General features: G+C 58.4%; 112 protein-coding genes, 3 tRNA genes, 2 rRNA genes and 1 other annotated feature (1 of these 118 running past the window's edge). Of the genes, 91 read left to right on the top strand and 26 right to left on the bottom strand.

The genetic code is table 11. The annotated features are described in order from the left end of the window. Positions 1–734: a sequence feature (16S ribosomal RNA rRNA prediction is too short), on the top strand. Positions 735–932: 198 nt separating this feature from the next. The 5 genes from IMCC20628_RS00010 (at position 933) to IMCC20628_RS00030 (ending at position 5,263) form a co-directional block, all read left to right on the top strand. Continuing rightward, positions 933–1,009 (top strand) — tRNA-Ile (locus IMCC20628_RS00010). Positions 1,010–1,158: 149 nt separating this feature from the next. Continuing rightward, positions 1,159–1,234, top strand: a tRNA-Ala gene (locus tag IMCC20628_RS00015). 632 nt (positions 1,235–1,866) lie between these two features. Then, positions 1,867–4,738, top strand: a 23S ribosomal RNA gene (locus tag IMCC20628_RS00020). 222 nt (positions 4,739–4,960) lie between these two features. Beyond that, positions 4,961–5,075 (top strand): 5S ribosomal RNA (gene rrf, locus IMCC20628_RS00025). Positions 5,076–5,186: 111 nt separating this feature from the next. Next, positions 5,187–5,263: transfer RNA gene (locus tag IMCC20628_RS00030), tRNA-Met, on the top strand. Positions 5,264–5,658: 395 nt separating this feature from the next. Here the strand turns inward: IMCC20628_RS00030 and IMCC20628_RS00035 are convergent. Continuing rightward, complete coding sequence (locus IMCC20628_RS00035) at positions 5,659–6,561, bottom strand: LysR family transcriptional regulator (protein ID WP_047028487.1); 903 nt, start codon at positions 6,559–6,561, stop codon at positions 5,659–5,661. 120 nt (positions 6,562–6,681) lie between these two features. Here IMCC20628_RS00035 and IMCC20628_RS00040 point away from each other — a divergent pair, with 120 nt between their 5' ends. The 5 genes from IMCC20628_RS00040 to IMCC20628_RS00060 are packed head-to-tail and all read left to right on the top strand — an operon-like array spanning position 6,682 to position 10,941. Next, positions 6,682–7,458, top strand: coding sequence for a 5-oxoprolinase subunit PxpA (locus IMCC20628_RS00040; protein WP_047028488.1), 777 nt, complete (start codon positions 6,682–6,684; stop codon positions 7,456–7,458). Positions 7,459–7,483: 25 nt separating this feature from the next. Further along, positions 7,484–7,720 (top strand): acetyl-CoA carboxylase, encoded by a 237-nt coding sequence (locus IMCC20628_RS00045; protein ID WP_047028489.1) that lies wholly within the window; start codon positions 7,484–7,486, stop codon positions 7,718–7,720. Positions 7,721–7,722: 2 nt separating this feature from the next. Continuing rightward, positions 7,723–9,108 (top strand): acetyl-CoA carboxylase biotin carboxylase subunit, encoded by a 1,386-nt coding sequence (locus IMCC20628_RS00050; protein WP_047028490.1) that lies wholly within the window; start codon positions 7,723–7,725, stop codon positions 9,106–9,108. Continuing rightward, on the top strand, positions 9,105–9,980 hold the full coding sequence (locus IMCC20628_RS00055) for a carboxyltransferase domain-containing protein (protein WP_047028491.1): 876 nt from the start codon (positions 9,105–9,107) through the stop codon (positions 9,978–9,980). The genes IMCC20628_RS00050 and IMCC20628_RS00055 overlap by 4 nt, the downstream gene beginning before the upstream one ends. Next, complete coding sequence (locus IMCC20628_RS00060; protein ID WP_047028492.1) at positions 9,970–10,941, top strand: biotin-dependent carboxyltransferase family protein; 972 nt, start codon at positions 9,970–9,972, stop codon at positions 10,939–10,941. Before IMCC20628_RS00055 ends, IMCC20628_RS00060 begins: the two co-directional genes overlap by 11 nt. Before the next feature lie 32 nt (positions 10,942–10,973). Here the strand turns inward: IMCC20628_RS00060 and IMCC20628_RS00065 are convergent, their stop codons facing one another. Then, entirely contained in the window at positions 10,974–11,936 is a 963-nt protein-coding gene (locus tag IMCC20628_RS00065) for a helix-turn-helix domain-containing protein (protein ID WP_047028493.1), read from the bottom strand. A gap of 216 nt (positions 11,937–12,152) precedes the next feature. Here IMCC20628_RS00065 and IMCC20628_RS00070 point away from each other — a divergent pair, with 216 nt between their 5' ends. The 18 genes from IMCC20628_RS00070 (at position 12,153) to IMCC20628_RS00155 (ending at position 32,161) form a co-directional block, all read left to right on the top strand. Next, entirely contained in the window at positions 12,153–13,907 is a 1,755-nt protein-coding gene (locus IMCC20628_RS00070; RefSeq protein WP_047028494.1) for a hydantoinase B/oxoprolinase family protein, read from the top strand. Between the two features lie 22 nt (positions 13,908–13,929). Next, a complete protein-coding gene (locus IMCC20628_RS00075) occupies positions 13,930–16,008 on the top strand; it encodes a hydantoinase/oxoprolinase family protein (protein WP_047032117.1) in 2,079 nt (692 codons plus the stop codon). A 50-nt stretch (positions 16,009–16,058) separates the two neighbouring features. Next, a complete protein-coding gene (locus tag IMCC20628_RS00080; RefSeq protein WP_047028495.1) occupies positions 16,059–17,294 on the top strand; it encodes a signal peptide prediction in 1,236 nt (411 codons plus the stop codon). Beyond that, entirely contained in the window at positions 17,291–18,277 is a 987-nt protein-coding gene (locus IMCC20628_RS00085) for a GntR family transcriptional regulator (protein WP_047028496.1), read from the top strand. Before IMCC20628_RS00080 ends, IMCC20628_RS00085 begins: the two co-directional genes overlap by 4 nt. 258 nt (positions 18,278–18,535) lie before the next feature. After that, on the top strand, positions 18,536–19,618 hold the full coding sequence (locus IMCC20628_RS00090; protein WP_047028497.1) for an ABC transporter ATP-binding protein: 1,083 nt from the start codon (positions 18,536–18,538) through the stop codon (positions 19,616–19,618). Beyond that, entirely contained in the window at positions 19,615–20,487 is an 873-nt protein-coding gene (locus IMCC20628_RS00095; protein ID WP_047028498.1) for an ABC transporter permease, read from the top strand. The genes IMCC20628_RS00090 and IMCC20628_RS00095 overlap by 4 nt, the downstream gene beginning before the upstream one ends. Positions 20,488–20,489: 2 nt before the next feature. Next, on the top strand, positions 20,490–21,341 hold the full coding sequence (locus tag IMCC20628_RS00100) for an ABC transporter permease (protein WP_047028499.1): 852 nt from the start codon (positions 20,490–20,492) through the stop codon (positions 21,339–21,341). Then, positions 21,338–22,060 carry a 3-oxoacyl-ACP reductase family protein gene (locus tag IMCC20628_RS00105; RefSeq protein ID WP_047028500.1) on the top strand — a complete coding sequence of 241 codons (723 nt, stop codon included), beginning with the start codon at positions 21,338–21,340 and terminating at the stop codon, positions 22,058–22,060. Before IMCC20628_RS00100 ends, IMCC20628_RS00105 begins: the two co-directional genes overlap by 4 nt. Beyond that, positions 22,057–22,812 carry an SDR family NAD(P)-dependent oxidoreductase gene (locus IMCC20628_RS00110; RefSeq protein WP_047028501.1) on the top strand — a complete coding sequence of 252 codons (756 nt, stop codon included), beginning with the start codon at positions 22,057–22,059 and terminating at the stop codon, positions 22,810–22,812. Before IMCC20628_RS00105 ends, IMCC20628_RS00110 begins: the two co-directional genes overlap by 4 nt. 78 nt (positions 22,813–22,890) lie before the next feature. Further along, complete coding sequence (locus IMCC20628_RS00115; protein ID WP_047028502.1) at positions 22,891–24,114, top strand: extracellular solute-binding protein; 1,224 nt, start codon at positions 22,891–22,893, stop codon at positions 24,112–24,114. A gap of 67 nt (positions 24,115–24,181) precedes the next feature. Further along, positions 24,182–25,288 carry an ABC transporter ATP-binding protein gene (locus IMCC20628_RS00120; RefSeq protein WP_047028503.1) on the top strand — a complete coding sequence of 369 codons (1,107 nt, stop codon included), beginning with the start codon at positions 24,182–24,184 and terminating at the stop codon, positions 25,286–25,288. Positions 25,289–25,297: 9 nt separating this feature from the next. Continuing rightward, positions 25,298–26,650 carry an amidase gene (locus tag IMCC20628_RS00125; RefSeq protein ID WP_047028504.1) on the top strand — a complete coding sequence of 451 codons (1,353 nt, stop codon included), beginning with the start codon at positions 25,298–25,300 and terminating at the stop codon, positions 26,648–26,650. A 43-nt stretch (positions 26,651–26,693) separates the two neighbouring features. After that, entirely contained in the window at positions 26,694–27,596 is a 903-nt protein-coding gene (locus tag IMCC20628_RS00130) for a polysaccharide deacetylase (protein ID WP_047028505.1), read from the top strand. Between the two features lie 69 nt (positions 27,597–27,665). Further along, positions 27,666–27,974 carry a hypothetical protein gene (locus tag IMCC20628_RS00135; RefSeq protein ID WP_047028506.1) on the top strand — a complete coding sequence of 103 codons (309 nt, stop codon included), beginning with the start codon at positions 27,666–27,668 and terminating at the stop codon, positions 27,972–27,974. A 4-nt stretch (positions 27,975–27,978) separates the two neighbouring features. Beyond that, positions 27,979–28,938, top strand: coding sequence for a GTP-binding protein (locus tag IMCC20628_RS00140; protein WP_047028507.1), 960 nt, complete (start codon positions 27,979–27,981; stop codon positions 28,936–28,938). A 346-nt stretch (positions 28,939–29,284) separates the two neighbouring features. Continuing rightward, positions 29,285–29,689 (top strand): carboxymuconolactone decarboxylase family protein, encoded by a 405-nt coding sequence (locus IMCC20628_RS00145; protein ID WP_156174364.1) that lies wholly within the window; start codon positions 29,285–29,287, stop codon positions 29,687–29,689. Positions 29,690–29,691: 2 nt separating this feature from the next. Next, the gene (ftsH, locus tag IMCC20628_RS00150; RefSeq protein WP_047028508.1) at positions 29,692–31,545 is read left to right on the top strand and encodes an ATP-dependent zinc metalloprotease FtsH; all 1,854 of its coding nucleotides are present in this window, start codon (positions 29,692–29,694) and stop codon (positions 31,543–31,545) included. Then, positions 31,520–32,161 (top strand): hypothetical protein, encoded by a 642-nt coding sequence (locus IMCC20628_RS00155; RefSeq protein ID WP_343123249.1) that lies wholly within the window; start codon positions 31,520–31,522, stop codon positions 32,159–32,161. Before ftsH ends, IMCC20628_RS00155 begins: the two co-directional genes overlap by 26 nt. Before the next feature lie 151 nt (positions 32,162–32,312). Here IMCC20628_RS00155 and IMCC20628_RS24955 read toward each other — a convergent pair whose 3' ends face one another. After that, on the bottom strand, positions 32,313–32,534 hold the full coding sequence (locus tag IMCC20628_RS24955; protein WP_156174365.1) for a hypothetical protein: 222 nt from the start codon (positions 32,532–32,534) through the stop codon (positions 32,313–32,315). A gap of 15 nt (positions 32,535–32,549) precedes the next feature. Between IMCC20628_RS24955 and arcD the strand changes: the two genes are divergently transcribed. Genes arcD through IMCC20628_RS00220 form a run of 13 tightly spaced genes read left to right on the top strand, consistent with a single transcriptional unit; the run spans position 32,550 to position 43,755 of the window. Then, positions 32,550–34,019, top strand: coding sequence for an arginine-ornithine antiporter (arcD, locus tag IMCC20628_RS00160; RefSeq protein ID WP_047028510.1), 1,470 nt, complete (start codon positions 32,550–32,552; stop codon positions 34,017–34,019). Between the two features lie 25 nt (positions 34,020–34,044). Beyond that, a complete protein-coding gene (locus tag IMCC20628_RS00165; RefSeq protein WP_047028511.1) occupies positions 34,045–35,277 on the top strand; it encodes an arginine deiminase in 1,233 nt (410 codons plus the stop codon). Between the two features lie 18 nt (positions 35,278–35,295). Continuing rightward, entirely contained in the window at positions 35,296–36,297 is a 1,002-nt protein-coding gene (gene argF, locus IMCC20628_RS00170; RefSeq protein ID WP_047028512.1) for an ornithine carbamoyltransferase, read from the top strand. A gap of 1 nt (position 36,298) precedes the next feature. After that, positions 36,299–37,222: a carbamate kinase gene (gene arcC / locus IMCC20628_RS00175; RefSeq protein WP_047028513.1), complete on the top strand. Its 924-nt coding sequence runs from the start codon at positions 36,299–36,301 to the stop codon at positions 37,220–37,222. Then, positions 37,219–38,613, top strand: coding sequence for a F0F1 ATP synthase subunit beta (gene atpD / locus IMCC20628_RS00180; RefSeq protein ID WP_047028514.1), 1,395 nt, complete (start codon positions 37,219–37,221; stop codon positions 38,611–38,613). Before arcC ends, atpD begins: the two co-directional genes overlap by 4 nt. Beyond that, positions 38,610–39,020, top strand: a complete 411-nt coding sequence (locus IMCC20628_RS00185; protein WP_047028515.1) for an ATPase — start codon at positions 38,610–38,612, stop codon at positions 39,018–39,020. Before atpD ends, IMCC20628_RS00185 begins: the two co-directional genes overlap by 4 nt. Beyond that, positions 39,017–39,304: an AtpZ/AtpI family protein gene (locus IMCC20628_RS00190; protein WP_047028516.1), complete on the top strand. Its 288-nt coding sequence runs from the start codon at positions 39,017–39,019 to the stop codon at positions 39,302–39,304. Before IMCC20628_RS00185 ends, IMCC20628_RS00190 begins: the two co-directional genes overlap by 4 nt. Further along, complete coding sequence (locus tag IMCC20628_RS00195) at positions 39,301–39,600, top strand: hypothetical protein (RefSeq protein ID WP_052766230.1); 300 nt, start codon at positions 39,301–39,303, stop codon at positions 39,598–39,600. The genes IMCC20628_RS00190 and IMCC20628_RS00195 overlap by 4 nt, the downstream gene beginning before the upstream one ends. Then, positions 39,597–40,292: a F0F1 ATP synthase subunit A gene (locus IMCC20628_RS00200; protein ID WP_047028517.1), complete on the top strand. Its 696-nt coding sequence runs from the start codon at positions 39,597–39,599 to the stop codon at positions 40,290–40,292. The genes IMCC20628_RS00195 and IMCC20628_RS00200 overlap by 4 nt, the downstream gene beginning before the upstream one ends. Beyond that, complete coding sequence (locus tag IMCC20628_RS00205; protein ID WP_047028518.1) at positions 40,289–40,576, top strand: F0F1 ATP synthase subunit C; 288 nt, start codon at positions 40,289–40,291, stop codon at positions 40,574–40,576. Before IMCC20628_RS00200 ends, IMCC20628_RS00205 begins: the two co-directional genes overlap by 4 nt. A gap of 3 nt (positions 40,577–40,579) precedes the next feature. After that, positions 40,580–41,350, top strand: coding sequence for an ATP synthase subunit B (locus IMCC20628_RS00210; RefSeq protein WP_047028519.1), 771 nt, complete (start codon positions 40,580–40,582; stop codon positions 41,348–41,350). Next, entirely contained in the window at positions 41,340–42,878 is a 1,539-nt protein-coding gene (locus tag IMCC20628_RS00215; protein ID WP_047028520.1) for a F0F1 ATP synthase subunit alpha, read from the top strand. The genes IMCC20628_RS00210 and IMCC20628_RS00215 overlap by 11 nt, the downstream gene beginning before the upstream one ends. Beyond that, complete coding sequence (locus IMCC20628_RS00220; protein ID WP_047028521.1) at positions 42,862–43,755, top strand: FoF1 ATP synthase subunit gamma; 894 nt, start codon at positions 42,862–42,864, stop codon at positions 43,753–43,755. The genes IMCC20628_RS00215 and IMCC20628_RS00220 overlap by 17 nt, the downstream gene beginning before the upstream one ends. Positions 43,756–43,875: 120 nt before the next feature. Here IMCC20628_RS00220 and IMCC20628_RS24490 read toward each other — a convergent pair whose 3' ends face one another. Beyond that, the gene (locus IMCC20628_RS24490) at positions 43,876–44,649 is read right to left on the bottom strand and encodes a Crp/Fnr family transcriptional regulator (protein ID WP_197078365.1); all 774 of its coding nucleotides are present in this window, start codon (positions 44,647–44,649) and stop codon (positions 43,876–43,878) included. Between the two features lie 326 nt (positions 44,650–44,975). On the opposite strand from IMCC20628_RS24490, the gene IMCC20628_RS00230 reads away from it, so the two are divergent. Continuing rightward, a complete protein-coding gene (locus IMCC20628_RS00230) occupies positions 44,976–46,577 on the top strand; it encodes a hypothetical protein (RefSeq protein WP_047028523.1) in 1,602 nt (533 codons plus the stop codon). Positions 46,578–46,704: 127 nt separating this feature from the next. On the opposite strand, the gene IMCC20628_RS24960 is transcribed toward IMCC20628_RS00230, so the two are convergent. After that, positions 46,705–47,088 carry a hypothetical protein gene (locus IMCC20628_RS24960; RefSeq protein ID WP_156174366.1) on the bottom strand — a complete coding sequence of 128 codons (384 nt, stop codon included), beginning with the start codon at positions 47,086–47,088 and terminating at the stop codon, positions 46,705–46,707. On the opposite strand from IMCC20628_RS24960, the gene IMCC20628_RS00240 reads away from it, so the two are divergent. Genes IMCC20628_RS00240 through IMCC20628_RS00260 form a run of 5 tightly spaced genes read left to right on the top strand, consistent with a single transcriptional unit; the run spans position 47,060 to position 52,574 of the window. Beyond that, positions 47,060–48,655 (top strand): ABC transporter substrate-binding protein, encoded by a 1,596-nt coding sequence (locus IMCC20628_RS00240; protein ID WP_047028525.1) that lies wholly within the window; start codon positions 47,060–47,062, stop codon positions 48,653–48,655. The two genes, IMCC20628_RS24960 and IMCC20628_RS00240, sit on opposite strands and share 29 nt — an antisense overlap. A 54-nt stretch (positions 48,656–48,709) precedes the next feature. Then, positions 48,710–49,714: an ABC transporter permease subunit gene (locus IMCC20628_RS00245; protein WP_047028526.1), complete on the top strand. Its 1,005-nt coding sequence runs from the start codon at positions 48,710–48,712 to the stop codon at positions 49,712–49,714. A gap of 9 nt (positions 49,715–49,723) precedes the next feature. Further along, positions 49,724–50,629: an ABC transporter permease subunit gene (locus IMCC20628_RS00250; RefSeq protein WP_047028527.1), complete on the top strand. Its 906-nt coding sequence runs from the start codon at positions 49,724–49,726 to the stop codon at positions 50,627–50,629. Next, positions 50,629–51,630: an ABC transporter ATP-binding protein gene (locus tag IMCC20628_RS00255; RefSeq protein WP_047028528.1), complete on the top strand. Its 1,002-nt coding sequence runs from the start codon at positions 50,629–50,631 to the stop codon at positions 51,628–51,630. The genes IMCC20628_RS00250 and IMCC20628_RS00255 overlap by 1 nt, the downstream gene beginning before the upstream one ends. Beyond that, on the top strand, positions 51,627–52,574 hold the full coding sequence (locus tag IMCC20628_RS00260) for a dipeptide ABC transporter ATP-binding protein (RefSeq protein ID WP_047028529.1): 948 nt from the start codon (positions 51,627–51,629) through the stop codon (positions 52,572–52,574). The genes IMCC20628_RS00255 and IMCC20628_RS00260 overlap by 4 nt, the downstream gene beginning before the upstream one ends. A 376-nt stretch (positions 52,575–52,950) precedes the next feature. Here IMCC20628_RS00260 and IMCC20628_RS00265 read toward each other — a convergent pair whose 3' ends face one another. The 4 genes from IMCC20628_RS00265 to IMCC20628_RS00280 all read right to left on the bottom strand — a co-directional run bounded on the left by IMCC20628_RS00265 (position 52,951) and on the right by IMCC20628_RS00280 (position 56,013). Further along, the gene (locus IMCC20628_RS00265; protein ID WP_047028530.1) at positions 52,951–53,385 is read right to left on the bottom strand and encodes a TIM44-like domain-containing protein; all 435 of its coding nucleotides are present in this window, start codon (positions 53,383–53,385) and stop codon (positions 52,951–52,953) included. A gap of 44 nt (positions 53,386–53,429) precedes the next feature. Then, a complete protein-coding gene (gene ctaD / locus IMCC20628_RS00270) occupies positions 53,430–55,055 on the bottom strand; it encodes a cytochrome c oxidase subunit I (RefSeq protein ID WP_082127938.1) in 1,626 nt (541 codons plus the stop codon). Positions 55,056–55,270: 215 nt separating this feature from the next. Beyond that, the gene (locus tag IMCC20628_RS00275) at positions 55,271–55,804 is read right to left on the bottom strand and encodes a DUF488 domain-containing protein (protein WP_047028531.1); all 534 of its coding nucleotides are present in this window, start codon (positions 55,802–55,804) and stop codon (positions 55,271–55,273) included. Continuing rightward, a complete protein-coding gene (locus IMCC20628_RS00280; protein ID WP_047028532.1) occupies positions 55,804–56,013 on the bottom strand; it encodes a DUF2945 domain-containing protein in 210 nt (69 codons plus the stop codon). Before IMCC20628_RS00280 ends, IMCC20628_RS00275 begins: the two co-directional genes overlap by 1 nt. A gap of 228 nt (positions 56,014–56,241) precedes the next feature. Here IMCC20628_RS00280 and IMCC20628_RS00285 point away from each other — a divergent pair, with 228 nt between their 5' ends. Genes IMCC20628_RS00285 through IMCC20628_RS00295 form a run of 3 tightly spaced genes read left to right on the top strand, consistent with a single transcriptional unit; the run spans position 56,242 to position 57,883 of the window. Next, positions 56,242–56,661: a hypothetical protein gene (locus IMCC20628_RS00285; RefSeq protein WP_047028533.1), complete on the top strand. Its 420-nt coding sequence runs from the start codon at positions 56,242–56,244 to the stop codon at positions 56,659–56,661. Beyond that, a complete protein-coding gene (locus tag IMCC20628_RS00290) occupies positions 56,658–57,188 on the top strand; it encodes a plastocyanin/azurin family copper-binding protein (protein ID WP_047028534.1) in 531 nt (176 codons plus the stop codon). Before IMCC20628_RS00285 ends, IMCC20628_RS00290 begins: the two co-directional genes overlap by 4 nt. Then, on the top strand, positions 57,185–57,883 hold the full coding sequence (locus IMCC20628_RS00295; protein ID WP_047028535.1) for an RNA polymerase sigma factor: 699 nt from the start codon (positions 57,185–57,187) through the stop codon (positions 57,881–57,883). The genes IMCC20628_RS00290 and IMCC20628_RS00295 overlap by 4 nt, the downstream gene beginning before the upstream one ends. Positions 57,884–57,999: 116 nt before the next feature. On the opposite strand, the gene IMCC20628_RS00300 is transcribed toward IMCC20628_RS00295, so the two are convergent. The 10 genes from IMCC20628_RS00300 to IMCC20628_RS00335 all read right to left on the bottom strand — a co-directional run bounded on the left by IMCC20628_RS00300 (position 58,000) and on the right by IMCC20628_RS00335 (position 64,622). After that, a complete protein-coding gene (locus IMCC20628_RS00300; RefSeq protein WP_047028536.1) occupies positions 58,000–58,851 on the bottom strand; it encodes a bifunctional allantoicase/(S)-ureidoglycine aminohydrolase in 852 nt (283 codons plus the stop codon). 102 nt (positions 58,852–58,953) lie between these two features. Further along, positions 58,954–59,169 carry a cbb3-type cytochrome oxidase assembly protein CcoS gene (gene ccoS, locus IMCC20628_RS00305; RefSeq protein WP_047028537.1) on the bottom strand — a complete coding sequence of 72 codons (216 nt, stop codon included), beginning with the start codon at positions 59,167–59,169 and terminating at the stop codon, positions 58,954–58,956. After that, the gene (locus tag IMCC20628_RS00310) at positions 59,166–59,969 is read right to left on the bottom strand and encodes a DUF2189 domain-containing protein (protein ID WP_047028538.1); all 804 of its coding nucleotides are present in this window, start codon (positions 59,967–59,969) and stop codon (positions 59,166–59,168) included. Before IMCC20628_RS00310 ends, ccoS begins: the two co-directional genes overlap by 4 nt. A gap of 12 nt (positions 59,970–59,981) precedes the next feature. Next, a complete protein-coding gene (locus tag IMCC20628_RS24965; RefSeq protein ID WP_156174367.1) occupies positions 59,982–60,140 on the bottom strand; it encodes a hypothetical protein in 159 nt (52 codons plus the stop codon). Continuing rightward, a complete protein-coding gene (gene ccoP / locus IMCC20628_RS00315) occupies positions 60,137–61,003 on the bottom strand; it encodes a cytochrome-c oxidase, cbb3-type subunit III (protein ID WP_047028539.1) in 867 nt (288 codons plus the stop codon). Before ccoP ends, IMCC20628_RS24965 begins: the two co-directional genes overlap by 4 nt. Further along, positions 60,994–61,164: a cbb3-type cytochrome c oxidase subunit 3 gene (locus IMCC20628_RS24495; protein ID WP_082127939.1), complete on the bottom strand. Its 171-nt coding sequence runs from the start codon at positions 61,162–61,164 to the stop codon at positions 60,994–60,996. The genes ccoP and IMCC20628_RS24495 overlap by 10 nt, the downstream gene beginning before the upstream one ends. Before the next feature lie 3 nt (positions 61,165–61,167). Then, on the bottom strand, positions 61,168–61,899 hold the full coding sequence (gene ccoO, locus IMCC20628_RS00320) for a cytochrome-c oxidase, cbb3-type subunit II (RefSeq protein ID WP_156174368.1): 732 nt from the start codon (positions 61,897–61,899) through the stop codon (positions 61,168–61,170). Between the two features lie 4 nt (positions 61,900–61,903). Further along, positions 61,904–63,529, bottom strand: a complete 1,626-nt coding sequence (gene ccoN / locus IMCC20628_RS00325) for a cytochrome-c oxidase, cbb3-type subunit I (RefSeq protein ID WP_047028540.1) — start codon at positions 63,527–63,529, stop codon at positions 61,904–61,906. Between the two features lie 246 nt (positions 63,530–63,775). Next, complete coding sequence (locus IMCC20628_RS00330; protein ID WP_047028541.1) at positions 63,776–64,270, bottom strand: DUF4149 domain-containing protein; 495 nt, start codon at positions 64,268–64,270, stop codon at positions 63,776–63,778. Between the two features lie 64 nt (positions 64,271–64,334). After that, on the bottom strand, positions 64,335–64,622 hold the full coding sequence (locus IMCC20628_RS00335) for a DUF6522 family protein (RefSeq protein WP_047028542.1): 288 nt from the start codon (positions 64,620–64,622) through the stop codon (positions 64,335–64,337). Between the two features lie 213 nt (positions 64,623–64,835). Here IMCC20628_RS00335 and IMCC20628_RS00340 point away from each other — a divergent pair, with 213 nt between their 5' ends. The 5 genes from IMCC20628_RS00340 (at position 64,836) to IMCC20628_RS00365 (ending at position 67,726) form a co-directional block, all read left to right on the top strand. Beyond that, positions 64,836–65,357, top strand: a complete 522-nt coding sequence (locus IMCC20628_RS00340) for a hypothetical protein (protein WP_047028543.1) — start codon at positions 64,836–64,838, stop codon at positions 65,355–65,357. 223 nt (positions 65,358–65,580) lie between these two features. Further along, positions 65,581–65,829 (top strand): hypothetical protein, encoded by a 249-nt coding sequence (locus IMCC20628_RS00350; RefSeq protein ID WP_245307841.1) that lies wholly within the window; start codon positions 65,581–65,583, stop codon positions 65,827–65,829. Then, positions 65,826–66,020 carry a hypothetical protein gene (locus IMCC20628_RS00355; protein ID WP_047028545.1) on the top strand — a complete coding sequence of 65 codons (195 nt, stop codon included), beginning with the start codon at positions 65,826–65,828 and terminating at the stop codon, positions 66,018–66,020. Before IMCC20628_RS00350 ends, IMCC20628_RS00355 begins: the two co-directional genes overlap by 4 nt. A 159-nt stretch (positions 66,021–66,179) precedes the next feature. After that, entirely contained in the window at positions 66,180–66,650 is a 471-nt protein-coding gene (locus IMCC20628_RS00360; protein WP_047028546.1) for an Rrf2 family transcriptional regulator, read from the top strand. Positions 66,651–66,880: 230 nt separating this feature from the next. Further along, positions 66,881–67,726, top strand: coding sequence for a LysR family transcriptional regulator (locus IMCC20628_RS00365; RefSeq protein ID WP_047028547.1), 846 nt, complete (start codon positions 66,881–66,883; stop codon positions 67,724–67,726). A 45-nt stretch (positions 67,727–67,771) separates the two neighbouring features. Here IMCC20628_RS00365 and IMCC20628_RS00370 read toward each other — a convergent pair whose 3' ends face one another. The 3 genes from IMCC20628_RS00370 to IMCC20628_RS00380 form a co-directional block, all read right to left on the bottom strand. After that, positions 67,772–67,978: a hypothetical protein gene (locus tag IMCC20628_RS00370; protein WP_047028548.1), complete on the bottom strand. Its 207-nt coding sequence runs from the start codon at positions 67,976–67,978 to the stop codon at positions 67,772–67,774. Between the two features lie 227 nt (positions 67,979–68,205). Beyond that, positions 68,206–69,987: an NAD(P)/FAD-dependent oxidoreductase gene (locus IMCC20628_RS00375; protein ID WP_047028549.1), complete on the bottom strand. Its 1,782-nt coding sequence runs from the start codon at positions 69,985–69,987 to the stop codon at positions 68,206–68,208. Between the two features lie 63 nt (positions 69,988–70,050). Next, complete coding sequence (locus IMCC20628_RS00380) at positions 70,051–71,004, bottom strand: MurR/RpiR family transcriptional regulator (protein WP_245307842.1); 954 nt, start codon at positions 71,002–71,004, stop codon at positions 70,051–70,053. Positions 71,005–71,266: 262 nt separating this feature from the next. On the opposite strand from IMCC20628_RS00380, the gene IMCC20628_RS00385 reads away from it, so the two are divergent. From IMCC20628_RS00385 to IMCC20628_RS00445, 13 genes are all read left to right on the top strand, one after another. Beyond that, the gene (locus IMCC20628_RS00385) at positions 71,267–72,103 is read left to right on the top strand and encodes an ABC transporter ATP-binding protein (protein WP_047028550.1); all 837 of its coding nucleotides are present in this window, start codon (positions 71,267–71,269) and stop codon (positions 72,101–72,103) included. Between the two features lie 7 nt (positions 72,104–72,110). Next, positions 72,111–72,956, top strand: coding sequence for an ABC transporter permease (locus tag IMCC20628_RS00390; protein ID WP_047028551.1), 846 nt, complete (start codon positions 72,111–72,113; stop codon positions 72,954–72,956). A 78-nt stretch (positions 72,957–73,034) separates the two neighbouring features. Further along, complete coding sequence (locus IMCC20628_RS00395; protein ID WP_047028552.1) at positions 73,035–74,195, top strand: ABC transporter substrate-binding protein; 1,161 nt, start codon at positions 73,035–73,037, stop codon at positions 74,193–74,195. 78 nt (positions 74,196–74,273) lie between these two features. Continuing rightward, entirely contained in the window at positions 74,274–75,350 is a 1,077-nt protein-coding gene (locus IMCC20628_RS00400; protein WP_047028553.1) for a Gfo/Idh/MocA family oxidoreductase, read from the top strand. 79 nt (positions 75,351–75,429) lie between these two features. Then, positions 75,430–76,662: an amidohydrolase/deacetylase family metallohydrolase gene (locus tag IMCC20628_RS00405; RefSeq protein WP_047028554.1), complete on the top strand. Its 1,233-nt coding sequence runs from the start codon at positions 75,430–75,432 to the stop codon at positions 76,660–76,662. Further along, complete coding sequence (locus IMCC20628_RS00410; protein WP_047028555.1) at positions 76,659–77,837, top strand: hypothetical protein; 1,179 nt, start codon at positions 76,659–76,661, stop codon at positions 77,835–77,837. Before IMCC20628_RS00405 ends, IMCC20628_RS00410 begins: the two co-directional genes overlap by 4 nt. Beyond that, positions 77,834–78,613 carry an SDR family oxidoreductase gene (locus tag IMCC20628_RS00415; RefSeq protein ID WP_047028556.1) on the top strand — a complete coding sequence of 260 codons (780 nt, stop codon included), beginning with the start codon at positions 77,834–77,836 and terminating at the stop codon, positions 78,611–78,613. The genes IMCC20628_RS00410 and IMCC20628_RS00415 overlap by 4 nt, the downstream gene beginning before the upstream one ends. 12 nt (positions 78,614–78,625) lie before the next feature. Beyond that, complete coding sequence (locus IMCC20628_RS00420; protein WP_047028557.1) at positions 78,626–79,627, top strand: Gfo/Idh/MocA family oxidoreductase; 1,002 nt, start codon at positions 78,626–78,628, stop codon at positions 79,625–79,627. Continuing rightward, positions 79,627–79,968 carry a hypothetical protein gene (locus IMCC20628_RS00425; RefSeq protein WP_047028558.1) on the top strand — a complete coding sequence of 114 codons (342 nt, stop codon included), beginning with the start codon at positions 79,627–79,629 and terminating at the stop codon, positions 79,966–79,968. The genes IMCC20628_RS00420 and IMCC20628_RS00425 overlap by 1 nt, the downstream gene beginning before the upstream one ends. Before the next feature lie 81 nt (positions 79,969–80,049). Beyond that, positions 80,050–81,156 carry an alanine racemase gene (locus IMCC20628_RS00430; protein ID WP_245307843.1) on the top strand — a complete coding sequence of 369 codons (1,107 nt, stop codon included), beginning with the start codon at positions 80,050–80,052 and terminating at the stop codon, positions 81,154–81,156. Between the two features lie 86 nt (positions 81,157–81,242). Then, entirely contained in the window at positions 81,243–81,611 is a 369-nt protein-coding gene (locus IMCC20628_RS00435) for a RidA family protein (protein WP_047028559.1), read from the top strand. Positions 81,612–81,668: 57 nt separating this feature from the next. After that, positions 81,669–82,418, top strand: a complete 750-nt coding sequence (locus tag IMCC20628_RS00440; RefSeq protein ID WP_047028560.1) for an SDR family NAD(P)-dependent oxidoreductase — start codon at positions 81,669–81,671, stop codon at positions 82,416–82,418. A gap of 205 nt (positions 82,419–82,623) precedes the next feature. Continuing rightward, positions 82,624–83,781 carry an iron-containing alcohol dehydrogenase gene (locus IMCC20628_RS00445; protein WP_047028561.1) on the top strand — a complete coding sequence of 386 codons (1,158 nt, stop codon included), beginning with the start codon at positions 82,624–82,626 and terminating at the stop codon, positions 83,779–83,781. A 130-nt stretch (positions 83,782–83,911) separates the two neighbouring features. On the opposite strand, the gene IMCC20628_RS00450 is transcribed toward IMCC20628_RS00445, so the two are convergent. Beyond that, positions 83,912–85,573, bottom strand: a complete 1,662-nt coding sequence (locus IMCC20628_RS00450; RefSeq protein WP_047028562.1) for a sulfatase-like hydrolase/transferase — start codon at positions 85,571–85,573, stop codon at positions 83,912–83,914. 481 nt (positions 85,574–86,054) lie between these two features. Here IMCC20628_RS00450 and IMCC20628_RS00455 point away from each other — a divergent pair, with 481 nt between their 5' ends. The 4 genes from IMCC20628_RS00455 to IMCC20628_RS00470 all read left to right on the top strand — a co-directional run bounded on the left by IMCC20628_RS00455 (position 86,055) and on the right by IMCC20628_RS00470 (position 89,403). Beyond that, positions 86,055–86,399, top strand: coding sequence for a DUF4286 family protein (locus IMCC20628_RS00455; RefSeq protein ID WP_047028563.1), 345 nt, complete (start codon positions 86,055–86,057; stop codon positions 86,397–86,399). A 79-nt stretch (positions 86,400–86,478) separates the two neighbouring features. Then, entirely contained in the window at positions 86,479–87,228 is a 750-nt protein-coding gene (locus IMCC20628_RS00460; RefSeq protein ID WP_047028564.1) for an electron transfer flavoprotein subunit beta/FixA family protein, read from the top strand. A gap of 23 nt (positions 87,229–87,251) precedes the next feature. After that, positions 87,252–88,181 carry an electron transfer flavoprotein subunit alpha/FixB family protein gene (locus tag IMCC20628_RS00465; RefSeq protein ID WP_047028565.1) on the top strand — a complete coding sequence of 310 codons (930 nt, stop codon included), beginning with the start codon at positions 87,252–87,254 and terminating at the stop codon, positions 88,179–88,181. Position 88,182: 1 nt separating this feature from the next. After that, complete coding sequence (locus IMCC20628_RS00470) at positions 88,183–89,403, top strand: CoA transferase (protein ID WP_047028566.1); 1,221 nt, start codon at positions 88,183–88,185, stop codon at positions 89,401–89,403. Between the two features lie 54 nt (positions 89,404–89,457). On the opposite strand, the gene IMCC20628_RS00475 is transcribed toward IMCC20628_RS00470, so the two are convergent. Next, the gene (locus IMCC20628_RS00475; protein ID WP_047028567.1) at positions 89,458–89,769 is read right to left on the bottom strand and encodes an NIPSNAP family protein; all 312 of its coding nucleotides are present in this window, start codon (positions 89,767–89,769) and stop codon (positions 89,458–89,460) included. Between the two features lie 179 nt (positions 89,770–89,948). Between IMCC20628_RS00475 and IMCC20628_RS00480 the strand changes: the two genes are divergently transcribed. Then, positions 89,949–91,085, top strand: coding sequence for an acyl-CoA dehydrogenase family protein (locus IMCC20628_RS00480; protein WP_047028568.1), 1,137 nt, complete (start codon positions 89,949–89,951; stop codon positions 91,083–91,085). A 16-nt stretch (positions 91,086–91,101) separates the two neighbouring features. On the opposite strand, the gene IMCC20628_RS00485 is transcribed toward IMCC20628_RS00480, so the two are convergent. Beyond that, on the bottom strand, positions 91,102–91,986 hold the full coding sequence (locus IMCC20628_RS00485; protein ID WP_047028569.1) for an NmrA family NAD(P)-binding protein: 885 nt from the start codon (positions 91,984–91,986) through the stop codon (positions 91,102–91,104). Positions 91,987–92,084: 98 nt separating this feature from the next. Here IMCC20628_RS00485 and IMCC20628_RS00490 point away from each other — a divergent pair, with 98 nt between their 5' ends. From IMCC20628_RS00490 to IMCC20628_RS00560, 15 genes are all read left to right on the top strand, one after another. Next, entirely contained in the window at positions 92,085–93,014 is a 930-nt protein-coding gene (locus IMCC20628_RS00490; protein ID WP_197078366.1) for an EamA family transporter, read from the top strand. Between the two features lie 147 nt (positions 93,015–93,161). After that, a complete protein-coding gene (locus IMCC20628_RS00495; protein ID WP_047028571.1) occupies positions 93,162–93,917 on the top strand; it encodes a glucose 1-dehydrogenase in 756 nt (251 codons plus the stop codon). A 114-nt stretch (positions 93,918–94,031) separates the two neighbouring features. Next, positions 94,032–94,943, top strand: a complete 912-nt coding sequence (locus IMCC20628_RS00500; RefSeq protein ID WP_047028572.1) for an SDR family oxidoreductase — start codon at positions 94,032–94,034, stop codon at positions 94,941–94,943. 2 nt (positions 94,944–94,945) lie between these two features. Beyond that, entirely contained in the window at positions 94,946–95,371 is a 426-nt protein-coding gene (locus tag IMCC20628_RS00505; RefSeq protein WP_052766233.1) for a MaoC family dehydratase N-terminal domain-containing protein, read from the top strand. Continuing rightward, positions 95,368–95,820: a MaoC family dehydratase gene (locus IMCC20628_RS00510; RefSeq protein ID WP_052766234.1), complete on the top strand. Its 453-nt coding sequence runs from the start codon at positions 95,368–95,370 to the stop codon at positions 95,818–95,820. The genes IMCC20628_RS00505 and IMCC20628_RS00510 overlap by 4 nt, the downstream gene beginning before the upstream one ends. A gap of 3 nt (positions 95,821–95,823) precedes the next feature. Continuing rightward, positions 95,824–96,990 (top strand): acetyl-CoA acetyltransferase, encoded by a 1,167-nt coding sequence (locus IMCC20628_RS00515; RefSeq protein ID WP_047028574.1) that lies wholly within the window; start codon positions 95,824–95,826, stop codon positions 96,988–96,990. A 10-nt stretch (positions 96,991–97,000) separates the two neighbouring features. Then, positions 97,001–97,420 (top strand): Zn-ribbon domain-containing OB-fold protein, encoded by a 420-nt coding sequence (locus IMCC20628_RS00520; RefSeq protein ID WP_047032126.1) that lies wholly within the window; start codon positions 97,001–97,003, stop codon positions 97,418–97,420. 1 nt (position 97,421) lies between these two features. Continuing rightward, positions 97,422–98,657: an acyl-CoA dehydrogenase family protein gene (locus tag IMCC20628_RS00525; protein WP_047028575.1), complete on the top strand. Its 1,236-nt coding sequence runs from the start codon at positions 97,422–97,424 to the stop codon at positions 98,655–98,657. Positions 98,658–98,679: 22 nt separating this feature from the next. After that, on the top strand, positions 98,680–100,800 hold the full coding sequence (locus IMCC20628_RS00530) for an acetate--CoA ligase family protein (RefSeq protein WP_047028576.1): 2,121 nt from the start codon (positions 98,680–98,682) through the stop codon (positions 100,798–100,800). 79 nt (positions 100,801–100,879) lie between these two features. Next, a complete protein-coding gene (locus IMCC20628_RS00535; protein WP_047028577.1) occupies positions 100,880–101,680 on the top strand; it encodes an enoyl-CoA hydratase-related protein in 801 nt (266 codons plus the stop codon). 53 nt (positions 101,681–101,733) lie between these two features. After that, a complete protein-coding gene (locus IMCC20628_RS00540; protein ID WP_047028578.1) occupies positions 101,734–102,897 on the top strand; it encodes an acyl-CoA dehydrogenase family protein in 1,164 nt (387 codons plus the stop codon). A gap of 29 nt (positions 102,898–102,926) precedes the next feature. After that, a complete protein-coding gene (locus IMCC20628_RS00545) occupies positions 102,927–104,486 on the top strand; it encodes a long-chain-fatty-acid--CoA ligase (RefSeq protein WP_197078367.1) in 1,560 nt (519 codons plus the stop codon). Then, positions 104,479–105,843, top strand: coding sequence for an MmgE/PrpD family protein (locus IMCC20628_RS00550; RefSeq protein ID WP_047028579.1), 1,365 nt, complete (start codon positions 104,479–104,481; stop codon positions 105,841–105,843). The genes IMCC20628_RS00545 and IMCC20628_RS00550 overlap by 8 nt, the downstream gene beginning before the upstream one ends. Continuing rightward, positions 105,840–106,598, top strand: a complete 759-nt coding sequence (locus tag IMCC20628_RS00555) for an SDR family NAD(P)-dependent oxidoreductase (protein ID WP_047028580.1) — start codon at positions 105,840–105,842, stop codon at positions 106,596–106,598. Before IMCC20628_RS00550 ends, IMCC20628_RS00555 begins: the two co-directional genes overlap by 4 nt. Continuing rightward, on the top strand, positions 106,591–107,751 hold the full coding sequence (locus IMCC20628_RS00560; RefSeq protein WP_047028581.1) for an acyl-CoA dehydrogenase family protein: 1,161 nt from the start codon (positions 106,591–106,593) through the stop codon (positions 107,749–107,751). The genes IMCC20628_RS00555 and IMCC20628_RS00560 overlap by 8 nt, the downstream gene beginning before the upstream one ends. Before the next feature lie 39 nt (positions 107,752–107,790). On the opposite strand, the gene IMCC20628_RS00565 is transcribed toward IMCC20628_RS00560, so the two are convergent. Beyond that, positions 107,791–108,411 (bottom strand): TetR/AcrR family transcriptional regulator, encoded by a 621-nt coding sequence (locus IMCC20628_RS00565; protein ID WP_047028582.1) that lies wholly within the window; start codon positions 108,409–108,411, stop codon positions 107,791–107,793. Positions 108,412–108,574: 163 nt separating this feature from the next. Here IMCC20628_RS00565 and IMCC20628_RS00570 point away from each other — a divergent pair, with 163 nt between their 5' ends. The 3 genes in view from IMCC20628_RS00570 to IMCC20628_RS00580 are tightly spaced (at most 42 nt apart) and all read left to right on the top strand, a layout consistent with a single transcriptional unit that may run on beyond the window. Next, positions 108,575–109,354, top strand: a complete 780-nt coding sequence (locus IMCC20628_RS00570; RefSeq protein WP_052766235.1) for an enoyl-CoA hydratase/isomerase family protein — start codon at positions 108,575–108,577, stop codon at positions 109,352–109,354. A gap of 18 nt (positions 109,355–109,372) precedes the next feature. Beyond that, complete coding sequence (locus IMCC20628_RS00575; protein WP_047028583.1) at positions 109,373–110,917, top strand: long-chain-fatty-acid--CoA ligase; 1,545 nt, start codon at positions 109,373–109,375, stop codon at positions 110,915–110,917. A 42-nt stretch (positions 110,918–110,959) separates the two neighbouring features. Continuing rightward, positions 110,960–111,467 carry the 5' portion of a glucose 1-dehydrogenase gene (locus IMCC20628_RS00580; protein ID WP_047028584.1) on the top strand. It continues 278 nt past the right edge of the window, so only the first 508 of its 786 coding nucleotides appear in the window; it begins with the start codon at positions 110,960–110,962; its stop codon lies beyond the right edge, outside the window.

Below are 111,467 nucleotides of genomic sequence, written 5' to 3' on the forward strand. Positions count from 1 at the left end.
AAACGATGAATGTTAGCCGTCGGGCAGTTTACTGTTCGGTGGCGCAGCTAACGCATTAAACATTCCGCCTGGGGAGTACGGTCGCAAGATTAAAACTCAAAGGAATTGACGGGGGGCCCGCACAAGCGGTGTGAGCATGTGGTTTAATTCGAAGCAACGCGCAGAACCTTACCAGCCCTTGACATCCCGATCGCGGTTTCCAGAGATGGATTCCTTCAGTTCGGCTGGATCGGTGACAGGTGCTGCATGGCTGTCGTCAGCTCGTGTCGTGACGATGTTGGTTAAGTCCCGCAACGAGCGCAACCTTCGCCCTTAGTTGCCAGCATTAAGTTGGGCACTCTAAGGGGACTGCCGGTGATAAGCCGCGAGGAAGGTGAAGATGACGTCAAGTCCTCATGGCCCTTACGGGCTGGGCTACACACGTGCTACAATGGTGGTGACAGTGGGCAGCGAGACGGCAACGTCGAGCTAATCTCCAAAAACCATCTCAGTTCGGATTGGGGTCTGCAACTCGACCCCATGAAGTTGGAATCGCTAGTAATCGCGGATCAGCATGCCGCGGTGAATACGTTCCCGGCCTTGTACACACCGCCCGTCACACCATGGGAGTTGGTTCTACCCGAAGGCGATGCGCTAACCCGCAAGGGAGGCAGTCGACCACGGTAGGGTCAGCGACTGGGGTGAAGTCGTAACAAGGTAGCCGTAGGGGAACCTGCGGCTGGATCACCTCCTTTCTAAGGAAGCGGTTTTTGTCAGCTCTGTTTCGACAGAGAGATGTAAAAACCTCTTGTTAGAACACGGACTGGAAAGTCATTCCGGTCCACACTAGACTAGTCGGCCGCCGTCTACGTTTCTCTTTCTTCAAGGATGACGAACCACGCCTACTGGCACTCCGGCAGGTACGGGGCGGGCCCGCGGGCATTCCGTGGTCCGGGCCCGTAGCTCAGTTGGTTAGAGCGCACCCCTGATAAGGGTGAGGTCGGTAGTTCGAATCTACCCGGGCCCACCAAGCTCAACTTGCCTTAGGCAGGATGAGCGAGGCGGCAGACAAGCTTGCGCAAGCAAGCGACGTCGAGAGCCTCCGGATGTGGTTTGAATGTGGTTTAGATATGGATCCGGGTTTGAGCTTGAGGTGTTTTTGACGCCTTGCTCGGCTTCGGGGCTTTAGCTCAGCTGGGAGAGCACCTGCTTTGCAAGCAGGGGGTCATCGGTTCGATCCCGATAAGCTCCACCATCTTCGTTGATTTGGCAGACCTTGCTTGATCGCTTTGCGATCAAGGGTGTCAAATTGATCTGATGGTCTGGTTCAGCTATTTCCATTGCGTCATCCTTGCAAGAAAAAACACAAATTGCGTGAGCTTAGGTCTCTCGCCTGTTCTGATACATCGTAAAGAGAAGATATTGTCTGGAGGCTTCCAGGTGTGACCACTTAGGTGTTCATGTTCGAGCCCGGACCCGTTTGAATCCTGTTGATTGCCTAGCCGGCTCGACACGGGATGAGGGTCTGGAGCAAGATAGGTAAGCCTGTCAGATGGGTTGTCTGGTATTTGAAGCTTGCTTCGGATGACAGATGATCTGATTGGCGTTGCCTGACCGCGCGTCACCGGACAAATCTCGAGAAGCTGGTCTTAAGGACCCATGCCTGATGAACGCCGGCGCGTTTGTCACCATAGGCAGGGTCCGAACACGTCGATGACATCTGACATAACCAGGGCTGTAAAAGGTAGCTTTGGTTTTTTGAGTGGCTTTGACCCTTGCAAGGGTCTGGGCCATTCGGTGTTTCCATGCATTTGGAAGCAGGATTGACCTGGCAAGCCGCAAGGTTTGTGAGGGAAGTCAAATGGGATGGGCATTGGCAATGAGAATGATCAAGCGTTATAAGGGCATTCGGTGGATGCCTTGGCATGCACAGGCGATGGAAGGACGTGATACGCTGCGATAAGCCACGGGGAGCTGCGAATAAGCTTTGATCCGTGGATTTCCGAATGGGGAAACCCACCTTAGATGCCTAGAAAATCATTATAGTTGCCGGTTTAGCTGGTGCTGACCGCTCACGCGGAATGCATTGGCCGGTCATGTGAAGCTTGCTTCATGTGGTCAAGCTGTCGACTGCAATGGTTTCTAGGTATCGTTACAAGGTATCTTATCCTGAATACATAGGGGTAAGAAGCGAACGCGGGGAACTGAAACATCTAAGTACCCGTAGGAAAGGACATCAACCGAGACTCCGTCAGTAGCGGCGAGCGAACGCGGACCAGGCCAGTGGCATTGGTAAGTAAAGTGGAATGATCTGGAAAGGTCGGCCGTAGCGGGTGATAGCCCCGTACACGTAATCCTTATCATTGTCCTAGAGTAAGGCGGGACACGTGAAATCCTGTCTGAACGTGGGGGGACCACCCTCCAAGCCTAAGTACTCGTGCATGACCGATAGCGAACAAGTACCGTGAGGGAAAGGTGAAAAGCACCCCGACAAGGGGAGTGAAATAGTTCCTGAAACCGGATGCCTACAAGCAGTCGGAGCCCGCAAGGGTGACGGCGTACCTTTTGTATAATGGGTCAACGACTTAGTGCAGCTAGCAAGCTTAAGCCGATAGGTGTAGGCGCAGCGAAAGCGAGTCTTAATAGGGCGTTAGTTTGTTGCATTAGACCCGAAACCGAGTGATCTAGCCATGAGCAGGTTGAAGGTTGGGTAACACCAACTGGAGGACCGAACCCATATCTGTTGCAATAGATCGGGATGACTTGTGGTTAGGGGTGAAAGGCCAATCAAACTCGGAGATAGCTGGTTCTCCGCGAAAACTATTTAGGTAGTGCGTCGATCGAATACCCTCGGGGGTAGAGCACTGGATGGGCTATGGGGACTCACCGTCTTACTGATCCTAACCAAACTCCGAATACCGAGGAGTACTAATCGGCAGACACACGGCGGGTGCTAACGTCCGTCGTGGAAAGGGAAACAACCCTGACCTCCATCTAAGGTCCCCAAGTCATGGCTAAGTGGGAAAGGATGTGAGACTCCCAAAACAACCAGGATGTTGGCTTAGAAGCAGCCATCATTTAAAGAAAGCGTAACAGCTCACTGGTCTAATTAAGGGGTCTTGCGCCGAAAATGTACCGGGGCTAAAGCCATGCACCGAAGCTGAGGATGTGCACGCAAGTGTACGTGGTAGCGGAGCGTTCTGTAAGTCTGTGAAGGGAGACCCGTGAGGGCTCCTGGAGATATCAGAAGTGCGAATGTTGACATGAGTAACGATAAAGGGAGTGAGAGACTCCCTCGCCGAAAGACCAAGGGTTCCTGCTTAAAGTTAATCTGAGCAGGGTGAGCCGGCCCCTAAGGCGAGGCCGAAAGGCGTAGTCGATGGGAACCACGTTAATATTCGTGGGCCTGGTGGTAGTGACGGATCTCGTGTGTTGTATCTCCTTACTGGATTGGAGGTGCAGCGAAGAGGTTCCAGGAAATAGCTCCACCGTATAGACCGTACCCGAAACCGACACAGGTGGTCAGGTAGAGAATACCAAGGCGCTTGAGAGAACTGCGTTGAAGGAACTCGGCAAATTGCACGCGTAACTTCGGAAGAAGCGTGACCCTTTTTTACGCAAGTGAAAGAGGGTGGCACAGACCAGGGGGTAGCGACTGTTTATCAAAAACACAGGGCTCTGCGAAGTCGCAAGACGACGTATAGGGCCTGACGCCTGCCCGGTGCTGGAAGGTTAAGAGGAGAGGTGCAAGCTTTGAATCGAAGCCCCAGTAAACGGCGGCCGTAACTATAACGGTCCTAAGGTAGCGAAATTCCTTGTCGGGTAAGTTCCGACCTGCACGAATGGCGTAACGACTTCCCCGCTGTCTCCAACGCAGACTCAGTGAAATTGAATTCCCCGTGAAGATGCGGGGTTCCTGCGGTCAGACGGAAAGACCCCGTGCACCTTTACTATAGCTTTACACTGGCATTCGCCAAGGCATGTGTAGGATAGGTGGTAGGCTTTGAAGCGTGGGCGCCAGCTCGCGTGGAGCCATCCTTGAAATACCACCCTTATCTTCGTGGATGTCTAACCGCGGTCCGTTATCCGGATCCGGGACAGTGTATGGTGGGTAGTTTGACTGGGGCGGTCGCCTCCGAAAGAGTAACGGAGGCGCGCGATGGTAGGCTCAGACCGGTCGGAAATCGGTCGTCGAGTGCAATGGCATAAGCCTGCCTGACTGCGAGACTGACAAGTCGAGCAGAGACGAAAGTCGGTCATAGTGATCCGGTGGTCCCGCGTGGAAGGGCCATCGCTCAACGGATAAAAGGTACGCCGGGGATAACAGGCTGATGACCCCCAAGAGTCCATATCGACGGGGTTGTTTGGCACCTCGATGTCGGCTCATCGCATCCTGGGGCTGGAGCAGGTCCCAAGGGTTTGGCTGTTCGCCAATTAAAGCGGTACGTGAGCTGGGTTCAGAACGTCGTGAGACAGTTCGGTCCCTATCTGCCGTGGGTGTAGGAATATTGATGGGATCTGTCCCTAGTACGAGAGGACCGGGATGGACGTATCTCTGGTGGACCTGTTGTCGTGCCAACGGCATAGCAGGGTAGCTATATACGGAATGGATAACCGCTGAAAGCATCTAAGCGGGAAACCAACCCAAAAACGAGTATTCCCTGAGAGTCGTGGAAGACTACCACGTTGATAGGCTGGGTGTGGAAGCGCGGTAACGTGTGAAGCTTACCAGTACTAATAGCTCGATCGGCTTGATTGTTCTCATTGCTTGTGCTCATCGAACAATCTTGATGGACTTGCGCAGCTAACGCTTCGCAAAGCCACAAAGATTGCAAGGACGAGACGACGTGTTCACAAGACAAAAAGGGTTTAGCCACCCGCCAGCTTCTCATACAGTTTACTGATGTGTTCCATTCGCGTGGGGCATGGTCAGCCAGGACGTCTAACCGTCCCGGCCAGTAAGCATGTTGCGCTTTGCCGACCTGGTGGTTATGGCGGGGCGGCTGCACCCGTTCCCATTCCGAACACGGCCGTGAAACGCCCCAGCGCCGATGGTACTTCGTCTTAAGACGCGGGAGAGTAGGTCGCTGCCAGGTCTGCAAATCGCAACATTCATCTTCTCATTTACGAAAATTGGAACACCGCGGGTCGCACGTCGCGGCCCGTTTTTGCTTTTATGCCTCAAGCATACTACGCTTGAGGCCTGTCGCGGGGTGGAGCAGCCCGGTAGCTCGTCAGGCTCATAACCTGAAGGTCGCAGGTTCAAATCCTGCCCCCGCAACCAAATTCCCAAACAACATGAAATGCATAAACAACGCCCCCAGGGGCGTTCTTGGCGTTTGGTGACGTAAGATAAGTGTCACCAGCGGCTCCGGTCACGTAGCAAGATAGCCCTCGGCGGTCTTCGCCAATCGCTGGCCTGCTCCGCTGAAGCGATCAAGGTTCACTGAGGAACGGATCGTTCATTGCCCGGCAGGCGATTGCGCAGCAATCTGTCGAGAACTGGGGCCATGACATGGAGGGATAGATTCGGCGGGCGCCTGCATCGAAACCCTGTCCCTTCGAGTCTGTCGCCCCATGAAGAGAGCCAGTTCATTGCAGACGGCATCTAGTTCCGAGGATGGATTCAGTAGACAAGTTCATAGGCCGAGTAGCCGTCCGATTCTGCCATATCGAGCATCAGGGCTGATAGCGTGGTGACAGAAATGCATTGGTGAAATAGTCCTGCACCGTCATCGCCGGGGGCGAGAGAGTGGATGATTTGCGTGTCGCGAGGCCCACATCCATCGTCGGAATTTCGATGTCGGTGGCAACTGTCTCGATTCGGCGCCCCTCCAGCGACCATGGGCGATAGACCATGTCCGAGAGGATCGTCACACCCTGGGCGTTGGCCACCAGCGAGCGAACCGCCTCGACCGAAGAGGTGCGCAGCTTGACGTTGGGCTGCTGGTTGTTGGCGTTCCAGTATTTCATCGCGCTGTGGGCGGCTTCGTCCACTGTCAGCATGATGTAGGGTTGCTTGGCGATTTCACGCAACGGGGTTTTCTGCGCCTTGGAGAAGGGGTGCCCCGCAGGCACCCACAGGCGGCGCGGTGATCTTAAAAGGGTCTGGGTTTCGATGTCGGGCGATTCGATGTTAGAGGTCAGCACCACCGCCATGTCGATCCGCGAGGTCAGCAATTCCTCTTCGATGCTGTGCCGGTTCATCTCGTGGATCTTGATCTCGATGCCGGGATAGAGCTGCGATATGCGATCAAGATGGTAGGGCAGGAAATAACCCAGAACGGTATAGGTGGCAGCGAGGGAAATGACCCCGCTGACTTCGGAATGGCGTGGCTGGAGGTTTTGGGCAGCTTCGATCTTCTCGAGGATTTCACGCGCCGAGGCCAGGAATTCGCGACCCTGGTCGGTGATTTCCATGCCCTGCGCGGTGCGCACAAAAAGCGCCGCTCCAAGGATGGCTTCGAGCTCGCGCACGGCGCTGGTGACGGCCGATTGCGAGATCGACAGGGCCTTGGCGGCACGGCTGACCTGTCCGGTTTCTGCTGTTGCGACAAAGTATTTCAAGTGTTTGAAATTCATGCGTCGGAGCCCCGGCCAGCTAGCATTATCTGATTTACTGATATTGTACGTGCATAAAAATGAAATACCAATTTCGTGTGGATCGGTCAAACTGTGCCAAACGGCCAGGAGACATTGACTATGAAAGATATGATCGATCTGAATTGTGACATGGGGGAGGGCTTCGGCCAGTGGACCCTTGGCGATGCGCCCGATGCCGAAATCATGAAGATCATCAGCTCGGCCAATATCGCTGCCGGGTTTCACGCCGGTGATCCCAATTCGATGGACCGGGTGGTCAAACTGGCACAATCGCATGGCGTCGGGCTGGGCGCCCATCCCGGCTATGCCGATCTGCGCGGTTTCGGGCGTCGTTACATCAAGATGGATGCGGCCGAACTGGTCAACGACATCCTCTATCAGATCGGCGCGATCCGGGAGTTCGGCCGTCGCTACGGCGCACCATTGCAGCACGTCAAGCTTCACGGTGCGCTGTATATGGAGGCAGCCGTCAATGAGGGGCTGTCGGAGATGCTGGTCGACACCTTGCGCGTCACCGCTCCCGAGGCCATGCTGTTCTGCATGGGGATTTCCAAGACCTATGCGGCCGCGCAGCGTGCCGGTCATCCGGCGGTGCGCGAATTTTATGCCGACCGCGACTACGACAACAGCGGCTCCATCGTGTTTGCCCGCCAGGTGGCGCGGCCTGACCCTGCAAAGATTGCCGCCAAATGCGTCAAGGCCTGCAAGACCGGTATGGTCACCACCGTTGAAGGCGACGAATTGGAGATCGAATTTGAATCGATCTGCTTTCACTCCGACACGCCGGGGGCGCTCGACATGGGCAAGGCCATTCGCGCAGGCCTGACCGACAGCGGTATCAAGATTGCCTCCCCAGTATATAGCGCCAGCGCCTAACACCGGAACCAGAAGGAACGTCACCATGTCGCAGATTCTCTCGCCCCTGCCGGGCACATTCTACACCCAGCCTTCACCCGAAGAGCCCGTCTACAAAGCCGAAGGCGATGCGGTGGCCGTTGGCGACACCATCGGGCTGGTCGAGGTCATGAAGACCTTTATCGAGATCAAATCCGAAGTGGCAGGCACTTTCGCTTCCTATTCACTTGAAAGCGGGGCCGCAGTCACGGCGGGGCAGGTTCTTGCCGAGTTGGCGGATTGACCATGCAGATCAAGCGGCTTTTTATTGCCAACCGGGGCGAAATCGCGGTGCGGATCATCCGCGCAGCGCAAGCGATGGGGATCACCACCATTCAGGCCTATTCCGAGGCTGACAGTGACATGCTGGCGGTGCGTCTGGCCGATGAATCCATATGCATCGGGCCACCGCCTGCGGCAAAGTCCTATCTCAACATAGCCGCCATTGTTGAAGCAGCAACCCAGGGCAAGGCAGATGCCGTGCATCCGGGCTATGGTTTTCTGGCAGAAAACGCCGGTTTTGTCCGGGCTGTCGAGGCCGCAGGGATGCTGTTTGTCGGCCCCTCGGCGGACACGATCGACCGCATGGGTGACAAGGTTGCCGCACGCCAGGCGGCCGAAGCCGCCGGGGTTCCGGTGGTTCCCGGCTCGAAGGGACGTCTGGATGCGGTCGAGGATGCCATAAGCATCGCCGCAGAGATCGGCTATCCGGTGATGATCAAGGCCGCAGCGGGGGGTGGGGGCAAGGGTATCCGCATCGCCCAGAGCGAAGAGGAGTTGCGCAAGATGGCGCCGCAGGCGCAGGCCGAGGCGGCGGCGTCCTTTGGTGATGGCGGGCTCTATCTTGAGCGCGCGATCCAGTCGCCGCGCCATATCGAGGTGCAGATTCTGGGTGATGGCGAACGCGCCGTGCACTGCTATGAGCGCGAATGTTCGATGCAGCGCCGTCGCCAGAAGGTCTGGGAAGAAGCCGGCGCTGAATGCCTCAGCGAAGAGACCCGCAGCAAACTGTGCCAGACGGCGGTCGCTTTGGCCGAGGCGGTTGGCTATGTCGGCGCCGGCACGCTCGAATACCTCTATGACAGCGTCACCACCGAGTTCTATTTCATCGAGATGAACACGCGCATTCAGGTCGAGCATCCGGTGACCGAAATGCTCACCGGCATTGATCTGGTGCAGGAGATGATCCGGGTTTCGGCGGGTGAAAAGCTCTCCATGACCCAGGATCAGATCACCCGTACTGGCCACGCCATCGAGGTGCGCATCAACGCCGAAGACCCGCTGATGCAGTTCATGCCCTGGCCCGGACAGGTTACGGCTTTGCAGATCCCTGAAGGCGACGGCATCCGCTTTGATCACTTCCTCTATGAGGGCTATCAGATTCCGCCGTTCTACGATTCTCTGATCGGCAAACTGATCGTGCATGGAAAAGACCGGCAAGATGCGATTGCGTTGCTCAAGAGCGCGCTCAAGGAGCTTCGGATCGAGGGGGTCAAGACCACGATCCCGCTGCATCTGGCGCTTGTCGATGACAGCCAGGTCCTCGCTGACGACTTCCACACTCAATGGCTCGAGCCATGGCTTGCCCGGGGCAACCTGACCGCTCAGACGCAAAAAGGAGAGATCCAGTGAAAACACGCTACACCTATGGCGGTGACGAACACATCTATGTCGAGATGGATGACGAGATGTCGCTCGACGCGTTCTTCAAATCGCTTTCAATGAGCAATGCGGTGCGCGAGGCCAATATCGATGGCGTCACCGAGATCTGCCCGGCCAATGCATCGTTCCAGGTGCGCTTCGATCCGGACGTGATTGCGCCCGAAGAGATGATGCGCCGTGTTCAGGAGCTCGAACACAAGGCCGACGATGCCGAAAAACAGATGGCGACCCGGATCGTCGAAATCCCGGTCTACTATCAGGACCCCTGGACCCACGAGACCCTGATGCGGTTTCGCGAACGGCATCAGGATCCGAGCGGGACAGATCTGGACTATGCGGCCCGGATCAACGGTTTTGACAGCGCCGAGGGGTTTATCGAGGCGCATCATTCCCAGCCATGGTTCGTGTCCATGGTGGGGTTCGTTGCAGGGCTGCCGTTCCTCTACCAACTGGTCGAGCGCGACAAGCAGCTCCAGGTGCCGAAGTACCTGCGGCCCAGAACGGACACGCCCAAGCAGACAGTGGGTTATGGCGGGTGTTTCTCGTGCATCTATTCGGTGCGCGGCGCCGGTGGCTATCAGATGTTCGGTATCACGCCGATGCCGATCTTCGATCCCGAACAAAAGGTCGGATATCTCCAGGATTTCATGGTGTTCTTCAAACCAGGTGACATCGTCAAGTTCAAACCCATCGACCGCGAGGAATACGACCGCATCCTTGCTGCTGTCGAAGCGGGCACCTATGCGCCGCGCATAGCCGAGGTCGATTTCGATCTTGATGCCTTTAACGCCGACATGGTCGGAACCAATCGCAAACTGATGGAGGCCCTCAATGTCGCTTAAGATTGTGAACCCAGGTCTGTCCACGTCGATCCAGGATCTGGGGCGTCCTGGTTATTTCCACCTTGGCATCCCCATGGGCGGAGCCATGGATCGCTTCGCCCTGCGCGCGGCGAACATGCTGGTGGGCAACCCCGAAGGTGCTGCGGGTCTTGAAGCCGTGTTCATGGGGCCGGTGATCGAGTTTGACAAGACTGCACTGGTTGCGGTCACCGGCGCCGATCTGCCGGTCAAGGTTGATGGAGAGCCCCGCGCTGGCTGGACCGCCTTCATCGTCAAGGCAGGCCAGACGCTGAGCTTTGATTTCCTCAAATCCGGAGCGCGTGCCTATATTGCCATCAGCGGCGGCATCGATACGCCCGAGGCTTTGGGTAGCCGCTCCACCTATCCCATCGGAGCGCTGGGCGGCATCAACGGCCGCAACATTCAGGCAGGCGATGTGCTGCCGATCGGTGAGGGGGACATGATCGAAGAGGGCCAGAGCGTCCCTGTCGAGATGCGCCGCCTGCCTGGGACACCGGCAGAGCTACGGGTGCTGCCGGGGCTTTACTGGCACCGTTTGACCGAAGCTGCCCAGGATGGCTTTTTCGAAGATGACTGGGCTGTGGCGCTTGAGGCTGACCGCATGGGCTATCGCTTCAAGGGCGGTCGCCCGCTCGAGTTCGTTGCGCGTGAGCAACCCTTCGGCGCAGGTGCCGACCCTTCCAACATCGTTGACGGGTGCTACTCCTACGGCTCCATTCAGGTGCCGGGCGGGCTTGAGCCGATCGTGCTGCATCGCGACGCGGTCTCGGGTGGCGGTTATTTCACGTTAGGCGCCATCATCTCGGCCGACATGGATCTCATCGGGCAGTTGCAGCCGCACACGCCGGTGAAATTCAAAAAGGTCGAAATGGCTGAGGCCACCGCTGCGCGAAAGGCCCGAAAGAAGATGCTGTCGGATATCCGGGCGCATCTCGGCTGAACTTTGGAAAAAGGTAGCGGTGACAAACGCCGCTACCTTCTCTCACCAGCACGGTAGGCGGATGGCGTGGTGCCGAACCTCGCCTTGAACAGGCGCGAGAAATTTGCCTGATCGGGAAAGCCGAAGCGATAGGCAATGTCGGACATCGGTGCCGTGACACCAAGCGCCAGCTGATCGCGCGCAGCCATCAGCCGGTCATCACGGATTTTCTGTGACACGGTGGCATTCTTGCTGCGGTAAAGGTCGTGCAGATAACGCTTGGAAATGCCACAGGCGGCGGCAATCATCTCGGGCGATAGCTCAGGGTCTTCCAGGTGCGCGTGGATGAAACGGTCGGTCCGTTCCAGATGCGCGATGCGGACGGCTGATGCCGCCGTGTCGCCCGAAGGGGCGTCATCAGTCAGCGCCAGCGCCAGGAATTCCAGCAGCTGCCGGCCCAGCGTCGCCTCGGCCAGATGGCCCGCGCCCTGGGCATTCTTCTGCGCGTGAACGACCATCGAAGTGAACAGTCTGGCGGATCCTCGGGTTGCGTCAAAGGCGCGGGCGCAAAATCTGTCAGGATGGTGGACCCGGTCGCCCAAATCCGATTTGCTCACCTTGAGCACGAACAAATCATTGGGCCGCTCATATTTGAACAGATAGGGCTCGTCGCCGCGCTCGATGATAAAGCCGCCCGGCTCACAGCGCACCTCCTTGCCCATCTGGCAAAATTCCACGGCGGAAGCCTTTGGAATGGTCACCAGGTATTTTTCCTCGCTGGCTTCCTTGATGTGGGACTGGCGGCGTTCATACTGCACCGGTTCCGAGGTCAGCCGCGACAGGCCCACACTGCCCAGTCCAAGGTGACTGAGCCTGCCATTGAAACGCAAGGGGTCTCGAAATTGCAGGTTGAGCGGGAAATAGGCGTCAGCGATGATCGCGCCCCAATGACTGGCGCGCTCTGGCCGTGGTGTTTGCGCGGTCGAATATCGCGCGGCGACATCGCTCTCTGACATGATCACCGGACTCCCAAGCTGCGAGTAGAGCAGCTTGGTTGGCGTTTGCCAAAAGGTTTTTGCGGCTGTGCACTCAGCGACAAATTATTGTGCACCCAGCGACAAGACAGAACACCGTTTTGTCACCAGCATCACCGGCAATGGAGCCCGTCTGTGCCGTTGAAAGGTGCGGGCCGTATCCAATCCCGACGTCGCAGATCGCAAAGGATATTTCTTATGGCGCAGACAAATGTGGACCCGATTACCCTTTCAGTCGTGCGTGGCGTTTTGGAAACCACCCAGCGCGAAATGACCATGACGCTTGAGAAAACCGCGCGCTCGTCAGTTTTCAATCTGGCGCATGATTATTCGACCGCACTTTTCAACCACACCCCAGAGATGATCCTGCAAGGCCAGGACATCCCCATTCACCTGGGTTCCCTGATCCCGGCGATGAAGGCGGTGAACGGTTTCTTTGAAGGCGAGATCCACGAGGGCGACCTGTTCCTGCACAATGATCCCGAATATGCCGGCAGCCATATCATCGATACCTGCATGTATTATCCGGTGTTCTACAAGGGCGAGCTGGTGTTCTGGGCCGTGTGCAAGGGCCACCTGACCGACATTGGCGGCCCGGTGCCGGCTGGCTACAATCCCGACGCCAAGGAAATTTTTGCAGAAGGTCTGCGCATCCCCCCGATCAAGATCTGGGACAAGGGGGTGCCACGCCATGACATCCTCAACATGCTCCTGACCAACATGCGGGCCCGCCGGGATCAGGAAGGCGATTTCAACGCCCTGATCGGCGCCTGTCAGGTCGGCGCGCGGGCGCTGATCGCGCTGCTCGACAAATACGGCAAGGAGGTCGTGCAGGATTGTATCGAAGAGCTGTTGAAAATGGCCAACCGCCACATGAACAGCCTGATCGCACAAGTGCCTGACGGATCTTACACCGGCACCGCGATCCTCGAGGATGCAGGCCACGGCTTTGGTGATTTCGAGATAACCGCGAATGTCACGATCACTGGCGAAAGCTGCCATATCGAAATTTCAAGCCCGCCGCAGATCCCCTATTTCATCAATTCCTACGAGGGCAATTCCTACTCGGGCGTCTATCTGGGGCTGATGATGTTTGCGCAATTGCCGCCGCCTTACAATGAGGGGCTCTACCGCAACGTCACTGTCAACATGGGTCCCAAGGGAACCCTGTGCAATGCGAAATCTCCCGCACCACACATGAACTGCACCACCACTCCGATGGAGACGCTGACCGATGCGGTGCGGCTGGCGTTTGAGCAGGCAGCGCCCGACAAGGTCTCGGCCAGCTGGGGCCATGCCAATGGCTGCAACATCGCCGGCTGGGACACCCGCCATGACGAGGAATATGTGACCATGGTGCTGGCGTCGATCATCTCCGGTGCAGGGGCCACCCATTCGCAGGACGGCTGGCATGCCTGCGGTCCGGAATGTTGTTTCGGAGCTTTGACGTCCGGCGATATCGAGATGCTTGAGCACAGCTATCCAATCATCATCCACCAATATGGCTTGATGGAAGACAGCGGCGGTGCTGGCCGGTTCCGCGGTGGGTCGGGCACCTGTTGGGAGGTCGAGCCGCTGGATTCGCCGATGACGCTGATCACCTTTGGCGAGGGACGCCGGATTCCGGCAATGGGGGCTGGCGGCGCCAAATCCGTGATGGTCGACAAGAAGGTCGGCCGTCTGGAACTGACGCGCAATGGCGCCACCGAAATCATTACCGACAATGTGATCGAAACGATCCAGCCCGGCCAACGGGCGGCCAACAAGAATCCTGGCGGCGGCGGCTTCGGCAATGCCTTTGAACGCGAGATCGCCAGCGTGGTCGAAGATGTCCGCAACGGTCTGGTTTCTGTCGACGGCGCGCGGCTCGATTACGGTGTCATCATCACCGATCGCGCGACGCTGAGCATTGATGAAGCCGCAACCCGCGCCGCCCGTGCAGCCGCAGCCTGAACCAGACGAAGAGGACAAGAACATGCGAACCAAATATCGTTTGGGCATTGATGCCGGCGGCACTTTCACCGATTTCATTCTGGCCGATCGCGACGGGACGGTAAGCCTGTTCAAGGTGCTGTCGACCCCGAATGAACCGACGCTGGCGATCAAGAACGGACTGGCGCTGATCGCCGAGGAGACCGGCGTGTCGGCGGAGGAGATCGTTTCCAATTCCGATCTGTGCATCAATGGCACCACGGTGGGGCTGAATGCGCTGATTACCCATAACGGGGCCAAAACCGGGTTGATCTGCACACGGGGCCATCAGGATTCCATCGAGATCCGTCTCGGTCACAAGGAAGACGGCTACCGCTATGACCCCGATTATCCTCCGGCAACCATGCTGGTGCCGCGCCATCTGCGCAGGCCGGTGTCCGAGCGGGTGATCTCCAATGGCACGGTCTATACGCCGATGAACGAGCAGGACGTTCGCGATGCCTGTAGCTATTTTATCAAGGAAGGCGTCGAGTCCGTTGCTATTTCCTTTGTCTGGTCGGTGCTGCACCCCGCGCACGAGAACCGCGCCGCCGAGATCGTGCGCGAAATGATGCCGGATGTGCGCTTGACCGTCGGCGCGCAGCTTTATCCGCAGGTGCGTGAATACACCCGCACCTCGACCGCGATCGTCAATGCCTATCTCGCGCCGATCCTGCAACGCTATGTCGATGCGATCGATGCTTATTTTCAGGGGTTGGGATCGAAGAACCCGGTGCGCTATTTCCAGTCGAACGGCGGCCTGGCGCTGGGCCGGGTGGTGTCGAACCAGTCGGTCTACGCCATCAATTCCGGCCCCGCATCGGCCCCGCAGGCTGCACTGGATATCGCGGCCCCCTGGGGCGACAAGAACATCATCACTTGCGATATGGGCGGAACATCCTTCGACATCACGCTGACCAAGGATGGCAAGGCCAACGTCAACAAGAATATTGATTTCCTGCGCTACCGGATCGGCATCCCGATGATCCAGGTAGAGACCCTGGGCGCCGGCGGCGGCTCCATCGGCTGGATTGACAGTATGGGGCTGATGCAGATGGGGCCGCAATCTGCTGGCGCAGAGCCGGGGCCTGCCTGTTACGGGCAGGGCGGCGACAACCCGACAACAACCGATGCGAACCTGACGCTGGGTTATCTCAATGCCGATGGTCTGGTGGGTGGCAGACTGCCGCTGGACACAGGACTTGCGCGCAAGGCAATCCAGACCAAGCTGGCCGACCCGCTTGGACTGAGCCTTGAGAAAGCCGCCTATGGCATGTTCACCATCGTCAACAACAACATGGTCAACGCCATTCGCCGGGTGTCGGTCGAACGGGGCTATGACCCGCGCGATTTCGTGCTGATGGCGGCCGGCGGTGCAACGGCGGCGCATATCACGGCGCTGGCTCGCGAGATGGGGATCCGCAAGGTTCTGATCTCGAAACTGGCTTCCGGGCTGTGCGCCTATGGGCAGATCATTTCGGACGTGAAGTACAACTACATGGCGCCCGCCCCGATCCGTCTGGATGCCGAGGGATCGGGAGTGCAGCTTAATGATCTGTTCACCGGGCTCGAGGCGCGCGGTGCCGAGGATCTCTCCGGTGACGGTTTTGCCGACAAGGACATCTCGATCAGCCGCAGCCTCGACATGCGCTATGTCGGTCAGGTGCATGAATGCACCGTGGAGATCGAGAATTTCGAGATCACCCAGTCCTCGCTGGAGCAGATCAAGACTGCGTTTCATGCCCGGCACCGGGAGCTTTACACCTATGATGAGCTGCATAATCCGGTCGAGGTGGTCAATGTCGAAAGCACGATCGTCGGCCATGTCGCCAAACCGACCCGGATGAAGATCGCGGCGGGCAGGGGAGCTGACGCCAGCCTGAAGGGACACCGCGACATGGTGTTCTCGATCGAGGGGCAATTGCAGTCCACTCCGGTCTATGACGGGACCGGGCTGGGTGCGGGCGATCACATCGATGGCCCTGCGGTCATCGAAGAGGTGACGACCACGATTGTGATCGAGCCGGGCTGGCAGGTTGACCTCCACGAGACGGGTGTTTACGTTCTGACGGCGCAGGCATAACGTGCGCTGTGGTATGGTAAAATCGCCGCAGCCCTGACAGGATCACACCTATGTCCAGCAGCCCCGAAATCCTGTCAGAACCCGCATCTCCGGCAATTGTGCAACGGCGGGTGCTGAGGGTGCGGGGGACAGCCGTGACCTTGCTTGAGCAGGTGCGCGAGCAGGCGGTTGCGGATTTGCAGTTCGACATTGAATATGAGTCGCTCGACTTTCTGACCTGCCAGCACAAGGCGGCGATGGACCCTGAAAATTACGATGTCTATGAGCAGTGTTTCCACAATCTGGACATCGTCTGGTACTGGGGTGCCTTGCAACCGATCGACACCCAGCGGATCGCCGAATGGGACAGGATCGGTGATCTGGCCAAGACCGGCGGCATCTCCAAATACATGTGGCCGGGCTACGGCGACGCACCGGTGCGCAAGCTCTATGTGCAACCGGACGGCATGCTGGGCCAGCAGCAGATGCGCCACATCAGCATGTTGCCCACCGCGCACAATGTGGATTCCTTCGGTTATGACACCCGCGTCTTCGGCGACCTCGGGCCCGAGGGCGCGAGTTGGTCGTGGTTGCTTGATCCGCGGGCAAAGGGTCGCATCGCGCTGGTGGACGAACCGGCTATTGGCCTTTTCGATGCGGCGCTGGCCGCCGAAGCTACGGGAGACCTGAGCTTCGAGGATATCGGCAACATGACGATCGATGAGATTGATCAGCTGATGGGGCTGCTGGACCTGCTGCGGCAGCAGGGGTTCTTCTGCGCTTCCTGGGTCAATGCCGAGGATGCGGAGGCGCTTTTGCGCGAAGACCGGGTTTCGGTGCAAAGCATGTGGGCGCCTTCCTACGGGAACCTTGGCGCGATGTCGGACTATTTCGTCGAGGCGTCACCGCGCGAAGGCTACAGGGCGTGGCATGGTGGCGGGTCTTTGTCGCGCCATTTGTCCGGGGCCAAGCTGGACATGGCCTATGAGTATCTCAACTGGTGGCTGACAGGCCCGGCAGGCGCGGTGATGGCGCGGCAGGGCTACTACATGACCGTCCCTGAACGCGTGCGGGAGAGCCTTTCGCCGGAGGAATGGGAGTATTGGTACGAAGGCGCGCCAGCAGGCTGCGACCTGAGCGGGCCGTCAGGCAATAAGGTGGTAAAGGCAGGCGCCCGGCGCCCGGGCGGATCTTACCGCGAACGGATCAGTCGCATCTCCGTGTGGAACACTGTCATGGATGAATATAACTACGCGGCGCGGGCCTGGAACCGGTTCATACGCTCGGTGAACGAGGGTGCCGCATGACCAAGCCATTGACACCTCTGGCACAGGAGCCGCTCTATGAGCTGATCACGCAGGTCCTGCGGCGCAATATTCTGGACGGTCATCTGCCGCCCGGTCTGGTGTTGCTCGAGGGGCCGATCTCGAAGCGGATGAAGACAAGCCGGGTGCCGGTGCAAGCCGCGCTGCGGCAACTTAGTGATGAATCCCTGATCCAGCGGTTCCGGGGCCGGGGCTATCTGGTGGGTTCGGCAACGGAACAACTGACGCCGCTGCGCCGCAACATCGAAGAGTTCGAGCTTGATATCCCCGAACTGCTCAACACCGCGCTACAGGTGCGTGGCACCTGGATGCATGTGTATGACCGGATCGAAGGCGAGGTTGCTGCCTGCCAGATCTTTGGTGAATTCCGGGTCATCGAAACGGAGCTGGCCGAGTATCTCGGCGTCAGCCGAACGGTGGCGCGTGATGTGTTGAGCCGGCTGAATGAACGTGGACTGGTGCGCAAGGGGGCCCAGTCACCTTGGCTGGCGGGCCCGCTGACAGCCAGAGTCATCCGCGAAAAGTTTCAGCTGCGTGGCATCGTCGAGCCCGCCGCATTGCGTCTTGCCGCCGACCATATTGATCCCGACCAGATCATGATGATCCGCAAGCACATTGATACCGGCGACAAACTGCACTGGGAGACACTGGAAAATGCGTTGATGCAGCATTGCCTGGAGCGGGCTCCCAATGCCGCGCTGGTCGACATGATCCGCAACAACCGTCTGCTGTTGTCCTCGGTGGATCGCGCTCTGAACGGCCTGGGCCTGCCGCCTGATGATGTGGCCCTGGCAAACTACAGGACGCTTTTTGATCTCATCGGCTTGCGTCAGATTGATGCGGCGGCGGAGTACCTCAGGGAGCACTTGCGGATCATCGCGCTCAAGAGCCTGGCGCGGCTCAAGATTGTTGCTCTGGTTCCAGAGAGGGATTCAATGCCGAGGTATCTCGTACCTGTCGAATAAATGAATAATGGATGCAATGATCATTTAATACGGGGTCTTAGCTTCCCTAATTGATGAATTCATGTGCGTATTGTCCAAATTTTTGGCGACGTAGAAAAATAGTTGAATTTTTAATTAGACATTTTATACGATATGCGTTTCTATCTATCGCAAGGGAACAAAAAAGGTAAAGTCGCTTCCAATCACTGTTTTTGATTTGGACAAAGCGCATACAGGGAGTCGCCAAATGCAGCCTTCGGGCGGCGGGTGAAGTAGCAGATGAAGCAGACGGATTGTACATTTCGGCTGGAAGGTGTGTCGCGGCGCTATGGCGCAGTGACGGCACTGGACGGGATCAATTTCGAGGCCGGACGGAACGAGTACATTTCGCTGCTTGGGCCGTCGGGGTCAGGCAAGACCAGCCTTTTGCGTGTCATTGCCGGTTTTGAAAAGCCCGACAGCGGGCGCGTCTGGTTTCAGGGCCGTGACATCACCGATGTCGCCGCGCACGAACGCGGCATCGGCTTCGTGTTTCAGAATTTCGCCCTTTTTCCGCATCTCACCGTGTTCGAGAACGTTGCATTCGGACTGCGCAACGGCACCAAGACCGTTCCCGAGGACGAGATCAATTCGCGCGTCAAGGAAGCCGTCGAGATGGTTGGTCTCGCCGGGCTTGAGGATCGCGCAACCGAACAGATTTCCGGTGGCCAGAAGCAGCGCGTCGCCCTGGCGCGCACCCTGGTCATGCAGCCGAGCCTGGTTTTGCTGGACGAGCCGCTCGGGGCGCTGGACGCGAACCTGCGCGACCGGATGCAGACAGAATTGCGCGCCATTCGCGAAAAGCTCGACATTACGTTTCTGCATGTAACCGGCAGTGAAACCGAAGCCCTTGCGATGGGTGACACTGTTGCGGTGCTGGATTCGGGAAAAATCATTCAGGCGGGGACCTCGTCGGAGATCTACGATGCCCCGGCCAGCCCCGATGTCGCGCTGTTTCTCAACCGGTTCAACCTGTTTGACGGCAAGCTCAAGCAAGGGTCGTTCGAAGGACCGTTTGGCGCCGCTGCGACACCCTCGGCGCGCAAGTCGCCACGCGATGTCTACGCGATCCGCTATGACCGGGTGCAGGTGTATGCCGAAGGCGAAGCGCATCCCGGGCCGACATTGAAGGCTCGCTACCTGACCAGCGAATATCTCGGTTCATCCGTGATGTATTTCTTTGAAGCGACAGGCGGCAAGATCGTCGAAGTCGAGCACCATCTCAGCTTTGGCGACCCGCAAGAGTACAAGGTCGGACAGAACTACATTCTGTCCTGGGACCCTGCGCATGCCATCGTTTTCGGACAGGAGGGCACCCAATGAGCACCGCACCCGCAAACAGCGGACCGCTGAAATCAGCGACGCCGTGGTTGATCGCGCCCGGAGTGGTCTGGATGACCCTGTTCCTGGTCGCGCCGATCGTGATGATCATCTATGTGTCCTTCTGGACGCAAAGCACTTTCTCCATCGACTCGACGCTGACCCTGGCCAGCTGGAAGAATTTTTTCAGCTCGGAGGCCTATGTCGGCGCGCTCTGGACAACCATTCGCCTCTGGCTGATCGTGCTGTTCCTGACCTTCATCATCGGCTATCCGGCAGCGCTTTATGTCGGCCTGCTGGTCAAAAGCAAAACCGTTTCGACCATTTTGCTGGTGCTTTGCGTCATTCCTTTCTGGACCTCCTTCCTGATCCGCGTGCTGGCCTGGCGGCCGATGCTGGGCAAGGAAGGTGCGATTAATATCATCCTGATGAAGGTCGGCATCATAACCCAGCCGATCGAGGTGTTGCTGTTCTCGGAACTGTCGGTGGTGATCGGCATGACGCAGATCTATGTGGTGTTCATGGTCGGCCCCATCGCCTTCATGCTGGGCCGCATCGATCGCAACATCATTGAGGCAGCACGTGATCTCGGCGCCGGCTTCGGGCGGATTTTCTGGAAGATCATACTGCCGCTGAGCCTTCCCGGCGTTGTTGTCGGCGCGATCTTTGTCAGCGTCATGGTGCTGGGCGAATTCGCCACATCCGGTGCGCTTTCGGGCCGCAAGGTCAACTTGCTGGGCAATGTCATCGTCACACAGGTGGGCTCGCTCAAATGGGCAATGGCATCCGTGGTGGGTGTGATCCTGACTGTCCTGCTTGGAATTGTTGTCGCCGGTTTCCTGCGCATCGTTGATCTGAAGCGGGAGCTGTAAAGATGGAATCCAAGGTCCTCAAACCCATCCTCGCCGTCTATATCGGCTTGTTCCTGCTTTTCCTTTACGGCCCCTTCTTCGTGCTCGGCACCCTGTCCTTCCAGCAGGGTCCGGAAGGTGGGCCGCAGTTCCCGATCATCGAATGGTCAACCTACTGGTACAAGCATCTCTTCGGCCTGGTGCCGCCGTCGCGCATCGCACCACTGCCTGTGGGGCAGGCGCTGCTCCGCTCGTTGACGCTGGCGTTCATGACCATGGTCACCGCCACCGTTCTGGGCGTGATGGCAGCCCAGGCTTTCCGCAAGCGGTTTCGCGGCGCTGGCGTTGTCTTCTACCTGATCGTTCTGGGCATGATGGTGCCCGGCGTTCTGACCGGACTTGGCACTTCGCTGCTGGCCAACAACGTGCTCGGCATCGAGCGGCATTGGTGGTCAACCGCATTTGTCGCCCACGTCGTTTACACCTTTCCTTTCGCCTTCCTGGTGATGCTGGCGATCCTCAACCGGTTCGACGGCTCGGTCGAGGAAGCGTCGTGGTCGCTGGGCGTGTCGCCGATGCGTACTTTCCGCAAGGTGACGTTCCCGCTGATCTTCCCCGGCGTTCTGTCGGCCATGCTCTTTGCCTTCACGCTGAGCTTTGACGAATTCCCGCGGACGCTGTTTGCCTCGGGCCGGGATCAGACCCTGCCGCTGGCGATCTACGGCACCTTTTCGGTCGAGATCCATCCCAACATCTTTGCCTTCGGCGTACTGACGACGCTGTTCTCCTTCGCGCTGCTTGCGGTCTACGGCATCCTGATGGGCCTGAGCGTCCGGCGGGCCAAGAAGATGGCCATGCAGGAGGACATCGCATGAGTGTCGCCATTGTCACGGGAGCCGGATCGGGCATCGGGCGGGCGATCGCGCTTCGCCTGGCCAAGGATGGCTACAAGGTGGTTGTCAACGATTTCAACCTTGACGCGGCGCAAGCCGTTGCCAGGGAAATCGGCGCCACAGCCTTCCCGGTTCAGGGCGATGTGTCCGATGAACAGGACGTGGCACGCATGGTTGAAACCTGCGTGGCGCAGTTCGGCCAGCCCACCCACCTGATCAACAACGCCGGTCATATCCATCAGGCACGTTTCACCGACATGAAGGTCAGCGATTTTGACCGCATGATCGCAGTTCATCTGCGCGGCGTTTTCCTGTGCACTCATGCGGTGCTGCCGGGAATGCTGGAACGCGGTGAAGGCGTCATCGTCAACATGGCCTCGCAACTTGGGCAGATTGGCGGCGTCGAACTTGTGCACTATTCAGCCGCCAAGGCCGGTATTATCGGCATGACCAAGGCGCTGGCGCGCGAGGTCTCCGAGCAGGGCGTGCGTGTCAACGCAGTGGCGCCAGGCCCGATCAACACGCCGCTGGTCCGCGCGCTGTCGCAGGACTGGCAGGATGCCAAGGCTGCGGAGCTGCCGCTCGGCCGCTTTGGCGAACCCGATGAAGTCGCCGGCACTGTGGCCTTCCTGTGCTCCAGCGATGCCGCATTGTTTGTCGGTCAGACCCTGAGCCCGAATTCTGGAGATGTGATGCTATGAGCGATGTTGTTCTTATTACCGGTGGCGGCATCGGCATTGGCCGCGCGACCGCATTAGCATTTGCCGCGCAGGGCGACCGGGTGGTCATCACCGATGTGCTCGAGGCCGAAGGCCGCGCCGTGGTCGCTGAAATCGAGGCAGCAGGCGGCACTGCCGAGTTCAAGTTTCTCGATGTCACCGACACGCAGCAGGCCAATGCCGTGGTTGCCGATGTCGAGGCGCGGCTGGGATCGGTGGATGTCATCGTTGCAAATGCCGGGATCGCCCACCGTGTCCCGCTGGAGGAATTGACGGACGAGAAGTGGGACCAGACCTTCGACATCGACCTGAAGGGAATGCTGCGGGTGGTTCGCCCGGCGGCAGCGGGCATGAAGGCGCGCGGCAAGGGCGCGGTGATCTGCCTGTCATCAATCATGGGTGTTGCCTATGGCTGGGACGAACATGTGCATTACTCCGCCGCGAAATCCGGCGTCGTCGGATTGGTGCGCGGGCTGGCGGTAGAGCTTGCGCGCAGTGGAATTCGCGTCAATGGCGTGGCTCCCGGTTACATCCGCACGGCACAGCTGTTGTCGGAAAAGCATTCGCTTGGCCCCGTCGCCGTCGAAACCGTCGGAGAGATCATCCCGCTTGGCCGCGTCGGTCAGCCGGATGACATCGCCGATGTCATCGTCTTTCTCGCCTCCAAAGGGGCGCGATATCTGACAGGACAAGTGATTACCGTTGATGGTGGCCTTTTGGTTGGACGCTACTGACGACGGAGGGCCGCACAACGGCTCTGAGCGACAAGACGACACGATCAACCAGGAACTGAATCAACAAGGAGAAGCTGAATGACTACCTCAAATTTCTCAAGGCGGCGATTTTTGCAGACCACTGCAGGCAGCGCTGCATTGGCAGCTGGTGGCATGCCTTTCTTCGGCGGGCAGCAGGCATTTGCTGCAGGGCTCGCGGAACAGCAACTGCGCACTGTCGGTCTTTCGGTGACTGTTCAGGATCGTATCCTCAATGATTTCAAAGTGAAGTCAGGCATCGGATCTGTTTCGGGCAAAGCCGACATTTTCCCCAACACACAGACCGAAATCCTGTCGGGCTCTGACTCTTATGATTGCTGGGAAATCATCGGTGAACGTCTTGCCGCAATGGTCGCGACTGACAAGCTGGCTCCGGCGCCTGCATCCAGTATCCCGAATTGGGCCGGTATTCGTGAAACCTTCACCAAGCCGTCCGATCGCTGGGACCTGAACCGGCAGATCGTCGGCCAGATCTGGGAAGACGAAAGCCAGCAGCGCCTGAACATGATTCCGACGGTCTTCAACTATGATTCCATCGGCTACCGGCCTGACCTCGTCGACGCTGAAGAAGCCTCGACCTGGGCTGCGCTGTTCGATCCCAAGTTCAAGGGCAAGACCGGCCTCAACGTCGATCCGCTGATCGCGTTCGGTCAGGCAGTCATGGCAATGAACACGCTTGGCCTGCTTGAAGTCGCCAACCCTGGCAATCCGGACGCAGCTGCGATCGAGGAAGCCGCGAAATTCCTGATTTCGAAGAAGAAAGAAGGCCAGTTCCGTGCCCTTTGGGGTGACTTCGGCGAGCTGGTGAACCTTCTGGCTTCCGGCGAAATGGTCATCGCCGATGCATGGCAGCCTGCTGTCATGGCGGTCAAGGCACAGGGCGTCGAATGCTCCTATGCGACCATGAAAGAGGGCTATCGCGGTTGGGCGATCGGTGTTGCACCGCTCAAGACCTCGCCGAACCTGGAAGCAGTCGCAGCCTATGCCGATTACTGGCTGTCGGGCCCGCCCGCTGTTGCCGTGTCGGAGCAGGGCTACTATTCGCCCACGACCAACGTCAAGGAAGCGATGGATCCCGACAAATACGCCTTCTGGTACGAAGGTGCGCCTTGGGTCGGCGAAGCCGAACGCGGCATCAAGGAAGGCGATCTGCGAGATGGCGGTTCGCTCGAAACCCGTGCGGCCAACGTCGCTTACTGGCACCAGTGGCCAGATGAGTATGATCTGCTGATCCAGAAGTGGGACGAGTTCCTGACCGCCTGATCTTTGAAACCCCCAACCGGGGCATTTCGCCCCGGTTGGGCCATGATAGCACAAGGACACCGTTGCTTTGATCTACGATCTGCAGCTTTCCAACGTCAACAAGATCTATGACAACGGCACGCCGGCCGTCATTGATTTCAACATCGACGTAGACAAGGGCGAGTTCATCGCTTTTCTCGGCCCGTCTGGCTGCGGCAAGTCCACGACGCTGCGAATGATTGCCGGCTTTGAGAGTGTAACCTCCGGCGATCTGATGATCCGGGGCCAGCGGGTAAACGACCAGTTGCCCGAAAAGCGCCCGACATCGATGATTTTCCAGAACTATGCGCTGTTTCCGCACATGAACGTGCGTCAGAACGTGCGCTTTGGCCTCGAGGTCAAAGGCATGAACGCGGCCGATGCCAACCGCAAGGTGGATGGCATCCTCGAAAAACTGGGTCTGCTCGACATTTCGGAAATGCCGACCAACCGCTTGTCGGGAGGCCAGCGGCAGCGCATTGCGCTTGCGCGTTCGCTCGTGGTCGAACCGGATATCCTGCTGCTCGACGAGCCGCTGGGCGCGCTTGACGCGAACCTGCGCAAGAACATCCAGAACGAGCTGAAGCTGTTGCAGCGCGATCTCGGCATCACCTTTGTTTTCGTCACTCACGCGCAATCCGAGGCGCTGGCGCTTTCGGACCGTATCGTGGTGATGAACGCCGGCCGGATTGAACAGATCAGCCCGCCGCGTGAACTCTATACAAGGCCGCGCAGCCAGTTTGTCGCGCAGTTCATTGGTTCCAACACCATCATTCCCGGAACGCTGAGGGATGCCTCGCCAGAGGCGCTAGTTCTCGACACGCCATTCGGCCCGCTGGCCGGTGCCAACCGCAACAATGTGTCGTCCAACAAGGGGCAGGAGATGAGCATCGTGCTGCCCGCCGAAGCGGTCGACATCCTGCCTGACGACGTCCCCGAAGCGAAGAGGCGCGCAGCTTTCGGCCTGAACGTCATTCCCTGCACCATCACCCGTTTGCAGGTGGTCGGACATATCATGCAGATGATCGTCATGCTCGACAACGGCAAGAAGATCAACGTCGAAGGCCATGTCGACAAGTACCGCGACCGCCTCAAGGCTGGCGCTGCTGCTTTTGTCGCCTGGAAGCCATCCGGTGCAACGGTGATCGACCGATAGGAGTAGACCATGGCATCGCGCACGGCAAAATCTCTGGCCGAAGCACTTCAGGCCGGACGCATTGATCCGGTCGATCTTGCGGTCGAGGTGTTCGAGAAGATCAGGCAGGTCGGCGACCCGGCGATCTTCATCGAGGAATTGCCGGACCGCGCCATGGCCGAGGCGCGGGCCTCGCGCGAGCGGCTGAAGGCAGGACTGCCTGCCAGTCTGCTCGACGGTGTGCCGATCGCCTGGAAGGACCTTTTTGACCTTAAAGGCCGGGTGACCACTGCCGGGTCTGTCGTGCTCAAGCGCGAGGCGCCCGCTGCTGCCGACGCGCCGGTCGTTGCTGCCGGACACCGGGCGGGCATGGTCACCACCGGCACGCTCAACATGACCGAATTCGCCTATTCAGGCATCGGCCTGAACCCGCACTACGGCACGCCCCTGAACCCTCATGCAGGGCAGGGACCGGCGCGCAGTCCCGGCGGCTCGTCATCCGGCGCCGGCGTTGTCGTGGCGCGGGACATCGTTTCTGTCGCAATGGGCACCGACACCGGCGGATCGGTGCGTATCCCGGCTTCCTTCAACGGCGTTGTCGGCTACAAAACCTCCACCGGGCATTACCCGATGCAAGGCGTGTTTCCGCTGGCCAGAACGCTGGATTCACTCGGACCGCTGGCTCATACGGTCGAGGATTGCGTTCTGTTCGATGCGGTTCTGCGTGGCCTGGCGCAGCCCGAGGCTGACGCCTCCAAGGTTGAGCAGCTGACATTCCTGATTCCCGATGACGTGATGTTCGACAATGCCGAACCTGCCGTTGTGGAAAATTTCAACGCCACCGTGGCCCGGCTCGAAGCCGAGGGCGCGCGCGTCCGCCGGGTTGCCATGCCGCAACTTCACCAGATCCATGAACTGATGCAGCGTCACGGCTTTCTGGCCGGCGCCGAAGCGCTCGCCGTGCACCAGAAGCGGCTGGCAGGCCCTGACGCGGCCCAGATGGATGCGCGCGTCGTGCGCCGAATCCGTCAGGCCGAAACCATGAGTGCCGTCGATCTGGTGATCCTGCAAGAGGCCCGCACCCGGCTTATCGCCGAGACCACGGCGATCATTGGCGATGCGATCCTGATTTGTCCGACAACGGCGACCGTGGCGATGCAGACCGCGCCGCTGGAGGCCGATCAGGATGTGTTCTTCGCCCACAACGGCCTGACTTTGCGCAACACCTCGCTGGGGAATTTCCTCGACTGGTGCGGCGTATCCATCCCCAACGGAACCGATGCAGACGGCTTGCCGACAGGGTTCCTGATGTCCGGATCACATGGTCAGGACCACAAACTGCTCTGCGCCGCCCTTGGCAGCGAAGAGGTCATCCGGGGCTAGCGCCCGCTCGTGTCACCACACCATCACTAGAGGAGTATCAAGAATGGCCAAGAAAATCATATGTGCTTTTGGCACGGACATCGACTCCGTCGCCGGGCAGATCGGCTCCTACGGCGGAGGAGATTCCCCCAATGATATTCAGCGCGGCATCTTCGCGACCGAAGTCGGCGTTCCGCGCCTGCTGCGCCTGTTCAAGAAGTATGATCTGCAGACGTCCTTCTTCATCCCCGGTCACTCGCTCGAAACATTCCCGCGCGAAATGGACATGATCGTCGAAGCCGGCCATGAAATCGGTGCCCATGGCTATCTGCACGAAAACCCCGTCGCGATGACCCCGGTGCAGGAAGAAGAAGTGCTGGTCAAGTCGATCGACCTGATCAAGGGTCTGACCGGCAAGGCGCCGCGCGGCTATGTCGCCCCCTGGTGGGAAATGTCGAGCGTGACAGCGGCACTGCTGGAAAAATACAATTTCTCCTATGACCACAGCCAGAGCTACCGTGACTTCCAGCCATTCTATGCCCGCGTTGGTGATGAATGGACCGTGATCGACTATTCCAAGACCGCCACCGAATGGATGAAACCGCTCAAGCACGGCAAGGAAATCGACCTCGTCGATATCGGCGCCAACTGGTATGTCGACGATCTTCCACCGATGATGTTCATCAAGAAGGCTGCCAACAGCCACGGCTTTGTCAGCCCGCGCGACATCGAGCAGATGTGGAAGGATCAGTTCGACTGGGTCTACCGCGAGATGGATTACGGCGTGTTCCCGATCACCATTCACCCCGACGTATCGGGCCGGCCCCAGGTTCTGCTGATGCTCGAGCGGCTGATCGAATACATCAACGGCCACGATGGCGTTGAATGGATGGACTTTGCCTCGATCGCCGATGATTTCCGCAAGCGATTCCCCTTCGAGGGCAAGGAACGTCCGGAAGTCATCTGACGTCATTGACGCGACATCAGCCGGGGCGGACAGTCTGTCCCGGCACCCCACAAACGCGAGGAGCGGCAGATGTGCAACGCATGTGGATTCCCGACGGCTCCCGGCCACTGGACAGATGCCGGAGCCGATACACCTGGTGACCGTCTTCGGATGCAGTATCGCCGGGCGCAGGTTCTCAAGAAAATACTCGCCAGCTACGGTCTGAGCGCCAGCGTTGACGGGCAAATTCCCGGCATTCAGCTGTCGTCCTTCACAGGCGGGCAGAAAAGCCTGCGCGATCTCGAGGCCGTCTGGGTCGAGGCCGAGCGGCAGATCGGCAAGCCGCTGGATCCGCTGGATCCGCGCTTCATTGGCATCGATTCCGAAATAGCGGCTTGAAGGCATGACCCAGAAAAGCGCCGATGGACGCATCAGGCTGACGGTGCTTGGCGGTTATCTCGGCTCGGGAAAGACCACCTGGCTACGGCATCAGCTGTTCAGCGGTGTCTTTGGCGACGCCCATATCATTGTCAACGAAGCCGCCGAGACGCCGGTGGATGATGCGTTGCTGGCCGAACATGCAGAATCCATGACGCTGTTGGCAGGCGGCTGCGTCTGCTGCACCGGCAAGGCCGATCTGATCGCCGCACTCAGAGAGTTATGCAACACCAGAAGCCGGCAGTCAGCATCAGAGCCGCGGCTCGAGCAGATCGTATTGGAGACCAGCGGATTGGCGGACCCGGCGGCGATTGTCACCGCCATCCGTGAGGATCCGGTGCTGGTGTATCATATCCTCGTCACCGAGATCATTGTTGCGGTTGATGCGGCCAACGCCATCGCGCAACTGAGTGAAGAGCCGCTGGGACGGCAACAGATCGAAGCCGCTGACCGGCTGCTGCTGACCAAGGTGGATACGGTCACCCCAGAGAGCGTTTCCGGGCTTGTGGGGACACTGAAAGTACTCAATCCTGCAGCGACCATGTCGGCTGCGGTCAAGGGCATCGAGCTGGAGTTGGAGATTGATTCCGATGTGCCACCGGTGGCGCTGCCTGCGTTTTCGGGATCGGACACCCGCGATCCTGTGGTTCCGATGCGGATCGACATAGATCCCTCCGTCGACTGGGCTGCGTTCAGTGTCTGGTTGTCTGCCTTGCTGCATGCGCGCGGCAAGGACATCGTGCGCGTCAAGGGGGTCTTGAACAGCCCGGCAGGACATCTGTTGTTGCAGGCAGTGCGCAACTCTGTGCAGTCGCCCGAAATTCTTCCCAGATCCGCAAGCGATCACAGCAACAGCATCGTCTTCATCGGCAGGGGATTCACCGCTGCCGCCCTGCGGTCCTCGCTGCGCCATTTCGTCGGCTAGGCCGCAGAGCGACGGGATCAAGTGTGGACGACCCTTCTTTGGGTGCGGGCATGTGTTTGATCTGTTGACGCGGCGCATATGGCCGCTGCCCCTGATGAAGCCCGCATGCCGAGTTCCGATCAGAGGACCGAGTTGTGATGCCCTGACACCACCTCCGTTTGAAGTAAGGATTTGGACGCGCCCGCGTTAGTCAGGTGGAGCAGGTCGTCGGCGTGTCATGCTGACGAAAAATCCGGTGGCAAGCTGAGCGGACAGGTTAGGGGACGAATTGCAGATTGATGGAGGTCAATTTGGTGGGCTGCATCAGCGCGTAGTGTCCCCTTGAGCCATAAAGGGACTTCAGGCCATGAGACACTACCCGGAAATTGTCGCCCAATATCACGCTGGTTGTACGGGCTTGGCCGACGTGATCCCGGCCGCCACAAAGGCAATCAGCAGTTTGTTGAGGGATGCGCCGGGAAATGGTGCGTTGTCGGGCAAATACGAGCAGCTGATTGCGTTTGCGATCGCAATTACCGCGCGCTATGACGATTGCATGGTGCATCGATCCCAGGTGGTTATCAGGCCTGGCGCCAACAGGCCGGAAGTGATCGAGATGATCGGCGTCGAGTTTCTCATGGAAGGTGGACCTTCGATGCTGCGCAACGTGGAAACGGTCGGCACTGATGACGATTTTGCCAGCATAAAGCAGTGGAACCTGACAGCCCGGGTTTTGATGTGTTTTGAAATCAAGAACCCCATCGAGTTGTGATCATGGACAAGCAAAAACAAAAACAGTTCAACTGGACATTCTGGATTATCGCAGCGCTGCTGTGGATGAGCCTGCAGCTCTGGATTGGATCTCGCAGTGTCGAGTCCCTGCAATACAGCGAGTTTCTGACCCATCTCGACAAAGGCGATATTGCGGAACTGACCGTAACCGAGACGATGGTTCAAGGGCGCTTCAAGCAGGCTGTCGACGGCAAGGAATATTTTGTAGCACATCGTGTTGATCCAGACCTTGCCAACACGCTGGAGACGAAGAATGTCGTCTTCACCGGAGGCTCGGATCAGAACTGGCTCACAAATCTGATTTCCTGGGTTGCGCCCGTCCTGCTGTTCTTCGGGATCTGGATGCTTTTTATGCGCCGCATGTCCGGTGGTGGACAGGGGTTGGGCGGCCTCGTGAACATCGGCAAATCCAAGGCGAAGGTCTATCTGGAGACAAAGACCGGTGTCACCTTCGATGATGTCGCCGGTGTTGATGAAGCGAAAGACGAGTTGAAGGAAATCGTGTCCTTCCTCAAGGACAAGGATAAATACGGCCGCCTCGGCGCGCATATTCCGAAGGGGATATTGCTGGTTGGCCCGCCTGGAACTGGCAAGACGCTGCTCGCGCGTGCCGTTGCGGGGGAGGCGGGCGTGCCGTTCTTCTCGATTTCAGGCTCCGAATTTGTGGAGATGTTTGTCGGTGTGGGTGCAGCTCGAGTGCGCGACCTGTTCGAGCAAGCCCGCAAGGCTTCGCCCTGCATCATCTTCATTGATGAGCTGGATGCCCTTGGTCGCGCCCGCTCGGGCGTATCGGGCTATGGCGGCGGAGACGAAAAAGAGCAAACATTGAACCAGCTTCTGTCGGAACTCGATGGCTTCGATCCAAGGGTCGGCATCGTTCTGCTGGCAGCAACCAACCGTCCGGAGGTTCTCGACGCAGCTCTGTTGCGGGCAGGCAGGTTTGACCGTCAGATTGTCGTTGACCGGCCGGAACGCAAAGGTCGCGCGGATATTCTCAAGGTCCATGTCAAAGACGTCAATCTTTCGGACGATGTCGATCTGGATAAGGTCGCGGCGATCACAACGGGTTTTACCGGTGCCGACCTCGCCAATCTGGTGAACGAAGCTGCCATTGTGGCAACACGACGTGACGGCGACAAGGTGACCATGGCCGATTTTACGGCGGCGGTGGAGCGCATTGTGGCCGGTGTGGAACGCAAATCGCGAGTGCTTGGCAAGGCGGAACGCGCGCGTGTCGCGCATCATGAAATGGGCCATGCGCTCGCCGCTGCAAATGTTGCGCATGCTGACCCCGTGCACAAGGTTTCGATCATTCCTCGGTCGATCGGTGCACTGGGTTACACGATGCAACGCCCCACTGAAGACCGGTTTCTGATCACCTTCTCCGAGTTGAAAGACCGCATGGTCGTCCTGATGGCGGGACGTGCCGCCGAGGATCTGGTGTTCAAGGAGATATCAACCGGGGCATCGGACGACCTGGCTAAAGCCACGGATATAGCGCGTGAATGCGTTACGCGCTTCGGAATGACGTCCGCTGTTGGCCAGGCCGTTCTGGAAGCCAAACACGGCCAGTATATGGACCAGCAGGTTTACGGGATGGCAGGGAAGGACTACTCCGAGGAGACCGCCCGCGAAGTCGATTTGGCCGTGCGCCAACTGATCGCGGATGCCTATGAGCAGGCCAAGACGATCCTGACCGCGCATATGTCCGACCTGAAGGCGGGCGCCGAGTTGTTGCTGGAAAACGAAACCATCACGCCCGAAGAATTCAGCCCGATATCCCGCGCGAACAACGCCAAAAACGAGCAGAGTGCACCGAAGTCTGCTACACCGTAAAGCCCAGGAAAAAAGCGGTGTAGGAGACAAGCAAATGACGGACAGAGTAGCCAGCCTCCTCGAAAGGATCCGCACGTTGGAAGCCGAGCTGGAGCAGGAATTGGCGAGCCGCCGAGAGCTGTTCAGCTACAAGGTGGAGCAGCGCAAGATCGTTTTTGAACGCGATATTGAGCGGCAGCATGAAGCGCTGAAGCAGAAGCTCATGCCCTACATCGTCGGTGCCCGCCCCTTGGTGGTTCTGACTGCGCCGGTGATCTATTCGATGATCGTACCGTTTGTTTTGCTGGACCTGTTTGTCTCCATCTATCAGGCGATCTGCTTTCCGGTTTACCGGATCGAAAAGGCCAAGCGATCCGATTACATAATTTTCGACCGCAAGCACCTTTCCTACCTCAATGGGCTGGAAAAGCTGAATTGCTTGTATTGTTCATACGGAAACGGGTTGTTGGCTTACGCCGCTGAAATTGCCGGGCGGACTGAAAAACGCTGGTGCCCGATCAAACACGCAAAGCGCATGGCGGGAGTCCACCGCCATTACGCCGAGTTTCTCGAATATGGCGATGGCGAAGGTTATCGACAGAAACACTCTTCGCCAATTGATGATACCTCCCATTAGGGGCATTCCTAGATTTTGTGATCAGGGGGCTGGCTCTCCGGCGGCGCCACTCACGCCAGGCAATTCCAGCGAACTCCGCTTGAATGGACCGCAATATCGGTTTTCGGATCTATCACTTGGCTGGTTTCTCGGTGTTGGGAGAAACCCATATTCATTGCCGCAGCTTGGCTTTGCGTTTGCTCAACCCTGTTCCACACATGGAAAAATGTCGCCCCAAGTTCGGCAATTGACCTGCATCAATCCGAACCTGTGTCCGGTCGACTAAAACTGCCCCCGCGACACGAATTCGAAAAACTTCGCCGGAGATCATGCTGCTTTCAATGCGCAGGGCTCCCCCGGAAATTGTGCCGCACGCCATAACATATTCTATCATTTAAGGAATCCGACCATGAGTGTTGCGGATAAAGCAGTAGCAACGACATCCAGCGGAAAATCTGCCGGCAAGCTGGGCTTGGTGCCACTTGTGGCGCTTGTCGTTGGTTCGATGATTGGCGGCGGCATCTTCAGTCTGCCGCAGAACATGGCCAAGGGTGCTTCCCCCGGCGCGGTGATGATCGGCTGGCTTATCACCGGCATCGGTATGCTCGCTCTCGCCTTCGTCTATCAGGGACTGTCTACCCGCAAACCGAAACTTGACGCTGGCCCCTATGCCTATGCCCGCGCCGGCTTTGGTGATTTCGTCGGTTTCAACAGCGCCTGGGGTTACTGGCTCAGCGCCTGGCTCGGCAACGTCTCCTATGTGGTGCTGATCTTCGGCGCGATGTCCTATTTCTATCCGGCCTTCGGCGCCGAAGGAAACACGACACAGGCAATCATCGGCGCGTCTGTCGTTCTCTGGATCACCCATGCGCTTTGCCTGATGGGCGTGCGCCAGGCAGCCATCTTCAACACCGTCACCACGATCGCGAAGCTGGTGCCGATTGGTCTATTCATCGTATTGGTTTTCGTCGCCTTCAATCTTCCTACTTTCAGCCTCGACTTCTGGGGCACGGCAACGCCGGATCTCGGCAGCATCATGACCCAGGTCAAGAGCACCATGCTGGTTACCCTCTGGGTCTTCATCGGAATTGAAGGCGCAAGCGTTTACTCGGCCCGCGCCGCCAAGCGTTCTGACATCGGCAAGGCGACCATCATCGGCTTCCTCATTGCTCTGAGCATCTATCTCTGTGTTTCGCTGCTGTCTTTCGGCATCATGGGCCAGCCGGAACTCGCAGGGCTGCCCGCAGCCGCCTCGATGGCCAATGTGCTGGAACAGACTGTCGGCCCTTGGGGCTCGGTGCTGGTCCGGATCGGGCTGGTCATCTCGGTGGCCGGTGCATTTCTGGCCTGGACGCTGTTTGCTGCGGAAATTCCCTACCGCGCTGCACAACAAGGCATGCTGCCTGACGTATTCGCAATCGAGAACAAGAACGGCTCACCTGCCGGCTCGTTGTGGATCACCAACATCTTCGTGCAGCTGTTTTTGATCGTCACGCTCTATTCCGACTCCACCTATCTGGCGCTGTTCTACATCGCTTCGACGGCCATCCTGGTGCCTTATGTGCTGTCTGGCGCCTATGCTTTCAAACTGGCATTCAGCGGCGAAGCCTATGGAGCCGGAGACAAGCGCGGACGGGACATGTTCACCGGAGCGCTCGCCACTGTCTACGGTGCCTGGCTGGTCTATGCGGCAGGTCCGAATTATCTGCTGATGTGCGCAATTCTCTATGCCGTCGGCATCCCCGTATACTGGTGGGCCCGCAGCGCTCGCGGTGAGAAAGCCTTCACTGGCGTCGAGGCCCTGATGGGGATCGGGATCCTCATCGCCGCTGTCATCGCTGGCTACCTTATGTGGACTGGCACGATCAGCGCCCTCTGACCCTCTTGAGTTCTGGAATATAATTATGAATACCAACGTTAAACTCGGCGTCCATTCCGAAACCGGCAAATTGCGGCAGGTCATCGTCTGCCGCCCCGGCCTGGCCCACCGCCGCCTCACTCCGTCCAACTGCCAGGAAATGCTGTTTGACGACGTCTTCTGGGTCAAGCAGGCGCAGAAGGACCATGATGTCTTCGCATCGCTGATGCGCGGCGAAGGTGTCGAAGTGCTCGACGTCAACGACCTGCTGGCCGAGACGCTCGAGACCAAAGAAGGCCGGGCCTACGTGCTTGATCACCGCATCAATCCGGATCAGGTCGGCGTCGGCATGATGGAGGAACTTCGCGCCTGGATGGACGAGCTGCCCGGCACACAGCTGGCGGAATTCCTGCTTGGCGGCCTGGCGGAAGACGATCTTCCGTTCAAGCCAACCGGCCTTTTCGGCAGCTATCTTGGCCATCACGGCTTCCTCCTGCCACCGCTGCCCAATGCGCTGTTTACCCGCGACAACTCGGCATGGATTTATGATGGTGTGGTGGTCAACCCGATGCACTGGCCGGCGCGACGCCCCGAAACCCTGCTCAACACGGCAATCTACAAGTTCCATCCGAAATTTGCCGGCAAGACCAATATCCATTGGGGCGACCCGACCAAGGAGCACGGCCCGGCGACGCTGGAAGGCGGCGACATCATGCCAGTGGGCAATCGCACGGTTCTGGTCGGCATGGGTGAACGCTCGTCACCGCAGGGTATCGGTCAACTGGCCGAAGCGCTGTTTGCCAAGGGCGTGGTCGATCGGGTGCTGGCATTCCGGATTCCAAAATCACGCGCCGCGATGCATCTCGACACCGTGTTCACGCTCTGCGGCGGCGATGTGGTCACGACCTTCAAGGAGGTTGCCGACCAACTCATCTGCTACGATATCCGCCCCGGCGAGGGCAACGCGCCGCTGACCTTCCGCCACGATCCCCGCCCGATCTTCGACATTGTTGCCGAGGTGCTTGGCTACAAGAAGCTGCAGATCGTGCCGACCGGTGGCAGCACCGAGGAAGAGCGCGCCCGTGAACAGTGGAACGATGGCAACAATGTGCTGGCGCTGCGTCCTGGCCTGGTGGTCGGATATGACCGCAACGACGACACCAATGCCGCACTCAAGGCGGTCGGCATCGAGGTGCTGGCGGTGCCGGGCGCCGAGCTTGGCCGTGGCCGCGGCGGCGGCCATTGCATGAGCTGCCCGACCATCCGCGACGCAATTTAGTTTCAAAGGATAGCAATCATGGCTTTCAATCTTAAAAATCGCAGCCTGCTGACGCTTCGCGATTACACACCGCGCGAAATCGGCTTTCTGGTCAAACTCGCGGGTGACCTGAAGACCGCCAAATATGCAGGCACCGAGGTGCCCCGGCTTCAAGGCAAGGATATTGCCCTGATTTTCGAAAAGGACTCGACCCGCACCCGCGTCGGTTTCGAGGTTGCCGCCTACGACCAGGGCGCCCGCGTCACCTATCTCGGACCGACCGGCAGCCACATCGGCCACAAGGAGTCGGTCAAGGACACCGCAAGGGTGCTGGGCCGCATTTATGACGCGATCGAATATCGCGGCTTCGGTCAGGAGATCGTCGACCAGCTGGCCAAATATTCCGGCGTGCCGGTCTATAACGGTCTCACCAACGAGTTCCACCCGACCCAGATTCTTGCTGATTTCCTCACCATGCAGGAGCATGTCGAAAAGCCGCTGCACCAGGTGGCCTATTGCTTCATCGGTGACGCTGCCAACAATATGGGCGACAGCCTGCTGATCGGCGGCGCCAAGATGGGCATGGATGTGCGGTTGTGTGCGCCAGAGGCCTGCTGGCCGCGCCAGGAAATTCGCGACGAGGCGCAGGCGATCGCAGCTGAAACCGGCGCCCGTATCATGATTACTGATGACATCGACGATGCGGTTCTGGACGTCGACTTCATCTACACCGACGTCTGGGTCTCGATGGGGGAGCCGAAGGAGAAATGGGCCGAACGCATCAAGCTGTTGATGCCCTATCAGGTAAATGCCGCGCTGATGGCCAAGACCGGCAATCCGCGCACCCGATTCATGCATTGCCTGCCGGCTTTCCACAACACCGAAACCAGCGTCGGCCTCGATATTCAGGCCCAGTTCGGCATCGACGCCATGGAAGTGACCGAAGAGGTGTTCGAAAGCGAAGCCTCTATCGTTTTCGATCAGGCCGAAAACAGGATGCACACCATCAAGGCGGTTCTCGTGGCCACCCTGGGGGCCTGAGATGCTGGTTGTGGCAGCCGTGGGCGGCAACGCGCTTTTGCAACGGGGCCAGCCCCTGACCGCCGAAGCGCAGCGCGCCAATGTCAAGACGGCTGCCCAGGCGCTGGCCGCAATCGTGCGCGGTGGACACCAGTTGATTGTCACTCATGGCAATGGCCCGCAGGTTGGTCTGCTGGCGCTGCAGGGCGCTGCCTACAAGCCCGACGAGGCCTATCCGCTGGATATTCTCGGGGCAGAAACCGAAGGCATGATCGGCTATCTGATCGAGCAGGAACTGGAAAACGCGCTCGGCCACGATCATGCGGTCGCAACGCTTTTGACCCAGGTGATTGTGGATGCTCATGATCCTGCCTTCGCCACACCAACCAAATTCGTCGGGCCTGTTTATTCGAAGCAGGAGGCTGAGACACGGGCCAGCGCGGCGGGATGGCAAATTGCGCAGGACGGAGACTATTGGCGGCGTGTGGTCGCGTCTCCGAAGCCGTTGGAAATTCCCGATCTGCGCGTATTGCGATTGCTGCTGGATCAGGGCGTGATCGTGATTTGTGCAGGTGGTGGAGGCATCCCTGTGTTGCGCAAGACGGATGGCAGTCTCATCGGGGTTGAAGCGGTGATCGACAAGGATGCCGCCAGTGCGCTTCTGGCCGCCGATATCGGTGCGGATGCCTTGCTATTGCTGACTGATGTCGATGCGGTCTACCAGGGGTTTGGCACGGATGCTGCCATACCGCTTGACCGGCTGACACCGGATGAAGCGCGCGCGCTCGATATGCCAAAGGGGTCGATGGGGCCAAAGTTGCGCGCCGCCAGCGATTTTGCGGATCGTGGCGGTGTTTCGGGGATCGGCCGGTTGGCCGATGCAATGTCCATCCTTGATGGCACGGCTGGCACCCGCGTGTTAAGGAGATCTGAGGCACCCAAATGAGCACCACGGCCCTTCCCGAACCTGACACACAGACTGATGGTCGCATCGCTGCCATTCGCGGTGGTGTTGTCGATGTGGCGTTCGAGGGACCTGTTCCCAAGATTCACGATCTGCTTTACGCCGGAGAGGTCGCGTTGGAAGTGGCCGGCCTGATCGGCCACGGCATGGTTCGGGCCATGGCACTGGCGCCGGTGCGCGGGCTTGGCCTTGGCATGACAGTCAAGGCGACCGGAGGGCCAATCATGGTTCCTGTGGGTGACGCCGTTCTGGGTCGGATGCTGGATGTTTTCGGCGCGCCAATTGATGGCCGTCCTGCCCCGGTGGCAACAGCACGCCGCTCTATTCACCAACCCCCGCCAAAGCTCAGCGATCGCGTGCTGCACTCCAAGATTCTCGAGACAGGGATCAAGGCTATCGATCTGCTGTCGCCGATTGAACGGGGCGGCAAGACCGGGCTGTTTGGCGGCGCGGGCGTGGGCAAGACTGTTTTGATCACCGAGCTGATCAACAACACTGTGCAACACCACAAGGGGGTGAGCCTGTTCTGCGGGATCGGCGAACGGTCGCGTGAGGCGGAGGAGCTGTACCGCGAGATGGGCGAGGCGGGCGTGCGCGATAAGACCGTGATGATTTTCGGCCAGATGAACGAAGCTCCTGGCGTACGGTTTCTGGTGGGCAACACCGCATTGACGATGGCCGAGTATTTCCGTGAAGACAAAGGACAAGACGTTCTGTTGTTGATCGACAACATCTTCCGCTTCGTCCAGGCGGGGTCCGAGGTTTCGGGCCTTATGGGGCGAATGCCGTCCCGTGTCGGATACCAGCCGACCCTGGCCACCGAACTTGCCGGTCTGGAAGAACGGATTACCTCGACCAAGCGCGGCGCGATTACATCGATCCAGGCAGTCTATGTGCCCGCCGACGATTTCACAGACCCGGCCGCGGCACATATCTTCTCGCATCTTTCGGCATCGGTGGTGCTGTCGCGCAAGCGGGCAAGCGAGGGGCTCTATCCGGCTGTCGATCCGTTGGCATCGGCCTCGGTGATGTTGACACCTTCGGTGGTCGGGCAACGGCACTATGATATCGCCCGCGCAGTGCGCAGGACCTTGGCCGAGTATGAGGAACTGCGCGATATCATCGCCATGCTCGGACTTGAGGAACTGTCGGCGGCTGACCGCGCCACTGTGGCGCGGGCCCGGCGACTGGAGAGGTTTCTCACTCAGCCCTTTTTCACGACGGGCTCCTTCAGCGGTATGGAAGGCAAGATGGTGCCGATCGCCGATACGCTGACCGGCTGCGAGACGATTCTCGGGCAAACCCAGTTCGACCTTCCCGAAAGCGCCTATTACATGATTGGCAGCCTGGATGATCTGGAGGCAAAATCATGAGCATGGCACCCGACATGAATGTCATCCTGCGCCTGCCTGATCGCACGCTGTTCGACGGGCGCGCTACGCGTGTGACGGCGGTTGCCCCGAATGGTGCATTCGGCATCTGGCCCAATCACGTTGATTTTGTCACCGCGCTTGTGCCGTCGGTCATGACGCTGTGCCTTGTCGATGGATCCGAGGCAATCTTCGGTCTCGATGAAGGTTTGCTGGTGAAAAAGGGGCACAATTTGGCCGTTGCAGCCATGCGCGGTGTCCATGGCGATGATCTCGAAAGTTTGCAGGACACCGTGGAGACGAGCTTCATTCAGATGGATGAGGACGAGCGCCAGGCACGTTCCGCGCTGTCGCGGCTTGAGGCAGACATGGTCCGGCGCTTTGCTGAACTGCGGAGGCCGCAGCAATGACGCAGAAACCCGACAAGCCCACCGAGGATATCGGCCGCCATGCCAAGCGGATGAAATCGACGCGCGAAAATCCGGGTCCGAGTCCGCTTATGGGCATCAGTACCTTCGGGATGATTGGCTGGTCGGTCGCAGTACCCACGGTCGGCGGCGCGCTTCTGGGGATCTGGCTCGACCGTGTGGCTCCACAAAGCTTCTCGTGGACCATCAGCCTGATCCTGGGCGGCGTCGTTCTTGGCGCGTTCATCGCCGGGATGTGGATGAACAAGGAAGGGGGGCGCAAATGATAGATATCGACTGGACTGCCGCGATGGTCGGATTCGGCATTGGCACGGTGATGGGGATAGTCTTCTTCGTCGGCCTGGCCGTTGGCATTCAGCGCGCACTGCGTACCAAAAACCACATTGGAATACTGGCACTGAGCGCCGCGATACGGCTCGCAGCCTTCCTCGGCATCGGTTGGGTCGTTGTCAGTCAAGCCGGACCGTGGGCCGGTCTTGGCTATGGAATTGCGTTCCTGATCGTCCGGTTAGTAGCCACGACACTTGCCCGCACTGACGCAGCCACGGGGGACGCGCCATGAACCTGTCACCCGATCAAACCATCATGTTCGAGATCTGGGGCATCCCGATCAACGCAACCATTTTCTACACCTGGGTTGTGATGGCCGTGCTGACGCTCGTGTCGATGCTGATCACCCGCAATCTGCGACCCGATGTGCCGCCCAACCGCTGGCGGACGATGCTGGAAGTCGTCCTGCAGGGCATTCAGGGACAGATCCAGGAAATCGCCCCGGGTCCCTCGCGGCACTTGCTCTATTTCTCGGGAACACTGTTCCTCTACGTCGCCATGTCCAACCTGCTGCTGGTCGTTCCGGGGTTTGAACCGCCGACATCCTCGTTGTCGACGACAACTGCGCTGGCGCTTTCCGTTGTGATTGCGGTGCCGCTCTTTGGCATCTTCAGCCGGGGACTGGGCGGCTACCTTAAAACATATCTGGAGCCCTCATTCATAATGCTCCCCTTCAACATCATTGCGGAATTTACGCGGGCGATATCCCTGGCGATGCGCCTCTACGGCAATATCATGAGCGGAGCCGTCATCGGGGTCATTTTGCTGAGCGTGGTTCCGTTCTTCTTTCCCGTGGTGATGGATTTGCTGGGCCTTCTGACCGGGATGATCCAGGCCTACATCTTCGCAATTCTGGCGACGGTCTACATCTCCGCCGCCACCGCTCCTCAAAAATCCTTACAGCCTGAAAGGGATACCCCATGACAGACCTTGGCATCATCGCCGCAATTTCCATCTTTACAGCCGGGCTGACCGTGTCGTTCGGCGCCATCGGTCCGGCCCTTGGTGAAGGACGCACCGCAGCAACGGCACTCAGCGCGATCGCACAGCAGCCTGATGCTGCCTCGACAATTTCGCGTACCCTGTTCGTCAGCCTCGCGATGATCGAGTCGACCGCGATTTACTGTTTCGTCGTCGCCATGATCCTGATCTTTGCGAACCCTTTCTGGACTGCGGCTTTGGAAGCTGCAAAAGTTGCAGGCAACTGACCCATGTCCATTGACTGGATCACCGTCGCGGCTCAGATCGCCAATTTTCTGGTGCTGGTCTGGCTACTGAAGCGATTTTTTTACCGTCCCATCCTGGCCGGCATCGATGCACGTGAGGCAGAGATTGCGGACAGGATGAAAGCCGCCGTGCTTGCGAAGGAAAAGGCTGAAACCGCCGAAGCAGATTACCACGAAAAGGTTCGGGCGCTGCATGTCGCGCAATCCGAAATGGCTGAAACGATCAGAAAAAAAGCCGAGGAACAACGTGATGCGCTTCTCGCCGAGGCGCGGGAACGAATGAACCGTGAGTATGTGACGTGGACCGCGCATCTTGACGAGGAGACGAAAAAATTCACCACCGGGATGCATCAGGCGGGGGCAAGGGCGATGTTGTCGCTGATGCGCAAAGCACTGAGTGATCTTGCGGACCAAGGACTGGAACGGCAGATGGCACATCATCTCGCCCAGCGGGTAAAGTTGACGGCTGCAGATCTGCGTCACACTGCAGGGCAACCGGCAAGCGCCGTGGTGACCAGTCACGAAACGCTGTCTTCATCAGCGCAGGACGAATTGACAGCTGAATTGCAAACGGTTTTCCCCGACATCGCAGTGCATTTCGAGACGGATGCAAAGCAATCTCCCGGTCTGGTTCTGCGTATGGGCGGTGCGGAGCTCGCCTGGACCGTGGATTCCTATGTCGATGGGCTTGATGCCGTGATCGGAGAACAGTTGAGCAAGGCAAGCCAACCAGAAGTGCGACGCCATGAGCATTGAAGCCCGCCCTTCTGAAACCAGTCCCGAAATGGTCTTGAAGGCACTTCTGGACAGCCCGTCTCCTGGTCCGCGTCTAAGCGAGATCGGATCGGTTGCAGAAGTCGGCGACGGGATTGCGATTGTTGCCGGGTTGGAGCGCGCCCTGTCTGACGAGTTGCTTCAATTTGCCAGCGGCGTGCAGGGCATCGTTCTCGATCTCGAGCCGGGACGGCTGGGCGTTGTCCTTCTGGGACCCTCCGACCGTGTGGCCGTGGGAGAGAGCGTCTTGCGCTCGCACAAGGTTGTGAGCGCACGGGTTGGTCATGCCCTGCTGGGTCGTGTTGTCGACGCGCTTGGCAACCCGCAGGACGGCATGGGAGACATCAAGTCAGAGGCCACACGACCCGTTGAAATGGACGCGCCGAAAATTCTCGACCGGCAAGCCATTTCGCGGCCTCTGGCGACAGGCATCAAGGTGGTTGATGCTGCAGTTCCCATTGGTCTCGGTCAGCGGCAACTGGTGATCGGCGACCGGCAGACCGGCAAGACGTCGCTGGCCGTGGATGCAATCCTCAACCAGAAATCAAGCGATCTCATTTGTATCTATTGCGCCACTGGGCAGCGTGGCGATGCGGTTGCCAAGGTAGTCGGCGCGATCCGCGAGGGGGGCATGATGGAACGGTCCATCGTCATGTCCGCCGGTGATGAGGGGGCAGCAGGCCTTGCCTATGTCGCGCCCTATGCTGCGCTGACCATGGCAGAGTATTTCTCTGATGAGGGGCGGGACGTTTTGGTGGTCCTGGATGATCTCACCCATCACGCCCGGTCTTATCGTGAGCTGTCGCTGCTGCTGCGCCGTCCTCCGGGACGCGAGGCTTTTCCCGGCGATATCTTTTACATCCATGCGCGGTTGCTGGAGCGCGCGGGCCAGTTTACGCCCAAGGCCGGCGGCGGCTCGATCACCGTGCTTCCGGTGGTCGAGACCCAGGCCGAGAACCTGTCCGCCTATATTCCGACCAACCTGATTTCGATCACTGACGGACAGATCTATCTGTCGCCCCGTCTTGTGCGCAAGAACCAGTTTCCGGCCGTTGATCTGGGCGTGTCAGTCTCGCGCGTCGGCGGCAAGGCGCAAAGCAAAGCCTTCCGGTCTGTCGCTGGAAACCTGCGCGTGACCTTGTCGCAGTTCGAGGAGCTGGAGGATTTTGCCCGTTTCGGCACGCGGCTGGACGACGCGACCCGCGCGCGTCTGACACGCGGCGCTGCGGTGCGGGCGTCGTTGCGGCAGGCCGAGCGCGATCCCATCCCGGCGATCGAACAGCTTGCTGTTCTTGTCACCGCCATGGACGGCGGTTTTGACAGCTTGAGTGAGGCCGATACCTTCCGGGTCATGACGGCCATCAGAACGGCCGCCGCGCGTGATCTGGACGATACTGCAAAGCGGATCTCGCAAAACGCACCCCTGGATGACGATGACCGGAACCGGATGATCAAAATCGGGCAAAACGCGCGCAAGGCTCTGGAGGAGCAAGATGGCGCAAACCCTTGACACTCTGGTGCGGCGCACGGACAGCATACAAGGCATTCGCAGCGTCGTTCACACGATGAAAACTCTCTCGGTGATCAATGCGGCTCCTTACGAGCACGCCGCCCTGGCCATCGAAGCCTATCATCAAACGGTTCTGGACGGGTTGCATGCCTTCCTGTCCGGGGCCGGTCCACTGGATGCTGCGTCCTCCGACATCGCCTTGCGTGTCATTGTTGTTTTTGGCTCTGATCACGGTCTGTGCGGAAACTACAATGAGGCTATTGCCGCGCATGTGAGGCAACATGTCGACAAAGACCCCGGCGAGGCCACTACCGTGCTCTGCATTGGCGCTCAAATGGCCGATGCCCTGCAGGATCAAGGCTTCGATATTGAAAACACGTTCTTTCCTGCTGCGTCCGTCGATGGCTTGGAGCGGCTTGCAAACCTTCTGACCGAGCGGCTTGACGAGATCAGGCGGGCCAGCCATCCACGAGAAATCGCCGTGTCCCTGGCCTATTCCGCGCGCGGAGAGACGGATGTACCGACGCTTAAGATCGTAGCATTGCTGCCGCTTGACCCCTCGCTCCTGCACGATCTTCGCACAAAGCCCTGGGACTCGCGAAGCCTGCCCTATTATTCAATGCCGCCTGGCGATCTGTTCAGGGCGCTGATCCGGAATCACCTGTTTGCGAGCATGTTCCGGGCTGCTGCCGATGCCATGGTCACTGAAAACGCAGCACGGCTTGCCCTTATGCAGCAGGCCGAACAATCGGTCGACGACAGACTGGAAGAACTCAAATCCGACACGCGGACATTACGCCAAACTGAAATCACGACCGAGCTTCTCGATGTGATCATTGGGTTTGAGGCGCTGAAGAAGAAAAAGCCCGCCAGATAAGCGGGCCTTTTGGGGGCGGAATGATCACATTCCGTCACCAAGTCAGAACCAGAGCGAAGAGGGCTTTTGCTGTAGCTGGTTTGCCTTCAGGCAAAACCAGGAATGCGCTCTGCCTCCGCGTCAATGCCAGGGCACCGTGCAGATTTTGTATTTTTCGGAGCAAGCAAGATCAATGCGGCCCTTGCGTTTGAGTTCGCTGAATGTGCGACTGACTGTTTCCACCGATAAGCCGAGATGGTCCGCAATGTCGCGGCGGCACATCGGCAGCGTGATGTAACCGGTTCCCGGCCTTGATGACGCAAACTCACACAGGAACTGAAACAGGCGTTCAGACGCCTTGGCGCTGACCATCGACAGAAGTTGCCGCTCGCGATCTTCCAACTGGCTGCAAACCTGCTCCCTCACGGCGTCCCGCAATTTGATGTCTTTTGATAAGGCCTGCTTCATCTGCGCATGTGGAATGGACTTCAAGATCACATGGTCGACGGCTTCTGCGGTGAAATGCCAGGCGTCGATGTCTGAAAGTCCGAGGAAATCACCCTTTTTTGCAAAACGAAAAATTTGCCGCGCGCCTTCCGGGTTAATGGTGCAGCAACGGACTATGCCTGAAACAATCATGTAATATTCTTCAATCGGATCGCCATGAAGAAGTATCGTGTTATTTGGCTGGAAATGGTGTTGAAAAAATTTGGTTTCAAAAAGGGATGTAAGGTTGTTGCGTCGTTTTAGATCGGTACTTATTCGCTTTATTGGATTTGCGGATGAAGGATTTCCATAGGCGGATCGTTTTTTTATATGAAATATGTTTTCTGAATCTGGTCGTTGGTTTGAAACTGAATTCATTACTGAGGTTGAAATGTCTGGTGTTGAAACTATTGCGCTGGGTGTTGTCACGTCCACACTCCTGTTTGTGTTTTCCATGAGCCCAATCGAAAACTGAGGGCAGTTGCGCGTACGCTCCGCCGTCCTCGTCGCTTTGCAACTCGGCTATGTTCTGTTTCCTGTTCATGCGATCCAACGGACACGAAGGGTTGCCTTAGAGCGTCTCGTTGGTTGTCATTCGCGTGGCTTTATATGCTTATGCTTTGAAACAAACCGCCTTGACTTGCATCAAGGCCGCCAGCGCTTTGGTGCCATAATCTCGATCTTGACTTGAGTGAATCACAGTGAACCGGAAGGTGAAACTGCTGTCCGGGGCCGATGATAAGTGAGCTGAAGCGATGGACCTGACGACATCATTGCCCCGCGAGGTCGTGGAGACACAGCTGGCCCGCATCATGGACAGCCGGATGTTCTTTAATGCCCCGCGGCTCTCGCGGTTTTTGTCTCATGTCGTGCAGGAAAGTCTCGAAGGACGAGTGGATCGCCTGAAAGGATACACCATCGGTCTGGACGTTTTTGACCGGCCGGAAGATTTCGATCCGCAAACAGACACAATTGTGCGAGTTCAGGCACGCGCGCTCCGACAAAAACTGGGCCAGTATTATGCGCAGGACGGTCTGGAAGATCCCGTTCATATCAAGATTGCCAAGGGCGCGTACGAACCGAAATTCCTTGTTCCCAATGGCGGGGGAAAGCTGAAGGATAGTGATAAGCCTTTGCCTGCTGCGACTTCCATTAGTCCATCAATCGCGGTTCTTCCTTTCGACGATTTCAGCCTGGAGAAGAACAGGCAATCCTTTTCACTTGGCCTGACCGAAGAGATCATCGCAAATCTGTCGCGGTTCAGGGAACTGTCGGTCTTTTCGAGGTCGACGACCGAAAAGGCAAAGCTCGACAAACTCAGCATTTCACAGATGTATGCAGCTTTTCGACCAGACTTTGTTCTGGAGGGGAGCTTCCGGCTCAGTGAGCACACAGTCGATATAACAATCAATCTGGTGGTCGCCTCCAGTGATGCGGTCATCCTGACGAAACACTTCAGTCGCGAGATGACACCGAATGCGATGTATGCGGTGCAGGACGAGATGGCACAGATGATTGCTGCACGGATCGCCGACCGCTTTGGCCCGCTGGAACAATATGCGCAACGCAGGGTGGGGTTGGGGCGTTCTCAGAAATGGGAGACCTATCACTGGATTTCGCAATATCATCAATACGGGATTCAACTGGATCAGATTGACCGCTCGGCGATCAAGGAAGGCCTTACAAAGGCGCTAGAAACCGACGGCAATTCTGCCGATGCCCACGCGACGCTGGCCTTGATCATGCTCGACGAATACCGGGTGTCGATTGATAAACAGCCGGACAAGGTCATTCTGGAACAGGCATTGGCACAGGCCCAAAAAGCTGTGGTCTGTGACCCTGAGAGTGCGACTGCCCAAGAGGCTTTGGCTATCGCACGTTTCCATCGCGGAGAGTTCGAACAGTTTGACGCTGCTGCCAGGCAAGCCCTGGTACTCAACCCCGGTCACGGGGACATGCTGGCCGCCCTTGGCATTTGTTACACAGCACGTGTGAATTGGGACACGGCTATGCCATTGCTGGACAAGGCCATTGCACTTAATCCACTCCAGCCTGGCTGGTATCATGTCCCCAGAGCCATCGGTCTGGCGATGACGGGAAGGGCCAGAGAGGCGGTTGCGGAGATGCAGATATCTCCATTGCCCGGGATGTTCTTCTACCACTGTCATATGATCTGGTTTCTGGTGGAAGCGAACGACGTGGATGCAGCAATGGAAGAGAAGGACAGGCTGCTGGAAGCACTGCCGGAGTTTGAGCACTTCATCATGGGGCATTTCCGTGCCTGGTGCACTGATGACGCGCTTGTCCGCCGCGCAGTTGCGGGTTGGCGAAGTGTCGGGCTGAATATTCGCAGCTGAGCCTTCGGCTTGAAGCAATAAGGACGGTCTATTTGTACCGTCGCGAGTTCGTCGGAGGGGCAACTTGTAAAAGACGAGGGCTGACATGTGATCAGCGTCTGGATTCGCAAATGCCTTCGCTCAGATTTCAAAGGTGAGCAGTGGATACGCATTGATCGATTTGATGAATATGCGCCTCGGTTGGTAATTCGGAAAAAGCACCAGCACCTGTCGAAATCTGAATAAAGTGGTTTTCGCCATATGGTTGGTTGCGGCGTTTTTTAGCGGTTTTTTCCAATTTTCGATTGTTCCCGCGGCAAATGATGCGAATTGTATGCGAGGCGAGCGGCCAATTTCGAATTATTGCGCCAAGATCGCCAAAAAAGACAGGAATGATGCTTGCATTGATATGGTGATTGGCCTTTGATCGCGGCAAGCTGGGGGGTGGAACAGCATCCCCGGGTGAAAACACAAATAATGCGTACAACCACAGGGGATGCGCCATGAACAAGCTAAATTCACTTTTGGCCACGACCGCGCTCGCAGCGATGCTCGCATCTGCAGCGCAAGCCAAGACACTGGTCTATTGCTCGGAAGGGTCACCGGAAGGTTTTGACCCCGCTCTCTACACAGCGGGAACGACCTTCGACGCCTCGTCGAAGAATATCTACAACCGCCTGGTTGAATTCAACATCGGCACCACTGAAACCAAGCCCGGCCTCGCCGAGAGCTATGAAGTTTCCGAGGACGGTCTTGAATACACATTCAAGCTTCGTCCGGGTGTGAAGTTCCACACCACCGAATTTTTCACTCCGTCGCGTGACCTCAACGCCGACGATGTGATCTTCTCTTTCGAGCGTCAGCTGAAGGAAGACAATTCCTTCAACAAATACGTCGAAGGCGCAAGCTGGGAATATTTCAACGGCATGTCGATGCCTGATCTCCTGAAGGCGATCGAAAAGGTCGACGACATGACGGTCAAGTTCGTGCTCAACCGCCCGGAAGCGCCGTTCATCGCCAACATGGCAATGGATTTCGCCTCAATCATGTCAAAGGAATACGCCGACAAGCTTGAGGCCGACGGCAAGGCTTCGGACCTCAACCAGAAGCCGATCGGCACTGGCCCGTTCCAGTTCGTGGCCTATCAGCCCGACGCCGTGATCCGCTACAAGGCGCATCCTGACTACTGGGCAGGCAAGGAAAAGATTGACGATCTGGTGTTCGCCATCACCACCGATGCATCGGTGCGTCAGCAGAAGCTGATCGCCGGCGAATGCCACGTGGCGCCATATCCGAACCCGGCCGATCTCGAGATTCTGAAGTCAAATGATGATCTTCAGATGATGGAGCAGGAAGGCCTCAATGTCGGCTACCTGGCCTACAACGCGCTTGTCGCTCCATTCGACAACGCCAAGGTCCGCAAGGCGCTGAACATGGCGATCAACAAGCAGGCCATTCTGGACGCCGTGTTCCAGGGCTCAGGTCAGGCTGCCAAGAACCCGATCCCGCCAACCATGTGGTCCTACAACAAGGCCATTGAAGACGATGCCTATGATCCTGAAGCCGCCAAGGCGATGCTTGAGGCAGAGGGCGTGACGGATCTGTCGATGAAGATCTGGGCTATGCCGGTGCAGCGTCCCTACAACCCGAATGCCCGCCGCATGGCGGAAGTCATTCAGGAAGACTTCTCCAAGGTCGGCGTTGAAGTCGAAATCGTTTCCTACGAATGGGGCGAATACCTGGACAAATCGAAGGCCAAGGACCGCGATGGCGCGGTGCTGCTCGGCTGGACCGGCGACAATGGCGATCCGGACAACTTCCTCGCCGTGCTGCTGGGCTGCGATGGCATCGGTGGCTCGAACCGTGCGCAATGGTGCAACGACGAGTTCGAAGCGCTGATTCAGAAGGCCAAGGTCGTTTCCAGCAAGGAAGAGCGGACCAAGCTTTATGAAGAAGCTCAGGTGGTCTTCAAGCGCGAAGCGCCGTGGGCAACCATTGCCCACTCGGTTGTCTTCATGCCGATGAGCAAGAAGGTCAGCGGCTACGTGATGGATCCTCTCGGTGGCCATTGGTTCACCGGCGTCGATATCGCCGAATAACCAGAACAGGAAAGGCGGGGGCGTTTTTCGAACGCCCCCGCCGCCATTGAAAACATGCTGCGATTTTTCCTTACACGGCTAGGCCTTCTGATTCCGACCTTTATCGGGGTTTCGATCGTGGCTTTCGCTTTCATCCGGCTGCTGCCGGGCGACCCGATCATGTTGCTTGCCGGTGAGCGCGGCGTTGACCCCGCGCGCTATGCCGAACTGCAGGCCTCCCTCGGTTTCGACAAGCCTTTACCCATTCAATATATCAATTATCTGGGGGATATCCTGACAGGCGACTTCGGGACATCGATTGTCACCAAGCGGCCGGTGTTCGATGAGTTCATGACGCTGTTTCCGGCGACAATTGAATTGGCGCTGTGCGCCATCATCCTGGCAACGCTGGTGGGTATTCCGGCCGGGGTGCTGGCTGCTGTCAAACGCGGCACCTGGCTTGATCAAAGCGTCATGGGTACCGCGCTTGTCGGCTATTCGATGCCGATTTTCTGGTGGGGCCTTCTGCTGATCATCCTGTTTTCCGGTATCCTGCAATGGACTCCCGTCTCCGGGCGGATTTCGCTGATCTATTTCTTCCCGCCGGTTACCGGCTTCATGCTGATCGACAGTCTGCTGTCCGGGCAAGCCGGTGCCTTCAAATCCGCGCTGAGCCATCTGGTGCTGCCGACGATCGTGCTGGCCACGATCCCGCTTGCGGTGATCGCGCGGCAGACCCGTTCGGCGATGCTTGAAGTGCTGGGCGAGGACTACGTTCGAACTGCACGAGCCAAGGGTTTGCCGCCGAGACGGGTCATCGGCTTGCACGCGCTGCGAAACGCGCTGATCCCGGTGATCACCACCATTGGTCTGCAGGTGGGGGTCTTGCTGGCTGGCGCGATCCTGACCGAGACAATTTTTTCCTGGCCGGGCATCGGCAAGTGGATGGTCGATTCGGTTTTCAAACGCGATTATTCCGTGGTGCAGGGCGGCTTGCTGTTGATCGCCGGCGTCATCATGATCGTCAATCTCGTGGTTGATTTGCTGTATGGCCTGATCAATCCGCGTATCAGACATTGAGGTTGCGCCGTGACTGACACAACCACCACTCCCCTCGTGCAAACGCCGCTGCGCCGTGGCCGGTTTGCCGAATTCTGGTATTACTTCAGCCAGAACCGCGGCGCGGTGATCGGGCTGACGGTGTTTTCCTTCATCGTGCTCATTGCGGTGTTCGCACCGTTGATCGCGCCGCATTCGCCAAGTGCGCAAAACCGCGATGCGTTTCTGGTGCCGCCATTCTGGCAGGAGGGCGGCAGCCTGACCTATCTTCTGGGAACCGACGCCGTGGGACGGGATATCCTCTCCCGGCTGATATACGGATCCCAGTTCTCGCTGTTTATCGGCCTGTTCGTGGTGGTGCTTTCGGTCTCCAGTGGCGTGATGATCGGCCTTCTCGCCGGCTATTTCCGTGGTTGGGTCGATACGGTGATCATGCGTATCATGGACGTGATCCTGGCGTTCCCGTCGCTGCTGCTGGCGCTGGTTCTGGTGGCAATCCTCGGGCCCGGCCTGCTCAATGCGATGATTGCAATCGCGCTGATTCTGCAGCCGCATTTCGTGCGCCTGACCCGCGCTTCGGTAATGTCCGAGCGGGACCGGGAATATGTGATCGCCTCACGTGTGGCCGGCGCGGGCTCGGCGCGACTGATGTTCCTGACCATCCTTCCCAATTGTCTGGCGCCGCTGATCGTGCAAGCGACGCTGTCCTTCTCGACGGCGATTCTCGATGCCGCCGCACTGGGCTTTCTGGGCATGGGTGCACAGCCGCCGACGCCCGAATGGGGATCGATGCTGGCCGAAGCACGTGAATTCATTCTTAGGGCCTGGTGGGTGGTTACCCTGCCCGGCCTGGCCATTCTGATCACCGTGCTGGCCATCAATCTGATGGGCGATGGTCTGCGTGATGCGCTCGATCCGAAATTGAAGAAAAGCTGATGTCCCTGCTCGAAATCAAGAACCTGACTGTCAGTTTCGATACTGTATCCGGACCGTTCCGGGCGGTCGATGGAGTGGACCTGAATGTGGACGGGCGCGAAATCCTGTCGATTGTCGGCGAGTCCGGTTCCGGTAAATCGGTGGCCATGCTGGCGCTGATGGGGCTGTTGCCGGACACGGCGACGGTGACTGCCGATGTCATGCGGTTCGACGGCAAGGATCTGCTGACGATGTCGGACAGGGACAAGCGCAGCATCATCGGTCGCGACATTGCGATGATCTTTCAGGAGCCGATGTCGAGCCTCAATCCGTGCTTTACGGTCGGGTTCCAGATCGGCGAGATGCTCAAGCGCCACACCAAGCTTGGCCGCTCCGAGCGCAAGGCCCGCTCGATCGAGTTGATGCGAGCCGTCGGCATCCCCTCGCCGGAGCAACGCCTGTCGGCATATCCGCACCAATTATCAGGTGGCATGAGCCAGCGGGTGATGATTGCGATGTCGGCATCGTGCCGGCCGAAGCTGTTGATTGCCGACGAGCCGACGACGGCGCTCGATGTGACCATCCAGGCGCAGATTCTCGATTTGCTGCGTGACCTGTGCGCCGAGTTCGACATGGCGCTGGTGCTGATCACGCACGACATGGGCGTGGTGGCGCAGATGGCGCACCGGGTCCAGGTGCAATATGCCGGCCAGAAGGTTGAAGAGCAGTCGGTGGAAGATCTGTTTTCCGATCCGCACCATCCCTATACCGCGGCCCTGCTGTCGGCCCTGCCGGAGCGGGCCACAGGACGCGGGCATTTGCCGTCGATTCCCGGTGTGGTTCCGGGTCAGTTTGACCGGCCGCCAGGATGCCTGTTCGAGCCGCGCTGCGCCTACGCCACCTCAAGCTGCCGCATCAACGCCACCCGGCAAGGCCCCGACATGGGCCATGCCTTGTGCAATCATCCGCTCATCAACGGAACGCCCGCCGACGGCACTCAGGCCCGGGAGATTACGGTATGAGCACGGTTCTTCAGGCCACGGATCTGACCAGGACCTATGAGGTCAAGCGCGGCGTCTTCGGAGCGCCTGCGCTGGTGCGTGCGCTCAATGGCGTCAGCTTCGATCTGACCCCCGGCAAGACACTGGCCGTTGTGGGCGAATCCGGATGCGGCAAGTCAACGCTGGCGCGTCTCGTCACCATGATCGAGGAACCCAGTTCCGGTGTGCTGACCATTAACGGCAGACCTGCCGTGTACACTGACAAGGACCTTCGCCGCACCGTGCAGATCGTGTTCCAGAATCCCTATGGCTCGCTCAATCCGCGCCAGAAGGTCGGATCGATCCTTGAGGAGCCGCTCAAGATCAACACCCAGGACGATGCGGAGACACGGGGCCAGAAGGCGCGTGCCATGATGGAGCGGGTCGGGCTTCGACCAGAGCATTACGACCGCTACCCGCACATGTTCTCGGGTGGCCAGAGGCAGCGCATCGCCATCGCTCGGGCGCTGATGCTCAACCCGAAAATTCTGGTTCTCGACGAGCCGGTCTCGGCGCTGGACCTGTCGATCCAGGCCCAGGTGCTCAACCTGCTGATCGATCTGCAGGCGGAGTTCGGTCTCGCCTATCTGTTCATCAGCCACGACCTTTCGGTGGTCAAGCACATCGCCGACGAGGTGATGGTGATGTATCTTGGTCGTCCGGTGGAATCAGGACCGGCAGAGACCGTTTTCGCGGCGCCGAAACATCCCTACACCCAGGCACTGTTGTCGGCGACGCCGATCGCCGATCCGACCAAGAAGCGCGAACGGGTGCAGCTTGAGGGTGAATTGCCTTCACCACTCAATATTCCCAGCGGCTGCGCCTTCCATCCGCGCTGCCCGATCGCCATTCCCCAATGCGCTGATGCCATTCCGCCCGAACGGCTGATCGCCGGTCGTCAGGTCGCCTGCATATTGGCGGAGTAAAGCCGACGTCACAGGTCAGCGCAGCGGAGGTTGATTGGGAGGCGTGAAAGTTAGCTGGGCTAAGAATGATTGTCGTCGTCAATTCTGATGTGGAGCGCTTTGGCCAAATCCCATGGGTACTCCGCATCAGCTACAAGTTTCCGTGCAATCCCTGACCCACTTCCCACCAAACCCGCCTCGATGAATTAGCTGTGTCACGGTCAGCCGGTTTCGACGGCTACCAGTATCCAGTTCCTGCTCGCAGCATTTTTGCGTTTCTGGAATGTCCAGATATCGATTGTGTTCAACAATTCCGGTGCGGCATTCGGAAAATGGTCCGGATCTGCCTTCTGTTTGGAGACAAAGATTTCTGCTTCAAACCGGACCGTGAGTTCGGTCAGGGTATTGCTGAGTCTTTGGCTACGATACGTGCGTCTGAGAGCGTTACAATATCGAGAGACAGTCGTTCACCTCTGGTTGCCCGGTCTTCGATATGGTTTGAGAATACCTCGAAAACATCGGGGGAAAGCAACCCGACGAGTTCCGCTGTTTTCCCTGCGGCATAATTTGTCAGAATGAACTCATATGTCTTTACTGCGCCGGTCAGAAAATTGTCGTCGTCGAGGTCGTTCTGCCTGTTGGAAAGGATCGTGAACCAATTGGAGTTTTGGTCGTGTGCGGCGCCTGGCTCGTGCGGAGAAAGGACGAGATCAAAGAACGTCTTCAACCCCTTTCGCCTGCGCTTTTCATAGGTGGCAATCAGATAGGCCCAGTAAATTCCGAAGGTAATCATGGGCCAAAGACTGGATCCGTTTTCTGCAGCCTCGTTCATTTGGATGCTCCTATCGAATTTGGGCAGTAGCGACGACACCGGCGTTACTTGATCTGCGGCAGTGACTGAAATTGATGGAATGGTGGTGGCGATGACAGCGTCCATTCAAGGGTGGTTGCGCCTGCGCCCCAGGGGTTGTCACCCGCGGCCCGTTTCCTGATGAAAGCTTCAACCACGGTGATGAGAAAGAAGATCAGGCCCAACGCGGAAATGTAGGCGCCGATCGATGAGACGAAATTCCAGCCTGCATAGGCTTCGGGATAGTCGACATAGCGGCGTGGCATGCCGGCAAGGCCAAGGAAATGTTGCGGGAAGAAGACGAAGTTGACGCCGATAAACATCAACCAGAAATGGGTCTTGGCGAGGATGGAATTGTAGAGATAGCCAGACATCTTCGGGAACCAGTAGTACCAGGCGGCAAAGATGGCGAAGGCTGAACCCAGCGACAGCACGTAGTGGAAATGGGCGACTACGTAATAGGTGTCGTGCAAGGGCCGGTCGAGACCGGCACTGGCGAGTTGCACACCGGTGACGCCGCCGACGGTAAACAGGAAGATGAAGCCGATCGCCCACAGCATGGGTGTGCGGAAGGAAATCGAGCCGCCCCACATTGTTGCCAGCCAGGAAAACACCTTCACGCCGGTTGGCACTGCGATGACCATTGAGGCGACCATGAAATAGCGTTGGGAATCGATCGAGAGGCCAACGGTGAACATGTGATGCGCCCAGACGATGAAGCCGATCAGGCCGATGGCAAGCATTGCGTAGACCATGCCAAGGTAACCGAACACCGGCTTGCGCGAGAAGGTCGAGACGACCTGGCTGACAATGCCGAAGGCTGGCAGGATCATGATGTAGACTTCCGGGTGACCGAAGAACCAGAACAGATGTTGATAGAGGATCGGATCTCCGCCGCCCGCGGGGGCAAAGAAGGTGGTGTCAAAGTTGCGGTCGGTCAGAAGCATGGTGACCGCACCGGCAAGCACCGGCAATGAAAACAAGAGCATGAAGGCTGTTACCAGCATAGACCAGGCAAACAGCGGCATCTTGTGTAGAGTCATGCCCGGTGCGCGCATGTTGAAGATGGTTGTAATGAAGTTGATCGCGCCCAGGATCGAGGAGATGCCCGACAAGTGAATCGACAAGATGACAAAATCGACTGCGGGTCCGGGCTGCCCGGCGGTCGAATAGGGCGGGTACAAGGTCCAGCCGCCGCCGTGCCCCGATGTTCCTGGCGCTCCCTCCACAAACATCGAGGCGATGAAGAGCACGAATGCGACCACCAGAAGCCAGAATGAAATATTGTTCAGGCGTGGAAATGCCATGTCGGGCGCACCGATCAGGATCGGCACGAACCAGTTGCCGAAGCCGCCGATCAGCGCCGGCATGAGGACGAAGAAGATCATCACCAGCCCATGGGCGCTGACGACGACGTTGTAGGTGCCGGGATCACCAAATATCTGCATGCCGGGTTGCTGCAGTTCCATCCGCATCAGCACGGAGAGCCCGGTTCCAAATAGTCCTGCAAGGATTGAAAACAGCAAATAGAGCGTTCCGATATCCTTGTGGTTGGTCGAAAAAGCCCAACGTCTAAAGAACGGAGGTTTGGGATCATCCAGGGTTACGGTGACGTTTGGTGATTTGAGCTGGGTGTCAGTCTTATCGGGCATCGTGCTCTCCGTCACACGTTGACACCACGGCAGCGGTCCTGCCGCGGATAGACTTCGAAATGGTGAACCTTCCAAAACGACAAGACAAACGGAATTAAATGCTCTGTTGATGCAATAATTTTGCTGTCAACGAAGTTGCACGCAAAGCCTCTTAAGGCGTTGTCTGACTTTCGGTCGAGCGTTGACCAGATGCCAGTTCACAGCAGAAATAATCGCTACGTTGCAGGATAGATCACTTGTCCGTCGGCGGTCGTCCGGGCTCCGGGTGTCAGTCGAGCAGGCTCGATCCTGCCTGCAGTCATCAGGTGTTCGACGTCATGACCGGTGACGATCAGATAGTCGGTGATAATGCGACGATGACACCGCCACCACACCGCCTCTGAACACATCAGCGCCACCCGACGATCCTGACCAAGCCGGAGAAGGTCGCGGAAGGCGACGGCGAATTCTTGGCTCAGAGCATAGCCGGCGTAATTGTGAAAACTTCGATTCCGCCACATGGCATTCAGGTTTTCATCCACCTCCGGCTGTTTCGGCCGGCGGCCGCCAAGCCCGCCAAGATGTTGATAATCTATCTGCACGCGGGCGAGTTCGGCGGGTAGGGTGTCGATGTTGAACGTCGGGTTGGCGCGCGATCTTGGAAAAGACCGGACGTCTATAATGACCCCTACCTGTCCCTGACGCAGAATGGCGAGAAAGTCCTCGAGGCTGCGATTCGAGTGACCGACCGTCGTGAAATGCGTCGCCATCAGTCAATCTTCGTAAGCGCGGTTTCCTTGTGCGCGGCAATGTGATCGGTCTTGTCGCTAGCGATTTCGTATTGCGGGTCGTCTTTTGAAGCGCGCCGGGGATGGCCCTTGTAGAGAAAATCGCTTTCGTGGATCTTGATGATCCTGCCACTGACGCGGCCAGCTTCAGAATTCCAGCTCACATGATCGCCTTTTGAATATTTTGCCATGACAGTCTCCTTTCTCGAGAAGTCCCGAACAGCTGCAAAAGTTCCGTTGAATGTCATTCCCGCGTGGCGCGTGCGTGTGAGGTGAAGGGAAGCATAGGTGGTCGGTAAATCCCTGCGCATCATCTGGCTCTGGAAATATTTTTTACACGCGAACCTTTTCGGTTCTGCCGCATCCAATGATCAGGGTGCCCGGAAACGCACCCAACGACAATCCGGAAAGGAACCAACATGAAGAATCCACTCCCGCTGTTGACGATGGTGCTGGCAATGGCCGTGACACCTGCGCTTGCTCATGACGAAGATGCGTTGAAAAATTCTCCTCCAGGAGCGCCTTTCGTGCAGGTCAGCACTATTGTGCCGCTGCCCGATTTCTTGCCCGGTCTGGGGACACTTTTTGTCAATCCGGACACTCTGCCGGCCGGACCGTTCCTGGCCTATGATCACGATGGCAAGTTGTCGGCCACAGTCTATATGACGCCGTTGAAGGCGCTGGCGGGCGGCACGTCCTATGACGGTCTCGGACTGGGATCGCACACGGTCAGCAGTGTCGATATCTACTACAATGCAGGCCATCCTGGCGTGGAAGAACCGCATGCTCACGTGGTGCTTTATCACGACGAGGGCGCTAAATCGCGATTGGCGAAATGAAGGCGGCGCGCCGGAACTTTCTGGTCTTTGGGGGCGGCGCTGTTGCCGCCCTCCTGGCACCGCGCCATTCGCGGGCAATGCCAGCCGAGGTGATCGAGATGCGAGGGACTGCGCGCGGCGAACGCATCTGGTTCTCACCACGGGGCCTTGCAGTCGCTGCCGGTACAACGGTACGCTTTGTCAACCGCGACCCCGGTAACAGCCACACCGCCACCGCCTATCACCCATCTCTGTATGGTCGATTACGGAGGATTCCTGCGGCGGCAATGCCCTGGGATAGTGACTTCCTGTTGCCGGACGACATGTTCGAGATCAAGCTGAGGGTGCCGGGAGTCTATGACTTTTATTGCATCCCGCACGAGATGGGCGGCATGATCGGCCGGATCGTTGTGGGCGAGCCGGATGATCCCGGATGGGAGGGACCTGCAGCCGATACAGGTGACGTGATGCCCGAAGTGTTGGCTAGCTTGCCTTCAGTTGATCAGATCTTCGCCAGCAGACGTGTCGAAAGGGAGCCAGCAGAGTGACGACAAAAGTCAATCGAGTCTCCGGCCATGCGGAACGGTCTTTATCAGCCGAGGCAGTTCTGGTCGCTGCGGCACGAATGAAAGATGAGGCGGCCATCCGCGAGTTGATCCGGCGGCTGAATCCCCGCCTGTTTCGGATCGCGCGCGGTATCGTCTTCAGCGATGTCGAGGCTGAGGAGGTGGTTCAGGAGACCTATCTTTCCGCCTTTACCAAGCTGGAACACTTCGACGGGCGGGCGCAGTTTTCGACATGGATCACCCGTATCGCAATCAACGCCGCATTGATGCGCTCAAGACGCACGCGTTCAGAAGAGGAATACGATACCGTGACTGAGGAGAACAACGGCAATATCCTCAAATTTGTCAGCGGCAGCGAGACGCCTGAAGCGAATTTCGGCAGGACCCAGATGAGCGGGATTCTCGAATTGGTGGTGGCTGGTCTGTCACCCGACTTGCGGCTGCCTTTTTTGCTGCATGAGGTCGAGGGAATGAAGATACGTGACATTGCCCGCGATCTGTCGCTCAACCCGGTTACTGTGAAAACACGCCTGTTCCGGGCGCGCCGGCAATTGCGTGCAGCACTGGAACAGAAGTTGCAGGGCGGGTTTAGCAGCATCTTTCCGTTCGACGGAGCCCGCTGTGCGCACATTGCCGACACGGTCATCGCGCGCCTCATTTTGAAGGGCGAGCTCTAGCTTTACTAAGCCAAGCATTGCAGCTGACACCCATTGATGCAGGAGGCGTAAGGCCGACGAGGGCAGAGGTGGCTTGAGGGGCGGAGAAAACAAAGCCCCCCAAGAAAATGCGGAACTTAGGAACGCGCCCGAGCCGCAAACCTGGCGGGTGAACTCAGGCTCATATGCCGGTTTACATCCTTGTAGAGAAGGTAGCGAAACTTCCCAGGACCTCCGGCGTAGCAGGCTTGCGGGCAAAACGCCCTGAGCCACATGTAGTCTCCGGCTTCGACCTCGACCCAGTCCTGATTGAGCCGGTAGACCGCTTTGCCTTCCAAGACGTAAAGTCCGTGTTCCATCACGTGAGTTTCTGCGAATGGAATAACGGCTCCCGGCTCCAGGGTGACAATGGTCACGTGCATGTCATGGCGAAGATCCTTGGGATCGACAAACCGGGTCGTCGCCCATTTGCCTTCCGTGCCGGGCATGACGGTCGGTGCGATGTCGTTTTCATTGGTGATCAGCACATCCGGGGCCTCGAGCCCATCGACAACTTCGTAATATTTTCTGATCCAGTGAAAGATCAGTTTTTCTGACCCCTTGTTGTGCAATGTCCAGTCGGTTTGCGGCGGCAAATAGGCGTAACCTCCGGGCTGCAGGTCATGGTGTTGACCGTTTACCTCGAGCGATGCCGACCCTTCGACTACGAAGAGCACCGCTTCTGCGCCGGGATCTGTCTCAGGACGGTTTGAGCCGCCCCCAGGTGCAACTTCCATAATGTACTGCGAGAATGTTTCTGCGAAACCGCTCAGTGGACGCGAAAGCACCCACAAGCGGGTATCGTCCCAGAAGGGCAGGAAGCTGGTGACGATATCCTGCATTGTGCCTTTCGGGATAACGGCATAGGCATCTGTAAACACTGCCCGGTCGGTGAGGAGTTGTTCCTGGCCCGGGTGCCCCCCACGAGGCACAAAATATTTGGATGGCATTTGAGCTCCAGAAATTAGAGTGCTGTTCCCGCAGTTTTAGCGCGTGACGGGATTCTTACCAGCCATTGTTCGGATACAGGACTTATCGGGATGCGCTGGAAATCACGAAGTCGGATTCGAAAGTCCGGATCGAGTGCCAAATGGATTTTTAAGGTTTGGACTTTTCCTTGGGGGTATCGGCGGTGCATCCGGATTGAGAACACGCACGGCGGCGCCTTCCAGATCCTCATATTGATTTGTGTGCAGGCTCCACAAAAATGCGCCCAGCCCGATGGCGCCGAGGCTTATCGAAATCGGGATCAGGAACAGATAATTCATTCCGCGACCTCCTCAGGGCGGAGCGCCACCCATGCGTGCCAGGTTCCGTGCCCGAGCAGGGGAAATATGATGATCATGCTGAGCAGCCCGGTTACAGCGCACATGGCAAAGCCGAAGGCGACGATCATGCCCCAGGGAAGCACCACGCGGAGATTGTGGGTGGTGAGAGCGAATGATGTGCCCAACGCGGTCAGCGCATCGGTGCGGCGGTCGAGCAGCATCGGTATTGAGAACAGGCTGATCGCCATGGCGAAGGCCGCGAACATGCCGCCCACTGCCGATCCGGTCAGGATCAACGCCCAGCCGCGCGGCGTTGTGAGAAGCTGACTGAGGATCTGGTCAAAACCCGGGAACGGCAGCAGGCCGAAAAACAGCGCGTATAGCAGGTCTGCCGCCCTGAGCCACACCATCACCAGCAGACACAGCATCAGGCCGGCAAAGGCCAATTGGGCGCCCGAACGCGGACGGACCAGCAGCATGTCGGCAAGGCTGACTTTTTCTCCGCGCTGCAACTTGCGGCTCTTCTCGTAGAGGCCGATGGCGACAAGCGGACCGATCACCAGAAAACCGGATAGCGCCGGAAAGATCAACCACATGAGATCCGCAAGCACCAGTCCCCAGATCACCAGCACCGACAGGGCAAAACTGGCGAGGCCGTAGGTCAGGCTTTGCAACGGGTTATAGCTGAAATCAGCCCACCCGGCGGCAAGCCAGGACAGCGCCGCTGTCGCCGGCAAATGCCGGGCAAAGCTACGGTCCGGGCGGATCGGAGGTTGGACAGCGGGAAGGGGTTCAAGCATGGACAACCTCGTTCAACAGCCAGCCTTGGCGGCATGCCTGGCTGGATCGACAGGGACACAACCGGGATTGGAGCCGGTGGCGAGCGAGACGAACTGCCAGTTCGCCGCCACCACCAGTGCGATGGCTGCGACTGCGGCCAAACCGGCAATGAGGCGAGGCGACAGCGTCATTGTGATTTCCCCGGCATTGCCTCGACATAAAGCGCAAGCATGCGGATGTCGGCGGTGCTCAGGCGGTTCTGCCAGGTCGGCATGTGGCCCTGGCGCCCGTTCATCAGCGTCTGCCAGATGCTCGCCGCATCGCCACCATAGGTCCAGGCCGCATCGGTCAGGTTGGGCGCGCCGGTGCCTTCAGCCCCCCGGGCGTCCTCGCCGTGGCAAGCTTCACAATTATCCTGAAACAGTATTGCGGCTTCCGAGGGATCGTCAGCGATGACACCGCCCGAGAGGGTCTGGACATAGCTTGTCATCATGCTGATCTGGTCGCGGTCCAGCATCTCGTCGCGGCCGAAGGCGGGCATCTGGGCAAAGCGGCTGTCGGGGTGGGCGCTGTTGATGCCGACGGTAATGGTCTCGGCAATATCATCAGCCGTCCCGCCCCAGATCCAGGCCGAGTCGGAGAGCCGCGGAAATCCCGGACCGCCGATGCCGTCCTTGCCGTGGCAGGCCTCACAGTTCTGGCCGAAGATCGGCGCGGCGGTTTCCAGCGCACGGTTCATCAGCTCCGGATCCGCGCGGATCGCATCAAAATCCAGTGTCGTGATCTCTGTCATCCAGTCAGCACGCGCGATGTTTGCGGCGGCGATATCGGCAGCCAGATCGGTCTTTTGATCTACCTCCAGCACGCCTTTGGTAAAAGTTCGTCCGAGCGGCCAGCTTGGAAGCAGGATCCATCCGATCAGGGCCGCGAGATGAGATACAATGATGAAGATGATCACCGCCCGGGGAATAGGGGAATTGAGTTCCTTGATTCCGTTCCAGTCGTGACCGGTGGTGGTGTAGCCGGTTACCGAATCGCGTTCGATTACCGACATGGCTGATCCTCCGGTTCAAGAACCGAGCGCGCGGCGTGCTCCGCCAGGGCCTTGCTGGAAGGGCGGTAGGTATGGATCACCACAATGATGAAGAATCCCATCAGATAAAACAGGCCGAAGGATTTGGCGATCATGACGAGTAGATCATGGTTGATGGTCATGGCTCAGTTTCCCACTGGTTCGGTGGTGTAGGCGGCTTGCGTCATCTGGCCAAGAATCTGCAGATAGGAGATCAGTGCATCCAGTTCGGTGACAGTGTCCTGGCTTGAGAACCTCCGCATGTTGGTCGCCTCTCCATAGCGCTCGCTGACGCCACTGGCGGCATCGCTGTCAGGCGTGGCCTGCGCCAGCGCATCCGCAGACGCATTTTCGATCATTGCGTCGGTATAGGGCACGCCCAGCGTCCTGAGCGCGGTCAGATGTGCGTCCAGATCCGAGACGTTGAGCGCTGTTTCTGCCAGCCACGGATAGGCCGGCATGATTGAGCTTGGCACCACATCGCGCGGATTGTTCATATGGGCGGCATGCCATTCATCGGAGTACTTGCCACCCACCCGCGCTATGTCAGGACCGGTTCGCTTGGAGCCCCACAGCATCGGATGGTCATATTGAGATTCCGCCGCCAGCGAATAGGGGCCGTAGCGTTCGACCTCATCGCGCAAGGTGCGGATCATCTGGCTGTGGCAGGCATAGCATCCCTCGCGGATGTAGATGTTGCGTCCAGACAGTTCGAGCGGGGTGTAGACCCGCATGTCGGGCGTGGTCTCGACCGTCTGGTCGATGGTGAACAACGGCGCGATCTCGACCAGGCCTCCGACGCTGGCAGCCGCGATGATGCCGACCACCAGCCAGATGGATTTCTTTTCAAGATTGTAGTGAGCTTTGAACAGGGACATGGGTCTACTCCGCTCCCTGCATTGCGAATGGACGATCGGGTGCCTCGCCGCGAACACCGCGGACCGTCAGCCAGATGTTGACTGCGCCGACACAGATCCCGGCCAGGAAAAGCACGCCGCCGAAGAAGCGGGCGATGTAGTAGGGGCGCATCGCGTCGATACTCTCGATGAAAGAATAGTTGAGCGTTCCTGCCGCATTGTAGGTGCGCCACATCAGGCCCTGGGTGATGCCGGCGTTCCACAGCGAAAACACGTAGGTAAGCAGGCCGGCAAGTGCGAGCCAGAAATGCCATTCGACGAGCCTGGCGGAATACATCGCCTTGCGTCCCCAGATCAGCGGTACGGTTGAATAGAAGGCGCCGAATGTCACCATCGCCAGCCAGCCCAGCGCGCCGGAATGGACATGGCCGACGGTCCAGTCGGTGTAATGCGACAGCGCATTGACCGGCCGGATGGCCATGAACGAACCCTCGAACGTCGACAGCCCGTAAAATACTGCCGCCACGAACATGAAGCGCAAGGTCGCGTCATCGCGGACCCGGCCCCATGCGCCGTTCAGTGTGGCAATCGCATTGCCGGCCGAGGCCCAGCTTGGCACCAGCAGCATGATTGAAAACGTCATGCCCAGCGTCTGCACCCAGTGTGGCAGGGCGGTGTAGTGCAGATGGTGCGAGCCGACCCAGAGATAGAAGAAGGTGATGCCCCAGAAGCTGAGGATTGAAAGCCGGTAGGAATAGATCGGCCGCTGCGCCCTGACCGGCAGGTAGTAGTAGAGCATCCCCAGAAAACCCGAGGTCATGAAGAAGGCGACCGCGTTATGGCCGTACCACCATTGCACCATGGCGTCCTGGACACCTGAGAATACGGTATAGCTCTTCGCACCGGCAAAGCTGACCGGCAGGGCGAAACCATTGACGATGTGCAGCATTGCCACAACGACGATGAAGGCAAGATAATACCAATTGGCGACATAGATGTGCGGCTCGGCCCGGCGCGCCAGAGTGCGCAGATAAAGCACCAGATAAGCCACCCAGACCACCACCAGCCAAAGATCGGCGTACCACTCGGGCTCCGCATACTCCTTCGACTGGGTGACACCCATCATGTAACCGGTGACCGCCCAGACTAGAAACAGATTATAGCCAACCAGCACGAACCAGGGGCTCAACTGGTCAGCAAGCCGGGTGCGGCTGGTACGCTGCATGACATGGAACGAGGTGGCAATCAGCGCATTGCCGCCAAAGGCGAAGATCACGCCGGTGGTATGCACCGGGCGGATCCGCCCATAGCTCATCCAGGCGTGACCCAAGGTGGCATCAGGCCACACCATGAGGGCGGCGACCCAAAGGCCGATTGCCATGGCAAACACCCCCCAGACCATGGACAGGATAATGCCGACCTTGGTCGGGTCATCGTAATATTGCTGATCTGCGTCCGGATTGGTCTGCGGCTTTTCCAGCACGCTGGCCACGGCGATGAACAACCCCATTCCGAGGGCCAGCGCCATGAAACCGTGCACAGCCATCGGGCCCTGCTTTGCCGCGACCGCCATCGTCAAACCCAGCAGTGCCAGCGCTATGGCGAGGACCGCGGCCAACTGGCGTTCGGTTCGTGAGAGTTGCGCAATCATCGGGGATTCCTTGTGAGGCAGACTGTACGGTAGCACACAGAGATCGTTCCTGTTGGTCTGTTGATGAGGGTGAGCAGACATGCGCGCGTGTTTTTCTGTATTGGCATGGGCAGACCCGAATAGAGCGGAAAGCTGCCGAAACGCTGCAATCTTGACGGCTGCCGGACTGGCTAAAAAGGCGGACGTTTCATTGCATGGACGTGAGGCGGCGGGCGGCTTCGCGGAAGCCCGGGGGTGATCTCATATTCATGGGACCGTTTCTCCGTATGGGATGTCAGGCGATTCATGCGCCGCTGTCAGTTGCCGGAGAAGGTGGATGGACAGGGCAATCAGAAGGGTCGCTTTGATCATTTCGAGGCCGACATAGAGAAAATGATGCCAGTCAGCGGGCGTCGGCGTTCCCGAAATGATGGCTTCAACCCGAATATCGAGAATAGGCAGGAGCCAGGATGTCTCGGCAGTGAGGATTGCAGCAAGACCTGCGCAGAACAGCAGGGACAAGATCCTGCGCTTGCAGGCAAGACCGGAAAGGATCAACAGCGCGGCAGTAGCCCATTCGATTTTGGAGAAAAGCGAGAATGTCACCCTGCCGATTTCAAGGGCCACTGGCAGGCTGAGAGACGGCGCCTGAAACTTCACCGGGGTTGCGATGAACGAAACGCCGAGAAGCATGCCGAGCCAGGTGATCGCGATAAAGGCGGTGATCGCTTCAGGCAACTTCGTGGTGGTGCGACGGTTCATATCAGGGCTCCTGTCTGCGGCGAGATGTCGAACGTGCAACAACTCTGCATGGTCTCCGGAAACCTTATGCGCCGGGCCTGTGCATTGCCTGAGGCAGCGGAATGTCGCCATAGTCGATGACTGACCGGCGCAGAATGTCTCCGGTCTCAGTGACTTGCAAACGGACGCGGCGGCCCCGGTAGAAGAAACTCAATCGATATCCGCCGGCATCGTCGCCGATCCCGGTTTCGCACAGACTGGTGACCGCGCCGTCGCGCATCAGCTTTGGGACATCGGACGGTGCCACGTCGAGCAGTGGCCCGATCAGGCTTGCATTGATGACAAAGCCGCCATCTCCAAACTCTATTGTCATATCTACCTCCGTACTTTCCGTTCCAGACCATGGAGACAAGGCGTTTCGCATTGCGAATTTGCCCCCTGCGTCGACGAGCTGCAATGTTCCTATTTAAAGATGTATTGTCAATATATCTTTTATGGTTTAGACATCTGTCAACGGATCTTCAGCCCGCGGTGGCCGGTGATTTCGCATGATGAAACGAGATGAACCGGGTTGATGGGGCGCACGATGAGCATGATGCAATTCCAGCAATTACGAGCGTTTGATGGGGCTGAGCGCAACGTGGGTTATCACGAGGCTATCGGTTCCGAATTCGATTTCGGCGCGGATGTGAATGCAGGTGATGGAGACATCGTGCCGCAACAAACGGCTCCGGATCTCGAAGTTCTTGCCGGTGATCTGGTTGCGGCATTCCGGGCTCACAGCCACATCAACAATGTGATGACCCATATTTCCGGCGCGCGTTGGGACCACGTAGAGCATGCCCTGCACATCATCCTGAATTCCGCAGCACCCCCGGTTGGCCTGTCCCGGCTCGAGGCCAATATCCTTGATCTGATCTGTGCCGAACGCGGTGTGACAGGTCGTATTATCAAGCCATTTCTTGAAACGTTGCTCGCCAGGTTGCTACCGCCCATCGCTGCTGCCCAGTTGCAAGCCCACATGAGGTCACTCCATGAGGCGCAAATGTCAGAAGAGGCGAATCCTAGCTTTTCGCGGATCGCCGCTACGACAGGATCGGGCCGATGAGACCCTTTGGGTGTGGCGCCGGAAACGGCGCCTTTTGTCGGCCGGTCGGGCTTGATGTGGATTTCGATAGCCACAACGCGGGGCGGCGCGAGCCAAGGCTTGATCCCTCCGAGATGGTTTTCATGGCGTTGAACACAGGTTTCTGCCGCGACATGGGTGTGATGGCGATGATGCTCAAGGCATCGGGGGAAACAAGGACAGTCGAAGCGCAAGGAGAATTCCGATGAAACACGAAACGGATCGTCTCTACATGGCCTCGAACGGGATCACACAGCCTATCGGGCCGGAGACAGACGAAGCTTGGGTCGAATTCCAGTCGCTTGTCAGCGATGAATATGGTCGCCTGCATTCAGATGATACGTTTGAAGACCTGAAGCATCGTGCCCGGTTTTCCAAGGAGGATCAGGGGATGTTGCGGGACTGGATGGCAATTGCCGCCCATCACGCCGAAGGCATCAGATCGGCATCTTGACACAATCCGGAGATGCCGATGATGAACAAGGAAACCAAAAAATCACAGACCCCGACGAAAAAGCCGATTCAAACAAACCGCTGATCTATGAGACGGGCGACATCGATTCCAATAATACGCTCGTGCCAATGCTGGTTTGGGGACTTGTGCTGGTGGTGCTCGGAGCCATCGTGGTGATGATGTTCGTGTAAGAGCGGGCGAGTTAACTGTTACCCTGCCATTTGTGATCTGCTCAGGCAGTGCAGTGCCGAGATTGCACCAATGCGGGTATAGATCCTAAATGTCGACTAGGCCGTGTTCGTGGCGTGTCTGCTGTCATATACAATAGAACATCGATACCGGGGAATTTCATGAAGCTGACTACTTTTTCCGACTATGCATTGCGGGTGCTGATGTATGCGGGAGCGGCCGGCGACAGGTTGGTGACGATCGAGGAAACAGCCCGGGTCTACAAGATCTCGCAGGCCCATCTGATGAAAGTCGTCAACTTGCTGATCAATGCCGGCTATCTGCGCGGTGTGCGTGGCCGTTCCGGCGGTTTCACGCTGGCCCGTCGCCCTGAAGAGATCAATCTCGGTGCCGTCATCCGGGAGACGGAATCGGATTTTGCTCTGGTTGAGTGTTTCACACCGGCCAATGAATGTTTGATCTCAAGCAGGTGCCGGTTACCCAAGCTGCTCAACAAGGCTTTGGCGACCTTTATCTGCACATTCGATGAACACACGCTGGCTGATATCATGCTCTCGGAACAGGATTTCGCGCAATCGGTGCGGCCCACGGTGGCTGCTCATGCACCCATATTGCCGACGCGATTCGAGTGACTTTTCGGCATCGCTGCAGGTCTCTTTGAAACCGCCTTCGTAGTCATGCGTCGGTGACGATGGTGTCCATGAGGATGTTGTGCGGCAAGGGACGGATTGTTGGAATCCGGCTCCCTGCCACAGGCCTGCGCAGCGCAATTTCGCACGGTAAAAATGCCGTCAAAAGACAAGAATGCAACCGAACTAAATGCTCTATTGATGCAATATTATTGCACTTAAGGGAGGCTGTGATGGATATTGACCGGGCCCGCACATTTTTGGAGATTGTTCATTCGGGCAGTTTTCTCAAGGCAGCAGACCGTCTTCATGTCACCCAGACCACAGTTAGCGCCCGTATCCGCACACTTGAAGATGTGCTGGGGCGGCAATTGTTCATCCGCAACCGTAATGGCGCGCAACTGACATCGGCAGGTCGCGAATTTGAGCGCTATGCCCAATCATTTGTGCAGATATGGGAACGGGCACGGCACCAGTTGGCCATCCCTTCGGGGCGCACCAGTGTCGTTGCGCTGGGCGGCGAGCTCAGTCTCTGGAACCCATTGCTGCTCGACTGGCTGGTCTGGATGAAAGACCAAAAGCCTGAAATCGCCATTCATGCCAATGTAGGCGTGCCTGACCAATTGCTGGAGCAGCTTAGGACAGGCGTTCTCGATATCGCTGTGCTGTACGCGCCAAAACTTTTGCCGGGTTTCAGGGTCGAGTTGCTGGTCGAAGAACAGCTGGTTCTCGTCAGGACCAGATCGAGGGACGGCGAGACGGCTGGCGGGGAAGACTACATCCATGTCGATTGGGGCCCATCGTTTGCTGCGCAGCACGACGCAGGTTCGAATTCCTTCGGCGAGCCTGGGCTGTTCGTTGGTCTCGGTCCCCTCGGCTTGAGCTATATCCTGCGAGTCGGTGGGATGGGGTACTTCCGCCGCGGTACGGCAGCGCCTCATATCGAGTCCGGAGAGCTCGAAATTGTCGACGGTGCACCGGAATTCACCTACCCCGCCTATGCGGTTTATCCTGAAGCCAGCCAGGCAAGAGCCGACATTCAGGAGGCGTTGCGTGGCCTGAAACAGGTGGTCGCTTGAGCCGAACTGGTCGTTGGGGCAGATGAAAGCCGGCGAAACCGCGTATCAGTCTTCACGCGGGTTCAGCAACACACCAATAACGAGTTCACGTCCGGCCCGATTGATCCCGATGCCGCTCGGTCTTTGCTCGACAAGACCAAGCGCAATCAGCCGCTCGGCCAAGGATGGCTCCAATGCGGGGTATGGGCCGCGGTTCAACCGCTTGAGTGCAGTCTTCTCGCTCTCGTTCAGTTCGCTCCAGGTGATGGTCAAGCCTATCTCTCCGCTGTCGATGTTTGAGGGTGATGAGCTTTGCGATGGACGAGGATCAGGGGCATTTCAAACGAATTCTTTTGCACGGTGACTGCAACAAAATTCATTTGGTTTTGAGCGGCTCAACAGTCAGCATCTTGCAGATGTAGATGCATTGTCGGCTCGCTTCGGAATCGATCAATTCATAATTCGGAACTGGGGCGCATTTGGTCCGGATCTCGCCTAAATCACACAGGCGCGGCGTAGACCGGGGTTTCGATGCCTTCCATGCGCGCCTTGATCTGCAGCGCCACAAACTTCGAGAAGAACCGCTGAAACGCCAGATTGCCGCCTTGAAACCACATGTTTTCCTGCGCCACCGGCTTGTACATGTTGCGCAGTTCCCCGTGCCAGGGCCCGGGATCGTTGCGTGTGCCCGACCCCAGACCCCAGCATGTGCCGATCCGGTCTGCTGTTTCTCGGGAGACGATACTGGCGACCACTTCGTGCATCGAGTGAAAACCGGTCGACTGGATGATCACGTCGGCTTCTATTGTAGTGCCATCGGCAAACTGAATTCCGGTCTCTGTAAGCCGGTCGATCTCGACGCCGGCCTTGATGCCGATTTCACCATCGATGATCAGTTGTGATGCACCGACATCGAGATAATAGCCTGACCCGGTGCGGAACGCCTTCATCATCAGCCCGGTGTCGTCCTCGCCAAAATCGATCAGAAATCCGGTTGCCTCAAGTTTTGTGTAGAAGTCAGCATCGCGCTCGCGGATCTTTTGCGTCAGTGCGCGCTGGATCGGGGGCTGGAGCGCGAAGGGTGTTGCTGCGGCTATCATGTCGGCAGTGTCGACATCGATGCCTTTTTGTACGGCTTCCTCGGAATAGATGTCGAAGCCAAGCTCCATCAGGGTTTCCGAACGGATCACGGTTGTCGGCGAGCGCTGGATCATTGTCACCTCTGCACCTGCTTCCCAAAGGTCGACCGATATGTCGTGCCCGGAACTGGCGGCGCCGATCACCGCGACCTTCTTGCCGCGGTAGGGAGATCCCTCGGAGTAGTGGCTTGAATGGAGAATTTTGCCCTCGAAGCTTTCTGAACCCGGCAGGTCAATCATCTTCGGCGGGCCGTAGGCACCGGTGGCAAATACCAGTTGGGTGGGGTGCATTGTCATGGGCTTGCCGTGGCGGACGAGTTCGACACGCCAGCGCTTGGAGGCAGGATCAAATTCGGCAGACACGCACTCGGTGCTGCCCCAATAGGTCAGTTCCATGATCCTGACATAGGCTTCGAGCCAGTCGCCCATCTTGTCCTTGGGTGTAAACACCGGCCAGTGATCTGGAAAAGGAACATAGGGCAGGTGATCGTACCAGACCGGGTCGTGCAGCACGAGCGAGCGGTAGCGGTTGCGCCAGGAATCGCCAGCCTTCTCGTTCCTTTCGGCGATCACCGTTGGCACCCCAAGCTGCTTGAGCCGTGCGCCGAGCATGATGCCACCCTGGCCGCCGCCGATGATCAGGCAGTAAGGGTCGGTGGTTCCTTCGGCAAGCTCCGTTTCTTCCCGCGCCCGGCGTTCAGACCATGTCTCGCGGTTGCGGTCTGCGCGATGATTGACACCGGATATGCGTGTCATCCCCGCCGCCTCTTCATGGCCGTCAAGCGACTGCAGCGTCGTCAGCATCGTGCGGCACTTGCCGTCGGTCAGGCTGAATATTCCCTGGCCCCGGCCGGCACGGGTCTTGAAATTGAACCATGCCTGGATGGTGCTGGCATCAGTTGCAGACGCCTCGGTGAGTTGCCATGCAGATGGTTCGGTGGCAGCCAGAGTAGAGCCCAGCATCTCGGCGATCGCTGCCTTGCCTTCCATGGTCTTGATGTTCCAGGTGAACGCCACGAGGTCGCGCCAGCAGCAATCAACCTCCAGCAAATCCAGAGTTGCCTCGATGTCGCCCTTGCCCAGATTGTCGCCCAGCATGGCAAGCCAGGCCGCCGCCTCTGCCGCGGGTGCTGTGTCCTGCATTGCAAATTCTCCCCATGTCGACGGCTGCGTGCAGCCTGGAAATTGACCCCTGCCGGGTTTTGGTCAGTCGCCCAACGGCTCCAACACCTTGCCCTTGCGATGATTGAGCACCGTGTATTTGATCCGCCGCAAGGTTTCACGGGCATCCGGCTCGAGCCTGTAACCGACAGCGGTGGAAACCAGGTCGATGATGGCCAGGAAAGCGTAGCGCGAGGCAGTCGGTTTCAACACGTCCTGGAATTCCGGCACGTCGACGGTGAGCGCCAGGTCGACAACCGCCGCCAGATCACTGTCCGGGACGGTGATGGCAATCGCATTGGCGCGGTAATGTTTGGCAAGCGTCGTCGCTTCCACCACTTCGCGGGTGCGTCCGGTGCCCGAGATCGCGATCACCAGATCACCGGGTTTCAGGGTCGAAGCGGTCATTTTCATGACATAGGGGTCTGAATAGGATGAGACGATGACGCCGTAGCGGAACAGCCGGTTCTGGGTTTCCAGCGCCAGCGCCGTCGAACTCCCGCCGAGGCCGAAGACCAGCACCTGCGGCGCAATCGCTACCAGTTCGGCTGCTTTCAGGATGTCTTTCGGATCGATGCTGCGTTCGACCGCATTGAGCGCGTTTCGAGCCTCGCCAAACACAACGTTCCATAGCGGAGATCCGTTCTCGCTGGGCTCGGGAGGCGGGTTGGGGGAGAGGTAGAGCCGCCCCACCACGACGCTCTGCGCCAGCTTGAGCTTGAAATCGCGTACGCCGTCGCAGCCGATGGCGCGACAGAAACGGGTAACGGTCGGTTCGCTGACATCGGCCTTCCTGGCGATTTCGGCGTTGGATGCATCAACAGAAAACGTCACATCGGCGAGCACCACATCCGCAACACGACGCTCCGCCGGACGCAATTCCGCGTAGGAATCCTTGATCTGGGAGAGGATGTCGGGGATCGCTTTGGCGTAGCCTTCATTGCCGGTGTCGTCCGGCGCAGCGGTGCCGTGTGACGATTTTGCCGTTGGTTTGGTCACTTCGATATCCACCATGTAAGTTCAGTTGTGATTGTCTTTCGGCGGCAAAGGCTGACGTATTCTGGTCGTCTTCAAGTCAATAATGTAGGAAACTTACACACTTTACAAGGCAAGAGAAGTTGAAAACAGCGTATTGTGCACCGCAAACGTAATAATCATGCGATATGCTTGACACATAAGTCGGATAGTTACAAACTCCCATTGCTGCAGCGGAAATCCAGATTTCGTCGACTGCGGGACAGGCCAAGACGTGTGAGGGACAATGACTGTCAAGCATTCCATGCACCCAAAACTCGAGGTTAAGGGCGCCACCAAGGTGTACAACACCCGGTCGGGCGACCTGCTGGCAATAGACCGCTGCTCTCTCGATGTCATGGAAGGCGAGATCGTTTCGATCGTCGGCCCGTCGGGCTGCGGCAAGACCACGTTGCTATGGTCGATGTCGGGTCTTCACGGTCTGAGCGCCGGCGAGGTGCTGCTTGACGGAGAGCCGGTTACCGGCCCCAATCCTGACATCAGTATGGTTTTTCAGAATGCCAATCTGCTGCCGTGGCGCAATCTTGATGCCAATATCAATTTTCCGTTCGAGATCAAGGGTATCAAGCCAGACCGGATCTGGATTGATGAATTGCTCAATCGCGTCGGACTCGAAGGTTTTGGCAATCGCTTCCCGGGGGAACTCTCGGGCGGCATGCAGCAGCGCGCGGCGCTGGTCAGGGCTTTGTCGTTCAAACCCTCGGTGCTTTTGATGGACGAGCCATTCGGTGCTCTCGATTCATTCACCCGCGAGGAAATGAACCGGCTGGTGGAAGAGATCTGGCTCGATACCAAGACGACCATCGTGCTGATCACCCATTCCATTGATGAGGCAATCTTTCTTTCAGATCGCGTTGTGGTGATGAGTCCGCGGCCGGGTCGGGTGGCCAATATACACACGGTGCCGTTTGCCAGGCCGCGGTCGATGGAGATCATGGCGACCAAGGAGGTTTTTGACCTTACCAACGCCATCAAGCAGGAGATCGTCGGGAACCAGCAGAGCCGCTACCCGGCGGACCGCGCTGTCGCGTCGTCCCAACCAGTCCAGACAGCAGCCCAGTGAGGACGATGTGAGCGAGAAAGACGCAATCCCTGAATTCAATGCCAAGCCGGGAAGCGGCAGCGATGTTGGCATTACCAACATGTCGGCACTCACCTCGGGCCCCGGCGTCAAGTCCGCCGGCGAGATCTTTGCGGTGATAGCCGTCGCCGTGATCGTTATTGGCGGAATGGAGTTGCTGTTGGGACTGCTGGAGGTGCCGCAATATGTGCTGCCCAAACCGAGCGAAATTGCCGTGGCGCTTGTCAAGGATTTTCCGTTGATCGCCCCGCATCTCGGCCACACGCTGATCGAATTGTTTGGCGGGTTTGCCATAGGTGCGACTGTCGGTCTGATCCTTGCGGCTGTGATCACCCAGTTTCCGTTCGTCGAGAAAATCGTCACGCCCTACATCCTGCTTCTGGTGACAACGCCGATGCTGGCGCTGGTCCCGCTTCTGATCTTGCGTTTTGGATTTGGATACGAGCCGCGCATCATCGCCGTGGCGCTGGCCTCCGGTCCTATGGTGATGATCAATGCAGCGACCGGGTTTCGCCGCGTTGATCAGGGCAAGATCGCACTGGCCCGGTCCTATGGTGCCACCACCTTGCAGATCTTCTGGAAAATTCGTGCGCCCATGGCTCTGCCGATGATTTTTGTCGGTCTCATGGTCGGCTCGATCTTCGGTCTCTTGACTGCAGTGGGCGCCGAAATGGTCGGCGGTGGCTTTGGTCTCGGCAATCGACTGACGTCCTATTCATCGATGATCATGATGCCGCAATTCTTTGCGGTGGTCTTGATCCTCTCCATTTTGGGCATCCTCATCTACGTGCTCTTTTTCCTTCTCGGGAAGAAGTACGCCAGCTGGGAGGCCTGACCTAGGTCCTGTTGTCGGGAGGAACTGGCACCAGGAAAGAACTATCGGAACGCTTCAACATAAAAAGGGGAATAGGTTATGAATAAGAACTTCTTGTCCGGCAGCATGGGCCGCCGCACTTTCCTTCAGGTCTCCGCCGCAGGCGTGGTCAGCGTCTCGGTGCTTGGCGCATCCGGCGCGCGTGCGGAGCCCTATTCCAAGTTCACCTGGATTTCGCCACGCGGCACTATCGAAGTGATCGACGACTATGCCTACCATGTCGCCAAGAAGATGGGCTACTTCGACGATCTCGGAGTCGAAGCCGATTTTCAGCCCGGTCCGTCGGATGGCACCGCGACCGTCAAGTTTGTCGATGTCGGTCAGGCTGATATCGGCTTCCCTTCGCCCGGCGTGTTTTCCTATGCGCTCGAAAATGGCATGAAACTCAAGTCCGCCTTCCATATGGGCGCGCTCGACACTTTCAGCCTTGCCTTCCGCAAGGGCGAGGGCACCAATGATCTCAAAACGCTTGAAGGCAAGACCATCCTTCTCGGCTCGGCGGCCTGGCAGTCAATCGTCGATCCGATGCTTGCTGTGCAGGGCGTCGATGTCACCAAGGTCAAATATGTCGAAGCAGGCTGGCCAACCTGGGCCACAGCGTTGAAGGCAGGCGAGGGCGATGCGGCGCTTGGCTGGGAAGGCCTGCGGGCGGAATGGATCGCCACCGGGCTGGACTTCGAATATTGGCTCGGCGTGCAGAAATCACCGCTGTTTGCCAACACATTCGTTGTCCGCGCTGACGATCTGGAAGATCCGGACAAGAAGGCGTTCCTTGAGAAATACCTGCGCGGTTGGGCCATGGGTCTCGAGTTCGCGTATCTCAACCCACGCGCTGCAGTCGAGATCGTGTTCGAACAGTTCCCATCGCTTGCCAGCAATATCGGGCCGGAACTTGGCACGAACTCGATCCTGCAGCAGATCGCTGTGTTCCGTGGCGATATGAGCAAGCGTACCGGCTGGGGCGATCACAACATGGAAGCCTGGCAGACCTTCTTCGACCAGATTCATGAACTTGGGCAGATCTCCAATCCGGTGAAGGCCGCGGATGTGTGCACCAATGAACTGATCCCTGCCGCCAACGACTTCGACAAGGCCAAGGTTCAGGCCGATGCCGATGGCTACAAGCTCAGCGACGAGTTTGCCGCGATCGACGTCGAAAATGTCAAGGCGCATCTCTACGATCAGGCCGTCAAGGGCTGACCGTCAAGGCATCCCAATCTAGCGCGGGCGGCGCACTTGCCGCCCGCCATCGATCAAACTGTTTAAGGGGAGGGCTTCATGCCTGAAAAGGTCAAGGTATTGGTTGTCGGTCTGGGCAACATGGGCGCTTCGCATGCGAGCGCTTATCATCGCAACCCGGGCTTCGAGATCGTCGGGCTGATGAGCCGCACGATCAAGTCGAAGGCGGTGCCGGACGAACTCAAGGGCTATCCGCTTTATGAGGATTATGACGAGGCGTTGAAGCTCGCCAAGCCGGATGCAGTCTCCATCAACTCCTGGCCGAATACGCATGCCGAATTCGCCATCAAGGCGATGAATGCCGGCGCCCATGTATTCATGGAAAAACCCATTGCCACCAACATCGCCGATGCCAGGGCGGTGGTGAAGCTGGCACGCGAAAAGAACAGGAAATTGGTCCTGGGCTACATTCTCCGCGTTCACCCAAGCTGGATGAAATTCATCGAGCTCGGCAAGACGCTGGGCAAGCCGTTGGTCATGCGGCTCAACCTCAACCAGCAGAGCAGCGGTCCGGCATGGACCTGGCACAAAAACCTGATCGACAGCCTGATTCCGATTGTCGATTGCGGCGTTCATTATGTCGATGTGATGTGCCAGCTCACGGGCGCCAAGCCGGTGCGCGTGCATGGCATCGGCGCCAGCCTCTGGGCCGAAGCCGACAAGCCGAACTACGGGCATCTGCATGTCACTTTCGACGATGGGTCGGTCGGGTGGTACGAGGCCGGCTGGGGTCCGATGATGAGCGAAGTCGCCTATTTCGTGAAGGATGTCGTCGGCCCCAAGGGCGCAGTTTCGATCGTTCCAAACCCCAAGCAGACCAAGGAAAATCTGTCGGATTCGGCCGATATCGATCAGCATACCAAGACCGATGCTATCCGCTACCACCATGCAGAGGTTGACGCGGACAAGAACTTCGCCCGTGAGGACGAAATTCTGACAATGACCGATGAGCCTGGACATCAGGATCTCTGTGATCGCGAGCAGGAGTTTTTCCTCAAGGCGATCCAGGAAGACATCGACCTTGGCGACTCGATGGATGCGGCGGTCAACAGCCTGCGCATCGTGCTGGCTGCCGAGCAGTCGATCAACGAAAAGCGCGTGGTTGAGCTGGACTGATCCGGTCCGCGACCACAGGCGTGGGCAGGTCGTCGAAACGGAATGCCCACGCAGAACCTAAACCAACTGGAGAACTTCAATGAGTCAGTCGGCAGCCGGCGAAGGCTACGATCTCGTCTTGAAGGGCGGCCGCGTTCTCGATGAGCGCAATGGCGTCGACGGGGTGTTCGATGTCGCCATCAAGGCGGGCAAAATCGCGGCAGTCGGCGTATCGCTTTCGCCCGGTTCTGCCCGGGTGGAAGACGTCAGCGGGTGCATCGTCGCTCCCGGTCTTATCGACATCCACACTCATGTTTATCACAAGGCGACATCGCTGAGCGTCGATCCGGGAATGATCGCGCGGCGTTCCGCACTGACCACCATGGTTGATGCCGGCAGTGCCGGGGCCGGTAATTATGACGGCTTTCGCGATTATGTGATGAACCAGTCTCCTTACCGGATCTTCGCGTTTCTCAATATTTCGTTTCCAGGCATTTTCGGTTTCGACAAAGGGGTGTCGATCGGGGAAGCACGCATCCGCGAAATGCTTCCGGTCGACCGCTGTGTTGCCAAGATCGAGGCCAACCGCGACCGCATAGTCGGCGTCAAGGTACGCATCGGCGGTCCGGTAACAGGGGATCTCGGTCTTGGCGCACTGGAAGTGGCGCTCGAAGCTGCAGAAGCCGTCGGACTTCCGCTGATGACTCACATAGGCACGGCGCCACCCAGCTATGGTGATGTCATCTCAATGCTGCGTCCTGGCGATATTCTGACCCATTGTTTCCGGCCCGATCCCAACTCCGCTGTCGGCCGTGACGGAAAGGTGATCCCCGAAGTCTGCGCGGCACGTGAACGTGGCGTGTTGTTCGATATCGCCCATGGTATGGGGGCTTTTGGCTATGAAACGACCGAACGGGCTCTTGAGGATGGCTTTTTGCCGGATCTGATTTCCTCCGATGTCCATGTCATTGCAGTTGAGGGGCCCGGCTTCGATCTGCTGCACACGATGAGCAAACTGCTCAATTGCGGGCTGACGCTGCCAGATGTGATCGGCATGTCGACGAGCCGGCCGGCGCTGGCGATACGGCGACCGGAACTGGGGCATCTCGGCGTCGGTGCACCGGCCGATATCACGGTGCTCCGCCAGGTCGAAAGCAATTATGTTTTTGAGGATGTCGTCGGCGCCAGGCGCCAGGGTGTCTCCCTGTTGCAGCCTGTCTCGGTTTTTCTGGACGGCAAGTCTATGGAGATTGGCCGGCGGCCTTTCGAGGAGCCGTTCACATTGGGCAGCCACTGCGGGCACGATCACCTCAAGGAGGAGGCTGCGCAATGAGCTACAAGGCGATTTACACCTATGCCTGGGACCTTGCGGAAACCGGGGTAGCGGCTGCTGCCGATGAATTTCGTGGTCTCGGCCTCGACACGGTAACGATGGCCGGCAGCTATCATGCCGGCAAGTTCATGCGTCCGCATGGCAAGGCCGGCAAGGTGTTCTTTCCCGAAGACGGCACGGTTTATTTCAACGCCGATCCATCACGCTATGGCGCAATCAAACCTGTCGCCAACAGCATGCTCGGTGAACGCGATATGCTTGGCGAACTGGTCGAGAAAAGCGGTATGGCGGTCAATGCATGGCTGGTGCTGCTGCACAACACCCCGCTCGGGATGGCCAATCCGCAGTCTGTGGTGCGCAACGCCTTCGGCGACCCCTATTACTACAATCTCTGCCCCTCGGCACCCGAAGCGCGGGCCTATGCCATCGGCCTCGCCCGTGACGTGACCGAAAGCTATCCGGTCAGCGGCATCTCCATGGAGTCACCCGGCTTTGCGCCCTACGCCCATGGTTTTCACCATGAATTCGCGTTGATGAAATCCAACCCGTGGCTCGAAAACATGCTTGGTCTGTGTTTCTGCAAGCACTGTGTCGCAGGCGCGCAAAAAGCCGGTATCGACGCAAACCGATTCAAGGCGGAAGTCGCCAGTGACGTGGAAGCCTATCTCGACAGTGACATAGATTATCCGACCGACATGGCAGAGGCGTTCTGGCGGGCTGATATTGCGGCTGATGGTGATCTTCGCCGTTATCTCGATTTTCGCAACGGCGTTGTCACATCGCTGGTTGCTGAAATCCGCGCAGCGGTCCGGGAGGATGCCACAGTCGCGGTCATTCCGTCGGTGGCGCGGCCGACTGCCGGGGCGTGGTACGAGGGCAGCGATCTTCACGCATTGGCTGAAACGACGGGTATCATCGAGGCGTGTTTTTACGAGCCGAGTGCCGAGCGGATACGGGCGGATCTGTTCGACATCCGCCGGCGCTTGAAGGGCACCGGCACGCTACGGGGGATCTTGCGTCCATCGCACCCCGATATTGCCGACAGGGCGGAGTTCATCGCCGCCGTCGAAGCGCTTCGCGAGGGTGGCGTCGAGGAACTGGCGTTTTACAATTGGGGCCATCTGCGCCGGGCCAATCTCGGCTGGATCGGCGATGCTTTGCGAGGCGCGCCATGACCCGGCCATTTGAGGGCAAGACTGTCGCCATTACCGGTGCTGCCGGCGGCATTGGCCAATGGCTCTGCCGCTTCTTCGGTGCGGAAGGGGCGACCATCGCAGCCCTCGACCGCAACGAGCATGTCCATGATCTCGTCGATGCGCTCGGCAAGGACGGTATCAAGGTCATCCCGGCGGTTGCCGATATTGCCTCGGCCGACCAGGTCAAGGCGGCCTTCGCCAGCTTCGGCGAGGTGCATGTTCTCATCAACAATGCCGGTATTTCGCGCCATTCAACCCTCAGATCCACCGACCCGGCCGGCTGGAACGAGGACATCGCTGCCAATCTCAACGGCGCCTACGCCTGCACTCACGCGGTGCTGCCGCAGATGATGGAACGGCGCGCCGGCTGCATCGTCAGCGTTGGTTCGGTGAACGGTCTGTCGGCGCTGGGCGATCCTGCCTATAGCGCCGCCAAGGCCGGCATTATTGCCATGACCAAGGCAATCGCCATGGAATATGGCCGCTACGGTATCCGCGCCAATTGCGTGCTGCCCGGAACCGTTCGCACGCCGATCTGGGACGATCGCAAAGCCAAGGATCCCGACGTGCTGAAACAGCTGGAACGCTGGTATCCGCTCGGCCGCATTGTCGAGCCCGACGAGGTCGCCAAAGTGATCGCCTTTCTGGCTTCCGATGCCGCCAGCGCCGTCACCGGCGTGGCCATCCCAGTCGATTGCGGGCTGACCGCCGGAAATATCGTCATGACGCGTGAACTGACACTCGAAGAATTCTAGAGGGAGACAATCATGGATCGTTTGCGAATTGGGATAATCGGTCTTGGCTGGTTTGGCGAGATTCATGCGGAGACCATTGCCGGTGTTGCCAATCTGGAACTGGCGGCGCTGTGCACACGCACGCCCGAAAGGCTTGCGGAGATGGGCACGAAGTTTGGCGTCAAGAAGCTCTACCGCGATTACCATGACATGCTGGCAGATCCCGACATAGACGCAGTGTCGATCTGCACCATGTGGGACCAGCATCGCGAGCCTGCAATTGCCGCGCTGAAGGCCGGCAAGCATGTGTTTCTTGAAAAGCCGATTGCATCCACCGTCGAAGACGGGCGGGCGATCACCGAGGCATCGAAAGGCGCCAAGGGCATTCTCTATATTGGCCACATCGTTCGCTTCAATCCGCGCTACCGAATGGCCAAGCAGGCCATCGACGAGGGTCGTATCGGCAAGATCGTGGCGTTGTCATCACGGCGCAACATTCCGGCTGCATGGACGCCGACCATTCTCGAAAAGATCGGTCCGATTGTCGGCGATGCCATCCACGACACCGACATCATGCTGTGGTTCACCGGCCAGCGCATCGTCTCGGCCTATGCCCAGACTGTTGATGTGCGCGGGCTCAAGCATCCCGATATAGGGCAGACAATGTACCGTTTCGCCGATGGCGCCAGCGCCACGCTGGAGACGGTTTGGTGCATGCCGGAAAAGACCCCCTTTGATATCGACGAGCGCATGTCGATCATCGGCACCGAAGGCATCATTCACGTCCAGGATACGTTCCCCAATCTCGGCATTGTCGACGGAGACAGGCTTCATTCTCCGGACACCACCTATTGGCCGATGTTCGAAGGGGTGCGTGGCGGAGCGCTGCGTGACGAGTTCACCTATTTTGCCTCCTGTGCACTGGACGGCAAGGAAGTGACCATCGGCACGCCCGAGGATGCGACTGCGGCTCTGGAAGCCACGCTTGCGGCCGAGGAATCCGCTCGGACCGGCAATGTCGTGAGGATCGGCTGATGCTGGAATATGTTTTCGACCATGTCGGCATCACCACCACCGAGCCGCAGCCCGATGAGGACTGGGTGGAAGCGAGCAAGATCTGGGTGACCAATCCGCGCAACCATCCGGAGCACATCGAGTTCCTGCGCTATCGTGAGGACAGCACCGTGCCGGCAGCGGTGCGCGACAATCCGCATGTCGCCTACCGGGTCACCGAACTGGCACCTTACCTTGAGGGAGCCGAAATCCTGATTGAGCCTTTCATTGTTGGCGATTTCCTCGAGGTTGTTTTTGTACGCAAGCACGGCATGGTGTTCGAATACATGCGCTATCTGAAAGAAGGCTGGTTCGGCAACTGACCCTGCAAAGGTAACGGGTGCGGTCCAGGCGGCCATCGCCAACCATGCCGGGCCAGCGCCAGCCAGCGAAAGGAGAACGCAGTGACAGGATTGCCTGAAATATTGCAAAACCAACTCGAATCATTGGACCGTACTCTCGACACACTGGAAACACCCGCCGTGCTGATTGATGCGGGTATCGCTGACGCTAACCTCGTGCGCTGGCAGCAGCGGTGCGATGACCTGGGCATTGCCAACCGTCCGCATATCAAGACCCACCGGAGTGTGGCCTGGGCCATGCGGCAGCTTCAGCTTGGTGCTTGTGGCATCACCGTGCAAACGGTGGGCGAGGCGGAAGTGATGGCCGATGGTGGTATCACCGACATCCTATTAACGACCAATGTGCTGGGTGCTGCCAAGCTCGAGCGGCTTGGCGCGGTGGCGGCGCGCACAAAACTTGCCGTGGTCGCCGACAGCGACGCGGTGGTTGACGCCGTTGCCCAGGCCGCACGCAATGCCGGTGCGTCGATAACCGTGCTTGTCGAGTGTGACACCGGCGGTGCCCGCTGCGGGATTGCCGATCCGTCTGCCGTTTCCGCTCTTGCGCAGCGCATTTCTGGCACTGAAGGCGTACAGTTTGGCGGCCTGATGACCTATCCGGCCGCAGGCAAACGGCTAGAGTCACAGGAAGCCTTGCAAGCTGCGATCAGCGCATGTCGATCAGCCGGGCTTCAGGTCCCCGTGGTGACATCCGGTGGCAGCCCGGACATGTGGTCCGATGAGGGGCTGGAACCGGTGACTGAATATCGCGCGGGGACCTATATCTACAATGACCGGGCCCTGCTTGCTCATGGCGCCGCTACACTTGATCAGTGCGCCATGACAGTGCTGGCGACCGTGGTCAGCCGCCCCACCGCTGACCGCGCCATTATTGACGCCGGCTCCAAGGCGTTGACCAGCGATCTGCTCGGGCTTGATGGCTACGGGCTGGTACTCGAACACCCCGAAGCAAAGCTCTATCAGCTCAACGAGGAGCATGGTTTGCTCGACGTGTCGGCCTGTGCGGTGCAGCCCGATGTGGGCGACCGCATTCATGTGCTGCCCAACCACACCTGTGTCGTCACCAATTTGTTTGACAGGCTCTATGTCGTCGCAGGCGGACAGCTTCTCGGCACATTGCCGGTTGACGCCCGCGGCAAATCCGGCTGAGCCGAGGCAATCTTCAATCAAGGCCACATGCCGCCATCGCTGGCGTTAAGCTCACTGCACAAACCCAGAAACGATAAGGCTTCACGATGACAAAAAAACAGTGTTTCGGAACTTCTCACGTGCCGCTCTCTCCTGCGGTCAGGGCGGGTGATTTCGTCTATGTGTCGGGCCAGGTTCCGGTTGACGGCAATGGCAAAATCATTGACGGCGGAGTCGGTGCGCAGACCACCAAGGTGCTTGAGAACATCTCCGCAGCGCTGGCACTGGCCGGCTGCGAACTTTCCGATGTGGTCAAGACTACTGTCTGGCTGAAGCAGGCTGAGGACTTTGCGGAATTCAATGCCGCCTATGCGCCATTTTTCAAGCAAGACCCGCCGGCCCGCTCGACTGCTGAATCGCGGCTGATGATTGACATCCTGGTTGAGATCGAAGCCATCGCTTACAAGCCTGTCTGAACCATTGCTGCCCGGTGAACGACGCGCGGTTGTGACCCACATAAAGGAAATGACGAAATGAACAGCTATGATTATTCAGGCAAGGTTGCGGTTGTTACCGGAGGCGCCAATGGCATCGGTGCTGCTGTAGCTGAGCGGATGGCCAGATCCGGTGCCCGTGTGGCGATATGGGACATGGATATTGCTACGCCGGAAGCGAAGATTACTGCAATTGCCGAGGCGAGCCGGATATTGGTTCAGGTCGATGTCAGCGATGCAGACAGTGTGGGCGCTGCATTGGCACACACCGAAAAGGAGTTCGGCAAGATTGACATCCTCGTCAACAGCGCCGGCATCGCCGGACCGACGAGCACGCTGGCCGAATATCCCTTGGAGATGTGGCGCAAGGTGCAGCAGGTCAATGTCGACGGCACGTTTTTGTGCTGCAAAGCCGTGGTGCCAGGCATGATGGCGCGCAATTTCGGCAGGATCGTCAATGTTGCGTCGGTCGCCGGCAAGGAGGGCAACCCCAACGCCTCGGCCTACTCGGCCTCAAAGGCGGCGGTGATTGCCTTGACAAAATCGCTGGGCAAAGAATTGGCAGGGCAAGATATTGCCGTCAATTGCGTCACACCCGCAACTGCCCAGACCCGGATTCTCGACCAGATGAGCGAAGAGTTCATCGCCTACATGCTGTCCAAAATTCCGCGCGGCCGGTTTGTCACGGTCGACGAAATCACCAGCATGATCATGTGGATGGCCTCTGTCGAAAACTCTTTCACCACCGGTTCGGCATTCGATCTGTCGGGCGGCCGGGCTACTTATTAGACTGACCTGATCGGGCGAGCTGCCGTTCCTTTTTGAATTGTGCGGTGCCCTTGGTTGGGGAGCGCCGCACACCGACCTGCCTTGAACTCCTTGTTTTCTGTTTGAGTCTGAGGTTCTCGCCCAAGTCTGTGGTCGACGGGAAGGCATTTGGCTATGCTCAGAAACGATACTGAAGCCGACAGATAATCCTGGAGGAAATTGCCTGATGTCTCCGTTTGTTTTCAATACCACCAAGAGCATCCAGTTCGGAGCCGGTTCGCTTGCCAGGCTGGGTGAACTGGCTCTGGCACTTATAGGCTCGCGAGTGTTCCTCGTCACCGATCCAGGAATGATGGCCACGGGTATCGTCGATCGGGCGGTGACAATTCTCAAAGCCGCCGGAATAGAGGTGACCCTGTTTTCAGAAGTTCAGGCCGACCCTCCGGAAGCCGTGATCCAGACCGCGGCCGAGATCGCCCATTTGGCCGATGTCGGCGGGGTGATCGGGCTTGGCGGCGGTTCCTCCCTCGATGTGGCCAAGCTGGTGGCGTTGCTGGCTGCTGGCAAGGAAGAGCTGAAATCGGTCTATGGTGTCGGGAATGCCAAGGGACCACGGCTGCCGCTGATTCTGGTACCGACAACGTCGGGAACCGGGTCGGAAGTGACGCCGATTTCGATCGTCACCACGGGAGCTTCGCAGAAAATGGCCGTCGTCTCGCCCGTGCTTCTGCCTGATATTGCGCTTCTTGATCCGGAGCTCACCTATGGCTTGCCGTCGCACGTGACTGCAGCCACGGGCATCGATGCCATGGTGCATGCGATCGAGGCCTATGCCTCTGCCAGCGCCAACAACAATCCGCTGTCACGCATGCTTGCCATCCAGGCGCTGAAGCTGATGGGCCCGGCGCTCTTGAGGGCAGTGCAAAATGGCGATGACGCCGATGCCCGGGCGGACATGTTGCTAGGTTCGATGCTGGCCGGGCAGGCTTTTGCCAACTCGCCGGTGGCGGCAGTTCATGCGCTGGCCTATCCGCTGGGCGGGCATTTCCATATTCCGCATGGGCTGTCCAATGCGCTGGTGCTGCCGCATGTGTTGCGCTTCAACGCGGTCACCGCCCATCAAGCCTATGTTGATCTCGCGCCGCATTTGTTTCCAGACCTGGCTTCGTTTGACGGGCAGGAGCGGGTTGCTGCATTTTGCGACAGGCTTGCTGCCCTTTCATCCGATTGCGGATTGCCGCAGACCTTGCGTGACATGAAGATCACCGAGGACTGGCTGCCGAAACTCGCCAAGGATGCGATGAACCAGACGCGTTTGCTGGTCAACAATCCGCGCCCGGTGACCGAAGCAGATGCCTTGGCGATTTACACGGCTGCGTTCTGACTCAGGCGGTGCTTGGCAACTGTCTGTGCCGTGCTTTTCCAGGCCTCGGCTGACCCGTCCGATTGGATCGGTGCCCCGGCCGCGCCAGTACCGACGCCCGGATCAGGATTCCTGTTCCGCATATCGGGACTCACTTCAGTCTGGATGCGGGCGCTCCTGCCGGAGTGAGGCTGCTGAAGGGGTTGCCGGTGGTGTCTTCGTATTCGGTTTCGTCCCAGAAGCCTATGAGGATGCCGCTTTCCGGTGTTTTGCCCTGACTTAGCAGGACCTCGGCTGTCGCTGTAATCCGTGTGTGATGCTGAAGTGACCACGACAGCAGAGCCTGTTCCAAGTTGCTGCGCACCTGTTTGTGTTCGTCTGTGCCGGACGCGCCCAGGTCCGTGAGTTCGTGCGGGTCGATCTCAAGATCAAACAGCACCGGGCGAAAACCTTCGCAGCGGATATATTTCCAGCGTCCGTCAAAGATCATGACTGTGCGTGCATCTTCCTGCGCGACCTCCAGGGCGCTGGCCATTTCGAAGCTGGAATAATCGTGTTCGCTGATGGCGTAGTAGCGTGAAAACCCATCCTTTCCATGGAGCAAAGGAGCCAGATTCCGGCCTTCGACGACGTGTGGTTTGGGCGCACAGCCCATCGCGGCCATGAAGGTGGGCGCAAGGTCGATCATCTCGATCAGAGCGTCAGAAACCGTGCCGCGTGTTGTGTCCGCCTCGGGCCGCGGGTCGGTGATGATCAGCGGAACTTTCGCCGCGACGTCATGGTAGAAATCCTTGTCGCCCATCCAGTGGTCGCCCATGTAATCGCCATGGTCCGAGGTGAACGCGATGATTGTGTTCTCGGTCAGTCCTTTTTCGTCCATCCAGGCAAACAGGCGGCCCAGATTGTCGTCCAGCTGCTTGATCAGTCCCATATAGGCCGGGATCACATGCTCGCGCACATGATCACGCGAGAAGCTACGGCAGACCCGCGCCAGCTGATAGGCGCGCAACAACGGATGGTCGGTGTCTCGCTCGGACCGGGACCTGATCGGGTCGACAATGTGCTCGGCGCCATACATGTCATGATAGGGCGCAGGCACGATATAGGGCCAATGCGGTTTGATATAGCTCAGGTGGCAGAGCCACGGTTGGTCGCTCTCCATCGCCTCGGTCATGAAGTCCATCGCCCGATTGGTCATGTAGGCAGTTTCCGAGTGTTCCTCGGGCACATTGGCCGGCAGGCGCGAATTCTTCAGCAGCCAGGCCGACATCAGTTCGCCATCCGGGTCGAGTCCGGAGTTGGCAAAGTCCTCCCACGGATTGTCGGATTTGTAGCCGAGGCTGACCAGATAATCATCATAGGCCGACCAGTGCTGGCGCGGGCTGTCAGGATGCAGACCGTCATCGCGCTCGAACGGTTCGAAACCACATTCGGACACTCGGACGCCGATTTCGCTGGCCGGGTCTATGCCAAGCCAGGCCATGCCCTCGCGATCGGCGATCATGTGGGTCTTGCCGACCAGCACTGCCCGGGCGCCGGCTTGGCGCAGATGGTCGCCAAGTGTTGGTTCACCGACGCGCAGCGGTATGCCGTTCCAGGTCGAGCCATGGCTGCGGACATAGCGGCCGGTATAGGCCGACATCCGCGAGGGGCCGCAGACCGGCGATTGCACATAAGTCCTGGTAAAACGCACGCCGCGCGCCGCCAGGGCGTCTATATGCGGGGTGTGCAGATGCGGGTGGCCGTAGCAGCTGAGATAATCGAACCGCAACTGGTCGGCCATGATCCACAAGACATTTGGCGTATCGGTCATTCCGTGGGGTCTCTTTCCAGAACTGTATCGATGAGGCGGCGCAGTATATTCTTCAACCGATCCATTGGGTCGGCAAAAGCTCTGATCTTCTCGTTTGAACATGCGTCTTTCAATGAATCACGCCGCCGTGTCGTCACCGGGTTGCTGGTTCAACGCGGCCGCTTTCAACAATTGATAATAAGTACCAGATGGACCAACAGATGGAACTGCCGCGAACAGAAATGTGCCTCCTATGTGACCTTCTGGCCGACTGCTCATTTTGTAAGGCTTGGACAAACTGGACTGGCAACGCAATAGTCATTCATGATGGCTCAGAATGAGCACCGATAACAATGCCAGACCAATGCAACTGACGCCATTTGCCGAGTTCTAGCTGCGGTAAAATCGAGCGCGGCAAATTTTGCTTGCCCTTAAATCGAACAAACGTTAGAAAAAGGCGAGAACTGCGACCCGCGCCAAGGCAGGTCCAAAGGAGGACGATATGGGTAAATACAATTTGATAGCGCTTACCAATCCTGTTGAAGGACGCGACGACGAGTTCAACGACTGGTATACGAATGAGCATCTCGATGATGTTCTCAAGCTGCCGGGGATGATGGCGGCGCAGCGGTTTTGCCTCAACGATGTGCAGCATCGCAAGGGTCCGCTGGAATGGAAGTATATGGCGGTCTATGAGATCGAGATTGATGACATCTCCGAAACGCTGAGCGCGCTCACGGCTGCAAGCGGAACAGATGCGATGAAGCTGTCACCGGCACTGTCGGACCAGCGAATGGTGTGGATCTACAAGCCGATCACCGACCGTGTCGAGCGTCCCGAATCCTGAGCCATTGGCGTATCCGCGACAATTGCCACTGGTTTGTTCCCGGTGGCGTAGGTAACACATATTACGGAAGGGCAATCCGATGAAAATTCTCGTGCCGGTCAAGCGGGTGGTTGATTACAACGTCAAGATCCGGGTGAAGTCCGATGGCAGCGGCGTCGATCTGGCCAATGTGAAGATGTCGATGAATCCGTTCGACGAGATCGCCATCGAGGAAGCGCTGCGTCTGCGGGAAGCCGGCAAGGCCACCGAAGTGATTGCCGTGTCGATCGGACCGGCCAAGGCCGAGGAAACCCTGCGCACGGCACTCGCCATGGGCGCCGACCGGGCGATTCTGGTTGAAGTCGACGGCATCGTCGAACCGCTCGCTGTTGCCAAGATCCTCAAGGTCATCGCCGCCGAGGAAAATCCGGATCTGGTGATCCTCGGCAAGCAGGCGATTGATGATGACGCCAACCAGACCGGCCAGATGCTCTCGGCATTGCTCGGCTGGAGCCAGGCCACCTTCGCCTCCAAGGTCGAAATCGGCGATGGTTCTGCCGATGTCACCCGCGAAGTCGATGGCGGGTTGCAGACCATTTCGGTCAAGCTGCCGGCCATCGTCACCACCGATCTGCGCCTCAACGAGCCGCGCTACGCCTCCTTGCCCAACATCATGAAGGCCAAGAAGAAGCCGCTCGACAAGAAGACGGCGGCTGATTACGGCGTCGACACCGCGCCGCGGCTCGAGGTGATCAAGACCGAGGAACCCGGCGGCCGCAAGGCAGGCGTCAAGGTCGCTTCGGTGGCCGAACTGGTCGACAAGCTCAAGAACGAAGCAGGCGTGCTGTAAGCGCGGGAAAGGAAGATCATACCATGGCCATTCTCATACTAGCCGAACACGACCACGCCTCGCTGTCCGATCAGACCGCCAAGGCCGTCAGCGCCGCATCCCAGATTGGCGGCGACGTGCATGTGCTTGTTGCCGGCAAGGACGCCAAACCAGCAGCCGATGCAGCAGCCAAGCTCGACGGCGTCTCCAAGGTGCTGCTGGCCGAAGGCGATGAATACGCCAACCGGCTTGCCGAACCGCTGGCCGCTCTGGTTGTCTCGCTTGCGGGCGACTACGACACGCTGATGGCGCCTGCGACAACGTCGGGCAAGAACGTCATGCCGCGGATTGCAGCGCTTCTGGATGTCATGCAGATCTCCGACATCATCGAGGTGATCTCGGTCGACACGTTCAAGCGTCCGATCTATGCCGGCAACGCGCTGCAGACCGTCAAGTCGAGCGATGCCAAGCGCGTCATCACGGTGCGCACGGCCACCTTCTCCGCTGCCGGCGAAGGCGGATCAGCCTCGGTTGAAACCATTGCATCTGCCGGCGATCCGGGCCTGTCCTCCTTCGTCAAGGATGCGATTGCCACCAGCGATCGTCCGGAACTGACCTCGGCCAAGATCATCATCTCGGGCGGACGTGCGCTTGGATCATCGGAAAAGTTCCAGAGCGTCATCCTGCCGGTGGCCGACAAGCTCGGTGCCGCCGTTGGTGCATCCCGCGCCGCGGTCGATGCGGGCTATGCGCCCAATGACTGGCAGGTCGGTCAGACCGGCAAGGTGGTTGCCCCGGATCTCTACATTGCCTGCGGAATTTCGGGCGCCATCCAGCACCTGGCCGGCATGAAGGACTCCAAGGTCATCGTCGCCATCAACAAGGACGAGGAAGCGCCGATCTTCCAGGTCGCCGACTACGGTTTGGTCGCGGATCTGTTCGAAGCACTCCCCGAACTCGAAAAGGCGCTTTGAGATGAGCCAGAACCGTGGCGCGCTTGCGGGATTGAAAGTCATCGACCTGACGCAAATGCTGGCCGGTCCCTATTGCACCATGCTTCTGGCGGACCAGGGGGCCGATGTTATCAAGATCGAGCCGATCAATGGTGATCCGACCCGCACCTTCGGACCGTTTCCCGCTGATGATACCGAGCATCATTTCGGCGGCTATTTCCAAAGCACCAACCGCAACAAGAAAAGTGTCGCCATTGATCTCAAAAGCGAGGAAGGCAAGCTGCTGTTTCGGCGACTCGCCCGCGATGCAGATGTGGTGGCCGAGAATTTCCGCGCCGGCGTGATGGATCGTCTGGGCATCGGCTATGAAATACTTGCAGCCGAAAACCCGAAACTGGTCTATGCGGCGATCCGCGGGTTCGGCGATCCGCGCACTGGCGCAAGTCCCTATGTTGACCGGCCGGCCTTTGATGTGGTGGCGCAAGCCATGGGCGGTGCGATGGGGGTGACAGGGCCCGATGCGCAGACACCGATGAAGATCGGCCCGGGTGTCGGGGACATCTTTCCAGCAGCGCTGGCCGCTTTCGGAATCATGGCTGCGTTGCGTCATGCCGAAAAGACGGGCGAGGGCCAGTTCGTCGATGTCGCCATGTATGACGGAATCGTCGCCATGTGCGAGCGCATCATTTACCAGCAATCCTACACCGGTAGATCGCCAGTGCCTGAGGGTAACCAACACCCGATCCTGTGCCCGTTCGGGACCTTTTCGGCACGCGACGGTCAGGTGACCGTCGGTTGTCCGCGGGATTCGTTCTGGGGTGAACTCACGACGATCATCGGGCGCCCGGAACTTGGGCAAGATCCGAAGTTTGCCACCAACAATGCGCGGCTCGCCCACTCAGCCGAGACGATTGCCATCGTCGAGGACTGGACCAGTGTCAGAAGCAAGTCGGAGATTGCGCTGGCGCTCGATGGACGAGTTCCGTTCGGACCGGTCAATACGGCGGAAGACATCTTCGCTGACCCGCACATGGCAGCGCGGCAGATGCTGGTTGAGGTCGAGCATCCGGGGTCGTCCAAGCCGGTCACCATCGCCTCGACCCCGGTGCGGATGACCAAGACACCGGGTGGCGTGCAGCACCGTGCGCCGCTGACCGGTGAAGATACGTTCGGCATCCTTGAATCCGCCGGCCTGACAAAAGACGAGATTGCCGATCTGAAGCAGCGCAGTATCATCGCCTGAGGCGATTGCGGCCAAGCCCGCCAGAGTTGGTGGGCTTGGCGCCGCTTGCCTGTGCTACCGAATGGGTGAGAAACTGGTTGGCTTCATGATCATCGATTCCATTTTCTGGATGTAGCCGGTGGTCTTGGGGCCAAACGCGATCCAGGCCGGTTCGGCGTAGAGCTTGGCGCGTAGTTCATCACGCTCAGCCATATCCTTGTAGCCCCACATGGTAATGACCTGATTGAGCGGGCCGATATCGGATACGAAATAGCCAAGCATATTGAGGTGTTTGGTGTGCAAGGCCAATCCTTCAGCCTCGTAGATCGCCAGAAACTCCTGGGTCTTGCCTGGATGAAGGGTGTAGGTGCGCTTTTCAATAATCATTGGCTTCTCTCCCAAAATGTTGCGAACACATGCGGTTCCGGCTGCGCAGTCTAGAGGCGAAGGCGCATCACGTCGAATAAAATCAAACGAATGTTAGAAAAAACTTACGTCAGCTTGGCTGGTGGTATAGGATCGGCGCAGTAAAATTGACCGGGTAAACGGACAGATGGAGATTGAGCATGGTTGAGCGGACATTGTTCACGGATGAGCACGAAATGTTCCGGGATTCGGTACGGCGTTTTTTCGAACGTGAACTGGCCCCCCATCACGCCCAATGGGAAAAGGACGGCCAGGTTCCGCGCTGGGCATGGACCAAGGCCGGAGAACTGGGTTTTCTCTGTGCGTCCATCCCCGAGGAGTGGGGCGGAGTCGGCGCGGATAGGCGCTATTCGATCATTCTGATGGAAGAACAGGCTCGCCTCAATCTGACCGGCCTCGGGTTCGCGCTCCATTCCGACATCGTTGCACCCTATATCCACCACTACGGGACGGAAAAGCAGAAGCTCGGATGGTTGCCGAAAATGACCAGCGGCGAATGCATCACCGGCATTGCCATGACCGAACCAGGTGGCGGATCGGATCTGCAAGCGATCAAGACGACAGCGGTGCGTGAGGGTGACGAGTATGTGATCTCGGGCCAGAAGACTTTCATCACCAACGGTCAGACCGCCGACATGTTTCTGGTTGCCTGCAAGACCGACCGTTCGGAAGGCGCGCGTGGCATCAGCCTGATTGCTGTGGAAGCGAACCGTCCGGGATTCGAACGCGGCAGGCGACTCGAGAAACTCGGCACCAAGGCGCAGGATACCTCGGAGCTGTTTTTCAACCAGGTCCGCGTTCCGGTCACCAATCTGATCGGTGAAGAGGGCAAGGGCTTCGCCTACATGATGCAGGAACTTGCCTGGGAGCGGATGCATGTCGGTATCCAGGCCGTGTCATGCTGCGAAGCTGCACTCGAATGGACCATCGAATACACCAGGGACCGGAAAGCTTTCGGCAAGTCGATCATCGATTTTCAGAACACGCGGTTCAAATTGGCCGAAATGAAGACCGAAGTGCAGGTCGGCCGGATCTTTCTGGACCGCTGTCTTGAACTGGTTCTCGAAAACAAGCTCGACACCACCACGGCGGCAATGGTCAAGCTCTGGACCAGCGAGATGCAGGGCAAGGTGCTCGATGAGTTGCTGCAATTGCACGGCGGCTATGGCTTCATGTGGGAGTATCCGATCACCCGCGCCTATGCTGATGCGCGGGTTCAGCGGATCTATGCCGGGACCAACGAGATCATGAAAGAACTGATCGGCCGTACGCTGTAGCCTCGAAATCTGCGGTTCAGCCACGCGCTGGAAGGGATGCCAGCCGTTGCTTTGCGAAATCTCGCCAGAGTACAGGGGCACGGCCGGTGATCCGGGCGACATCGTCGAATACGGCATCGGCCAGCGGCTGCGGTTCGGCCTCGAGAGCTGTTACGCCCTCTGCCAGGCCTGCGGCATAGGCGGGCTCCATGCCCTGCTTGAGAAGCAGCGGCAGAAGTTCGGCTGCGGGCCGCGGACGATATTGCACCGGCGCTCCGGTGACTTCGGTCAGCACGGATGCGAGATCGGGGAAGTTCAGGGCCTCGACAGCCAGTGAGTGGGTCTGGTTGATATGGGTGGCCGGAGACTTCAGCGCTTCGCCGGCAACCGCGGCCATGTCGTCGGACGAGATCCACGACACTTTTCTGCTTCCGATAAAGTGCACCAGCCCGTCGGGCCGGTGCATGAAGCCGTTCCAAACCGTATCCATGAAGAAATTTGGGCGAAGATGCGTCCAATCGAACCCCATCGCCTCGATCGTCCGCTCGATTACCTGATGCCAGGCGAAATGTGCATGGGTCGTGTCGTCTGGGGCTAGTGCGCCGAGATGAACGATATGACGCACACCCGCTGCCTTTGCGGCGTCGAGCAAGCGCTTGGAATGGACAATCATGTCGACGCTGTATCCGGTGGAGAGGAAAACCGCGTCGACGCCATCAAGAGCGGGCGCGAGGCTTGCCGGATCGTCATAGTCGAAATGAACCGGATGATGATTCTGGTCGCGCAACGCCATGGCGGCCTTGTCGCTGCGCGCAGCGCCGAGCAGCTCGATTCGCCCTTCGACGGCGTCATTCGACAGATAGCGCATCAGCGCGCCACCCACAGTTCCGGTGGCGCCGGTAACGAGAATGCGACGGCCCATGATCTGGTCTCCTCACGCAGACTGACAACAGCCAGCTTGACATTGCAGTAAATTCTAACGGATGTTCAAAACATAAACGAAACCGGTAATGGATGTCCATGACAGAAATACCCGCCCCCCGTCCGGCCCCCGGCCTGACGGAATATGCCCTGCTGCTTGCTCTCGGAATTACGTGGGGTACATCTTACCTGTTCACCAAGGTCGCGGTGGCTGAGGTCACCCCGTTTACGCTTGTTGCAGTCAGGACCACCATCGCCGCCGCCTTGCTCTTGCTGTTGATTGGCCTGCAGCGCGGGCGGGTTTCGCTCACGTTGCGTGACTTGGCGGCCTTCGCGCTCGTCGGGCTGGTCAGCAATGCACTGCCGCTGTCGCTGATCTCGCTTTCAGCTTCCTATGTCGACAGTTCGGTGGTCGCCACCAGCATGGCGTTGGTGCCACTCATCACCATGTGCCTGACCATGCTGAGCGGTCAGTATCCGACTCGGCGTGCCGTCCTGGGAATTGCCATAGGATTGGTGGGAATCGGTATTCTGTTCGGTCCCTCAGCGTTTCTGAGTTTTGGTGACAGTGCCAAGGGCGCGCTCTGTGCGCTTGGCGCATCGGTCGTGTTTTCCTGTTCCCTGATTGCCATGGGGCTTGTTCGTCATCACGGTTCCATGCAGGTGGCGGCGTTTTCCCTGGTTGCCGCCGCGGTCTGGTCAGTTCTGATGACGCTGGTTTTCGAAGGTTTGCCGACAGCTTTGCCAAGCCACAAGGTCATGGCGGCGGTGATCGTGCTTGCGGTGCTCAACACCGGTTGCGCCAGCTTGTTGCTGTTCGCGCTTGTCCCGCGGGCCGGCGCATTGTTCACATCCATCAACAACTATCTGGTGCCGGTGATCGCTCTGCTGTGCGGCGCGGTTTTTCTCGCAGAGCAACTGACGGCGCAGAAAATTTGGGGCGTGGCTGTTGTGTTGGCGGGCATTGCCGTGTCGACGTTCCGGCGACGTCCGGTGGCTGTACAACAGCAGACGCCACCGCCGGCATGAAAATGCGTCGAGGTGAAAATCTGTGCTTGTGGTCTTTTCGAACAAGTGTTAGTTTTTTGACGAAAGCCGGATAATGAGGCTGGCAATCGATGGCAATGCTGGCCTCAGGCAGGTCTGCGCCATCAGCGAAAACGGGAGGAGACGGCCATGCGTCGTATGGAAGGTAAGCTTGCTGTAGTGACGGGTGCTGCCAATGGCATCGGGCGTGCAAGCGCACTGCGCTTTGCCAGCGAAGGGGCCAATCTGGCGATTCTGGATCGCGAGGAGGCAGGCCTGGCAGAAACTGCCGAAAAGGCACGTGCCATGGGCGCGGAAGTACTGACGATCACTGGCGATTGCACCGATGAAGATGTGGTCGTCGATGCCTTCAAGCGGATTTATGACGAAGCTGGCTTCATTGATGTTCTGATGAACAATGTCGGCCAAAGCGCCCGGGAGCGGGCCTCCGAATTCTACCAATCCTCCTCTGATGTCTGGCGCTTCGTGCTTGATGTGTCGTTGGTGTCGACCCTGCTTTCGTCGCGTCAGGTTGTGCCGGCGATGCGTGAGGCAGGCAAGGGCAAGATCGTCAACGTGGCATCCAATGCCGGTCTGGCGGGCGAAGTGGGCATCAGCGAATATGCCGCGGCGAAAATGGGCGTGATCGGCTTTACCCGTTCACTGGCCCGCGAGCTTGCGCCCTTCAAGGTCAACGTGAATGCGGTGTGTCCTGGGGTGACCAAGACCCGGGTTCTCGATCAGATCTCGGAAGAATTCCTCGCCAAGATTCGCGAATCCATCCCGCTCGGCTTCTTTGCCGAGCCTGAGGATATTGCCGCCGCTGCGGCGTTCCTGGCGAGCGAAGATTCCCGCTACATGACTGGGCAATCGGTGGTCGTTGACGGCGGGCGCTGGATGGTTTGACCGCAGGCAGGGATGCCTTGACCGTCGTGATTGACGGCTGGGTGACTGCTTGTTATCAAGAAACCGAACAAACGTTAGAATATAACGACAGATAGTTAAAAGGTGCGAAATTCCATGACACGCATGTTGGAAAACAAGGTTGCTCTGATTACCGGCGCCGGACGCGGCATTGGGCGCGAAATGGCGCTGATGATGGCCGCGCATGGCGCAAAGGTTGTCGTCAATGATCCAGGTGTTTCATTGAAGGGTGAAGATGAAGCCGAAGACCCCGCAATCGAGGTGGTTAGCGAGATCAAGGCCGCGGGCGGCGAAGCCGTTGCCGACATGGGTAGCGTCTCTGATCCGGAAGCGGCGCGCGCCATGGTCGAGCGCGCCGTCGACACATTCGGCAAGATCGACGTTGTCGTCAATAATGCGGGTATTCTGCGCGATGTCATCTTTCACAAGATGACTTTCGATGACTGGAATTCAGTGCTGCAGGTGCATCTTTACGGCAGCTACAATGTCAGCCGCGCCGCTGCGGAGCATTACCGCAAGCAGGAGAGCGGCACCTTTGTTCACATGACTTCAACCTCGGGCCTTGTCGGCAATCCCGGGCAGGCCAACTACTCGGCAGCGAAGATGGGGATTATCGGGCTGTCGAAGTCGATTGCTCTCGACATGGCGCGATTCAACGTGCGCTCCAACTGCATCTCGCCGTTCGCCTGGAGCCGCATGGTCGGGTCGATTCCGAACACGCCCGACCAGGAAGAGCGGCTCAAGGGTCTCAAGATGCTGACACCGGACAAGATCGCACCCGTTGCGGTCTTCCTTGCCAGCGATGATTCAAAAGACGTGAACGGTCAGATTTTTGCGGTGCGCGGTAATGAGGTGTTCCTGATGAGCCAGCCTCGCCCGCTTCGCTCGGTTCATCGTTCGGAAGGCTGGACGCCGGAAACGCTGCGCGACCACATGCTGCCGACGCTGAAACCTTCGTTCATTCCGCTCGACATGTCGCGCGATGTGTTCTCCTGGACGCCGGTCTGATCATGATTGCCTATCGCCGTTATGACGAAATCGCTGTGGGGGATCAGTTCCCCACGCAACCTTTGTCCTTCACTGTGAAGGGGGAAGCCGTCGATGCGTTTCTCGATGCGACCGGAGATACCGGTGAGCGGTATCGGGACGCTGGCGAAAGCGGGGCACGGCGTGCGCCTTCCATGATCGCTTCGGTCTACCTGATCGATCTTCTCAAGGCGCGCGCAAGCCCGCCGGGAGGCATACATGCCAAGCAGTCTATCCGTTTTCATCGAGCTGTGAATGTTGGCGAGACGCTTGGTTTGCAGGCCAGCATTGTCGAGAAATATGTTCGCAAGGACCGCAATTATGCGGTTTCGGAATTTGAGGCTCGAGGCGCAAAAGGCGATCTCGTTGCCAGCGGTCTGATCACGTCGATTTGGGGGCAGGACCTATGACGACAGAAAGTGCTGCCCAGGCTGCGGTGAAGCCGTGTTTTCGGCCCGGTTTTGGGCTGCCGGTTCTCGAGCGCCACGTCACTCAGGCAGTGATTGACGCTTACGCCGAAGCTTCGGGTGATTTCAATCCGATCCATGTCGATCCTGACTACGCCGGTAAAGGTCCATACGGGCGCACTATCGCGCACGGGTTGATGACGCTGGCTTACGCCGCGCTGATGCTCAACGACTGGAGCGATGGCAAGTTTGACGAATTCGGTGAACTCGAGGTCGCTTTCGTCGGCCCGGTGTTTGCTGACGACACGGTAGAAATGACCGGGACCGTCGAGGAACTGGTCATGCGTAATGGCGAGATCAATGCCCGATGCACGATTTCGTGCCGGTGCGGTGAGCGAAAAATCCTGGTTGGAACGGTTTACCAGCCAGTCGAAAATGAAAAGGCAAGCTGAACAATGGCAAGAGAAGCAGTTATCGTGGGCGTCGGCGACGTGCCCTTGGCAGACGGCAAGGTTGTCGGCGGCGGGTCGGTGTTGCAGGTCCAGGCGCGCGCGGCCAATGCGGCGCTCAAGGATGCCGGCATCAGCATGGCCGATGTCGACGGACTGCTGGTTGCCGGACTTTGGGGTGTTCCCGGACCGGGGCTGCTGCCAAGCGTCACGCTGGGTGAATATCTCGGGATTTTTCCGCGCTTCGCTGACACGACCAATATCGGCGGGTCCGCTTTCGAAGCGCATGTGGCTCATGCAGCCATGGCCATCGAGCGGGGCTATTGCGATGTGGCGTTGATCGTCTATGGCAGCACGCAGCGCAGCGAACGCAGCCGCACGCTCGGCGGTCGGCCCAGTGTGCTGACAATGCAGTTTGAAAATGTCTGGGGTATTCCTCAGCCGGTCGGTGGCTATGCGCTTGCTGCCAAACGTCACATGTATGAGTTTGGCACCACGCAGGAACAGCTTGCAGAGATCGCGGTGGCAACCCGCAAATGGGCCAGCCTCAATCCTGCTGCCACCAAACGGGACCTGATCAGTATCGACGATGTGATGGAATCCATGCCTATTTCGGATCCTTTGAAGCTGCTTGATTGTTGCCTGGTCACCGATGGTGCCGGTGCGATTGTCATGACCAGCGCGGACAACGCCAAGGCGCATGGTGCCAAGGCTGTTCATGTGCGTGGCTTTGGCGAGGCTCATACTCATTGGAGCATCGGCGCGATGCCGGACCTGGCCAGGCTGACAGCGGCGGAAATGTCGAGCAAGACAGCCTTCGAAATGGCCGGCGTCAGCCGTGACGCGATCGATCTTGTCGAGTGCTACGACAGTTTTACCATCACGGTGCTGATGACGCTTGAAGCGCTCGGATTTTGCAAGCCGGGAGAGGGCGGTGCCTTTGTCTCAGGCCAGCGGACTGCGCCGGGTGGGGCATTCCCGCTCAACACCAATGGTGGCGGGCTGTCCTATTGTCACCCCGGAATGTACGGCATCTTCCTGCTTGTCGAAGCGGTTCGGCAGTTGCGCGGCGAAGCAGGCGACAGACAAGTGGACAATGTCCGCACCGCGCTGGTGCACGGCACCGGCGGAACCCTTTCGAGTGGCGGCACCGTCATTCTTGCCAATCATTGAGGATCAGCTGATGACCAGCACCACCTATGAGAAGCCGCTTCCGATCATTGATCCGGGCACGAAGCCGTTCTGGGATGCGGCCAAAGAGCACCGGCTCTCCATTCCGCATTGCAAGGCCTGCGGCAAACATCACTTCTATCCACGCGAGTTGTGCCCGCATTGCCATTCCGACGATCTGGAATGGACGGATGTGAGCGGCAAGGGCGAGGTCTACTCCTTCACCATTGCGCGCAAGCCGGCTGGTCCGGTGTTTGCGGCGGATGTGCCTTATATCATCGCCATGATCAAACTTGACGAGGGGCCGCGAATGCTGACCAACCTCGTGGTTTCCGATGTCGAAACTGTTCAGATAGGCGACCGGGTGGCAGTCAAGTTTGACGACGTCACCGAGGATATCACTTTGCCGAAATTCACGGTGGTTGAGGCTTGATATGAACAGAGCACAGGTCGCAGATGAGGTCATTGCAATCGGCGACAGCCTGATCCGCTTTGTCGAGCGTGAAGTCGTGCCACTGGAGGATGCCAACAAGGCATTGCTTGCCAGTGATCGCACCATCTTTGACGAGAATGGTTTCTACGTCAAAGAGGTGGCAGCACTTCGTCACACCATACGCATGCGCTCTGCCGAGCAGGGATTTTACACCATGTTCGGCCCGGAAGAGATTGGCGGCGGCGGGCTCGGTCCGGTTGCGGCGGTGTATCTCAACGCGCTGCTTGCCGAGACAACCGGTCCGGGGCGGGTGCTGGTTCATCCCGTCGTTGTGCCGTCGCCCTTCACTAACGGCTTGTCCCCGGTGCTGACCGCCCTTGGGGAGGATCAGCGGGAGCGGTTTCTGCCCGGTCTCGCCAGCGGTGACAAGACCTTGTGTTTTGCGCTGAGTGAACCCGACGCCGGCTCTGATGTTTTTGGCATGAAGTCACGTGCCGTGCGCGATGGCGATGACTGGATCCTGACTGGTACCAAGCAGTGGATCACCAACGGACCCTATGCGGATTACGTCATGGTGTTTGCGGTGACAGACCCGGAACTGGCGGCACAGCGCAAAGGCGGGATTACCGGTTTCCTCGTCGAAACCGCATCGGCCGGGTTCTCGGTGGTTTCCACCATCCCCGTGATGGGTCATCTGGGGGCGGAAATCGGCATCCTGTCTTTCGATGGTGTGCGGGTGCCTGATGCCCAGCGGCTCGGCGCGGAAGGCCAGGGCCTCAAGGTGGCGATGAACGGCGTCAATACCGGCAGGCTTGGCTTGTCTGCAACCTGCATCGGGCTCGCGCGATGGGCGCTCAACCAGGCGCTTGACTATGCCAAGGTGCGCAAGACGTTCGGCAAGCCGATCAGCGATCACCAGGCAGTCCAGATTTTGCTGGCCGAAAGTGCGCTTGATATCTACTCGGCGGAAACAATGCTGATGGATTGTGCCTCCAAACTTGAGCTCGGCATCCGCTCAATCGCGGAAACATCGATGGTCAAACTGCACTGCACTGAAGCAGCAAACAGGGTGTTCGACCGGTGCATTCAGGTCCACGGAGCCATGGGGCTGACCAACGAACTGCGGCTCGAAGAAGGCTACCGGTTCACTAGGTCGATGCGCATTCCTGACGGGACCAGCGAAATTCAACGCCGCACGATTGCTCGGGAGCTTCTGGCTTCCGGAGTCAATTTCTGATTTGGCAGAACAGGAATACGACATGAATCACGTCTCGCCCACCACCGGACTCGATCACCTGTTCCGGCCGCGTTCGATCGCCATTCTCGGCGCCTCCAACGATCCCAACCGTATTTCCGGTCGACCGCTGCGCTATCTGCTCGAGGGTGGTTTCAAGGGCGCGCTCTATCCCGTCAATCCAAATCGCGAAACCGTTCAGGGCGTCAAGGCCTATGCCTCGCTTGTCGATGTGCCGGAAGTTCCCGACGTGGCACTGCTGGCAGTGCCCGCAGCGCTGACCGAACAGGCAGTGATTGAGTGTGTCGAGAAAGGCGTCCGCGCGGCGTTGATCTTTTCGGCCGGTTATGCCGAGAGCGGGGAGGATGGCCTGGCAGTGCAAGATCGCATCACAGCGATCGCAAAAGCAGGCGGGCTTCGTCTTCTTGGCCCGAACTGCCTTGGCATGTTCAATTCACAGATCGGATACTTCGGCACCTTCACCCAGTCTTTGGACCGCGAGATGCCGTCGCCCGGACCGGTCGGTATCGTCAGCCAGAGCGGGGCTTACGGGTCTCACATTGCCTTTCTTGCCCGCAAGCGTGGCATGGGTGTGAGCTACTGGATCACCACCGGAAATGAAGCCGATGTGGATGTGGCAGAGTGCCTTTACTGGATGGCCGGACAATCTGACATCAAGGTGATCATGGCCTATGTGGAAGGTGTCCGCGACGGACCTCTGTTCCGCGCAGCGCTGGCGCTGGCCCGGAAGAACCGCAAGCCGGTTGTGATGATGAAAGTCGGTCGTTCCGAGGTCGGCGCCAAAGCGGCAAGTTCTCATACCGCGTCGCTTGCAGGCTCCGATGCAGTCTATGACGCGTTGTTTCGTCAGTACGGCGTGCATCGCGCGGCGACGACAGAAGAACAACTCGATGTCGCTTATGCCTGCACCCGCGGTATTTTTCCGAAAGGCAACAAGCTTGGCGTTGTAACCCTTTCGGGCGGCGCAGGTGTAGTGATTTCGGACTCGGCGGAACGGTATGGTCTTGATGTCGCGCCGATGCCGGAGGCAGCTCAGAAGGAACTGAAGGCGCTGCTTCCATTTGCAACGGTCGAAAATCCGGTCGACACCACCGCACAGGCTCTCAACGACATGAGCCTTTTGTCAAAGAACATGCACGTCATTCTGGAGCAGGGTGGCTACGACGCGCTGATCGGCTTCTTCTCGACGGTTCCGACTACTCGCACTCTGGCAGAGCCCTTGCGCAAGGCCATTACAGATGGCTGCGCGGCGTTTCCGGACAGGCTTGTGGTGATGGAAATGATCGCTGACGAGGAAACGGTCCGTTCCTACGAGAAAAACGGGTTTCTGGTGTTCGAAGATGCCGATCGTGCGGTGCTGGCGGTGTCGGCGCTGACGCGCTTCAATGCCGCTTTTGACGCCGCTGATAGTGAGGCTGCAGACAGCATTGCCGCCGTTGCGTCACTGGCCACCGGACCGGTCTCGGAATATGAGGCCAAAGGTATTTTGGGCGCGGCCGGTATCCCGTTTCTCGACGAGAAGCTTGTAACTGCCAATGCCGCAGCCGGGGATGCTGCTGATGCCATCGGCTATCCGGTAGTGATGAAGATCGTGTCACCCGACATAGAACACAAGACCGAGATCGGTGGCGTTCTGGTCGGTCCGGCCAACCGTGACGAGGTCATGGCCGGCTATGACCTGCTGATCGCGCGAGCTGCAGAACACTGCCCGGACGCGCGGATCGAAGGTGTCCTGGTTGCGCCGATGGCCGGCAAGGGCGTGGAAACCATCATCGGTGTCAGTCGTGACCCGGTGTTTGGTCCGGTGGTGATGTTCGGTCTCGGTGGCGTTCATGTCGAGGTGCTCAAGGATGTCGCATTCCGGCTTGTGCCTTTTGACAGGAAGGAAGCGCTGTCGATGATCGACCAGATCCGCGGACGTGCGCTGTTGTCGGGCGTTCGCGGCGCGCCGCCGTCTGATGTCGACGCGCTGGCTGATGTTCTGGTCAAGGTCTCCGCGTTTGCCGCGGCGCACCGTGACAATATCGAAACCATCGACCTCAACCCAGTCATTGCCTTGCCTGTCGGCCAGGGCGTCGTGGCGCTGGATGCACTTCTTGTGCCTCTGGAGCGATTTGGCGCTTGAACTGGGTCTGTTTTCGAACTATCGTTAGAAAAGCGCCGGGCACTTTCTGGGCCCATCATTTCATCCGGGAGGATTTCCAATGATCGTAGACTATTCAGGCTACAAATATTTCCTGTTCGAGCAGGAAGACCGCACCATGACCGTGACGATGAACCGTCCGGCCCAGCTCAATGCCATGACTGCAGAAATGCATGAAGAATCATCGCGCATCTTTTATGATCTGGGCCTCGACCATTCGATCGATGTTGTCATCTTCACCGGTGCCGGCAAAGCATTTTCGGCTGGCGGCGACATCGTCGGCATGCGCGAAATGTATGAAGATACGGAGATGTTTGACCGGTCGATCAACGAAGCCAAGCGCGTCGTATTCGGCATTCTTGATTGCGACAAGGTGATCATCTGCAAGATGAACGGCGATGCCGTTGGTCTCGGTGCAACAATGGCACTGTTCTGCGACATCATCATCGCCGCTGACCATGCCCGCATCGGTGACCCGCATGTGCGCGTCGGCCTTGCAGCAGGCGACGGCGGTGCAGTAATCTGGCCGCAGGCGATCGGCTATGCCAAGGCCAAGGAATATCTGATGACCGGTGATCTGATCACCGCTCCGGATGCTCAGGCGATGGGCTTGATCAACTACTCAGTGCCTGCAGACGAACTTGATGCCAAGGTTGATGCCATGGCCAAGAAGCTCGGCAATGGCGCGATGAAGTCGATCAAATACACCAAGACCGCCATCAATATCGGCCTCAAGCAGTTGGCTCATACGATGATGGACACCTGCATGGCCTATGAGGCGCTGACCAACCGCAGCCAGGACCACCTGGAATCGATCAACGCCTTCAGCGAAAAGCGCAAGCCGAAGTTCACCGGACTTTGATCCGGCAAGCGCCTGCGCACTGAAGGCCTGCCCTGGTCGTTTTGGAGAAGATAATGGATTTCGGTGAACCCGAACACATCGGCATGCTTCGCGAGAGCATTCGGCGAATGCTTGACCGGCATGCAACGCGTGAACAGATGGCGAAATGGGACGAGGAGGACAAGGTCCCCCGCGCCCTGATGGAGCATATTCGAGACCTCGGCATATGTGGCATGACAGTGCCTGAATCGTTTGGCGGTACCGGTCGCGATGTGCTCGGCACCATGGTTGCCGTCGAGGAATTGTCGCGGCGCTCGATGGTGATTGCCACGCTGTATCTGATGAACTCCTGCTATGGCAGCATGAATATTCTCGCGTCTGGCAGCGAGGAGCAGAAGCAGCGGCTTTTGCCGCAGCTCGCTGATGGCCAGTTGCTGTTTGCCTACGGGCTGTCCGAACCCGATGTCGGCTCGGATCTGGCCAGTGTTCGCACTCGTGCGGAGCGTCGTGGCGACAAGGTGATCATCAACGGCACCAAACGCTGGTGTTCCGGGGCGGAGATCGCAGATTACATCTATGCGCTGGTGCGCAGTGGCGAACCGGATGCGCGTTACAAGAACCTGTCGCTGGTGCTCATTCCTACAAATGCCAAGGGCATCGAGCTTACGCACATTCCGGCAATGGGTGCGCGTGGGCTGAACACCAATGATGTCTCGCTGGTCGATGTCGAGATTTCCATTGATGACGTGGTCGGAGGCGAAGACGGCTGGAACAATGGCTGGACCCGGCTTGCTGGTCCTGCGCTCGAGGTCGAAAAGCTTGAAGTCGCCGCGATGGCGCTCGGGATTGCGGCACAGGCGGTCGATGATGCCTGGGAGTACTCGCAGCAGCGCAAGCAGTTCGGTAGCCGGATTTGCTCGGTCCAGTCGATCCGGCATATGCTGGCAGAGGTTCAGACCAAGCTCGCGGCGGCGCGGCTGATGCTCTATCGCGGCTGCTGGCTGGCTGACAACAATCTGCCCTGCAGCGCCGAGACATCGATGGCCAAGATGTATGTCTGCGAACTCGGTCTTGAAATCGTGCTTACGTGTCAGAAAATCATGGGCGCCTATGGCTATGCCAAGGGCTTTGACATGGAGCGCTATGTCCGTGACATGCTGCTGATGCCGATCATCGGCGGCTCGACAGCCATCCAGAAAAACAACATTGCAAACCGCATGGGGCTCCCGAAGTCCTGACGCCGGCGGTTACATGGGGAGGAAACTGCATGATCGACACTCTTGGCGATATCCTGCGCAACAATGCCTACAAATTCCCTGACGAACTGGCCTGGGTGATCGGCGATGACCGGATCAGTTTCCGGCAGCACCATGACCGCGCACAGCAATTGGCCTCGGCCATCTACAATCTCGGTGTACGAAGGCAGGACCGGATATCGGTCCTCGCCCAGAATACACGCGAGTTCATGGAGATCTACAGTTCCGGTGAACTCGCGGGCTACATCGTCACAACGGTGAACTTCCGCCTCGCGCCGCCTGAGATGGCCTATATCCTCAATGATTCCACGCCTCGTGTGCTGTTTTTCGAAGCCCGCTATACGGAGACAATGGAGCAGTTGCGGCACGACCAGCCGCATATTGAAACCTATGTCTGCTTCGGCGGAGACGCGCCTGACTGGGCCCTTTCCTACGAGGCCTTCCTTGCATCCGGCGACCCGTCAGGGGCTCCGTCGCGCCCGACGCCCGATGACATCATGCACCTGATCTACACCAGCGGCACTACTGGTCGTCCAAAGGGCGTGATGCGGACGCATCGCGCCGAAATCAATGTGGCGCAGCTGATGGCGACCGAGCTTGGCGTGATCGTCAGCGACCGGATGCAACTGATGATGCCGGTGTTTCACGTCGGTTCTCGCTTTCTACAACTCGGTGCCCATCTGCGCGGCGCAACAGTCGTGTTCCATTACGATTTCAAACCCGAAGAGGTGGTTGCGACCATCGAACGGGAGCGCATCACGCTGACGCACCTGGCGCCGACGATGGTGCAGGCCGTGCTTTCTGTCCCGGGCGTGGAGACACTCGATCTGTCTTCCCTGCATACGATATGCTACTCGGCAGCGCCGATGCCCGGACCGGTGTTGCGTCGCGGGCTCGAACTGCTGGGGCCGGTGTTCCTGCAGCTTTACGGCATGACTGAAGGCGGCGGCACGACTTTGCACAAGCGCCAGCACAAGCCGGACGGCACCGCGCAGGATCTCAAACGCCTGACATCAATTGGACAGGCAGCGCCCAATGTCGATATCCGGATTGCTGATGAAGAGGGCAATGAACTGCCGGTCAATCAGCCGGGAGAAATCCTGACCAAGACAGCGACGCATATGGCGGGCTACTGGAACAACAGCCCGGCTACGATCGCGGCACTCAGGGACGGCTGGTACTACACCGGAGATCTTGGCTACCTTGATGAGGAGGGCTTCCTCTATCTCGTCGACCGCAAGAAGGACATGATCATCTCCGGCGGCGAGAACATCTATTCGCGTGAAGTGGAGGAGGCGCTGGCCACTCATCCTGCTGTGCTTGATTCCGCTGTTATCGGGGTTCCGGACGAATATTGGGGCGAAACGGTCCGCGCTGTGGTGGTGGCATCCGAAGCAGTGGAAGAAGCGGATCTGATCGCCCACTGCAAGACCCAAATTGCCAGCTACAAGAAGCCAAAGAGCATCATCTTTGTCGATGAGCTGCCAAGACTGCCGAGCGGCAAGATCAACAAGACCGTGCTGCGCAAGGTTCATGGAGCTCCTGCTCCGAAGAGCACCGGCAATGCTTGAGCAGGCTCCTCCACCCGCGGTCACCCGCTGGCTTGCCGACCGGGCTGCAGCCATCAATTTTGACGACCTTCCGGAGGCTGCAGTCTCGGTTGCGCGGCAATGTATCATCGACTGGTTCGCAGTCACGATATCCGGTGCATCCGAACCTGCGGTAACGATTCTCCGGGAAGATGTTCTTGAGGATGGGGCTGCGCCTGTTGCCACACTCGTCGGCTCCAGCGAGCGGACATCGGCAGTCAACGCGGCACTGATCAACGGCACCGCGTCCCACGCACTGGATTTCGACGACGTCAACATGGCCATTCTCGGCCACCCGACGGTGTCGATCCTGCCCGGGCTGCTGGCGCTGGCCGAAACCCGCAATGCTTCCCCGAAGGCACTGATCGAGGCCTTTGTTGCTGGTTACGAAGTCGCCTGCCGCACCGGCGAACTGATGAGCCCGAGCCATTACGGCCACGGATTTCACGCCACCGCAACGGTGGGAAGCGTCGGGTCCGCTGCTGCCTGTGCACGGCTTCTGGACCTTGATGTCGACGCGACCGCTACGGCGTATGGCATTTCCGCGACGTTGGCTTCGGGCCTCAAATCCATGTTCGGCACCATGTGCAAGCCGCTTCATGCCGGACGTGCCGCACAGAACGGGCTTTCGGCGGCGCGCCTCGCTGCACGCGGCTTCACCAGCCGCCAGGATGCGCTGGAATGCGCCCAGGGACTGGCCGCGACTCAGAGCGTGGATTTCAATCCGGACGAGGCCATGCAGCCTGAACCGCTCGATTTCCACCTCCGCCGCAATCTCTTCAAGTACCACGCCTCCTGCTACCTTACCCACGGAGCAATCGAGGCCGGTATACAATTGCGCGACAAGAACGGTGTGTCGACCAATGCCATTGGCGGCGTCACCATCCGTGTGGCGCCGGTCACCGACCGGGTCTGCAATCTGGCTGCTCCTGCTACCGGGCTTGAGGCGAAGTTCAGTCTGCGGCTGACGGTGGCGATGGCATTGGCCGGGCGCAATACCTCAGCCATTACCTGCTTCACCGATGCAGCGACACAGGACCCTGAACTGGTTCGCCTCAGAGACATGGCGACAATCGTGTTCGACGAGACTTTTCCTGAGGCAAAAGCCGAGGTGACGATCGAAACGATCGATGGTGTCAGCTATTCAGCCAGTTATGATGCCGGGATTCCGGACAGTGATCTGGCGCGCCAGCAGGGCAAGCTGGAAAGCAAGTTCATCGCCCTGGTCGAGCCGGTTCTCGGTGGTGATGAGGCACGGCAACTGCTGGAGCAACTCACCAGGCTGGACGAGGCCACATCGCTTGACGAAATCCTGGCCATGACGCGGAGAAACAAATGACAGACAAACACCTAGGAACCGCATTTGTAACCGGCGCCGCCAAAGGCATCGGCCGTGGCATTGTCGAACGACTGGTGGCTGATGGCTACAAAGTGATCGCGATCGACCGGCTGGAGAGTGTTCACGAACTTGGCGAGAGGCTCCGCAGTGAGGGAGCCGACATCGTCACGGATGTTGCCGATATCCGCGACCGGGACGCAATTGGCGCGCTGATGGACCGTGCGGCACCACTTGATGTCATCGTCAACAATGCCGCCATTACCAGCACGCACCGGTTTGAAGACCTGACCGAGGATCATTTCCGCGAGGCATTCGATATCAATGTCGTGGGTACATTTGTCGTCGCCCAGGAGGGCGCACGGCGGATGCGCAATGGTGGTCGCATCATCAATATCGCCTCACGTTCTTTTGCCGGCGCCCCGCAAATGGCGCATTACGCCGCCTCCAAAACTGCGGTTGTCGGATTGACGCGGTCGATGGCCATCGATCTTTCGCCACGCGATATTCGCGTCAACGCAATTGCCCCCGGCGTCGTCGATACCGACATGCTGCATTACATGAGCGAGGAACGCCAGCAGGCCATGCTGGGACTTCAATTGCTGGGACGCATCGGTCAGCCGGAAGATATCGCACGCGCGGTGTCGTTTCTGGCGTCACCGGAAAACATCTACATTACAGGGCAGGTCATGATTGTCGACGGCGGTCGCTCGCTCGGCCAGGGTCAGTTGCCCCCGGAGGAGTCTGCCTATGCCTGAACTGTCCGATGAACACCGCATGATCCAGGAATCGGCGCGCGAATTCACCCGAAATGTGGTGCTGCCGGCGGCCAACAGGCTCGACCCTGTCAAGGGCGACATCCCCCGCGAAATGATCGACCAGATGGCCGAGTTGGGTTATTTCGGCATTCTGATCCCGGAAGAGTATGGCGGTCTTGGTCTTGGCGCCTTTGAATATTGCCTGGTGGCCGAAGAATTGGCCCGCGGCTGGATGAGTGTTGCCAGTCTGATCGCCCGAGGCAATGCGCTGATCGGGTCGCTCAAATACATGACGCCGGACCAGCAGGCACATTACCTTCCGAAGATGGCCAGAGGCGAATTTCTTGGAGCCTTCTCGCTGTCGGAGCCGGACGCGGGGTCCGATGTCGCCAACATTTCATGCCGGGCGAAACGGGTCGGTGACGAGTGGGAAATCACCGGCAACAAATACTGGTGCACCTTTGCAGATGGTGCGGACTTCATTCTGGTCTTTGCGCGCACCGGAGAAACAATCGATCCCAAGGCACGCCACCGCGGTATTTCGGCCTTCATGGTTGAAAAGCCGCGTGGAGAACTGCCGAAGGGCGTGTCCGGCAACACCATTCCCAAGATCGGTTACCACGGCTGGACCACCTGGGAACTTGCCTTCGACAAATGCCGGGTCTCTGCGGACAAGATGGTCGGCGAAGAAGGCAAGGCGTTCTACCTTGCGACAGCGGGTCTGGAGACGGCGCGGGCACACACTGCCGCGCGCTCGATCGGGCTGGCGCAGGCAGGTCTCAACGATGCCATTGAGTACTCCAAGCAGCGGCGGCAATTTGGCGCTTCAATCTCGTCCTTTCAGGCCATCCGTTTCAAGATTGCGACCATGGCCACCGAGATCGAGGCGGCGCGAGCGCTGATGTATTCAGTGTGCGAGAAAATCGACCAGGGCGTGCGCTGCGACAAGGAGGCTTCGATGGTCAAGCTGTTCGCCAGCGAGATGTCTGAGCGGGTGACGAGTGAAGCGCTGCAGATACTGGGCGGCGGCGGCTATACGACTCTCAACGCCGTCGAGCGGCATTGGCGCGATGCGAGGCTGACGAAAATTTTCGAGGGAACGTCGGAAATTCAGATGCGGATCATTTCGGATCATATCCTCGGTCGCGACTGAGACCCGACTGGAGAGGGGGCGCAAGCCCCCTGCCGGTAATCAGGCGTCAGTCGTGCCGGGTTCGTGTCGCATCAAACCTTCGACAACGACAGAACTGAATTCCCGTGCGACCTCGTCGATGCTGCGGCCGCCTGGTTTGAACCATTCAACCGTCCAGTTCAGGGCGCCGAGAATGAAAAGTCGGGCCAGTGTGATGTTGGCGCTTGGCCGGAACTCGCCCCGCTCCTTGGCGCCCATCAGGATTTCCTGCCAAATGGTGCCATAGAGGTCGCGCAGGCGCATGTTCTTGAGCCGGATGCTTTCGGGGACCTGACCAAACACTCGGCGTGTTGCCAGCGTATAGTCTCCGTACTCGATGATGGCGGACAGGTGAGCATAGACCGCGGTTTCGATTCGCTGGCGCCCGGTAGCGGTTTCAGGAAGGTTATCCAGCGCACTCTTCACCGAATCAGACACAGCATGAATGCCCAGATCGAGCACCGCACTGATGAGTTCATCCTTGGATTTGTAGTGGTAATAGATACTGCCAGCCTTTAAATCAGCTTCATCGGCAATGGCGCGCATGGTCGTTCCTGCATAACCATTGTCACGGAAGATCTTTGCCGCAGCATCGAGCACCCGTTTTTGTGAAACTTCTGACTTGGTCGGCTTTTTTGTCATGAGGGACGCCCTTTGAACCGCTTATATCTTTCGGATCGAATTATGACAATCAGTGCCGCGCCATTTTCTAACAACTGATCGATAAATCATATTTTCTAACTGGTGTTAGGTTTTTCTTTGGTGTAGCCTTGCGGCAATCAGTGCAGCGTCTGGGGAGGACGAAATGAAGTTTATTCAAGTGGAACGTCATGAACGGGGCATTGTCCGGCTTGTGATGAATCACGCCTCGGCGCGCAATGCGATGGGGGAAGAGTTGCGTGGCGAACTTCTGAGCGCGCTGGAACAGCTTTTGCTGGATCCGAAGACGCGGGTGCTGATGATTGCATCGGCGCTGAAGGATTTTTCGGTAGGCGGCGACCTTTCCAAGATGGACACTCTGTCCGATCCCAAGGTCGGCCGCCAGCGTATAGTTTCCGCCCATCGTCTGGCGCGGTTGCTGCTGGCCAATGACAAGCCGATAATCGCCGAAGTCAAAGGCCATGCAGTTGGCGCCGGCGCAGGTTTGGCGTTGATATGCGATACCATCGTCATGGGAGAATCAGGCAGCATCGGCTTTCCGTTCTTCCGGGTCGGACTGGTGCCCGATTTTGCCATTGCTTACACATTGCCCAAGCGGATGGGCTTTGCCCGGGCCCGGCAGGCGCTGTTGTATGCCCGCAGTTACGGCAGTGCGGACGCCTTGCGCGAAGGCATCGCCGATGAGGTCGTTGCTGATGAAGAGGTTGAGGCCAAGGCGATGGAAAGGGCAAGGCAACTGGCCGCGTTCCCGTCCCATGCCATGGCTTTGACCAAGCGCATGCTCGAATATGCTGATGATCCGATGGCGGTGCTGGAGTTTGAGGCAATGGCACAACCATTGTGTTTTGCCACTGATGATTTCCAAGAGGGGCTCGCCGCCTTCAAGGACAAGCGCAAACCCCTTTTTGACCCTGAAACCGAATAACCTCTGGAAATTCGACAGATGAAAATTCCGCAGACCCTTGCCGACATGCTTGACAACAATGCGTTGAAATTCCCCGACCACACCGCTTTCGTGTTCGGGAAGCAACGCGTTACCCATGCCGAATTTCGCAGCCGTGCGGCCCGGCTCGCCAGTGCCTGGCAACGCCTGGGTCTGAAGCGCCAGGACCGTGTCGGCATTCTCAGCCAGAACCGCATGGAATTCCAGGAGGTCTATGGCTCCTGTGAAATGGCCGGTTTCATCACCGCCACTGTCAATTGGCGGCTGGCAATTCCGGAGATGGTCTACATCATCAATGACGGCGGGGCGAAGGTTCTGGTGTTCGAGGCGGCCTATGCGGAAACGGTCGCGGCGATGAAGGATCAACTGACGTCGGTGGAGCATTATGTCTGCATCGGTGGTGACGCTGAGGGCGCATCCGCATACGAGGATGTGCTCGCTGGCGGAGATTCCGAAGGGGCGCCGTTTCGTCCCAAGCCCGATGACATTGCCTATCTGATCTATACAAGCGGCACGACCGGACGACCAAAAGGCGTGATGTTGACCCATGCCGGCCAATGCGCAGCTGCCGAGATTCTCGGGTCCGATCAACGCATGTGTGCCGATGACCGGATCCTGATCATGATGCCGCTGTTTCATATCGGCGCCAAGGTCATTCAACTGTCACAGCACTGGCGCGCTGGCACTGTTGTGCTGTTGCCCAGTTTCGATCCCGAGGCAATTCTCGACGCCATTGAAGACGAGAAAATCACGGTCACGCATATGGCGCCGACCATGATCCAGATGCTGCTCGAGTCTCCCCGCGCCGGTGCCACCGACACATCGAGCCTGCGCATGATCGTCTATGCGGCGGCGCCGATGCCGCTGCCTGTGCTCAAGCACGGGTTGAAGGTGTTTGGTCCGGTGTTCCAGCAACAGTTCGGCCAGACCGAAGGGCTCGGGACCACATTGCTGGCGCATCAGCACAAGCCCAATGGCAATGCGCGCGATCTTGAAATTCTGACTTCGGTAGGCCAGGCTTCCCCGCGTGTCGGTCTTCGCATCGTTGATGATGCGGGCAAGGATCTCCCCACCGGCGAGGTCGGCGAGATTCTTTTGACCAGCCCCGGCGTCATGAAGGGCTACTGGAACAACACTGCCGCAACGATCGATACGCTGCGTGACGGCTGGGTCCATACCGGTGATGTCGGCAAGGTCGATCATGAGGGGTTCCTCTATTTGGTCGACCGCAAGAAGGACATGATCATTTCCGGTGGCGAGAACATCTATTCCCGTGAAGTCGAGGAAGCGGTGATCCTTCACGATCAGGTTTCTGAAGTCGCGGTGATTGGAGTTCGTGACGCCAAATGGGGCGAGGCGGTGATGGCGATCGTGGTGCTCAAGCCTGGCGCGAAGGTGTCCGCCGAAGACCTGATTGAACACTGCAAGACCCAGATCGCCAGCTACAAGAAACCGCGTCACATCACTTTTGTCGATGAAATCGTCAAGCTGCCGAGTGGCAAGATCGACAAGGTCCGGCTGCGGCAACTCTACGGCCAAATCTAGGTTCAAGCTGCATAACCGCATCAGCGGCGGAGGAGGATTAGAATGTTGGAAATGTTCTCGTTGAAGGGCAAAGTTGCCGTCATCACCGGCGCCAGCCGCGGGTTGGGGCGCACCATGGCGAAGGGGCTGGCAGCAGCAGGCGCGCATGTCGTGTTGATCGCGCGTGACAAAACCAAGCTGGAATCGGTCAGTGCGGAGATTGCCGCTGATGGCGGCCTATCCACGGTGCTGCCAATTGACCTTTCGGATGAAAGTGCCATTCGCAACGGCATCCAGTCGCTTGCAGACAATGTTGGCCGGGTCGATATCTGCGTCAACAATGCCGGCATCATCAACTGGCAGCCGGTTCTCGAGAGTGATCTGGAAGATTTTGATCGCACGATGGACACCAATGTGAAGGCAACCTTCATCATGGCGCAGGAATGCGCCGCGCTGATGCGGAAGGGCGGAAATGGCGGCCGTATCATCAACATCGGTTCGGTGCTTTCCACCGTCGGCCGGGCCAAGCTGCACGCCTACTGCGCCAGCAAGTCGGCGATTGTCGGCCTGA

Origin of the sequence: Hoeflea sp. IMCC20628 (assembly GCF_001011155.1) — a bacterium.
Classification (GTDB): Bacteria; Pseudomonadota; Alphaproteobacteria; order Rhizobiales; family Rhizobiaceae; genus Hoeflea.

What these genes read in the sequence shown, in the direction of transcription:
- IMCC20628_RS00275 (WP_047028531.1), bottom strand. Translation starts at nt 55,804, where the DNA reads ATGGCGACGCATTTCACGACGGTCGGTCACTCGAATCGCAGCCTCGAG.
- IMCC20628_RS00435 (WP_047028559.1), top strand. Translation starts at nt 81,243, where the DNA reads ATGACAAAAAAACAGTGTTTCGGAACTTCTCACGTGCCGCTCTCTCCT.
- IMCC20628_RS00490 (WP_197078366.1), top strand. Translation starts at nt 92,085, where the DNA reads ATGACAGAAATACCCGCCCCCCGTCCGGCCCCCGGCCTGACGGAATAT.
- ftsH (WP_047028508.1), top strand. Translation starts at nt 29,692, where the DNA reads ATGGACAAGCAAAAACAAAAACAGTTCAACTGGACATTCTGGATTATC.
- IMCC20628_RS00475 (WP_047028567.1), bottom strand. Translation starts at nt 89,769, where the DNA reads ATGATTATTGAAAAGCGCACCTACACCCTTCATCCAGGCAAGACCCAG.
- IMCC20628_RS00505 (WP_052766233.1), top strand. Translation starts at nt 94,946, where the DNA reads ATGATTGCCTATCGCCGTTATGACGAAATCGCTGTGGGGGATCAGTTC.
- IMCC20628_RS00290 (WP_047028534.1), top strand. Translation starts at nt 56,658, where the DNA reads ATGAAGGCGGCGCGCCGGAACTTTCTGGTCTTTGGGGGCGGCGCTGTT.
- IMCC20628_RS00230 (WP_047028523.1), top strand. Translation starts at nt 44,976, where the DNA reads ATGGACCTGACGACATCATTGCCCCGCGAGGTCGTGGAGACACAGCTG.
- atpD (WP_047028514.1), top strand. Translation starts at nt 37,219, where the DNA reads ATGAGCACCACGGCCCTTCCCGAACCTGACACACAGACTGATGGTCGC.
- IMCC20628_RS00035 (WP_047028487.1), bottom strand. Translation starts at nt 6,561, where the DNA reads ATGAATTTCAAACACTTGAAATACTTTGTCGCAACAGCAGAAACCGGA.
- IMCC20628_RS00400 (WP_047028553.1), top strand. Translation starts at nt 74,274, where the DNA reads ATGCCTGAAAAGGTCAAGGTATTGGTTGTCGGTCTGGGCAACATGGGC.
- IMCC20628_RS00145 (WP_156174364.1), top strand. Translation starts at nt 29,285, where the DNA reads ATGAGACACTACCCGGAAATTGTCGCCCAATATCACGCTGGTTGTACG.
- IMCC20628_RS00540 (WP_047028578.1), top strand. Translation starts at nt 101,734, where the DNA reads ATGGATTTCGGTGAACCCGAACACATCGGCATGCTTCGCGAGAGCATT.
- IMCC20628_RS00085 (WP_047028496.1), top strand. Translation starts at nt 17,291, where the DNA reads ATGACCAAGCCATTGACACCTCTGGCACAGGAGCCGCTCTATGAGCTG.
- IMCC20628_RS00195 (WP_052766230.1), top strand. Translation starts at nt 39,301, where the DNA reads ATGATAGATATCGACTGGACTGCCGCGATGGTCGGATTCGGCATTGGC.
- arcC (WP_047028513.1), top strand. Translation starts at nt 36,299, where the DNA reads ATGCTGGTTGTGGCAGCCGTGGGCGGCAACGCGCTTTTGCAACGGGGC.
- ccoP (WP_047028539.1), bottom strand. Translation starts at nt 61,003, where the DNA reads ATGTCGGTAATCGAACGCGATTCGGTAACCGGCTACACCACCACCGGT.
- IMCC20628_RS00125 (WP_047028504.1), top strand. Translation starts at nt 25,298, where the DNA reads ATGGCATCGCGCACGGCAAAATCTCTGGCCGAAGCACTTCAGGCCGGA.
- IMCC20628_RS00375 (WP_047028549.1), bottom strand. Translation starts at nt 69,987, where the DNA reads ATGCAGGACACAGCACCCGCGGCAGAGGCGGCGGCCTGGCTTGCCATG.
- IMCC20628_RS00210 (WP_047028519.1), top strand. Translation starts at nt 40,580, where the DNA reads ATGTCCATTGACTGGATCACCGTCGCGGCTCAGATCGCCAATTTTCTG.
- IMCC20628_RS00100 (WP_047028499.1), top strand. Translation starts at nt 20,490, where the DNA reads ATGGAATCCAAGGTCCTCAAACCCATCCTCGCCGTCTATATCGGCTTG.
- IMCC20628_RS00520 (WP_047032126.1), top strand. Translation starts at nt 97,001, where the DNA reads ATGACCAGCACCACCTATGAGAAGCCGCTTCCGATCATTGATCCGGGC.
- IMCC20628_RS00545 (WP_197078367.1), top strand. Translation starts at nt 102,927, where the DNA reads ATGATCGACACTCTTGGCGATATCCTGCGCAACAATGCCTACAAATTC.
- IMCC20628_RS00555 (WP_047028580.1), top strand. Translation starts at nt 105,840, where the DNA reads ATGACAGACAAACACCTAGGAACCGCATTTGTAACCGGCGCCGCCAAA.
- IMCC20628_RS00480 (WP_047028568.1), top strand. Translation starts at nt 89,949, where the DNA reads ATGGTTGAGCGGACATTGTTCACGGATGAGCACGAAATGTTCCGGGAT.
- IMCC20628_RS00440 (WP_047028560.1), top strand. Translation starts at nt 81,669, where the DNA reads ATGAACAGCTATGATTATTCAGGCAAGGTTGCGGTTGTTACCGGAGGC.
- IMCC20628_RS00065 (WP_047028493.1), bottom strand. Translation starts at nt 11,936, where the DNA reads ATGTCAGAGAGCGATGTCGCCGCGCGATATTCGACCGCGCAAACACCA.
- IMCC20628_RS00215 (WP_047028520.1), top strand. Translation starts at nt 41,340, where the DNA reads ATGAGCATTGAAGCCCGCCCTTCTGAAACCAGTCCCGAAATGGTCTTG.
- IMCC20628_RS00565 (WP_047028582.1), bottom strand. Translation starts at nt 108,411, where the DNA reads ATGACAAAAAAGCCGACCAAGTCAGAAGTTTCACAAAAACGGGTGCTC.
- IMCC20628_RS00330 (WP_047028541.1), bottom strand. Translation starts at nt 64,270, where the DNA reads ATGAACCGTCGCACCACCACGAAGTTGCCTGAAGCGATCACCGCCTTT.
- IMCC20628_RS00515 (WP_047028574.1), top strand. Translation starts at nt 95,824, where the DNA reads ATGGCAAGAGAAGCAGTTATCGTGGGCGTCGGCGACGTGCCCTTGGCA.
- IMCC20628_RS00455 (WP_047028563.1), top strand. Translation starts at nt 86,055, where the DNA reads ATGGGTAAATACAATTTGATAGCGCTTACCAATCCTGTTGAAGGACGC.
- IMCC20628_RS00405 (WP_047028554.1), top strand. Translation starts at nt 75,430, where the DNA reads ATGAGTCAGTCGGCAGCCGGCGAAGGCTACGATCTCGTCTTGAAGGGC.
- argF (WP_047028512.1), top strand. Translation starts at nt 35,296, where the DNA reads ATGGCTTTCAATCTTAAAAATCGCAGCCTGCTGACGCTTCGCGATTAC.
- IMCC20628_RS00255 (WP_047028528.1), top strand. Translation starts at nt 50,629, where the DNA reads ATGTCCCTGCTCGAAATCAAGAACCTGACTGTCAGTTTCGATACTGTA.
- IMCC20628_RS00425 (WP_047028558.1), top strand. Translation starts at nt 79,627, where the DNA reads ATGCTGGAATATGTTTTCGACCATGTCGGCATCACCACCACCGAGCCG.
- IMCC20628_RS00185 (WP_047028515.1), top strand. Translation starts at nt 38,610, where the DNA reads ATGAGCATGGCACCCGACATGAATGTCATCCTGCGCCTGCCTGATCGC.
- IMCC20628_RS00070 (WP_047028494.1), top strand. Translation starts at nt 12,153, where the DNA reads ATGGCGCAGACAAATGTGGACCCGATTACCCTTTCAGTCGTGCGTGGC.
- IMCC20628_RS00220 (WP_047028521.1), top strand. Translation starts at nt 42,862, where the DNA reads ATGGCGCAAACCCTTGACACTCTGGTGCGGCGCACGGACAGCATACAA.
- IMCC20628_RS00525 (WP_047028575.1), top strand. Translation starts at nt 97,422, where the DNA reads ATGAACAGAGCACAGGTCGCAGATGAGGTCATTGCAATCGGCGACAGC.
- ccoO (WP_156174368.1), bottom strand. Translation starts at nt 61,899, where the DNA reads ATGTCCCTGTTCAAAGCTCACTACAATCTTGAAAAGAAATCCATCTGG.
- IMCC20628_RS00200 (WP_047028517.1), top strand. Translation starts at nt 39,597, where the DNA reads ATGAACCTGTCACCCGATCAAACCATCATGTTCGAGATCTGGGGCATC.
- IMCC20628_RS00450 (WP_047028562.1), bottom strand. Translation starts at nt 85,573, where the DNA reads ATGACCGATACGCCAAATGTCTTGTGGATCATGGCCGACCAGTTGCGG.
- IMCC20628_RS00090 (WP_047028497.1), top strand. Translation starts at nt 18,536, where the DNA reads ATGAAGCAGACGGATTGTACATTTCGGCTGGAAGGTGTGTCGCGGCGC.
- IMCC20628_RS00510 (WP_052766234.1), top strand. Translation starts at nt 95,368, where the DNA reads ATGACGACAGAAAGTGCTGCCCAGGCTGCGGTGAAGCCGTGTTTTCGG.
- IMCC20628_RS00105 (WP_047028500.1), top strand. Translation starts at nt 21,338, where the DNA reads ATGAGTGTCGCCATTGTCACGGGAGCCGGATCGGGCATCGGGCGGGCG.
- IMCC20628_RS00130 (WP_047028505.1), top strand. Translation starts at nt 26,694, where the DNA reads ATGGCCAAGAAAATCATATGTGCTTTTGGCACGGACATCGACTCCGTC.
- IMCC20628_RS00385 (WP_047028550.1), top strand. Translation starts at nt 71,267, where the DNA reads ATGACTGTCAAGCATTCCATGCACCCAAAACTCGAGGTTAAGGGCGCC.
- IMCC20628_RS00530 (WP_047028576.1), top strand. Translation starts at nt 98,680, where the DNA reads ATGAATCACGTCTCGCCCACCACCGGACTCGATCACCTGTTCCGGCCG.
- IMCC20628_RS00420 (WP_047028557.1), top strand. Translation starts at nt 78,626, where the DNA reads ATGGATCGTTTGCGAATTGGGATAATCGGTCTTGGCTGGTTTGGCGAG.
- IMCC20628_RS00080 (WP_047028495.1), top strand. Translation starts at nt 16,059, where the DNA reads ATGTCCAGCAGCCCCGAAATCCTGTCAGAACCCGCATCTCCGGCAATT.
- IMCC20628_RS00535 (WP_047028577.1), top strand. Translation starts at nt 100,880, where the DNA reads ATGATCGTAGACTATTCAGGCTACAAATATTTCCTGTTCGAGCAGGAA.
- IMCC20628_RS00560 (WP_047028581.1), top strand. Translation starts at nt 106,591, where the DNA reads ATGCCTGAACTGTCCGATGAACACCGCATGATCCAGGAATCGGCGCGC.
- IMCC20628_RS00245 (WP_047028526.1), top strand. Translation starts at nt 48,710, where the DNA reads ATGCTGCGATTTTTCCTTACACGGCTAGGCCTTCTGATTCCGACCTTT.
- IMCC20628_RS00550 (WP_047028579.1), top strand. Translation starts at nt 104,479, where the DNA reads ATGCTTGAGCAGGCTCCTCCACCCGCGGTCACCCGCTGGCTTGCCGAC.
- IMCC20628_RS00240 (WP_047028525.1), top strand. Translation starts at nt 47,060, where the DNA reads ATGAACAAGCTAAATTCACTTTTGGCCACGACCGCGCTCGCAGCGATG.
- IMCC20628_RS00350 (WP_245307841.1), top strand. Translation starts at nt 65,581, where the DNA reads ATGAAACACGAAACGGATCGTCTCTACATGGCCTCGAACGGGATCACA.
- IMCC20628_RS00365 (WP_047028547.1), top strand. Translation starts at nt 66,881, where the DNA reads ATGGATATTGACCGGGCCCGCACATTTTTGGAGATTGTTCATTCGGGC.
- IMCC20628_RS00470 (WP_047028566.1), top strand. Translation starts at nt 88,183, where the DNA reads ATGAGCCAGAACCGTGGCGCGCTTGCGGGATTGAAAGTCATCGACCTG.
- IMCC20628_RS00205 (WP_047028518.1), top strand. Translation starts at nt 40,289, where the DNA reads ATGACAGACCTTGGCATCATCGCCGCAATTTCCATCTTTACAGCCGGG.
- IMCC20628_RS00415 (WP_047028556.1), top strand. Translation starts at nt 77,834, where the DNA reads ATGACCCGGCCATTTGAGGGCAAGACTGTCGCCATTACCGGTGCTGCC.
- IMCC20628_RS00075 (WP_047032117.1), top strand. Translation starts at nt 13,930, where the DNA reads ATGCGAACCAAATATCGTTTGGGCATTGATGCCGGCGGCACTTTCACC.
- IMCC20628_RS00095 (WP_047028498.1), top strand. Translation starts at nt 19,615, where the DNA reads ATGAGCACCGCACCCGCAAACAGCGGACCGCTGAAATCAGCGACGCCG.
- IMCC20628_RS00310 (WP_047028538.1), bottom strand. Translation starts at nt 59,969, where the DNA reads ATGCTTGAACCCCTTCCCGCTGTCCAACCTCCGATCCGCCCGGACCGT.
- IMCC20628_RS00360 (WP_047028546.1), top strand. Translation starts at nt 66,180, where the DNA reads ATGAAGCTGACTACTTTTTCCGACTATGCATTGCGGGTGCTGATGTAT.
- IMCC20628_RS00135 (WP_047028506.1), top strand. Translation starts at nt 27,666, where the DNA reads ATGTGCAACGCATGTGGATTCCCGACGGCTCCCGGCCACTGGACAGAT.
- IMCC20628_RS24955 (WP_156174365.1), bottom strand. Translation starts at nt 32,534, where the DNA reads ATGATAGAATATGTTATGGCGTGCGGCACAATTTCCGGGGGAGCCCTG.
- IMCC20628_RS00040 (WP_047028488.1), top strand. Translation starts at nt 6,682, where the DNA reads ATGAAAGATATGATCGATCTGAATTGTGACATGGGGGAGGGCTTCGGC.
- IMCC20628_RS00265 (WP_047028530.1), bottom strand. Translation starts at nt 53,385, where the DNA reads ATGAACGAGGCTGCAGAAAACGGATCCAGTCTTTGGCCCATGATTACC.
- IMCC20628_RS00300 (WP_047028536.1), bottom strand. Translation starts at nt 58,851, where the DNA reads ATGCCATCCAAATATTTTGTGCCTCGTGGGGGGCACCCGGGCCAGGAA.
- IMCC20628_RS00060 (WP_047028492.1), top strand. Translation starts at nt 9,970, where the DNA reads ATGTCGCTTAAGATTGTGAACCCAGGTCTGTCCACGTCGATCCAGGAT.
- IMCC20628_RS00260 (WP_047028529.1), top strand. Translation starts at nt 51,627, where the DNA reads ATGAGCACGGTTCTTCAGGCCACGGATCTGACCAGGACCTATGAGGTC.
- IMCC20628_RS00500 (WP_047028572.1), top strand. Translation starts at nt 94,032, where the DNA reads ATGACACGCATGTTGGAAAACAAGGTTGCTCTGATTACCGGCGCCGGA.
- IMCC20628_RS00575 (WP_047028583.1), top strand. Translation starts at nt 109,373, where the DNA reads ATGAAAATTCCGCAGACCCTTGCCGACATGCTTGACAACAATGCGTTG.
- IMCC20628_RS00165 (WP_047028511.1), top strand. Translation starts at nt 34,045, where the DNA reads ATGAATACCAACGTTAAACTCGGCGTCCATTCCGAAACCGGCAAATTG.
- IMCC20628_RS00110 (WP_047028501.1), top strand. Translation starts at nt 22,057, where the DNA reads ATGAGCGATGTTGTTCTTATTACCGGTGGCGGCATCGGCATTGGCCGC.
- IMCC20628_RS00140 (WP_047028507.1), top strand. Translation starts at nt 27,979, where the DNA reads ATGACCCAGAAAAGCGCCGATGGACGCATCAGGCTGACGGTGCTTGGC.
- IMCC20628_RS00465 (WP_047028565.1), top strand. Translation starts at nt 87,252, where the DNA reads ATGGCCATTCTCATACTAGCCGAACACGACCACGCCTCGCTGTCCGAT.
- IMCC20628_RS00335 (WP_047028542.1), bottom strand. Translation starts at nt 64,622, where the DNA reads ATGACAATAGAGTTTGGAGATGGCGGCTTTGTCATCAATGCAAGCCTG.
- IMCC20628_RS24495 (WP_082127939.1), bottom strand. Translation starts at nt 61,164, where the DNA reads ATGACCATCAACCATGATCTACTCGTCATGATCGCCAAATCCTTCGGC.
- IMCC20628_RS00050 (WP_047028490.1), top strand. Translation starts at nt 7,723, where the DNA reads ATGCAGATCAAGCGGCTTTTTATTGCCAACCGGGGCGAAATCGCGGTG.
- IMCC20628_RS00190 (WP_047028516.1), top strand. Translation starts at nt 39,017, where the DNA reads ATGACGCAGAAACCCGACAAGCCCACCGAGGATATCGGCCGCCATGCC.
- arcD (WP_047028510.1), top strand. Translation starts at nt 32,550, where the DNA reads ATGAGTGTTGCGGATAAAGCAGTAGCAACGACATCCAGCGGAAAATCT.
- IMCC20628_RS00395 (WP_047028552.1), top strand. Translation starts at nt 73,035, where the DNA reads ATGAATAAGAACTTCTTGTCCGGCAGCATGGGCCGCCGCACTTTCCTT.
- ccoS (WP_047028537.1), bottom strand. Translation starts at nt 59,169, where the DNA reads ATGAATTATCTGTTCCTGATCCCGATTTCGATAAGCCTCGGCGCCATC.
- IMCC20628_RS00570 (WP_052766235.1), top strand. Translation starts at nt 108,575, where the DNA reads ATGAAGTTTATTCAAGTGGAACGTCATGAACGGGGCATTGTCCGGCTT.
- IMCC20628_RS00495 (WP_047028571.1), top strand. Translation starts at nt 93,162, where the DNA reads ATGCGTCGTATGGAAGGTAAGCTTGCTGTAGTGACGGGTGCTGCCAAT.
- IMCC20628_RS00460 (WP_047028564.1), top strand. Translation starts at nt 86,479, where the DNA reads ATGAAAATTCTCGTGCCGGTCAAGCGGGTGGTTGATTACAACGTCAAG.
- IMCC20628_RS00445 (WP_047028561.1), top strand. Translation starts at nt 82,624, where the DNA reads ATGTCTCCGTTTGTTTTCAATACCACCAAGAGCATCCAGTTCGGAGCC.
- IMCC20628_RS00285 (WP_047028533.1), top strand. Translation starts at nt 56,242, where the DNA reads ATGAAGAATCCACTCCCGCTGTTGACGATGGTGCTGGCAATGGCCGTG.
- IMCC20628_RS00485 (WP_047028569.1), bottom strand. Translation starts at nt 91,986, where the DNA reads ATGGGCCGTCGCATTCTCGTTACCGGCGCCACCGGAACTGTGGGTGGC.
- ctaD (WP_082127938.1), bottom strand. Translation starts at nt 55,055, where the DNA reads ATGCCCGATAAGACTGACACCCAGCTCAAATCACCAAACGTCACCGTA.
- IMCC20628_RS24965 (WP_156174367.1), bottom strand. Translation starts at nt 60,140, where the DNA reads ATGACGCTGTCGCCTCGCCTCATTGCCGGTTTGGCCGCAGTCGCAGCC.
- IMCC20628_RS00280 (WP_047028532.1), bottom strand. Translation starts at nt 56,013, where the DNA reads ATGGCAAAATATTCAAAAGGCGATCATGTGAGCTGGAATTCTGAAGCT.
- IMCC20628_RS00410 (WP_047028555.1), top strand. Translation starts at nt 76,659, where the DNA reads ATGAGCTACAAGGCGATTTACACCTATGCCTGGGACCTTGCGGAAACC.
- IMCC20628_RS00340 (WP_047028543.1), top strand. Translation starts at nt 64,836, where the DNA reads ATGAGCATGATGCAATTCCAGCAATTACGAGCGTTTGATGGGGCTGAG.
- ccoN (WP_047028540.1), bottom strand. Translation starts at nt 63,529, where the DNA reads ATGATTGCGCAACTCTCACGAACCGAACGCCAGTTGGCCGCGGTCCTC.
- IMCC20628_RS00115 (WP_047028502.1), top strand. Translation starts at nt 22,891, where the DNA reads ATGACTACCTCAAATTTCTCAAGGCGGCGATTTTTGCAGACCACTGCA.
- IMCC20628_RS00045 (WP_047028489.1), top strand. Translation starts at nt 7,484, where the DNA reads ATGTCGCAGATTCTCTCGCCCCTGCCGGGCACATTCTACACCCAGCCT.